Consider the following 113,326-nt stretch of genomic DNA (forward strand, 5'->3'; position numbering starts at 1 on the left):
TGGGATAGGAATAAAATTAATTTCACCTTATGATTATTACGGCTTAGTTAATAAAATATTACCTTCTTCTCTAAATGGTTTTTATCATGCAATGGAAAAATAATGCAAGCCGCTATGGGCATATCTCTTTGCTCGTACATTGGCTAGTCGCAATTGTCGTATATGGAATGTTCGCTTTAGGTTTATGGATGGTGACACTAGGCTATTATGATAGTTGGTATCATCAAGCTCCTGAGATACATAAAAGTATAGGAATATTATTATTTATTGTTATGGCATTTCGTGTGATTTGGCGATTTATTTCACCGCCGCCGAAGCCATTAGCAAGCTACAGTAAATTAACGAAAGCTAGCTCTATTATTGTTCAAATTCTGATTTATATTATTTTATTCAGTATTTTGATCAGTGGTTATTTAATCTCAACCGCTGATGGACAACCTATTAGTGTGTTTGGTTGGTTTGATGTTCCTGCACTATTTACCGGTGCTGCGACACAAGCAGATACCGCAGGTGAAGTTCATTTATATTTAGCTTGGGCAGTGGTTTTATTATCAGTGTTGCATGCTTTTGCAGCTTTTAAACATCACTTTTTTGATCGTGATATTACATTAAAAAGAATGTTGGGTTTTAACCCCGATAAGTAACGTGGAGATAATTATGTTGAAGAAAACGGTTCTTGGTCTGGCTACTGGCGCACTTTTTTTAACGGCAGGTTCAGCATTAGCAGAAACTTACCAATTTGATAAGCAAGGCCAACACGCGTTTATTGAATTTCGTATTCAGCATTTAGGTTATAGCTGGGTATATGGTAGCTTTAAAGACTTTGATGGGTCTTTTACTTATGATGCAAAAGATCCATCAAAAGATAAAGTCGAAGTTACTATTAAGACAGGTAGCATTGATACTAACCATGCAGAGCGTGACAAACATTTACGCAGTGGTGATTTCTTAAATGCAGCCAAATTCCCTGAAGCGAAATTCGTTTCAACAGAAGTGAAGAAAGACGGTGAAGCCTACAAAATCACTGGTGATTTCACTTTAAATGGTGTCACTAAGCCAATTACATTAGACGCTAAATTAATGGGCGAAGGTAAAGATCCTTGGGGTGGATACCGTGCAGGTTTTGAAGCAGAAGGTAATATTAAGTTAAAAGAATTTAACATCAAATCTGATTTGGGTCCTAAATCTCAAGAAGCACAACTGTTGATTTCAGTTGAAGGTGTTCAAGTTAAATAAGATTTTTATCATAAAAAACCTTCAGGCTTTCGAGTGCTGGAGGTTTTTTTATATCCAGCGTATTATAAATTGTTTCTTTGTGGCAAATTCCCCCGTCTGAACCTCGCAATTTCCCTTATTCCTATAGCTAGACGACTTTAATACAAGCTAAAATAAGCATTATTACTTTTTATCGTTCAATTCGTGGCATTAACACTTTAGATACGTGAATATTATCGGTTTTAGATGCCATGGCATTATATGCAATTGGTTCTACAGTATATAAGTAGCTTGAAAGTGTTTGTGGGGAACCGTTTTACAAGAAAAGGCAGGGTAACTTTGAATACAAATAACTCACGTAAAACCGCATTAATTGTTAGCATTATTTTTATTGCATTTGCATTCGGTTTTTATTGGTTAAGTAAAGATAACAATGTGTTATCTACAGAAAATAATAGTGCAATTCATTCAGAGGCACTTGCTCAAGTTGAAAAAGAATTACCGATTATCGCGACGGTTAAGAAAATAAGCCCTGAAACCTATCAAAGTTTTGAACACCTAATTACACAATACGACCCAACTAATGAAGATTTACGCCGTCAACTGTTTGACCAAGTGGTCGGGAATGTCATGAAGTTAGTACTAGAGCGTATGGAATATGCCTCTGATGACTCCGTGATTAACTTTACTAGCAGAGTTAATGATTACCTAAAAATCTTATTGGAAGAAGACCCAACGGGAAAAACGTGTTTTTATTCACTATTTCCACACTTGAGAGAAACAGCAGAAATTATTCCACCACAAAAAAGCCAAGCTGTTTTGTTGAAACAAATTCAGGCAACCAATGAACTTTTAATTTCAAGTGAAGCGGGTGTAAAACAGGCGTTAATGTCCCCGACAGAATATTCTGAGGAATTAACCCAACTTGCTAGCGGGCTTTCTGCAAAGTATGGTGAAGATACTGCAATTCTTGGGAATTTAGAAGCAGGGAAGAAATCACCTGCACTAGCGTGCCGTATTTCTATTAGTTTTTATGATGAAATATTATCTATTCCAGATAATCCGAAAAAAGCGGCATTGTTACGTTCTTTATTTTCATCAGTAAATAATTAATTCTTTTTAGCAAAATGGTACTGATTAATATTGGTACCATTTTGTGTCATTAAGTATTACATTTCATAGCGTTAATCGCACTTTTTTTAATGTATTATTATTTGAGCATAAATAGTTCGTATTTATGTAGTATGCTTATTATATAAATTTATTTTTAACTATTTTGGAGATGGCATGCAATTTATTAAGAAAAGTATCATCGCACTTGCCGCTGCGACTGCGATATCAATGCCAATTGCAGTAAGTCAAGCTTGTACTCGGGTTGTTTATTTAGGTGAAAATGAACAGATAATGACCGGTAGAACAATGGATTGGAAATACGATATAGGCACTAATCTATGGATCTTTCCTCGAGGCATGGAGCGTGATGGCATTGCAGGACCTAACTCTTTAAAATGGAAATCAAAATACGGTAGTGTGATCGCCTCAGGTTATGATATTTCAACGACTGATGGAGTGAACGAAGAAGGTCTAGTTGCCAATTTATTATGGCTTGCTGAATCAAAATACCCTCAAGTAGATAATAAGCAACCTGCGTTGTCGATATCGCTATGGGCACAATATGTGCTAGATAATTATGCGACAGTGGGAGAGGCTGTTGCAGCGTTAGAAAAAAATCCACTGGTCGTGGCAACGGATAATGTTCCTGGGCAAGATAGGTTAGCGACTTTACATTTGTCATTATCAGATCCGAGTGGCGATAGCGCAATTATTGAATATATTGATGGTAAGCAGGTCATTCATCATAGTCGCAAGTATCAAGTTATGACTAATTCGCCTACTTATGAGAAGCAATTAGCAATGCAGGAATATTGGCAAGGAATTGGTGGTACTGTCATGCTACCGGGGACAAACCGTTCCGCTGATAGATTTGCTCGTGCGCAATTTTATATTAATGCAATTCCTCAGAAAACAACGCCTAATAAAGCGGTCGCCAGTGTTTTCAGTGTCGTACGTAATGTGTCTGTTCCTTACGGATTGACGTCCGAAAATTCACCTGAAATATCGTCAACGCGTTGGCGGACATTAGTTGACCATAAACGTCAGCTCTATTTTTTTGAATCTGCATTGACGCCAAATATTTTTTGGACTGATTTGGCAAAAATTGACTTTTCAGCAGAAACTGGACAAGTGAAAAAGTTGGATCTGGGTGAAGAGCAGAGCCATATTTATTCGGGGGATGCGACCAATAAATATGTGGTTACAAAACCTTTTGAATTCTTAGGGTTAAGTGCGAAACAGTTAGGTTACTAACTTATCCTATAGCGCGTATCAGCCCTCTTTATCTATAGGGGGTTGATATGAATCAAGTCCTCGATAATTTATCCATGAATATTTTGCAGATAGCAAACGAACGGTATAAGATGTATTTAAAATGCAACTTATTGGTGATGATATGAATAATCTCGTGTGTTACAAAACCATGCCGGTTTGGAATAAAGCGTCTTTACCGTTAATGTTCCAAGAGCGTCATAATACAAAAGAAGATACATATGCACAGTTGAAAGTGCTAAAAGGCTCTTTAGATTTTATCATTTTTAATGAGGATGGCAGCGAACAACATTTTACTTTTGATATTCATAACCAGCCGCCTATTATCGAACCTCAAGTTTGGCATCGTATTTCTGCTTGTAGTGATGACATGGAATGCCAATTGGCTTTTTTATGCAAACCAGAACTGAAATTTTATAAAGAACACGGGTTAACGACTCCACATTCAGAAGTGCGTTACCTGTGTGAGAACCACCTTAGTAAGCCATGTAAAACATTAGATTTAGGCTCGGGAAGAGGCCGAAATAGCTTTTATCTTGCCTTACAGGGTTATGACGTAACCTCGGTAGATATCAACCCTCAGCATATCCAAGCAATTGACTTCGTTAAAAAACAAGCTGGGGTAGAGAATATTCATACGGCTGTTTATGATATTAATAGTCACCAAATACAAGAGAACTACGAACTTATTATTTCCACTGTCGTGCTAATGTTCTTGCAGCGAGAAAAAATCGCCAATGTTATTACTAATATGCAAGAACATACCCTGCCAGGGGGAGTTAACGTTATTGTGTGTGCCGTTGAAACGCCAGATGTACCGCTGGATTTAGTGCCATTTAAATGCTTCTTAAAACCAGGGGAGCTAGAAGGGTATTATAAGGATTGGGATATTTTAAAATATAACGAAAACCCTGGTCATTTACACCGCACTGATTCACAAGGTAATCGTATTAAATTAAATTTTGCAACACTCATTGCACGGAAAAAGTAAGTAAGAGACTTGCATAGGTTATCTTAGTAAAAGAGTTGCCGTGGGTGGCAACTCTTTTTTATTTCTAATCGTTAAGGTTTGCTAGCGGCGGAATTAGCGGTTTCTTTTTCGCTTCGGGCTAAAGTCTTTTCGAGCAAGACAGAATATAGCGGTTTACCACCTAAAAATTGGGCTATCATTGTGGCACCAATACAGGTAATAATCATCGGTAAGATTAACTGGTAGTTATTTGTCATTTCTAAAACTAAAACTATCCCAGTTAATGGTGCTCTGACGGTTGCGGCAAATAATGCTCCCATGCCTGCTATAGCGAAAGTCCCCACTTCAATTTGGTAATTAGGGAATATTTCGAGGGCAGCGTAGCCGAAAACACCACCAAATAAGGTACCAAGGGCGAGTAAAGGGGAGAAAATACCCCCTGGAGCGCCAGAGCTAAAGCTAATCGTCGAAGTTAAAAACCGTAAAGCAAAAAATATGAATAATAAAGTGATGGTAAATTGGCCTGCAACCATCTGGTGGATCACTGAATAGCCGCCACCAACAATTTCAGGAAGATAAACGCCAATTGCACCACAGGCACCACCAATTAGCCCGCCCATCAATACAAAGCGAGAAATTTTATTTTGGTAAAATGCTAAAAATTTACTTTGTAGGTACAATAAAAAACCATTAAAACAGATACCGATGACACCAAACATTAATCCTAAAATTAAATAAAGCCATAAAGTATTCATCGGTGCAGAAGAGAATTGACCGATATTTAATATAATAGCTTCCCCATTAATTAACCGATAGACAATGGTGGAGGTAACAACACCGATAAATACCGCTTTAATTGAAATTAAACTGTATTTAAATTGCGGGCGCATTTCTTCAATAATAAATAAAATGCCAGCTAAAGGGGCATTAAATGCTGTAGATAAACCAGCAGCAGCACCAGAGGCAAGTAAGGTATGGCGCGACTCATTATCTTTTAAACGAAATAAATCATAAAACATTTGGCTAAGGTTCGCACCAAGCTGTACAGTTGGCCCTTCGCGCCCTAACACCATGCCTGAACCCAATGTCCCTAATCCACCAATAAACTTAACTGGGATGACTCTCCACCATCTTACGGGGCGCAAATCTTGTAATGCACCTTCAATTTCGGGGATCCCAGACCCACCCGATTCAGGGGAGAACCGTTTAACTAGGTAATAGCCTAACATGGCAAGAAGTGCCGAGATAAAAAACATCCCAACAACCATCAGCCATTTTGGAGCAACCCATTCACTCACTGATTGAACGCGATAGTTGCTAATCCAAGTTGTTCCTATTTCAAATAGAGAACCGATAAGACCGACCGCAGCACCAATGAGTGCCGCGAGTAGTAAGATTTTTACAGGTGTTTTATCTGATTCTTTTAACCGTTTAAAAATCCGTAACCGGCTTTTTATCATAGATTTACTTGCTGAATTTACCTGGCTCATCTTTATTGGATTCTCTTTATACGATGGAATAACAAACACTTATAGGTAAGTATAACAAGAGTTACCGTAAGAACGGTATCAGGAAAAAAATAAAATGCAAAATAGTGTATTTAAGCAAGGCAGCTGAAATACAAAAAACAGCAGCACGAATAGCATACTTTCATTGCTGTGAATAGTTCTCATTTGCAATGAATATTAATATAGATCAATAAACCATTAGATAATGAATAATTCCACTTTTTTATTCTAATAAAGAGCGTAGTCTTAATGTTGTATTTGAAATGCAACTTTAAGAGGCTAACAACATGTACTGTGTGCAATGTGAACAAACAATTAGAACTCCAGCTGGAAATGGCTGTGCATACGCGCAGGGTATGTGCGGTAAAACAGCAGAAACATCTGACCTTCAAGATTTATTAGTTGCTGTATTGCAAAGCTTATCTGCAAGCGCAGTCACTGCTCGCTCGCTGGGTATTATTGACCATGATATTGATAGTTTTGCTCCGCGCGCATTTTTCTCTACTTTAACTAACGTCAACTTTGATTCAGAACGTATTATTGGTTATGCCCGTGAAGCTATTTATTTGCGTGATAAATTAATCAAACACTGTCAATCTGTGAATAGTGTTGTGGCTTTCAATCATCCATTAATTAATTTGCAATTAAATGGGACTGACATTCCAACCCTACAGGCACAAGCGGCTCAATTTTCATTAGATATTGATAAAGCTGAAGTCGGCGAAGACATTCACGGTTTACGTATGTTATGCCTATATGGCCTAAAAGGGGCGGCAGCCTATATGGAACACGCCCATGTTTTAGGTCAGTATGATAATGAGGTTTATGGCCAATACCATGAAATTATGGCTTGGCTTGGAACATTGCCATCAGATATGAATGAGCTGCTTGATAATGCGATGGCTATTGGTCTGATGAATTTCAAGATCATGGAAATTTTGGATGCAGGTGAAACGAGCGAATTTGGTCATCCAACACCAACGGAAGTTAACGTTCGTCCAGTCGCAGGGAAGTGTATTTTAATTTCAGGTCATGACCTGAAAGACTTAAAAATGTTGTTAGAACAAACTGAAGGTACGGGTATCAATGTTTATACCCACGGTGAAATGCTGCCAGCACATGGTTATCCAGAGCTGAAAAAATATGCGCATTTAGTCGGTAACTATGGTAGCGGTTGGCAAAACCAGCAGGTGGAATTTGCTAAGTTCCCAGGGTCTATCTTGATGACCTCTAACTGTATTATTGACCCTGATGTCGGTGATTATAAAGACCGTATCTGGACGCGTAGTATTGTGGGTTGGCCGGGTGCAAAACATTTAGTAGGTGATGATTTTTCTGCAATGATTGCTCAAGCTCAGTCGCTGGCTGGTTTCCCGTATACCGAAATCGAACACAAAATTACAGTTGGCTTCGGTCGTCAAACACTACTCGGTGCGGCAGATGCGGTGATTGATTTAGTTTCACAGAAAAAATTACGTCACGTATTCCTCGTTGGTGGATGCGATGGTAGCCGCGGTGAGCGTAGCTACTACACGGACTTTGCGCGTAGTGTACCCGAAGATTGCTTAATCCTTACACTCGCTTGTGGTAAATATCGTTTTAATAAATTAGATTTTGGTACGTTAGAAGGGCTTCCGCGTTTATTGGATGTGGGCCAATGTAACGATGCGTACTCTGCCATTATGCTTGCGGTGAATCTATCAGAGAAACTTGGTTGTGGTATTAATGACTTACCATTGAGTTTGATTCTGTCTTGGTTTGAGCAAAAAGCAATTGTTATCCTCTTAACATTATTAGCGTTGGGTGTGAAAAATATTTATACCGGCCCAACAGCGCCTGGTTTCTTAACTGAAAACTTATTGAATGTGTTAAATGAGAAATTTGGCATGCGAAGTATTACAACAGTTGAGCAAGATCTGGCAGAAATTTTACCTGCATGATCAATAAACCGATAGAAAAAGCTTAAAAACGATGTGAAAGATGGGGGCAGCGACCCCCTTTAAAGGAGTAGCGCGATGACCATGCCAAGTAGTTTATGTCCAAATAGAATGCAAGTTCATTCTATTATTCAAGAAACATCAGATGTCTGGACAATCAACCTTATCAATCATGATTTTTATACATATTCACCCGGTCAATATGCTTTGGTCAGTATTAAAAATAGTGATGATGTCATGCGTGCTTACACTCTTTCATCATCACCGGGACAAAGTCGTTTTATTTCCATTACTGTCAGGCGGTTAGACGATGGAGAAGGGTCAAATTGGCTAACACGCTCAGTTAAAGAAGGTGACTACCTTTGGCTTTCAGAAGCACAAGGGGAATTCACCTGTGCCAATCTACAAAACTCGCAGTACTTGATGTTAGCTGCTGGGTGTGGGGTGACACCGATTATGTCAATGACACGTTGGCTGATGGTGAATCGCCCAAATTCCCATGTAAAAGTGCTATTCAATGTTCGCGATGATAAGCAAGTTATTTTTGCTGAGGAGTGGCAAAAGCTCGTCCGGTTATATCCAGAACGGTTGCAATTGTGTGTCATGGCGGAAACACCAGATAATGGCGATATTGCTCAAGGGCGTTTAACCGAAGAGAAATTGAAAGCGTTAGTACCCGATATTAATTCACGAATTGTGATGACGTGTGGGCCTGTACCTTATATGAAAAATGCACAGCAATTTGCTGCAAATTTAGGTGTTCCTGCTGAACATTTCTTTATGGAGCGTTTTTCTACTGAACCAGAAGTTGTTGATAGTGAAGATATTCTTACGTTAAAAATTCGTCAACGATTGGTCGATTTTAAAGTCCCAGTGGGGACGTCTTTATTATCTGCACTGGAGCAAAATAAACAACCTGTTATTGCGGCTTGCCGAGCGGGTGTTTGCGGAAGTTGTAAAACAAAAGTGCTGTCAGGAAATTATACAACCACAAGTACAATGACATTAACCGAAGCAGAAATAGCGGAAGGTTATGTTTTAGCGTGTAGTTGCCAATTGCAGGGCGACACTGAAATAGCGTAAAATTATTTAATATATGCAAACTGTCTCATTAGATTATTAATGGGACAGTATTATAAAATAAATCATAGTAATTATTTACAATACTCGAATTGAGAGTGTAATTAATGTTCCGGTAGTGAACTACGTAAAAAATAAATAGATAATTTGCTGAGTGTATTAATCGCTGACACAGCAACCTCTTTATTTGGGTCTTGACATAAGTCTATGATTCTTATGATGGCATCATTATACTCAATCGTTGCTTTGAAATCTCCTAAAGCAGAAATGGCAGCAATTTTGATTTCATCATTTACGCGAAATGTTAAGTTTGTTAACATTCCAACAATTACTTTATCCATAATAAAACTTTCACTGTTAAATAAAATAAAAAATATTCTAAGATAATTCTTGTGATATTTAATACTGTATTGATGTCTGAAATTAAATATTAACAATTTAAAAGAATAGTTTTTAATGATAATGTCGAACTAAATAGTGATATAAGTGTATTTTCTTATATCATAATTTACTTGTTTGATTATTTTTAATATAAAAAACCAATAGGTGATTAATATTAGTGATTGTATATACTCTAATAAAGCGTTTCAGTTATATTTAATTAGGCTAACTCCTTTATATTGTTTTTTTGTATTATAAGGTAAATCGACAGGTAAGTTTTGATTAATTATCGATAAGATTTACTAAATAATATTACAAATATTATTTAGATTTATCTAAGGATTGGTTATTGATAAGTAACTAAATATATTTATTTTAATTTGAATATTTAATTTTATTATTAGTTACATTCTGTTACTTTGTGAAGATTTATTTAATATAAACTTAAACGAAACCTAAACAATAAGTTTCTCATGCGTAAAAAACCGTAGATATAGGGTGGCAATTAATTCACCAATGGGTATAATTCGCGCCGCATCCAAAGTGCAGTATCTCGTTAGGCGAGGCTCCTATACAAACATAGGTTACTGATCTGACGACGTCGAGAGACGCCCAAGATTAGGACAGGATATATCGACCGAAGGTATATCCCCATGTAACTTCCTGCTAAATCAGGATACGTTGTATAGTGCTAAAACCGAGACGAAGAGATAGCTTTCGCATTCTCTCATCTGGTTTCGCCCCTATGTGAGTACTGTTTGAGTAACCAACAGTAATAGGGACTAAAAAAATGACATTCACTACCCAGAACAAAGCGGGAGCAGTTGCTATTGCTCAATCCGCAATGAAAGGCGCGCGCCTCAAAGACAATAATACACCGTCACCAAAAGTTGATGATGCAACAGTTAGCGCTTATATGAGCCAATCATATTTGCCAGTCTCTGTCGCAGACTCAATAGCTTGTGTGAAACAAAATCTTATTGAGCACCTTGATGGCGAGCAAATCCCAACCTATTTATTTGTTGTCGATAACGACAATTATTTAAATGGTATTCTTTCAGTTAAATCATTATTAGCTTCACCTGAAAATTTATTAGTGTCTGATATCATGAGACACAATTATTTTTCTGTTGCCCCAGAACAATCACGTCATGATGTTTATGACCTGATTAATCATAGTGGTTTAGATATGATACCTGTGGTGCAATTTGGCAAATTAATGGGTGTTTTGCGTCCGCAAGATATCGCTGAACTGATTGAAGATGAGAATACACTTGATGCGCAGCTACAAGGCGCTACCACCCCATTAGATGAGCCCTACTTAACGACAAGCCCTATAACTTTATGGCGTAAACGTGTCGTTTGGTTGTTGATGCTATTTGTGGCCGAAGCGTATACAGGAACTGTATTAAAAGCATTTGAAGAACAACTCGAAGCCGCAATTTCGTTAGCATTTTTCATTCCGCTGTTGATTGGTACAGGCGGTAATAGTGGAACACAAATTACATCAACATTAGTCCGTGCAATGGCACTGGGCGAGGTGAGCTTACGTAATCTCGGCACAGTACTAAAGAAAGAGGTCTCAACCTCATTTTTAGTTGCGGTGACTATCGGTGGTGCGGCATTAATCCGTGCATGGATTTTAGGTGTTGGCCACGAAGTGACTATTGTGGTTAGCTTAACCATCGTTGCGATTACAATGTGGAGCGCGGTTGTTTCTTCGATTATTCCAATGGTATTGAAAAAACTGAAAGTGGATCCAGCAGTCGTTTCTGCACCGTTCATTGCAACTTTTATTGATGGAACTGGCTTAATTATTTACTTTGAAATCGCAAAATTAGTGATGACAGAGTTTGCCTAAGCGCACACCTCAAACTTGATGCGGCAGAAAGGTTAATTTTCTGCCGCAGCGACAAAAACCTCTTCTTGTTTTAACACTTCCCCACATTTTCGACATAAATATTGGTTTTCACCTCGTAGCACTTTGTTATGACGGCGTATGGTTAATTCATGAGTCATTTCACAGGCACAATGGTAGCGAAAAGTTTTACTTTTTACTGTCGTAACCGCAAAGTTGTGTGTACGTTTCGCTGTGACTTCCAGTACGTGTTGCATCATCCATTTCCATTCTTTGCCATGTGGTGCGATATTTTTACGGCCAAATATATGAAAAACCAACAAATGCGCTAATTCATGAGGCACAACCTCATCAATAAATTGTTCTGTATTTTCGATGAGTAAACTGGGGTTGAGGCGAATTTCCCATTCTTTTAAGTAAGCACTACCCGCAGTTGTTCCCCGTTGTTTGTAATTAACCGTTGGCTCTGAAAATGACTGTTCGAGTTTATGCTCTGCAAGTGCGAGTTTTTCTCGCAATGTGCGCATGACTTGTTGCTGTAAAAAGAGTGGAACACGGATTGTTTTCATGGGGTAAAGGATACGTGAAGGTAATGGACATAAACAAGCAATAATTGACAAATATTATATCAAAACATATATTGTATTTTTATATAATATTAATTAGAAATAACATATGCCCAATAATACCTCTGAACAGCAACTATTAGCGATGAAGCAGGCCGCATCAGAAACGGCTTCATTATTGAAAACACTAGGGAATCCAGATCGCTTAATTTTATTATGCCAATTAACACAGGGTGAAGCCTGCGTTAGTGAGTTAGAAGAGCAGTTAGGAATATTACAACCGACACTCTCTCAACAATTAACAGTATTGCGTAATGAAGGCTTAGTGATGACGCGTCGAGAAGGAAAGCGCATTTACTATGCGATAGCAGATGAAAAATTATTTACGTTGCTCAATACGTTATATCAGCTTTATTGCCCTGTGAAGGAGAAATGAAATGACAATAGATTGGGCTAATTTTACACCACTGTCTGCTGCAATTGGCGGTGTATTGATTGGGTTAGCCGCTGCAATTTTATTAGTTTTTAACGGCCGTATTGCGGGTATTAGCGGTATTTTAGGTGGGTTGCTAAAACCAACGAAGGGAGATACTGCGTGGAAAGTCGCTTTTATTATTGGTCTGATGAGCGCCCCAGCACTATTTACTTGGTTGGCGTTTACACCAGAAGTTAGCATTGCAACCAGTACACCTATTTTAGTTTTAGCTGGGCTGTTTGTTGGTTTTGGCTCACGGCTTGGAAGTGGTTGTACTAGCGGCCATGGGATTTGTGGCATGGCAAGGTTATCTCGTCGTTCAATTGTTGCTGTATTGGTCTTTATGATTGTTGCTTTTGTGACAGTCGCATTAGCTAACCATTATGGGATAGGGAGATAAACCAATGCCTATTCTTATCGCATTAATTTCAGGGATACTGTTTGGTTTAGGATTGGTCATTGCCGGAATGGGAAATCCAGCAAAGATTTTAGCGTTTTTAGATATTACTGGAACGTGGGATCCCTCTTTATTAATTACGATGGCAGTTGGAATGGTAATCAGTGGTATTGCTTTCTTAGGGGTTAAAAAACGCTCTGTTAGTGTACTAAATTGCCCATTGCAAATTCCGACCAATCAAACGATAGATAAAAAACTAGTCACCGGAAGTGTGTTATTTGGTGTGGGATGGGGGCTAGCAGGGATTTGCCCAGGACCTGCATTATTGTTAACGGGAATGGGATTAACACAAGGGATAATATTTACATTAGCGATGGTTGCTGGAATGGCTATTTTCCAGTTTACGCAAAAAAATTAACCGTTAATTCAGCGCAAGTCTAATCGGTTTTGAAAATAAACGAGGAAAATCAATTTATTGATTTCGGCTGATAACACAAAGCGGGAAAAAACCACGCTTTTATCCCGCTTTGTCAACAACCTCAAACCCATCATTAGATGGGCTTTTTTGTATATGGTTTATTTACCGACGTGATTACAAGCCTGCGGCGGCGCGCAATGCTTCAGCTTTGTCAGTTTTTTCCCATGGGAACTGTGAACGACCAAAGTGGCCGTATGAAGCAGTTTGTTGGTAAATTGGATGTAATAAGTCAAGCATCTTGATTAAGCCGTAAGGACGTAAGTCAAAGAATTCACGAACTAATTGAATTAATAATGACTCATCAACTTTACCTGTTCCAAAGGTTTCTACCATAATCGATGTCGGTTCTGCCACGCCGATAGCGTAAGAAACTTGAATTTCACAACGGTCTGCGAGGCCCGCGGCGACAATATTTTTTGCCACGTAACGTGCTGCATAGGCTGCTGAACGGTCAACTTTTGATGGGTCTTTACCAGAGAATGCCCCACCGCCATGGCGAGCCATACCGCCGTAGGTATCTACAATGATTTTACGGCCTGTTAAGCCACAGTCACCCATCGGCCCACCGATAACAAAACGACCCGTTGGGTTAATAAAGTACTTGGTATCTTTTGATAACCACTCTGCTGGTAGAACTGGCTTGATGATCTCTTCCATCACCGCTTCATGCAGGTCTTTTTGTTGAATATCTTCAGAATGCTGAGTAGATAAAACAACGGCATCAATACCTACAATTTTGTTATTGTCGTATTGGAATGTTACCTGACTTTTCGCATCTGGGCGTAACCATGGCAACGTGCCATTTTTACGAACATCCGCTTGGCGCTGAACTAAGCGGTGTGCATAAGTAATAGGAGCAGGCATTAATACATCAGTTTCGTTGGTTGCATAACCAAACATTAGGCCTTGGTCACCCGCGCCTTGTTCTGATGGGTCAACACGGTCAACACCTTGGTTGATATCAGGCGACTGTTTACCAATTGCACTTAAAACAGCACATGAATTGGCATCGAAGCCCATTTCGGAACTGGTGTAGCCAATTTCGCGAACAGTTTTGCGCGTGATTTCTTCAATATCAACCCAAGCACTGGTGGTGATTTCTCCCCCGACCATTACCATACCTGTTTTGACGTAGGTTTCGCAGGCAACGCGAGCTTTCGGGTCTTGTTCCAGAATAGCATCAAGTACTGCGTCAGAGATTTGATCAGCAATTTTATCTGGATGCCCTTCTGATACAGACTCAGAAGTAAAGAGATGTGTAGCCATGAGATTAATACCTTAAGAATTCGCAAATTTATAATTGGATGTTTTAACATCTAGACGGCTATTTTAGTCCCATACGGTAAAAATTTCTACCTGTATTTATACAAAAAAGGAATAGAGCCATAAAACAGCAATGGGTAAAGTTTTATCGCAATTTAGTCATTTTGGTTTTGCTTTTTGAGCGCAATAGATGTATAAACTGCGACCGTAACGGATGGTTGTTGTTTCCCGTTATATACCAGCAGAATGATATAAAACTTCTGCTATCTATCAGGAATGTTTATAAACTTTTGAATTTCAATAAAAAAATAAGGTGATATAGCTTAAATCAACAGGTCAAACTGCCAAAATAGTGCTACCACATTGAAATTTTAAAAGGGTAAACAGTTATATTGGGGGTTAATGGGTAATGATCCATAATCTACTGAATAACAGTATCCAACCGTCATATGCGGATCGCCGCGTGACTTTGGCATTTACTTTCCTGTCATTCTTTACTTCATCACGAAGTTACCGTCACATCTTTAATACACCTTCGAGGCTGAGTCATTAATCTGTCAGCTTAAGGTCGTATATTGTCACTGTTTAGAAGTTCTAAGCACTTTTTATTAAAATCTGAGTATTGCCGTTTCCCCGACATAACTGCCTTGCAGTGTTATGTCCTCACTGACATGCATCAGGAAGGAGAACGCGTCACTCACCCCTCCATAAAAGGAGTTTATTATGAATGATAATATCGCTCGCAAAATGCGTCAGACGTACAACATCGCGTATTGGGGTGGTGGTTACTATCAGGTGAATGAGCGCGGAAATGTCTGTGTTTGCCCGAATCCTGAGAACCCTGACACCTTTGTTGATTTAGCTGACCTCGTTAATCAGGTTAAAGAAGAGCAGGAGCATTTACGCTTACCTGCATTGTTTTGTTTCCCGCAAATCTTACAGCATCGTTTACGTTCAATAAACGCGGCATTTAGACGCGCACGTGAGTCTTATGGCTATAAAGGCGATTACTTTCTGGTTTATCCCATAAAAGTTAACCAGCAACGCCGAGTCATTGAATCGCTGGTTAATTCTGGCGAGCCACTCGGCCTTGAAGCGGGTTCAAAAGCTGAATTAATGGCTGTTTTAGCCAACGCAGGTAAAACACAGACTGTTATCGTCTGTAATGGGTATAAAGACCGTGAATATATCCGATTAGCGTTAATTGGGGAAAAATTAGGTCACAAGGTTTATCTTGTTATCGAAAAAATGTCTGAAATTGAGATGGTATTGGCAGAAGCGGAAAGCTTAAATGTCACGCCACGCTTAGGGGTTCGTGCCCGTTTGGCTTCCCAAGGCTCAGGTAAATGGCAGGCAAGTGGCGGTGAAAAATCTAAATTTGGTTTGGCTGCAACTCAAGTACTGCAATTAGTGGAAATTTTACGCAATGCGAATCGCCTAGACAGCTTACAGTTGCTTCATTTCCATTTAGGCTCTCAGATGGCCAATATTCGCGACATCGCTACGGGGGTCCGTGAATCAGCGCGTTTCTATGTGGAATTACATCGCCTAGGCGTTAACATTCAGTGCTTTGATGTGGGCGGTGGTCTTGGTGTTGACTATGAAGGTACTCGTTCTCAATCCGATTGCTCGGTCAACTATGGTTTAAATGAATATGCTAACAACGTGATTTGGGCAATTGGGGATGCGTGTGAAGAATTCGATTTACCGCACCCAACCGTAATCACAGAGTCTGGCCGAGCACTTACTGCTCATCATACCGTTTTAGTCTCCAATGTAATTGGTGTTGAGCGTAATGAATTTACCAAAACAACACCACCTCATGAAGATGCACCACGCTCATTGATTTCCTTATGGGAAACGTGGGAGTCAATGCAGCATCAAGGTAATAGCCGTTCATTACGTGAATGGCTGCATGATAGCCAGTTCGACTTACAAGAAGCGCACACTCAGTATGCACACGGCGTACTAGATTTAACGCAACGTGCATGGGCAGAAGAGTTATATCTAAATATTTGCCGCCGTATTCAACAGGATTTAGATCCAAGTAATCGTGCTCATCGTCCGATAATCGACGAACTCCAAGAGCGCATGGCTGATAAGTTTTATGTGAATTTTTCCTTATTCCAATCGCTACCAGACTCTTGGGGAATCGACCAAGTGTTCCCAGTATTACCGATTGAAGGGTTAGATAAACCATTAGACCGTCGCGCGGTACTGTTAGATATCACCTGTGACTCAGACGGTATTATTGACCATTACGTTGATGGTGATGGCGTTGAAACCACAATGCCAATGCCTGCATATGACCCAGAAAACCCACCAATGATAGGTTTCTTTATGATTGGGGCATACCAAGAAATTTTAGGTAACATGCATAACCTATTTGGTGATACTGCCGCGATAGATGTCTGGGTTGATAGCCAAGGCAACTTGCGTTACTTGCAAAGTGAAGAGGGCGATTCTGTGGCAGATATGCTGCAATACGTCAAATTAGTACCGGAAGTCCTACTAGAAAGCTTTACAGAGCAAGTAAAAGGCACCGGTTTAAGTGAGCAACTTCAAAAAGACTTTGTGGAAGAGTTCGAGAATGGCCTATATGGGTATACTTATTTAGAAGACGAATAAATGCTCAATGCGCGTTATATTTCGCACCGTCGCGTTGTTGGCTACATTTGCCAACCCTAGTCACATACTTGTGTATGCTCCTAGGGATTGGCTCATTTTGCCGCCTAGCGACAGCACGAACTATTTAGCGCATTAATATATGAGATTAATGTGTTCAATGTTCGTTATGCTTCAAGTGGTGGTGGTGTGGCAACGCTCAGTTATTTGGGTCACATACTTGTGTATGCTCCTAGGGATTGGCTCATTTTGCCGCCTAGCCACAACATGAACTATTTAGCGCATTAAATGACTCATAGGGCATTAAGATAGTGAACAGATAATAACTTTGTGCAAATAACATGATTTGTTTATTATTTATACTGTACGAAGTTAATTAGGTAAAACTATTCGAACCAAATATAAAAAGGGCTTGCTAACGGGCTGGCCTATTTGAGGAAGAAAAATGATTAATAGTACTTTAGGCAATCAAGTTGATAATTCACTGGTTTCTAACGCATTTGGTTTCTTACGTTTTCCGCTGAATTTTCAGCCTTACAGCTCAGACGCTGAGTGGGTGATCACGGGTGTGCCCTTCGATATGGCAACCTCAGGCCGTGCAGGTAGCCGTCATGGGCCAGCCGCTATTCGCCAAGTGTCTACTAACCTTGCATGGGAAAGTCACCGTTGGCCGTGGAACTTTAAACTAACCGAACGTTTAAATGTCGTCGATTGTGGTGATGTGGTGTTTGCTTTCGGTGATGCGCAAGACATGAGTGATAAACTGCAAGCACATACTGAAAAACTACTTGAATCAGGTAAACGCTGCTTGACCTTTGGTGGTGACCATTTCGTTACACTGCCATTGCTGCGCGCTCATGCAAAACACTTCGGTAAAATGGCCTTGGTTCATTTCGATGCGCACACTGACACCTATGGCAATGGCAGCAAATTTGACCACGGAACCATGTTCTATCATGCACCAAAAGAAGGTCTGATCGACCCAAATCATTCAGTACAAATTGGTATTCGTACCGAACATGACAGCGATAATGGCTTTACTGTATTGGATGCAGGTCAGGTGAATGATCGTAGCGTGGATGATATGGTTGCGCAGATCAAAGAGATTGTCGGTGACCTACCTGTTTACCTGACTTTCGATATTGACTGCCTTGACCCTGCATTTGCACCGGGCACAGGAACCCCTGTTATTGGTGGTTTAACGTCAGATCGTGCATTGAAATTATTGCGTGGAATACAGTCATTAAATATCGTGGGTATGGATTTAGTGGAAGTCGCTCCGGCTTATGACCAATCTGAAATCACGGCATTAGCCGCAGCATCTATCGCATTAGAGATGCTGTATATCCAAGCTGCTAAAAAATAAGTCATTTATTTTCAATTGCATCATTAAGCCACCGATTGGTGGCTTTTTTATGTCCATATTTTATATAAGTGGTTATCAATTATACTAAAAATCAATAAATCGCATTTTTTGCTTATTGAATTGAGAATGATTTTTATTAACAATAATCTTGTAATTTACGTCTATATGTATTTTTCTACGGTAAAAAAAACATATTAACCTTGTAAATAGTGAAATATTTTTTATAAATAACAAATATTAGGCTAAAATTAATACTTTGTAACTTATTGTTATTGTTGCTAACTTAATATTAAAGGTGAACTAGTCAATTTGGCTATTATTCAGTAGGAGAAAAGTATGGCGTTAAATAATAAAGTTATCTTAGTTACTGGTGCAGCTCAAGGTATTGGTCGTGGTATCGCATTGCGTTTAGCGAAAGAAGGCGCTGATATCGCACTGGTGGATTTGAAAAAAGACAAGCTCCAAGATGTTGCCAAAGAAATTGAAGCGTTAGGCCGTAAAGTAACAACATTTGCCGCAGATATCAGTCAACGTGACCAAGTTTTTGCTGCGGTGGCTCATGCAGAAGCTCAATTGGGTGGTTTTGATGTAATGATTAATAACGCGGGGATTGCACAAGTTAAGCCAATCGCTGATGTTCGCCAAGAAGATATGGATTTAATCTTCAAAATCAACGTAGATGGAACCATGTGGGGCATTCAAGCTGCTAGTGAAAAATTCCAAGAACGTAAACACAAAGGAAAAATCATCAATGCATCCTCTATTGCAGGACATGATGGTTTTGCAATGTTAGGTGTTTACTCTGCCACAAAATTTGCCGTACGCGCATTAACGCAAGCCGCGGCAAAAGAATACGCCAGTTCAGGTATCACTGTGAATGCTTATTGCCCAGGTATTGTTGGGACAGATATGTGGGTAGAGATTGATGAGCGTTTCTCTGAAATCACAGGTACGCCAAAAGGTGAAACCTATAAAAAATATGTCGAGGGCATCGCATTAGGCCGAGCACAAACGCCTGAAGATGTCGCGGGGTTAGTTGCATTTTTAGCGAGTGATGACTCAGACTATATTACAGGACAATCAATTTTGACTGATGGCGGGATTGTGTATCGTTAATTAAGTACTCACTTATATTTGTATTAAAAACCGTATCTTATTTATTAGATACGGTTTTAGCACTAAGATATGTTAACTTTGATAAAATGATTGTTGGGCATCAATGCTAAAACTACGATGGTTATGTATAATCTCATCCTCTCTATGCATTAGTGCTATATTTTCTTTTTGGTGCTTGAAAACATTTATTTGTTCTATAAGTAAACTTCCTTCTTGGGGTATAAGTTTACCTTTTCTTCCTGCAAATATATGTTTTCTTTCCATATTATAATTATCTCTATTATTATAGTAAATAGTGTTTAGGAAATCATTTTTAATTTTAATGCCATTGTTAAATTCATTTGTTAATTGGCTCTCAAGTGAATTTATTGTGTTGTGTAAATCGCATAATTTATCCTTAGGAATAGATAAGCTTTGATTAAATGTATTGGGGTAAAATTTAGGATTTATGAGATCAATATAATTATTTACTTTAGTATCTAACTTTATGTTATAAAATGACAATTCATCATTTTCAACTCTTTTTTTAAGCTCTTCAATAGATTCCATTGTATCTAGTTCGTAACTGATATCCACTAATTTATACATCTCATCAACAAGTAGCATTGCTTTAGGGAGATAATATTCTTTATATGCATTAAGTTCATTTATTCCATTCGTTAATATACTATAGTTATAATGTACTTTATTATCAATAATTTTTGGGCAACGGTCCCTTATTTCTGTTAATATTTAATTCTTCACCTTTTATATCATTGATTGATGGCTTTATATTAGATGTATTGTCCATAATTTTATCTCCATTTTTATAAACTACGTTATTGGTTTTTTTTATTTTAACAATAGCTTTAATGGAAGTATAATTTATATTTCATATGTTATTCTAATTAATGTAATAACTAAATTTATCATAAATAATTATTATCTACTTAATGATTTTAAAATAGTTATTGCCTGTGTCCAAAGTAATGAACCTCCTTCATCTGAAAATAAATGGTGTTCACAATTAGGAAAGCGTTTTGCCAGTGTTTGCCCAAAATCAGGTGAATGAACGGAGCTGACATCTAATTGGCCATACCATAAAGAAACTGGGCATTGAATATCTTCAGGGGTGAATCCCCAAGGCTGTAAAGAGAGTAATAAATCCTGTACATAACCTTGATTACCTAGGGTAAAAGCTCGTCGAATACACGCAGTATAGGCATCAAGGAATTGTTCTTCATTATAAAGTTGTTGGTCAATATCTGCGCTGCAATTAAGAATAAATGCCAACAGCCACTCACCAGTGACATTCTTTAATAGCCAATCTGACAGGGCTTCAGGGGTGTTAAGAGCTTGTTCTTGCATGTTCACGACATCCGTGCGGAGCATCGCGCGAGTTGCAGGGTATTCAAATTGGTCTTGCCCAGACACAATAGACAGTGAAATAGGCTGGCAATAGTGGGCGATAGCCATGGCAAAAATAGCACCTTGAGAAAAACCAACGACAGAAAATTGGGTAATGGATTGCTCATTTAGCAGTGCTTGAACATCCATAGCAAAGCTTTTCAATGATTTTTCAGGGTGAAATGTGGATTCACCAAGGCCTGCACGTTCAGGAACAATCAAACGAATGTTCAGTTGTTCGAGTAAATCCAGACCAAACCCTAATGAACCACTCATCCCTGCTCCTGTACAAAAAACAACAGGGAAACCTGTTTTAGGGCCTGATTCAAACCAGCAAAATTGGCGGCTATCAGGTAATTTCATCGTGTGTTGATGTGTGTTGGTCAGTGGTGTGTTATACATGGTGAATTCCTAACACAGAGCAGGTACAGATTGGGTGATAAGATAGGTCAGTTAATAATTATTAAAACTGGCATTGTTATAGTTGCAATTTTAAAGTATTAAATAGGTAAAATGCAAAATATTATCTTAATAAATATCAATTCATTAATAATGAGAAGAGTAAAATGGCATTTTCTGAATCAGAAAAACAGATTTTGTTGGCAGTTAAAGGCGTCGGGCCTACAGTGATTAGCCGTTTAGAACAAATGGGGTTTAGTTCATTTGCACAATTGAGCGAAGCTTCCTACGATGAAATTTTAATTTATGGGGCAGCATTAACAGGCTCAAGTTGCTGGAAAAATAGCCCACAAGCGAAAAAAGCGGTAGAAGGGGCTATTTTAGCGGCTAAACAAGCGGTTAGGTTGCCATCTTAATCAGTTTGGTTTCTCATTTTCCATTTTTTACTGCGCAAGATATTGAGAACTTGTACTGTTATGGAAAAGAACATCGCAAAGTAGATATAGCCTTTTGATACATGAACTTGAACACTTTCGAGTAGTAAGGTGAAACCAACAAGAATTAAAAATGATAAGGCTAAGATTTTTACAGAAGGGTAGCGCTCAACAAAGTCGCCAATAGGTTTGGCCGCAAGCATCATAATGAGCACAGCGATCACGACCGCAGCCATCATGATAAATAAGTGGTCTGATAGCCCCACGGCCGTGATCACGGAATCTAAACTGAAGATAATGTCTAACAAAGCAATTTGAACGATAGCACCCCAAAATGAGCTCACTTTTTTATTTGCTAGGTTATTTTCACTTTCTCCTTCAATCGTATCAAAAATTTCTTGGCTTGCTTTCCAAATAAGGAAGATCCCACCTGCACATAATATGAGATCGCGAGCGGATACCACATGGTCAGCGACAGTAAAAAGCGGAGTGGTAAGGCGTGATAACCACGCAATAGAAGCCAGTAACGCAAGGCGCATCACCATTGCTGCAATAAGCCCAGTCCGTCTGGCACTATTTTGTTGGTGATTCGGAAGTTTGCTCACCACAATACTGAGGAAAATAATATTATCGATGCCTAGGACAATTTCTAATATGGTTAGTGTAGCGAGAGCCATCCAGGCATTGGGATCCAGTATCCACTCAAACATCTTGGTACCTTCTAATTAACGAATTAAACAGTGATAATAATTTATCGTCTGCTTTGGTACAGGCGATGGTTAGCGACTAACTTAAACTAAAATGCCGTGCTAGTAAGGGCGCGGTAAAATCTTTTTTAAGATAAAAACCACGTGGTAGCGTCATAATAGGCTGACCAAACTCACCAATAGCTTCTGTTAGTGCTTTATTGTTTGCGGCCTTAGGGCGAATTTGTAATACCTGCCCATGACGTGCAGTAATACTTTCCACTTTGCCTAACACAATGAGGTCCATTAACTCTTCCCAATCTTGCCGCAGCAACCGTTCTTCAAGCGGGGACGGGCTCCAAATTAATGGGTTTGCGACTCTGCGTTGTGAGAGTGGAATTTGCCTTTCCCCTTCAATAGGGAACCATAAAATACGGGACAGCTTGCGGCGAACATGGCTATTTTCCCATGTTAAACCACTGTTTCCTGTTAACGGTGCAACAGAAACAAAAGTGGTTTCAAGTGGAACACCATACCGGTCAATCGGAATGGTTTTTAATTCAATTCCAATATGGGCGAAATCTTGCTCTGCCTTACTTCCCGCACTCGCGCCTAAATAATATTCCAATAGCATACCAACCCAGCCTTTATCGCGCTTGAGATCCGGAGGAATAGGGATAGCAGCGTGTTGGGCGAGCTCACCAAGCGTGTAGCCAGCAAGAGCTTGCGCTCGGCTCATTAAGGTCGCTTCGTTATCAGGGGGTGGTGGTGCAATAAATGGCGTCATGGTTTGAATAGTAATGTATAAAAAGTAGCCAGTGAAAATACATATAACTCAAGAAGTATAACACTTTTTCTTTGGTATTTTTAACTATCTGATATATAGGGGTATAATATCATTTATTCATCCAAGTTATAAATTATTACAGAGGTTATTCAAGTTCATCCCAAGATAATCACAGGATCATGCACTAGGTTATCCACAGGATTTCTGGATAACTGTGAAAAACAGAGATTACTGTGTGTATTTACAGCCTTGACGAAACGGTTTTTATGACGCAAATCACAAAATATGAGTAAGTTAAGCACATATCTTGTGGATAAATACAACGTTGTTTGATCTTTGCTCAGTTAAAGTCCTAAGCATTTTAGTTAAAAAAGTCGTCAGTGGATAAAAGGCTATTTTGTTATTTACTTGTTTGATTTATCAGTGATTATTCAATTGTGCTTTTTTTTGATAAAAAAACGGCTTGGGGATATACCCTGATTACCATGAGGTTGTTCACATGGATATCCACAGAAAAAGTGAATAACATCCTTATTATTCATTTCATCTGTTTATAACTATCAATATTTTTCTAGGTTATCCTCAGAGGGTTTAAACCACGCAGATTTAAAATCAAACCAGCCAAAGGTATTCATTCGTACACCGCGCATGGTTTTTTGGCCTTGCAATTCAAGCCAATGATGAAAAACAGGGTGAAAAATTTGCGAGTCAACTAAACTTTCACACCAAGCTTCGACATCTAATTGGTTATTACGCCACTGATTAAGTTCATTGCTGAGAGTGTTATTAAGGCATTGTCGTAGCAATGGCATTTCGTACAAGGTTGCAAAGATGGAAAATTCGAGAGGTTTAAAAAAGTTAGCTGTTGCTAACCAAATATCACTTTCTCCATTGCCATTAAACCAATCATCGTAATCAATGATATTGATCTTAAGTTCCACACCTTGCATCTGTAAAACCCGTTTCATAATTTGGCTAATTGCATAGAACTCATGGTGGTGGCGATAAAAAGTGACAGTAAGCTCAGTTAAATCTTCAGGCTTGGGAAACAAGGTTAGCATTTTACTGTGATGCCAATGGAGTAACAGGCCATAAGCAGGTGCCCAATGGCGCTGATAAAAAGGTTCGCAATGTGCAAGTAGGTTGACAGGGGTTAAAAAGCTACATAACCACTTACGAACATCTTCACGCTGAGCTATCGGTGAACGCTGATCCATTAACAGGAAATAACAGCCTTCTTCCATACGACTTTCGAGCGAGCCATTATGGTGCTTATCACCATCCATTTTTAATGTTGTACAGACCATTTGCTCAGAGAGTTCAGGAACCACCCAAATGGTCACTTCATCGAGTAGCGCACGATAGCCAAAATAGCGGTCGAAAGCCGTAATGGTCAGCTTTTGTGGCAAGTTTTTTTCTACTTGATAAGGGCCAGTGCCGATTGGGCAACGGCTAAAGTTTTCGAGGCTCTCCCACTCTTTCGGTAAAATGGCGGCATGGTGGCTACCTAATAACCAAGGTAGTTGTTTATCAGGCTCACTTAACGTGATATCAATGACATAAGGCTGCGGTGAGCTAACGGATTGAATATGTGAGAATAGCGGCCAACAGGTTTTTAAGCGTAAAAGGGAATAAATAATATCGTCGGTAACCATTTCTCGCCCATGATGGAAATAAATAGCGGGGCGTAAATAAAAACGCCATTGGGTATCGCTGGTGGATTGCCAATGGTGGGCAAGGCCATCTTCTACTTCCCCTTTTTCCTCATTTATATGGGTAAGGCCATTAAATATTTGGCTCATCAAGTGAATTTCTGAGCGGCGCATTGGCGCACCAGGAAGCAATGTCGGGAAATCTCGATAATAAATAATTCGTAATAAATTCTTACCTTGTCGATAGCTGCGTTCCAGTTCAGACAATACCATTTGACGAATGGTTTCCTTATCACCCACTAGGGCGACAAGTTTTTCAATACTTTCTTCTTTGAGTAGTTGTTCAGCCTGTGCCTGCTGTAGCTCCAAGCCATTAACATGAAAAATAAGGGTAGAGCGTTTTCCTCGACCAGACTCTGCCTGCCAACTAAGCCAACCTTGTGACTGCATATTATTAAGCAGAGTACGGACATGACGGCGAGAGCAAAACAGCGTATCAGCGATGTCTTGTAGTGTTGTTTCACTGTCTTGGCCCTGAAAATGTTGCCAGAGACGAATGAATTGGGTTTGTAATCGCGAATTAGACATAAAAGAGGAACTCCGGCAAAAAATACATCAATTTTAATTTCCTAAATTCTCACGATAATAGAAGGTAGTAAGTAGCTCGTTTGGTCTGCAGTTGCAGGCCGACTCCCCCATTTAGAGTAATGGTGTATTATCACCGAGCCGGTTTTTACCGGCTTTTTTTTATTTTTTCGTCATATTTCTCGTTATAGCTGTGTTAGCTTCGTTCAGCTACCCTAGTCACATACTTATGTATGCTCCTAGGCGTATCCTCACTTGCCGCCTTGCTATAACGCGAACTATTTAGAAAAAATTGTTCAGTTAAAAGCAAAAATCTTATTTTGTTATTAATTATACAGGAAGAAATTAATGGGGAAGTGACTAAGGAGTGTAAAGCTGGTAAATATTGACAGGTTCCGCATTTATGGGAGTAAAAAATCTGAATGTGGGATACTCTAAATAGTTCATGTGGCGTGTAGCCGAGCGATGCTAACACCCACGCCACGTGAAATATGACGAGTATCTTAGCTCATGAATGCAGGGATTTGCTGCTCAAAATCCTTGATTTGGTCGACATGCTGCAACGTCAAACCAATACTATCCAAACCATTCATCATGCAGTGGCGACGGAAGCTATCAATTTCAAAATGATAGGTTTTATCACCCGCAGTTACTGTTTGAGCTTCTAAGTCTACCGTAAACTGGCAACCTTCATGGTCATTAACATAGTTAAACAGTTCATCGACTTCGGTTTCACTTAATTTAATTGGTAATAATTGGTTGTTGAACGAGTTACCATAAAAAATATCAGCAAAACTTGGGGCGATAACCACTTGAATACCAAAGTCAGTCAATGCCCAAGGTGCGTGCTCACGGGATGAACCGCAACCAAAATTTTCGCGAGCCAATAAAATACTTGCCCCTTTGAAAACTGGCTTATTTAAGACGAAATCAGGGTTCGGTTGTTGCCCGTTCTCATCTAAAAAGCGCCAGTCATTAAACAAGTGTTGGCCAAAACCAGTGCGAGTCACTTTTTGCAAAAATTGTTTAGGGATAATGGCATCAGTATCCACATTGGCTGCATCTAAAGGAGCAACAATCCCGACGTGTGTAATAAACTTTTCCATCATTTTCTCCTTAGATTTGAATATCACGTACATCAGCAAAATGGCCATTAATCGCTGCTGCAGCCGCCATTGCTGGGCTAACTAAGTGAGTACGGCCTGCTCGACCTTGGCGACCTTCAAAGTTACGGTTACTGGTTGATGCACAGCGTTCGCCAGGGTTTAAACGGTCGTTATTCATCGCTAAGCACATAGAGCATCCTGGCAAACGCCATTCAAAGCCCGCTTCAATGAAAATTTTATCTAAACCTTCTTGTTCCGCTTGGGCTTTAACAGGGCCAGATCCCGGAACAACGATGGCTTGCACGCCATTGGCAACTTTTTTTCCTTTAGCAATTGCAGCTGCTGCACGTAAATCTTCAATACGCGAATTAGTACATGAACCAATAAATACTTTATCAATTTTTACATCAGATAATTTAATACCGGACTCTAACCCCATGTAAGCTAATGCTTTCTCAGCAGAAGCTCGCTCAACAGGGTCTGCAAATGATTCTGGGGCAGGTATCGGTTGGTTAATGGCAATTACTTGCCCCGGGTTAGTTCCCCATGTGACTTGTGGTGCGATGCTACTTGCTTGAATAGTAATGACTTTATCAAATTGTGCATCATCATCAGTTTTTAACGTTTTCCAATACGCAACCGCGTCGTCCCACTGTTGGCCTTTAGGTGCAAATTGGCGACCTTTCATATAGGCAAAGGTGGTTTCATCTGGTGCGATAATCCCCGCTTTCGCACCTAATTCAATAGCCATGTTGCATACCGTCATACGGCCTTCCATGCTCAAGTTTTCGATGGCTTCACCGCAAAACTCGACAATATAGCCAGTACCGCCTGCGCTGCCAGTTGTACCGATAATCGCTAAAACGATATCTTTTGCGGTAATGCCAGCAGGAGCTTTGCCGACGACTTCAATTTTCATTGTTTTAGCGCGTGCTTGTTTCAGTGTTTGAGTCGCCATCACGTGCTCAACTTCTGACGTCCCGATACCAAAGGCTAATGAGCCAAATGCACCGTGTGTTGCGGTGTGGGAGTCTCCACACACAATAGTCATTCCCGGCAAAGTAATACCTTGCTCGGGCCCCATCACATGGACAATACCTTGGTATGGGTGATTCAAATCATATAAAGTTACGCCAAACTCTTTACAGTTTTTCATTAACTCTTGCATTTGAATACGAGCCATATCGCCACAAGCATTAATATCTTTGGTTTGCGTCGATACGTTGTGATCCATGGTGGCAAATGTTTTACTTGGTTGATGCAATGGGCGTTTTTTAGTTCTCAAACCATCAAATGCTTGAGGTGATGTCACTTCATGTACCAAGTGACGATCGATATAAATCAAAGGGATTTCATTTTCGACCTCACGGACAACGTGGGCATCATACAATTTTTGATATAAAGTCTTGGCCATGTTAAACCCCTTCTGCAATATAACGAGCAATAATATCGCCCATTTCACTGGTACTTATTGACTGACCTGCACCTGCTAAGTCTGATGTTCTATAACCTTCTTCTAAGGCTTTATTGACTGCACGCTCGATGGTATCTGCCGCATCCGTTTGGTCTAAGCTAAATCTTAACAGCATGGAAGCAGATAAAATTTGTGCAATTGGGTTAGCAATATTTTTTCCAGCAATATCTGGTGCAGAGCCGCCCGCAGGTTCATACAAACCAAATCCAGCTTCATTTAAACTCGCAGAAGGTAACATGCCCATGGAGCCAGTGATCATCGCACATTCATCAGAAATGATATCGCCGAACAAGTTAGAACATAACACTACATCAAATTGAGATGGGGCTTTGATCATTTGCATTGCTGCGTTATCGATATACATATGGCTGACGGCAACATCTGGGTATTCTTGAGCGATTTGGTTGACCACTTCACGCCATAATACTGAGCTTTGCAACACGTTTGCTTTGTCGATTGATGTGACTTTGTTATTACGTTTGCGAGCCGATTCAAAAGCAATACGTGCGATACGTTCGATTTCATAGCGGTGATAAACTTCAGTATCAAATGCATATTCTTCTTGGCCTTCACCTTTACGGCCTTTCGGTTGACCGAAGTAAATCCCACCGGTTAATTCACGGACACAAAGAATATCGAAACCTTGAGCTGCGATGTCTGCACGTAATGGGCAAAATGCTTCTAATGCTTGATATAAGCGAGCAGGCCGTAAATTACTGAATAATTTAAAATGCTTACGTAAAGGTAATAATGCACCACGTTCAGGCTGGCTATCGGGTGGTAAGTGTTCCCATTTAGGCCCACCGACAGAGCCAAATAATACCGCATCAGCTTCCTCACAACCTGTTACTGTAGCCTGCGGTAACGGTTCACCGTGTTTGTCGATTGCCGCGCCGCCAACATCGTATTCAGTGGTGTTAATTGTTATTGCAAAACGTTTACTGATAGCGGCTAAAACCTTGTGAGCTTGCGCCATCACTTCTGGACCGATGCCATCTCCCGGTAATACGGCAATTTTATAGTTAGACATTGTTAAACTGCTTCCTTTGTGTTTGATTGTGATTCTTGATTTATTTTTTGTTTTTCTTTTTCAACTTGTTCAGAGCGCCAAATGCTATTTAATACATGCACCATGGCTTTCGCTGAAGATTCGACGATATCTGTTGCTAATCCCATCCCGTGGAACTTACGGTTATGGCATTCAACCACGATATCCACTTGGCCTAACGCATTTTCACCATGGCCCTTAGCAGATAACTGGTACGAGACTAATTTCATAGGGAATTGTGTGATGTTGCTGATGGCTTGGTAGATGGCATCAACGGGGCCATTACCGGTCGCCGCTTCAGACTTCACTTCATCGCCACACTGCATTTTGACTGTTGCTGTTGCAACAATACTAGAGCCTGATTGTGTACTGAAATAGTCCATCACGAAGTGGTCAGTTTCATCTTGTTGTTTCGTAAAGAAAGCTAAGGCTTCTAAGTCATAGTCAAAGACTTGACCTTTTTTATCAGCTAAATTCAAAAATGCAGTATACAATTCATCCAATTTGAAGTCTTTACCTTCGTGATACCCCATTTCCTCCATACGGTGTTTAACAGCGGCACGGCCTGAACGTGAGGTTAAATTTAATTGTTGTTCTTTTAAGCCGATAGACTCTGGTGTCATGATTTCGTAGGTTTCACGATTTTTCAACACACCGTCTTGGTGAATACCTGATGAGTGAGCAAATGCGTTACTACCCACAACGGCTTTATTAGCTGGAATTGGTGTATTACATAATTGGCTAACTAATTGGCTGGTACGGTAAATTTCTTTGTGATTAATATTGGTATGCACATTCAACATTTGCTCGCGCAATTTAATGGCCATAATCACTTCTTCTAATGCCGTGTTGCCAGCGCGTTCGCCTAAGCCATTGATGGTACCCTCGACTTGGCGGGCACCGGCTTGTACAGCACTGATTGAGTTAGCAACGGACATCCCTAAATCATCATGGCAATGCACAGAAATAACAGCTTTATCGATATTTGGCACACGGTTATACAAATCAGTGATAATTCCGCCAAACTGGTAAGGAGTTGTGTAACCTACAGTATCTGGGATATTGATTGTTGTTGCACCTGCATTAATAGCCGTTTCTACGATACGACATAAATTATCAGGATCAGTACGGCCCGCATCTTCACAGGAGAATTCAACGTCATCGGTATAGCGTCTTGCGCGCTTAATGGAATTAATTGCCATATCCATTACGCCATCAAAGGATTTATTTAATTTCTTCTCCATATGTAAATTGGAGGTAGCTAAGAAAATATGGATACGAAAGGCTTCGGCAACCTTTAATGACTCAGCTGCAACATCAATGTCATTTTCAATACAACGCGCTAATGCACAAATTCGGCTGTTTTTGATTTCTCTCGCGATGGTTTGTACGGATTCGAAGTCACCCGGTGAAGAGACTGGGAAACCCGCTTCAATGATATCAACCCCTAAACGCTCTAATGCGAAGGCAATTTGTAATTTTTCTTTGACTGACAAACTTGCCTGTAATGCCTGCTCACCGTCGCGTAAGGTGGTATCGAAGATAATGACTTGGTTGCTCATATTGTGTTCCTCATATCGAATTTTGTTTTTTGCTTAGAGTTATGTTCTTCCAAAGCCGCAGGCATAAAAAAACCCGCGGGTTGCGCGGGTTTTTAATGTTTGTGGACAGTTTGTTTCTATTTTTCGTCCATAAGCATACCGCGCAAATTTAATGCGAGTAGTAGTAGGCTTAGTAGGCGAATAGAAAATGTCATTTTAACTGTCTCTCTTGAGTATCTTAATCAAACTGTATTTATTGATACGTTATCTTAAAGTTAATGTCAATCATAGATTTTTAGCATATTTTTACCAATCATGAATTATGGCTTCTGGCTGGTGGTTGTTGCTGTTTTTTTTGTGTATCCCTTCTGTTTTGTCTGGATTTTTGCGTTGTTATAAGGGTAAAATTCTTTTACTATGCTCATTCAAATGTCTTCATGATTAAAGCTATTGATTTTTATGCGGTTTTTATTTTTTGATGTAAGGTGAGACTCAAGGTAGGGAATGAATCATCTTCGCCAATACTTTTTAATTAAGTTAATTATCTAATAAATGAGTATTTAAAAAATAATCTGATAATGAGAATATTTATTGATTCTACATACGATTTATTATGATTTCTTGCAAAAATTGCTTTATTATTTTTACGGTGAGTGATTGCAAGGTTAATAAGTGGTTATCATTCATTATTTTGATGAATATTTACGTTTTATAATGATATTTATACTGCAAGTTTAATTAATAGGTAAAGTAATATAAACGTCGTTTTAATAAATGCAGGGAAAGCGAAATGACTTATTATCTATAAGTTGTTTTAAGAATAATATTTAATGAATTTATATATTCGTCGGTTTTTTAAGATGAATGACTCTTTTCGTTAATGAAAAATGATAAATATATTAGTGGAGTAAAAATGACTGATTTTGATACAATTTCAACAGCTAAAAAAGACAGTAGCGATATTCATTTACGTAATGTTGATCTCAACCTATTAACGGTTTTTGACGTGGTTATGCAGATGCAAAACGTGACAAAAGCAGCGCAAGTTCTAGGGATGTCTCAACCTGCGGTGAGTAACGCGGTTTCACGTTTAAAATCAATGTTTAATGATGAGTTGTTTGTCCGGTATGGGCGTGGCATTCAGCCGACATCTCGTGCTAAGCAATTGTTCGGGCCTATTAGGCAAGCATTACAACTAGTTCATAATGAATTACCTAGTGCAGGTTTCAATCCACAAACTAGTGATCGAGTATTTAATTTATCTATTTGTTCACCGTTAGATATTCGTCTAGCTGCTATTATTGTCGAAAAATTTAAGGTAGTTTCGCCTAATATTAATATAGTCATTCATTCTTTTATGGATAATAAAATTGCTCATCAATTAAAATACCAAGAAATGGATTTTTTCCTTGGCTATAATCAATTAGAAAAAACAGAATTTCAACATCAGGTTTTATTTGATGATGAATTAGTGTTAGTGGTGGCTAGTCATCACCCGCGTATTGGTAATTCAATTTCTGAAATTGAACTAAATAATGAACGTCATGCGATTATGTCAATGGATAACATGGGGTCATTTAGTAAACCTTATTATAATAATACTGAGTTATCGCATACGATTAGCTATCAAGGTACTGACTTAAATAGTGTATTGAGTATTGTTGCTCAAACTGATCTCGTCGCGATTGTACCAAAATGGCTAGTGAGTCATTACTTTGGGAAACTAAAATTACGAACATTATCGTTGCCATGGCTTCGAGATACACTGCCTTGCTATTTAACTTGGCATGAATCAACGGTCAGGGATAAAGGCCATCAATGGATGAAATCTCAATTTACTCAATTAATTGAAGAGCTCTCTGAACAGGCTGTTGCTGCATAGTACTCCTATTTAAAAATTGCTAGAGGTTGTTGGCGAGCTCAGACATTGTGAGTAATAAATAACGCATATTGTTAAGGGGTAATAACAAATGAGATTGCCCCTTAAAGCTAACAACCTCTATATTTCTATAGATGCACTTATAACAAAATAGATACGCCAACAAGATAATTAACTCACTATCGTGAGCGTTATGATGAGTTTTGTAGCAGACATAACATTTGCACAAAATTTACATATAAATGCTTTTCACGCATCTCTTTAGTCGATACACTGCGAATATTCAGCTAACACTTGTAAGCTGAAATAATAAGAATAGTTAAGTGCTTGTGAATGTACCGAGTAACTTATATCGATAATGACCTATAGGGAATACACTTTGATTACTGAAAATCTATATCCATACCACTTGGTTAATCGCTTACGTAGCAGGGTTACTGCGCACGAATCGGCGAACCGGATAGCTTTCAGTCAATGGGATAACGGGCAACAGAGCTCATTAACTTGGGGGGAGATAGGTGAGCGTACATCAGCGATTTCTCGTCGTCTCTTAGCATTAAACGTTATCACACAAGAAAATATTGGGTTATTTGCCCATAACAGCATGAATTGGTCATTGGTTGACTTTGCCGCGTTACAAATTAGGGCTGTCACAGTGCCACTTTATGCAACTAGCAGTGTTGAGCAGGCGGCGTATATTATTAATGATGCCAATATTAAAGTGTTGTTTGTTGGGGAAGATATGCAATATCAAGTTGCATGCCAATTACCGGCTCTTTGCCCCCAATTAACGACGATTATCGTGATGAATGACAATATTGAGTTGGCTGATATTTCAATCGACACCCTGCATTTATCCACATTTATGGCGCAAGCACAAACCGAATACCAAACGGAACTTGATGAGCGCATCGCTGCACATAATCTCGGTGATTTATTTACCATCATTTATACATCAGGCACTACTGGAGAGCCCAAAGGCGTTATGTTGGATTACTACAACATGGCTGCCCAACTGTATCTCCATGACGAACGATTACAACTAACCGCTGACGATGTTTCTTTAAGTTTTTTACCGCTTTCACATGTTTTTGAACGTGCGTGGAGCTTTTACGTTATGCACGTTGGGGCGTTAAACGTTTATTTAACAGACACCAATCAAGTTCGGGAAGCATTAGCGGAGGTAAAACCGACCGTGATGTGTGCGGTTCCCCGTTTTTATGAAAAAGTTTATTCAGCAATACACAGTAAAGTGGCAAAAGCACCTCTCATTCGTAGGGCGCTATTTCGCTGTGCAATATCCCTTGGCAAGCGCCGTGTGAAAGCCTTAACAAAAGGCCACAACCCCTCTTTAGTTAACCGCGCTATTTTTCCGATGGTTGATAAACTGGTTCTCAGTAAAATTCGCGAAGGGTTAGGAGGTCGAATTCGTTTCATGCCAGCCGCTGGCGCCCGTCTTGATGACGATGTGATTGCATTTTTCCTTTCAGCAGGGGTAAATATCAAATATGGCTATGGCATGTCAGAAACCTGTGCCACGGTATCTTGCTGGGAAGAAGGTAAATACCCATTAGGTTCGATAGGTACACCGTTATCTTCTGTTTCAGTGCGTATTGGTAAAGACGATGAAATACAAGTAAAAGGGCCAGTGGTCATGAAAGGCTATTTCAATCGACCAATTGAAACCTTGGATACGTTTACAGCAGATGGCTGGCTAAAAACGGGTGATGCAGGAAAGATTGACGAACAAGGCAATTTATATATTACGGATAGGCTAAAAGATTTAATGAAAACGTCTAACGGAAAATATATTGCACCACAGATGATTGAAGGCGTATTAGGACAAGACAAGTTTATTGAACACATCGCAGTCATTGCAGATGCGCGTAAGTTTGTTTCAGCGCTGATCGTGCCTTGCTATGACAGCTTAGAAGAATATGCCCATTCAATAAACCTGAAATATCGAGATCGTTTAGAACTCTTAAAAGACTCGAATATTGTGGCATTATTTGAAAATCGCTTAAAAGATTTACAAAAGAATATCGAAAATTTCCACCAAGTTAAGCGTTTTACATTGCTACCAACCACATTTTCAATGGAAAAAGGTGAATTAACACCAACTTTAAAATTGCGTCGTAAAATCATTTCTGAGCGCTATCAATTAGAAATTGAATCGATGTACAAAGAATAATTTACCATCTAATTATCTGGCTTACCTGTATTATGGGTAAGTCAGTTCTTGTTTTTGTTTTGTTCTTATTTATTCAGATAATCACTTAATATTAAAACCAGAATACTTCCAACTAATTAAAGTTGCACTGTTTTTTCATTCATAGTAGTCATTATTTCTCCCTTTATTTTTATACGCAGTCAATTTATCTATCAAATACCCATGTTCAAGATGATGTGAAATTTTCGTGATCCTTGCACTTAAATGGTGTTTGCTTCGTTTCAGCCAGAGCGATATGTTAATAGCACGAATTCCACAATTTAAATGATAAAAATAAAGAGGTAGTTCATACCTCTTCACTTGCAAATAATGTCTGGGGGCAAACTCATGGAGATGTTGTCGGGAGCGGAAATGGTCGTCAAGTCGTTGATTGACCAAGGAGTAAAGCACGTGTTTGGTTATCCAGGCGGTGCAGTATTAGATATTTATGATGCACTTCATACGGTTGGTGGGGTAGAACATATTTTAGTGCGCCATGAACAAGCCGCCGTTCATATGGCAGATGGTTATGCACGCTCAACAGGGGATGTTGGGGTTGTTTTAGTGACATCTGGTCCTGGGGCAACAAATGCGATTACCGGTATTGCGACGGCTTATATGGACTCCGTACCAATGGTGGTGTTATCAGGGCAGGTTGCAAGCTCGCTAATTGGTAACGATGCGTTTCAAGAGTGCGATATGGTTGGAATCTCAAGGCCAATAGTTAAGCACAGTTTTTTAATTAAAAGCGCAGAAGAAATTCCTGAAACCATCAAGAAAGCGTTTTATATTGCAGCAAGTGGCCGTCCAGGGCCTGTGGTGATTGATTTTCCTAAGGACACCGTTAACCCGGCTTTGAAGTTTGCTTACCGTTATCCAGAGAACGTTTCTCTGCGGTCTTATAACCCTACATTACAAGGACACAAAGGCCAAATCAAAAAAGCATTAACTAAATTGGTTTCGGCCAAAAAACCAGTTTTCTATATTGGCGGAGGGGCGATTAACGCGAATTGCTCTGCTGAACTTATAGAGTTGGCAGAAAAACTGCAATTACCAGTGGTATCAACCTTAATGGGATTAGGGGCTTTCCCAGAAACGCACAAGCAATCCGTGGGAATGCTTGGGATGCATGGAACCTATGAAGCCAACAAGGTGATGCATAACTCGGATGTAATTTTTGCCGTAGGGGTTCGTTTTGATGATAGGACAACGAACAATTTAGAAAAATATTGCCCAAATGCGACCGTCATTCAAATTGATGTTGACCCAACGTCTATCTCAAAAACGGTCAATGCCGATATCCCAATTGTTGGTGATGCAAAACTCACATTAAAACAAATGTTAGGTCAGTTAGACCAGGCTTCAGCCAAACAAGACAACCAAGCACTCACTGCGTGGTGGAAAGAAATTGAGCAATGGCGCAATAAGCAATGTTTACGTTACGAAATAAGCCAAACAAAAGTTAAACCACAGCAAGCCATTGAAATGATTTATCGTTTAACGAAAGGTGAAGCGTATGTAACGTCTGACGTTGGGCAGCACCAAATGTTCGCCGCATTGTATTATCCCTTTGATAAACCTCGCCATTGGATAAACTCAGGAGGACTCGGTACGATGGGCTTTGGCTTACCTGCTGCTTTAGGAGTGAAATTAGCGCATCCAAAATCGACCGTTGTCTGTGTGACAGGGGATGGTAGCATCCAGATGAACATTCAAGAGCTTTCAACCGCTCTGCAATATGGCTTACCGGTTTTAGTGCTCAACTTAAATAATGGTTTCTTAGGCATGGTAAAACAGTGGCAGGATATGATTTATCAAGGCCGTCACTCACAATCTTACATGCAATCATTGCCTGATTTCATCAAGTTAGCACAAGCGTATGGCCACGTTGGTATTTCGATAGCAACACCTGATGAGCTAGAAGAAAAACTAAAACAAGCCCTTGTTGAAGTGAATGAAAATCAGCGATTAGTTTTCGTTGACGTCAATATTGATGAAACTGAGCACGTTTATCCAATGCAGATCCGTGGTGGTGCAATGGATGAAATGTGGTTGAGCAAAACAGAGAGGACCTGATCATGCGTCGTATTTTATCCGTTTTATTAGAAAATGAATCAGGTGCTTTGTCCCGTGTCATAGGTCTGTTCTCTCAGCGTGGTTATAATATTGAAAGTTTGACCGTTGCACCAACAGATGACCCAACCTTGTCACGTATGACTATCCAAACTAAAGGGGATGCAAAGGTTCTGGAGCAAATTGAGAAACAATTGCATAAACTGGTTGATGTGTTGCGCGTCAGCGAGCTGACGGCGTCAGCACATATTGAGCGTGAAATCATGTTAGTGAAGCTACAAGCCTCTGGATATGGGCGTGATGAAGTGAAGCGCTGTGCAGATATTTTCCGTGGACAAATTGTTGATGTCACCCCAACGCTTTATACCGTTCAGCTAGCGGGAACAAGCGAAAAACTGGACGCTTTCATCGAATCAGTGCGTGGTGTTGCTGAAATTGTTGAAGTTGTACGCTCAGGGATCGTCGGTGTTTCGCGCGGTGATAAAATTATGCGATGAAAAATTTATCTTCCGAAGGTAGAATAATCGCGTTTAAGGCCCCGAATGACTCGGGGCTATTCCCAAAATTGTAAAGAGGTTAACGTGAAACTGGATGAGATAGCCCGTCTAGCGGGTGTTTCCCGCACAACGGCTAGTTATGTGATCAACGGCAAGGCCAAGCAGTATCGAGTCAGCGATAAAACTGTAGAAAAAGTGATGGCAGTCGTCAGAGAGCACAATTACCATCCAAATGCAGTTGCTGCGGGGCTACGAGCAGGGCGTACCCGTTCTATAGGGTTAGTGATCCCTGACTTGGAAAATACGAGCTATACCCGTATAGCAAATTACCTTGAAAGGCAGGCGCGTCAGCGTGGTTATCAATTGTTGATAGCATGCTCAGAAGACCAACCCGACAATGAAATTCGTTGTGTTGAACACCTTTTACAACGACAAGTTGATGCCATAATTGTTTCTACAGCATTACCGCCAGAACATCCGTTCTATCAGCGTTGGGCGAATCGTTCTTTACCGATTATCGCACTGGATAGAGCCCTTGAAAAAGAACACTTTATTAGTGTTGTTGGTGATGACCAAGAAGATGCTTTCATGATTTCAGCGGAATTACGCAAATTTAAAGCTGAATCGGTATTGTATTTGGGTGCGTTACCTGAGTTATCAGTCAGTTATCTACGCGAGCAAGGTTTCCGTAAAGCATGGCATGAAGACCCACGCAAGATTGATTACCTGTATGCAAATAGCTATGAACGCGATTCAGCTGCAGAGGTTTTTGCTCATTGGCTTGATAGTGGTAACAAGATGCCAGACGCACTATTTACAACATCATTCTCCTTACTACAAGGCGTGCTAGATGTCGCATTGAAGCGCAGTGGACGTTTACCTGAGCATATGGTTATTGCCACATTTGGTGATAATGAATTATTAGACTTCCTTGAATGCCCAGTGCTTTCTTTGGCACAGCGTCATAGAGACATCGCTGAACGCATCTTAGAATTGGTACTCGCCAGCCTTGATGAAAAGCAAAAACCAGAACCTGGTATTACACGTATTCGTCGTGATTTATGTCGCCGTGGAAGTTTAGGTCGTAAGCAGTAATGAAATAGATTTAACTTTAATCGAACAGTGAATATTTACACGATAATGAGTGATGTTGGTCACAATAATGAGTAATATAACGGCCCCTATCTTGTAGGGGCTTTTTTTTTATAGGCTAAATTTAGGTAAATATTTAACTTTAGGATTTATCTTAATCGGCTTGTTGCTGATTTTAAAATGAAAGCTAAATCGGATGAATAAATTAATATAAATTTATTGTGGTTGTATTACTGATTTGTGCGATAAATATTTTGAAGTAAATTACTGTTTATTAAAACAGTAATTTACTTTATTGATATATAATGATTTTATTTTATTAGCGGCACGCTTTGGGCCTATTTAAAAATTAATGATTATTTGAGGACTCAACAGAAGTAAATAACCGGTACAAGATACACTGATTAAAAATGAGACATAAGTTGAATTTCCATTAATTTGTATGATTTTGCAGCAAACTATTATGTTAGCGCTTATTTAGGTGATACTTAATAAAATATGTTAATCATATCAACTTGTTATTTCCCATTTTATTTCCAAGTTAGATTTTACCTCTCCTTATTTTTTCTGAATTGTTCTGTAAATAAAGCTAAAGCCGGATGCTACTGGCTTGACAACGTTTTCATACCATTCGTAAACTTTATATGTGGTGAATTGTGGGGTAAAGTGGGTGAGTTGAAAATAAAAGGGGTTTAATCGGGTATGTTTCGTGGGGCAACACTGGTTAATCTCGACAGCAAAGGGCGTCTAACCGTGCCAACTCGTTATCGAGGAATGCTGAACGAGGAATCGAAAGGGCAAATGGTTTGTACCATTGACCTTCACCAGCCATGCCTGTTGCTTTATACCTTACCCGAATGGGAGATTATCGAGGAAAAACTTTCTCGATTATCGACGATGAACCCAGCAGAACGACGCGTGCAACGGCTGTTATTAGGTCATGCAAGTGAATGCCAAATGGACAACGCGGGGCGTCTTTTGTTAGCCAGTACATTGCGTCAACACGCAGGGCTAACCAAAGAGGTCATGTTGGTTGGCCAGATTAATAAATTTGAACTTTGGGATGAACAGACTTGGTATCAGCAAGTGGAAGATGATATTGCCGCTGAGCGCCTTACCAATGAACCACTTTCAGCCCGCTTACAGGATTTGTCACTTTAATAATGACGCAACAGCAATTTAAACACGTAACAGTATTACTGGATGAAGCCGTGAACGGCTTAAACATTAAACCTAACGGTATCTATATCGATGGCACCTTTGGTCGTGGTGGCCATTCAAGGTTGATATTAAGCCAGCTTGGCGCACAAGGAAGGTTAATCGCCATTGACCGTGATCCAGAAGCAATAAAAGCGGCACAAGCTATTGATGACCCACGTTTTATGATTAAACATGGCCCATTTTCTGCGATTGCAGAGTATGTGGAAGAAGAAGGGTTAGCAGGGAAAATTGATGGCGTATTACTGGATCTAGGGGTTTCTTCACCGCAGTTAGATGACCCAGAGCGCGGTTTTTCCTTTATGCGTGACGGGCCGTTAGATATGCGAATGGACCCAACCAGAGGGCAATCTGCACAGCAATGGTTGATGGACGCAGAAGCGGATGACATTGCTTGGGTATTGAAAACCTTTGGAGAAGAGCGTTTTGCGAAACGAATTGCCAGAGCGATTGTTGAACGTAACCATAACCCAGAAGAAGAGCCATTAACACGTACACGGCATCTTGCAGAGTTAATTGCCAAAGTCAGTCCGATGAAAGACCGACATAAACACCCTGCAACACGTAGCTTCCAAGCGATTCGTATTTATATCAATAGCGAATTGGAAGAGATTGAAAAAGCATTAGAAGGCGCAATGAACGTTTTAGCACCAAAAGGGCGCTTATCGGTTATCAGCTTCCATTCTTTGGAAGATAGATTAGTAAAACGGTTTATTCGCAAAAATAGTAAAGGGCCATCAGTACCAGCCGGTATTCCACTGACTGAAGCGCAAATTAAAGAATTAGGCGCAGCGCAGTTACGTGACCTAGGTAAGATGAAACCTTCGGAAAACGAAATTGACGAAAATCCTCGCGCACGGAGTTCTGTGTTGCGGTTTGCTGAAAAGGCGGCGGAATAATGGTTCCAGAAAGGCACAGCCTAGCTCGCGTCATTGGGCGTGATTTATTTCGTTATGGCATCGTTCCTTTGATTTTATTGGCTGCAATTATAATTAGTGCCGTTTTTGTTGTGACTACCGCACATGAGACGCGTTTGTTAACGGCAGCTAAAGATAAATTGTATGAAGAAAAAGACTTATTAGATATCGAATGGCGCAATTTGATCCTTGAAGAAAACGCCCTTGCGAGCCATAGCCGAATAGAACGTTTGTCGGTTGAAAAATTACAGATGGTACAAGTTGAACCATCACAAGAAAAAATTATTGTTTCTAAGCAATAAAAAGGTTCCTAATGAAAGCACCAAAAACAGCGAAAAATAAGAAACAAGAAGAAAGTACCAGCTTTGTCCGCTGGCGCTTTATTTTGCTGTGCGGATGCATTGTCTTGGCGTTAGCAGGGTTGCTGACGCGGGTGGCTTATCTGCAAATTATCGCACCAGAGAAACTGGTGAAAGAAGGTGATATGCGCTCTTTACGAGTGCAAGAAGTCGCAACTTCTCGAGGCATGATCAGCGACCGAGAAGGGCGGCAACTGGCGGTGAGTGTGCCAGTTAATGCAATTTGGGCTGACCCCAAAGAAGTGTTCGAAAAAGGGGGGATCAGCAATGACGAGCACTGGAAAGCATTAGCTGATGCCCTTGAGATCCCACTAGAACAAATTACCAGCAAAATATCGGCCAATCCAAGAGGCCGTTTTGTGTATTTAGCGCGTCAAGTTAACCCATCTATTGGCGATTACGTTAAAAAACTAAAAATACCCGGTATTTACTTACGCAAAGAGTCTCGTCGTTATTATCCATCAGGCCCAGTTACCGCTCACTTATTGGGGGTAACAAATATTGATGGCGAAGGCATTGAAGGTGTCGAGAAAAGCTTTGACCGTTGGTTAAAAGGTGCACCAGGTGAACGTACAGTTCGCAAAGACCGTAATGGGCGAGTGATTGAAACGATTTCCTCCGTTGACAGCCAAGCTGCGCATAATCTGACATTAAGTATTGATGAACGCATTCAATCCATTGTTTACCGTGAATTAACACGTGGTGTACAGGAAAATAAAGCTGAATCGGGCGTGGCAATTTTAGTGGATGTTCATACCGGTGAAATTTTAGCAATGGCAAATAGTCCATCCTATAACCCAAATAATTTAACGGGTACATCAATGGATGCGATGCGTAACCGTGCTATTACCGATATTTTCGAGCCGGGCTCAACAGTGAAACCCATGGTGGTAATGAGTGCGCTACACAACAAAATTATTAAAGAAAACTCAGTAATTAATACTTATCCATATCGTATTAGTGGTCATGAGATCAAAGACGTAGCACGGTATGCTGAACTAACAATTACTGGGATTTTACAGAAGTCGAGTAACGTAGGTGTTTCAAAACTTGCGTTAGCGATGCCTGCCACTGAGCTGGTGGATGTGTATAGCCGCTTTGGGTTTGGCAAGCCGACTAATCTGGGGTTAGTCGGGGAAAGTAGTGGCATCTTTCCAAGTAAAAAAACACGGTGGTCTGATTTAGAAAGGGCCACCTTTTCTTTTGGCTACGGGCAAATGGTAACACCGTTACAGTTAGCGCGAGCCTATGCAACTATCGGTAGTTTTGGTATTTATCGGCCATTATCTATCACGAAGGTTGACCCTCCTGTGTCAGGAACTCGTGTTTTTCCTGAGCCGATCATGCGAACAGTGGTTCATATGATGGAAAGTGTGGCTTTACCCGGAGGCGGGGGAGCACGAGCAGCAATTAAAGGCTATCGCATTGCTATTAAAACAGGGACTGCGAAAAAAGTGGGTCCTGAAGGGCGTTACGTTGAGAAATATTTAGCTTATGCCGCGGGTGTGGCTCCTGCGAGTAACCCACGCTATGCGTTAGTGGTGCTCATCAATGAGCCTAGTGCAGGTAAATACTACGGTGGTGCGGTATCTGCACCGATATTTGGTTCAATCATGGGAGGGGTTCTACGGTTGATGAACGTTGAACCCGATGCATTGCAACCAAATGAACAAAATGAAATTGTAAATAGTCAAAAAGAGGTTAAAAGTGGCAGATCGTAATCTTTGTGATCTACTCTCACCCTTTGGTGTGAGCACAACTCCAATCTCACTGCGTGAGATGACGCTAGACAGTCGAAAGGCTGCCGCGGGCGATCTGTTTATTGCAATAAAAGGCCATCAATCAGATGGGCGACACTATATTCCTCAAGCAATTGCTCAAGGGGTTTCTGCTGTGATAGCGGAAGCGGAAGGTGAAGCTGTTGAAGGTGAAATTCGTTTCGTTCATGGCGTCCCTGTCATTTATTTAAATGACCTGAATAATCGTTTATCAGCCCTTGCGGGGGAGTTTTATCAGCAGCCATCAGCTAATATGAAACTCGTTGGTGTGACGGGTACAAACGGTAAAACAACGACGACACAATTAATTGCTCAGTGGGCTCAAGGGCTAGGGGAAACTAGCGCTGTAATGGGAACCGTGGGTAATGGCCTATTAGGCCATGTGTCGCCAAGCGAAAATACTACCGGCTCTGCGGTAGATATCCAACTTGAATTGACCCAATTATTGAACCAAAAAGCGACATTAACAGCGATGGAAGTGTCTTCCCATGGCTTAGTGCAAGGCCGAGTTGCTGCCTTACAGTTTGATGCCGCGGTGTTTACCAATTTAAGTCGTGATCACCTTGATTATCATGGCGATATGGAAAGCTATGAAGCCGCAAAATGGCTGTTGTTTTCCACGCATAATACAAAATCGCAAATCATTAATGCGGATGATGCTATTGGCTTGAAATGGCTACAACGTTTACCACAGGCGTGCGCAGTGACCATGGAAAACCGCATTCCAAATGACTGGCAAGGCCCATGGCTAAAAGCCACTGAGGTTGAATATCACGATAAAGGTGCCAGCATCCATTTTGATTCCTCATGGGGAAATGGGCGCTTTGAAAGCCCATTAATGGGTGCATTTAATGTCAGCAATTTATTAGTGGCAATGGCAACTTTACTAATGATGGATTATCCGTTAGATAAACTGCTGGCTACTACCTCTTCATTATCACCAGTATGTGGGCGTATGGAAGTATTCAGTGCACCGAATAAACCGACAGTCGTCGTTGATTATGCGCATACTCCTGATGCCTTAGAAAAAGCTTTAGCGGCAGCACGCTTACATTGCAAAGGTCAATTATGGTGTGTATTTGGTTGCGGTGGTGACCGTGACAAAGGCAAGCGTCCACTAATGGGGGCTGCTGCAGAAGAGTATGCAGATAAAATCGTGATCACAGACGACAACCCGCGCAGTGAAGACCCTATCGATATTATTAATGATATTATGGCGGGCTTATTAGATTCCAGCCGTGCTTTGGCCATACCGGGTCGTCCAGAAGCCGTGACAAACACTATTTTGCAGGCATCTCCTGATGATGTGATTGTGATTGCAGGTAAGGGGCACGAAGATTATCAAATTATTGGTCAGCGCAAGTTAGATTACTCAGACCGTCTAACGGTAGCTCGTTTGTTGGGGGTAATCGCATGATCTCTTTAACCCTCGCTCAACTGGCACAAATTACCCAAGGGCAGATTGAATCTGCTCCAGACACCAATGCAATGGTTAACGCGGTTAGTACTGATAGCCGCAAAATTGCTGAAAATTGCCTATTCATTGCGTTAAAAGGTGAGCGCTTTGACGCCCATGATTTTGTACAGCAAGTCGTTATGGCGGGCGCTAAAGCGTTACTCGTTGAGCGCAAACTGGAAGTGGATTGCTCACAAATCATTGTGAAAGACACGCGTATTGCGATGGGCCAACTGGCTGCATGGGTTCGTCAGCAGAGTAGAGCCCGGGTCGTTGGCTTGACGGGGTCTTCAGGCAAAACATCGGTCAAAGAAATGACTGCGTCCATTTTATCTGAGCGCGGTAAAACCTTATATACTGCTGGTAATTTAAACAACGATATAGGTGTGCCTTTGACCCTATTTCGTTTAACCCATGATGATGATTTCGCAGTGATAGAAATGGGCGCTAATCATCCAAATGAAATTGCCTACACAACCAATATTGTCAAACCAGAAGCCGCATTAGTTAACAATTTATTTGCTGCACACTTAGCGGGTTTTGGTTCACCGGAAGGGGTTGCTAAAGCGAAAGGTGAAATTTATCAAGGTATTCCAGAAGAAGGAACCGCAATTGTTAACCTTGATAGCTACAGTGAAAAGTGGCAGTTTCAGCCACGTCAAACCGTTTGGTATTACTCACTAACGCCACAAGCAAAAGTGGATTTCTATCCTTCTGATATCCAAGTGAACCAGCTGACAACGGATTTTGTGTTACACACTCCCGTTGGTAGTGTTGATATCACCTTGCCATTACCAGGGCTGCATAACATCGCTAATGTGTTAGCGGCGAGTGCATTAGCCATTTCAGTCGGTGCTAGCCTCGACAATATTAAAAATGGCTTAGCGAAAACGAAGTCGGTACCGGGGCGGTTATACCCTGTGCGCTTAGCGGAGCACAAGGTGGTTTTAGACGACACTTATAACGCAAATGATGGTTCGATGATCGCAGCAATCCATGTTCTCGAAAAAATGCCAGGTTACCGCATCTTAGTGGTGGGGGACATGGGTGAACTGGGCGATTATGCAGAAGATTGCCATCAGCGTGTTGGTGTCGCCGCTAAACAAGCAGGCTTAGACAAAGTATTCAGTGTTGGTCAATTAAGTGAGTTGATCAGCCAATTTAGTGAATGTGGTGAGCATTTCACAGTGAAATCCGATTTATTAACCCGACTAATTCCGCTAGCACAGCAGAAGGACGTTGTTTCTATTTTAGTTAAAGGTTCACGCAGTTCCGCGATGGAAGATGTTGTGAATGCATTGAAGGAGTGCTTCGAATGTTAGTCTGGCTTGCCGAAATGTTGGTCCACAAGTTTTCTGTTCTGAACGTCTTTTCTTATTTGACGTTCAGGGCCATTGTCGGTTTGCTGACGGCACTTGCCATTGCTTTGTGGATGGGGCCGCATTTAATTGCTTATTTACAAAAAATGCAAATAGGCCAAGTCGTTCGTAATGAAGGCCCTGAGTCTCACTTTAGTAAGCGCGGAACCCCAACTATGGGCGGGTTATTGATTTTATTTTCAATCACCGTTTCAACTTTGTTATGGGCTCGCTTAGACAACCCTTATGTTTGGTGTGTATTACTTGTGTTAGTTGGCTATGGCATTGTCGGTTTTGTTGATGACTACCGTAAAGTGGTACGTAAAGACACTCGTGGTCTAATCGCACGTTGGAAATATTTTTGGCAATCCGTGATTGCGTTAATTGTTGCCTTTTCCATGTACGCGATTGGTAAAGACACCCCAGCAACGCAGCTAGTGGTGCCATTTTTTAAAGATGTGATGCCACAACTGGGCATGCTGTATATTTTGCTGACTTACTTTGTGATTGTAGGAACCAGTAACGCAGTAAACCTAACAGATGGTTTGGATGGCTTGGCTATCATGCCAACGGTATTTGTCGCTGCAGGTTTTGCATTAGTGGCATGGGCAACAGGTAATGTTAATTTTGCCAGTTACTTACATATTCCATTTTTACCACATGCAGGTGAATTAGTGATTGTCTGTACTGCCATTGTGGGGGCAGGGTTAGGCTTCTTATGGTTTAACACATATCCAGCCCAAGTATTTATGGGTGATGTTGGCTCATTGGCTCTTGGTGGTGCACTAGGAACTATCGCTGTATTACTGCGCCAAGAGTTTTTATTAGTGATTATGGGTGGTGTGTTTGTGGTTGAGACATTATCCGTTATTTTACAAGTCGGTTCATTTAAATTGCGCGGGCAACGTATTTTCCGCATGGCACCAATTCATCACCATTATGAATTGAAGGGTTGGCCAGAACCTCGCGTTATCGTGCGCTTCTGGATTATCTCATTAATGTTAGTCCTCATTGGGCTGGCAACCTTGAAGGTGCGTTAAGATGGTCGATTATCAGGGTAAGAACGTCGTTATTATTGGGCTGGGGATCACTGGCCTATCTTGCGTTCATTTTTTCCTTGCGCGCGGCGTAGTGCCTCGTGTTATGGATACCCGTGCAGTGCCTCCGGGGGTAGATAAACTCCCTGCGAATGTGGAATGCCATAGTGGCAGCTTGAATAATAGCTGGTTACAGGCAGCCGATTTAATTGTCGCGAGTCCAGGGATTGCGTTGGCAACACCTCAGTTGCAGGAAGCGGCAGAAAACGGCATCGAAATTGTGGGTGATATCGAATTGTTTTGTCGTGAAGCCGATGCACCGATTGTCGCCATTACAGGTTCAAATGGTAAAAGTACCGTCACGTCATTGGTTGGTGAAATGGCTAAAGCTGCGGGTATTTCAGTTGGTGTTGGTGGCAATATTGGTACGCCAGCACTTTCATTACTCAATGCAGGGCATCGTCTATACGTTTTAGAACTTTCCAGCTTCCAATTAGAAACCACTTCAAGTTTAGAAGCGAGCGCCGCGACAGTCTTAAATATTAGTGAAGACCATATGGATAGATATCCATTAGGTCTAGCACAGTACCGTGAAGCGAAATTAAAAATTTATCAGAATGCCAAAAATTGCATTGTTAACTTACAAGATGCACTGACCTTACCTGTCAATCATACCTTGGAAGAATGTATTAGCTTTGGCTTAAATGGTGGTGATTATTTCTTTGATACCCAAAAACGGGTGTTAGTGGCTCAAGGAAAAGAGCTGCTTGATGTCAATGAAATGCACTTAACTGGCCAACACAATTACCTCAATGCGTTAGCCGCGCTAGCACTGGCAGATGCGGTGAGTATTCCTCGCCCAGCTTGCCTTCAAGTATTGAAAGACTATGCGGGGCTAGCACATCGTTTCGAATTAGTGTTATTCAATAACGGTGTTCGCTGGATTAATGACTCTAAAGCCACCAATGTTGGAAGTACTGAAGCGGCGTTAAATGGGTTACACGTGGACGGCAATATCTACTTATTATTAGGTGGTGATGGCAAGTCAGCTGACTTTTCACCATTAAAACAATATATTGCTGCGGATAACTACCGTTTATATTGCTTTGGCCGTGATGGCAAAGAGTTAGCAGATATGGCACCTGAAAAATCAGTTTTGACTGAGACGATGGAACAAAGCTTACGCCAAATTGCGCCTCAACTAAAAGCGGGGGACATGGTGCTGTTATCCCCAGCATGCGCCAGTTTGGATCAGTTTAAAAGTTTTGAGCAGCGTGGAACTGTCTTTGCTCAATTAGCCCAGGAGCTAGGTTAATGACGATACCGGGTGCGATGCGTTTAAAAAATTGGGTCATTGGTGAAAAAAATGGCGTGATTTCAGGCTCAACGCTTTACGACCGTACACTGGTGTGGTTGGCATTCGGTTTAGCCGCGGTTGGTTTTATTATGGTCACCTCTGCGTCCATGCCAGTTGGCCAGCGCTTAACCGAAGATCCGTTTTATTTTGCTAAGCGTGATGTGGTGTATATCGTTATCGCATTTATTTTAGCTCTAGGTGTTATGCGTATTCCGATGGCGGTTTGGGAGAAGTACAACTTCATATTGTTGATGGCTTCTCTTGGCATGTTAGTCGTGGTGTTGGTAGCAGGGAGTTCAGTTAACGGGGCATCACGCTGGATAGACATCGGTTTGGTAAAAATTCAGCCGGCAGAAATTTCGAAATTTACGTTGTTTTGCTACGTATCCAGTTATTTAGTGCGTAAATCTGATGAAGTCAGAACCCGTTTTCTTGGCTTTATCAAACCGATGTGTATTTTGATTGTTATGGCGTCTTTGCTTTTATTACAGCCTGACTTAGGGACAGTTATCGTCTTAGTGGTTACCACTCTCGGGTTGTTGTTTTTAGCAGGAGCAAGGTTAGCCCCCTTTATTATTGGTATTGCCGCTTGTGCGGTGGGGGTATTGGCTTTGATTTGGTTCGAGCCGTACCGCTTACGTCGAGTCACGTCATTTTTGAATCCATGGGATGACCCGTTTGGAAGTGGTTATCAGCTAACTCAATCTTTAATGGCCTTTGGTCGTGGTGAAGTATTTGGGCAAGGGCTTGGAAATTCAGTACAAAAATTAGAATATTTGCCAGAAGCACACACAGACTTTATTTTCTCGGTTTTAGCTGAGGAGCTCGGGTACTTTGGCGTTGTATTGGTTCTGCTGATGGTCTTTATGTTGGCATTTAGAGCAATGATGATCGGCCGTCGTGCATTGATGTCAAACCAATTATTCGGTGGTTATTTGGCTTGTTCTATTGGTATTTGGTTTACCTTCCAAGCGTTAGTTAACGTTGGCGCCGCATCAGGTATGTTACCGACAAAAGGTTTAACACTACCGCTAATTAGTTATGGTGGTTCGAGTTTACTGGTGATGGCTGCTGCCATTGCGATATTACTGAGAATTGATTTTGAAACACGCCTTGAAAAAGCGCAGGCGTTTGTAAGGAGCACTAAATGAGTCAGGCAAAGAAATTACTCGTCATGGCAGGTGGAACCGGAGGGCATGTTTTTCCGGGGTTAGCCGTGGCTCATTATTTGCAGGCTCAAGGCTGGGAGATCCGTTGGTTAGGTACGGCTGACCGAATGGAAGCTACATTAGTGCCTAAACATGGTATCGATATTGAATTCATTCAAATTTCGGGCCTCAGAGGCAAAGGTATTGCAGCTCAACTGGGGGCGCCATGGCGTATTTATAAAGCGATTCGCCAAGCCAAAACAATTATTAAGCGTTATCAACCGGATGCCGTATTAGGCATGGGGGGCTATGTTTCGGGGCCTGGTGGTATTGCGGCATGGCAATGCGGTGTACCTGTTGTGCTTCATGAACAAAATGGTATCGCGGGTTTAACGAACAAATGGTTATCTCGAATAGCAAAAAGAGTATTACAAGCCTTTCCGGGGGCATTTCCTAACGCACCAGTTGTTGGTAATCCGGTACGTGAAGATGTTTTAGCACTACCTGCACCACAGGTTCGTTTAGCTGGTCGAGAAGGCGCTATACGCGTATTAGTTGTTGGTGGTAGCCAAGGGGCTCGAATTTTAAATCAAGTGATGCCGTGTGTTGCTGAAAAAGTAGGCAAACAGTTAAATATCTGGCATCAAGCGGGAAAAGGCAGTAAGGAATCGACAGAAGCATTGTATAATGAGCATATGCAAGTTTCAGGTAATTCCGAGTATAAAGTTACTGAATTTATTGATGATATGGCGCAAGCTTACGCATGGGCAGATATTGTTGTCTGTCGGTCAGGTGCATTAACAGTGAGTGAAATTGCAGCCGCAGGTTTACCGGCTATTTTTGTGCCTTTTCAACATAAAGATCGTCAACAATATTGGAATGCATTACCGCTAGAAAAAGCGGGAGCGGCTAAAATTTTAGAACAATCACAATTTACCGCAGATGCTGTGGCGAGCTTATTAGAACAATGGGATAGAAACGAATTACTCTCAATGGCCGAAAAAGCGCATAGCTGTGCAATTACAGACGCAACAGAGCGAGTTGCTACCGTGATTTGCGAAGTGGCTAAATAATATTAGCCATAATTGATACCGAATTAATTAGAAGCGAAGAAATATAGTGAATACACAACAATTAGCGAAATTAAGAACATCAGTGCCAGAAATGAGAAGAGTTAGGCACATCCATTTTGTCGGCATCGGCGGTGCTGGCATGGGTGGTATCGCTGAAGTGTTGGCAAATGAAGGCTATGAAATTAGTGGTTCAGATTTAGCACCGAATGCAGTGACTCAACAATTAACCGCATTAGGGGCAACGATTTACTTTAATCACCGCCCAGAGAACGTTGAAGACGCGAGTGTTGTTGTCGTATCAACGGCTATCTCGAGTGAGAACCCTGAAATTCAAGCCGCCAAAGAATTGCGTATTCCTGTTATTCGTCGTGCGGAAATGTTGGCTGAATTAATGCGTTACCGTCATGGTATTGCTGTTGCAGGTACCCACGGGAAAACGACCACTACAGCAATGATTTCTGGGATTTATGCACAAGCAGGTCTTGACCCCACATTTGTGAATGGGGGGTTAGTTAAATCAGCAGGAACACACGCACGTTTAGGTAGTAGCCGTTACTTGATTGCAGAAGCCGATGAAAGCGATGCATCGTTTTTACATTTGCAACCGTTAGTTGCGGTTGTGACAAATATCGAAGCTGACCATATGGATACTTACCAAGGCGACTTCGATAACTTAACGAATACATTTATTAATTTCTTGCACAATCTGCCGTTCTACGGGCGTGCAGTAATGTGTATTGATGACCCTGTCATTCGTTCGTTACTACCTAAAATTGGTCGCTACATTACTACTTATGGTTTTAGTGAAGATGCAGATGTGCGTATCACACAGTATGAGCAAAAAGGAAATCAAGGTTTTTTCACCATTGCTCGTGAAAATATGCCGGAACTGACTGTGGTTCTAAATGCACCGGGACGTCACAATGCGCTCAATGCGACAGCCGCAGTGGCAGTTGCCACAGAAGAAGGCATTGACGATTTACATATTTTATCTGCACTAGTTGAGTTTCAAGGTACGGGGCGCCGCTTTGATTTCCTAGGAAATTTCCCTCTGCATAATGTGAACGGCAAAGACGGTGAAGTGATGCTAGTCGATGACTATGGCCATCACCCAACAGAAGTTGACGCAACAATTAAAGCCGCAAGAGCGGGTTGGCCAGATAAACGCATTGTTATGGTATTCCAACCGCATCGTTATACCCGTACTCGTGACCTATACGATGATTTTGTGAATGTTTTAGGGCAGGTAGATGTACTGCTAATGCTAGATGTCTATTCAGCGGGTGAAAAGCATGTACCGGGTGCAGATAGCCGCTCATTGTGCAGAACAATTCGTGGTCGTGGTCAGATTGATCCTATTTATGTTGCCGATACTGAACAAATTCCGCATATATTAGCTCAAACTCTTGATGAAAATGATTTAATTTTAGTTCAAGGCGCAGGAAATATTGGTAAAATAGCTAAAAACCTAGCTGAAGCAAAATTACAGCCACCGATGGTTGAGGAATAAAAATGACAGAGAAAGTTGCGGTTCTATTAGGAGGCTCATCTGCTGAACGTGAAGTTTCACTTCAGTCAGGAAATGCTGTGCTAGCGGGGTTACGCCAAGCAGGTATTGATGCTCATCCTATTGACCCCCAAGATTTCCCTGTAGAAACATTGAAAGATGCTGGTTTTAATAAAGTTTTTATTGCGTTACATGGCCGAGGTGGTGAAGACGGTACATTACAAGGGTTGTTAGAAACACTAAACCTCCCTTATACCGGTAGTGGTGTTATGGCTTCAGCGCTGAGTATGGATAAGCTGAGAACAAAACAATTATGGCAAGGTGCAGGGTTAAGTGTATCGCCATATGTTTACTTAACACAGCAGCAGTATAAGCAGGCATCTCATGAGCAAATTGTCGCTAAAGTGCAATTGTTAGGGCTACCTCTGATTGTGAAACCTAGTCTAGAAGGCTCTAGTGTTGGCATGAGTAAAGTTGATAGCCTAGAGTCATTGCCAGCTGCATTGGACCTCGCGTTTCAATTTGATGAAACGTTGTTAATTGAAAAATGGCTAAGTGGCCCAGAATTCACGGTTGCAGTGTTGGGAGATAACACTTTGCCGTCAATTCGTATTCAACCACCGGGTATTTTTTATGACTACGAAGCAAAATATTTATCTGATGAAACTCAATATTTTTGCCCAAGTGGTTTAGGTGAACAGCTCGAATCCAAACTCGCAGAATTAGCACTGAAAGCTTACCAAGCCGTTGGCTGCGAAGGCTGGGGACGAGTTGATGTAATGCAAGATAATGATGGTCAATTTTATCTGCTGGAAGTTAATACATCACCGGGTATGACAAGCCATAGTCTAGTACCGATGGCAGCTCGACAGGCTGGTATGAGTTTTTCACAGTTAGTTGTACAAATTTTAAAATTGGCTCGTTGATATGTCACAAGCAGCACTAAACGTTAGGCATCATAATCAGAATAATGACGAGGATCCACGTTCAGGACCGAGTAATGGTGCATTTTTAGGTGGGTTATTTTTCTTCCTATTTGTGCTTGGCACTATCCTCTGGAGTGGTTGGATGGTGATGACTTGGATGAAAGATGCTGACAGGTTGCCGATGTCTAAATTGGTGTTAACGGGGGAGCGCCATTACACCACAAATGATGATGTCAGAAAGGCCATTTTAGCTTTAGGGCAGCCGGGGACATTTATGACCGTTGATGTCAACGCTATCCAGAACCAAATAAGCATGATGCCATGGGTACGCCAAGTGACGGTGCGTAAACAATGGCCAGATGAATTGAAAATTCACATTGTTGAATACCGCCCATTCGCTAGGTGGAATGACCAAAACATGGTAGATGAACAAGGCAGAGTATTTAACTTGCCAGTTAGCGAAAATGGTAAAGGGGATTATGTGTTGCTGTATGGGCCACAAGGTAGCCAAAAAGATGTCCTTAAAGAATTTGCAGTTTTTAAGAACACGTTAGCAGCACATAACCTAAAGCTAAAATCATTATCGATGACAGCCAGAAATGCCTGGCAAATTATTTTAGACAACGATGTTAGAATCGAATTAGGTAAGAAAGATGTGTCAGAGCGGTTAAATCGGTTCCTTGAACTGTATCCGCTTTTGCAGCAAACAACGGATAAACGCGTTGACTATGTTGACTTACGTTATTCCAGTGGTGCTGCGGTGGGCTGGGCGCCACTATTGGTCGATGCTCCACCGGAGTTACAATAAAGACGATGACTAATAACAAAAATTAGGCAGAAAAAATGATTAAAGCAACGGACAGAAAATTAGTGGTAGGCCTTGAAATTGGAACTTCCAAGGTATCAGCCCTTGTTGGCGAAATTCTGCCCGATGGTATGGTTAATATTATTGGGGTGGGGAGTTGTCCATCTCGTGGAATGGACAAAGGTGGCGTAAACGACCTTGAATCAGTGGTAAAATGTGTACAAAGAGCCATTGATCAGGCGGAATTAATGGCCGATTGCCAAATTTCATCGGTTTACCTTGCACTATCGGGTAAGCACGTCAGTTGTCAAAATGAGATTGGTATGGTGCCAGTTTCAGAAGAAGAAGTGACGCAAGAAGATGTTGACAGTGTTGTGCATACAGCAAAATCGGTACGTGTACGTGATGAACACAGAATTTTGCACGTAATACCACAGGAATTTGCAATAGATTACCAAGAAGGGATTAAAAACCCAGTTGGTCTATCGGGTGTACGTATGCAAGCAAAAGTTCATTTGATCACCTGCCATAACGATATGGCGAAGAATATCGTCAAAGCCGTTGAACGTTGTGGGTTAAAAGTTGATCAGCTTATTTTTGCCGGTCTCGCTGCAAGTTATAGCGTTTTAACGGAAGATGAGCGTGAATTAGGTGTATGTGTCGTCGATATCGGTGGCGGCACAATGGACATGGCGGTTTATACTGGTGGGGCTTTACGCCATACGAAAGTGATTCCATATGCAGGCAATGTGGTGACAAGTGACATCGCATATGCGTTTGGAACACCACCCAGTGATGCAGAAGCCATTAAAGTGCGCCATGGTTGTGCAGTCGGTTCTATCGTCAGTAAAGATGAAACCGTTGAAGTACCAAGTGTTGGTGGGCGACCACCAAGAAGTTTACAGCGTCAGACCTTAGCAGAAGTGATCGAGCCAAGGTATACTGAGCTGTTAAACTTAGTTAATGAAGAAATTTTAAATTTACAGGAACAGTTACGCCAACAAGGTGTCAAACACCATTTGGCGGCTGGTATCGTGTTGACTGGTGGAGCTGCGCAAATCGATGGTTTAGTCGAGTGCGCTCAAAAAGTGTTCCATACGCAAGTGCGTATTGGTACACCGCTCAACATCACAGGATTAACGGATTACGCGCAGGAGCCATATTATTCAACAGCAGTAGGGCTTCTGCATTACGGTAAAGAAAGCCATTTAGGTGATGATACCGAAGTAGAAAAACGTGCATCAGTTAGCGGGTGGTTTAGTAAAATAACCAGTTGGCTGAGAAAAGAATTTTAATTTTGATAAAGAAGCATATTATTAGCTTCAAAAGTAGTAAGCACAAAACGGAGAGACATTATGTTTGAACCAATGGAGCTAACCAACGATGCGGTGATTAAAGTCATCGGCGTTGGCGGCGGCGGCGGCAACGCCGTTGAACACATGGTGCGTGAACGTATTGAAGGCGTTGAGTTCTTCGCTGTCAATACAGACGCACAGGCGCTGCGTAAAACCGCAGTTGGACAAACTATCCAGATCGGTACAGGTATTACCAAAGGTCTGGGTGCGGGTGCAAACCCTGAAGTCGGCCGTAATGCCGCTGAAGAAGACCGTGAGGCGCTGCGTAATGCTTTAGATGGCGCAGATATGGTCTTTATCGCAGCAGGTATGGGCGGCGGTACAGGGACTGGTGCAGCTCCGGTTGTTGCCGAAGTTGCCAAAGAATTGGGTATTCTGACAGTTGCTGTTGTGACTAAGCCTTTCAATTTCGAAGGTAAAAAGCGCATGGCATTCGCAGAAGCGGGTATCACTGAGTTGTCAAAACATGTTGACTCATTGATCACTATCCCAAATGATAAATTATTAAAAGTACTTGGTCGTGGTATCTCATTACTGGATGCTTTCGGTGCGGCAAATGACGTACTAAAAGGTGCAGTACAAGGTATCGCTGAACTGATTACTCGCCCTGGTTTAATGAACGTAGACTTTGCTGACGTGCGTACTGTGATGTCAGAAATGGGCTACGCGATGATGGGGTCAGGTGTAGCTCGCGGTGAAGACCGTGCAGAAGAAGCCGCTGAAATGGCCATTTCTAGCCCATTATTGGAAGATATTGACCTGTCTGGCGCTCGTGGTGTGTTGGTTAACATTACAGCTGGTTTCGACCTGCGCTTGGATGAGTTTGAAACGGTGGGTAACACTATCCGTGCCTTCGCATCTGATAATGCAACTGTGGTAATCGGTACATCTCTTGACCCAGAAATGCACGAAGAACTGCGTGTCACTGTTGTTGCTACAGGTATTGGTATGGACAAACGTCCAGAAATTACTCTAGTTAGCAACAAGATGTCTCAGCAGGCGTCAATGGAACAGCGCTATCAGCAAATGCAAAATAGCATGTCTTCATTAACAGAAGAGAAGCCAGCGGCTAAAGCGGTCAATGACCAAAATACGCAAACAAATAAAGAACCAGATTATCTTGATATTCCTGCGTTCTTGCGTAAGCAGGCCGATTAATTTTATTTATATTGGTTTCTCCGCTTTTTGTGCTAAAATTTCCTACTGATTATCTTGTATGATGATCAGTAGGACTTATAACATTGCGAGAAAAATACGATGATCAAACAACGGACACTAAAACGTATTATTACAGCGACTGGTGTTGGTTTACATACCGGCAAGAAAGTTACGCTTACATTACGTCCAGCGCCGGCCAATACCGGGGTCATCTACCGTCGTACTGACCTTAATCCACCGGTTGATTTTCCGGCAGATGCGAAATCAGTTCGTGACACCATGTTATGTACTTGCTTAGTTAATGAAGATAACGTGCGTATTTCGACTGTTGAGCATTTGAATGCTGCCTTAGCAGGGTTAGGTATCGATAACATTGTTATTGAAGTCAATGCGCCTGAAATCCCTATTATGGATGGCAGTGCCGCACCATTTGTATTCTTACTGCTTGATGGCGGTATTGAAGAATTAAATTGTGCAAAGAAATTTTTACGTATAAAAGAAACAGTACGTGTTGAAGATGGTGATAAATGGGCTGAAATGCGACCTTATAATGGGTTTAGCCTTGATTTCACAATTGATTTTCAGCATCCAGCGATTGACAGTAGCACACAACGCTACTCACTTGATTTCTCAGCGGAATCATTTGTAAATCAAATTAGCCGTGCGCGTACTTTTGGCTTTATGCGTGATATTGAATATCTGCAATCAAAAGGCTTGTGCTTAGGCGGTAGTTTTGACTGCGCCATCGTTGTTGATGACTATAAAGTTCTTAACGAAGATGGTTTACGTTTTGAAGATGAATTCGTTCGTCACAAAATGTTGGATGCAATTGGTGATTTATTCATGTGTGGACATAACATTATTGGCGCTTTCACCGCGTTTAAGTCAGGCCACGCACTGAATAACAAGCTGTTACAAGCAGTTTTAGCGAAAGAATCAGCTTGGGACCTCGTCACATTTGAAGACGAAGCTCAATTGCCTGTCGCATTCAAAGCACCTTCAGCGGTGTTTGCATAAGACGTGATTATGCAGCTATCTTCGAAAGCTAATCGAAGTTAGCCCTTTCTGTTGGTTGCACTAGTACTCTCTCCGGCTAGTGCAGCCAGCCGCTCAAATCTTTCTTTTAATCCCTTCGGGCTATTCTCTGCTAATTTCAAAAGTGCTTGTGCGGTTTGTGTGCTTATCTGGCGTTCGTTCATTTTTTGACTCATTGAGGCCGTTTGCTTAGTTACTGAGCTATTTTGCCTCGATTTTCGCATAAGATCGGGATTGATTCTGATGTCGATAGAAGATAAAGATGGTAGAATGGACGTTCTTAATGCAGAAAGAAGATTGAGTTTTTCGTAATTAAGTCGGGTCATCCAACTGGCATTTGCCACTTCAATGACCATAATACTATTACGGTAGTTTGCAACACGGCACATAGGTTTGATTTCAGCCGGCAGTAACCCTTTTACAGCACGATTCAGTTTGATAATCGCTTTTGCATTACGTTGAATAGTTTGTAAAGTGTTCGATGATGTTGCCAATGATCCTTCAAGAACATCAAAAAGTGCTTGTGGATGACTATCTCTCATTTTTAGCTCCGGCTGAGAATGAAACAACGAATTACAAATAATAATTTTGTCACTTATTCATTATATAAGAGTTTGATGGGCATTTTAAATTTTTGGCGACAACTCGGAAGAAAATACTTTTGGTCCCACCTGCTATTAGGTGTGGTTGCCACGGGTGTCGGTTTGCCTACAATTTTAAATGCGTTATCAGAATCTCAACACACACAGGTTAACTCTTCCCCCGTTAATCGCCAGAGCCAAGCTGTTAATGCCTTTGACAATTTATTTTCTCAACAGAATTCTCAGCGCTCTTCATCATCATCGTCATCCTATTCAGTTAATTACTGGCAGCAACATGCGGTAAGGAATGTCATTCGGCAGCTTACTTTTGCTTTTTCGGCAACGGAAGACGATGATGTAAACACGGCAGCAGAAGAGACTGAAAAGCTTATTGTCCCACAGTTGATGCTAGATACGCTGTATGCCATGTTAGCACAGCGTTCACTTCAGTGGGATGAAAGTGTTATCCAATTTAGTCATTATAACTATCCCCATATTATTGCCTACCAACCTGCAATTTGGATTGCTCAAGTCCACGGCATTCGTGCCGGCCCGTTAACAGCTTAATCTTTACCCATAGCAAGCCAGCTTAGTGCTGTGCTGTCTTGCGCAATAAAATTTAAAACAATTAATTGATTATTAGAGATTAAAATATGTTAACAAAGATTTTGACCAAAGTTTTTGGTAGTCGTAATGACCGTACCTTGCGCCGTTTACGTAAAGAAGTTGAAAAAATTAATCGTCTTGAACCCGATTTCGAAAAGTTATCTGATGATGAATTAAAAGCAAAAACGGTAGAGTTTCGTGAGCGTTTAACGAAGGGCGAAAGTTTAGAAAGCATTATCCCTGAGGCATTTGCAACTGTTCGCGAAGCAAGTAAACGTGTATTTGGTATGCGTCACTTTGATGTACAGCTTATCGGTGGAATGGTACTGAATGAACGCTGTATCGCAGAAATGCGTACGGGGGAAGGTAAAACATTAACGGCAACACTACCAGCTTATATCAACGCATTAAGTGGCAAAGGGGTTCACGTAGTTACGGTGAATGACTACTTAGCCAAGCGTGATGCTGAAAATAACCGTCCATTATTTGAATTCTTAGGTTTAACTGTGGGTATCAACCTGCCAGGTATGGCTCCACCTGCAAAACGTGAAGCGTATGCGGCAGATATTACTTATGGTACTAACAATGAATTTGGCTTTGACTACTTACGTGACAACATGGCATTTAGCCCTGAAGAGCGTGTTCAGCGTAAATTGCATTATGCTTTGGTGGATGAGGTCGACTCAATTCTTATCGATGAAGCACGTACACCGCTGATTATCTCAGGTCCTGCGGAAGACAGCTCTGAACTGTACCAAAAAGTAGATAAACTTATTCCATATTTGCAACGTCAAGAGAAAGAAGATTCAGATACTTTCCAAGGGGAAGGCCATTTTTCGGTTGATGAAAAATCGCGTCAAGTAACCATAACAGAACGTGGGCTAGTATTAATCGAAGAACTTCTAGCAAAAGAAGGCTTAATGGATGAAGGAGAATCTTTATATTCACCTTCTAACATCATGTTAATGCACCATGTAATGGCAGGCTTACGTGCTCACGCATTGTTTACCTTAGACGTTGATTATATTGTAAAAGACGGCCAAATTGTCATTGTTGACGAACATACGGGCCGTACAATGGAAGGGCGCCGTTGGTCTGATGGCTTACACCAAGCGGTTGAAGCAAAAGAAGGGGTTGAAATTCAAAATGAAAATCAAACCTTGGCTTCAATTACTTTCCAGAACTATTTCCGTTTATATGAAAAACTTGCAGGTATGACGGGGACGGCGGATACCGAGGCATTTGAGTTTAGCTCAATTTATAAACTTGATACAATTGTTATCCCAACTAACCGTCCAATGGTTCGTAAAGATTTACCTGACCTCGTTTATATGAACGAAGCGGATAAGTTTGCGGCAATTATTGAAGATATTCGTGAGAGAACCGCCAATGGGCAACCTGTTCTTGTTGGTACGATTTCTATCGAAAAATCTGAATTAATTTCTAATGCATTGAAAAAAGCTAAAATTGCTCACAACGTATTGAATGCAAAATTCCATGCAATGGAAGCGGATATCATCGCAAATGCAGGTCAAGCAGGTGCAGTAACGATCGCAACTAACATGGCCGGTCGTGGTACTGACATTATGTTAGGCGGCAGCTGGCAAACTGAAGTTGCTGCATTAGAAGAACCAACTCAAGAGCAAATTGACGAAATCAAAGCAAACTGGAAAGTTCGCCATGATGCTGTTTTAGCCTCAGGTGGTTTACATATTATTGGTACTGAGCGTCATGAGTCACGTCGTATCGATAACCAGTTACGTGGTCGTGCAGGGCGTCAAGGGGATGCGGGTTCATCTCGTTTTTACCTATCAATGGAAGATGCGCTGATGCGTATTTTTGCCTCAGACCGCGTTACAGGAATGATGAAAAAGTTAGGTATGAAGCCAGGTGAAGCTATTGAGCACCCATGGGTGACCAAAGCTATTGCTAATGCACAACGTAAAGTTGAAAGCCGTAACTTTGATATCCGTAAACAACTACTTGAATATGATGATGTTGCAAGTGACCAACGTCGTGCAATTTATACTCAACGTAATGAATTACTGGATGGCGGCGACATTAAAGAAACGGTTGATAGCATCCGCCAAGACGTATTAACCACTACGATGGATGCCTATATTCCACCTCAATCACTTGAAGAAATGTGGGATATCGAAGGGTTACACCAACGTTTAGTCAATGATTTTGACCTCGACTTACCAATCAAAGAGTGGTTAGATAAAGAGCCAGAGTTACACGAAGAAACATTACGTGAACGTATTATGGCAAAAGCGATTGAAGTTTATGATCGTAAAGAAGAAATTGTTGGCGCAGAAGCGATGCGTAATTTCGAAAAAGGTGTCATGTTGCAAACATTAGACACATTATGGAAAGAGCACTTAGCGTCAATGGATTACTTACGCCAAGGCATTCATTTGCGTGGCTATGCGCAAAAAGATCCTAAACAAGAGTACAAGCGCGAATCTTTCAGCATGTTTGCTAACATGCTTGAAGCATTGAAATATGAAGTGATTAGCACCTTATCTAAGGTACAAGTTCGTTTACCTGAAGAGGTTGAAGCATTAGAGCAACAGCGTCGTGAAGAAGCTGAGCGTTTAGCGAAAAGGCAACAATTAAGCCATGAAGCGGGTGCTGAATCTTTAATGACTGAAACCGAGGCTAAAATAGCAACTCAAGGTCACAAAATTGGTCGTAATGATCCTTGTCCTTGCGGCTCAGGTAAAAAATATAAGCAATGTCACGGTCGCTTAAATTAATTTATTATTAACTCATTAATATAAAAAAGGCGGGGTAACCCGCCTTTTTGACGAAAAAATTATGGAAAAAAAACATTTGCATATCGCGGCTGGAATTATTCGTAATTCCCAGCAACAAATTTTTATTACTAAACGGCCTGAAGGCACGCATATGGCTGGCTTTTGGGAATTTCCAGGTGGAAAACTTGAGATTAATGAATCACCTGAAGCGGCATTAATTCGTGAGCTTGAAGAAGAAGTCGGAATTGTAGTGACTAAGAGCGAGTTATTTCATCGCGTTGATCATGAGTTTGATGACCGTTTCATTACGCTTTATTTTTTTATCGTTACTGCGTGGGAAAATGAACCGTACGGTAAAGAAGGGCAAGATTCGCGTTGGGTTTGTCAACATGACCTTATTGCTGATGAGTTCCCACCGGCAAACCGTATTATTGTCGATTTATTAACGCAGAGAAGTGAATCAGCTTAATAACTGATATTGATATTAAGTGGAAAATACACAATGATATATTTTCCACTTAATTTACTGTGTCGCGACTTAACGTCTTATTTATCTGGCTGTTCACTCCAGTCATCGCTGTCAGAGATATCCCCTTGACTCGTAATTCTTTTTTCCTCACTAGCCCACTCACCAAGGTCAATAAGTTGACAACGCTTACTGCAAAATGGCCGGAAAGGGCTATTTTCATTCCAAACAACTATCTTTTTGCATGTTGGGCAGTTTACTTCAATGATTTCGCTCATAAATATATATCTCTAGCTAGCAACAGGATAACTCAAAACTAATTACATCTGGAAGTATACCATTCTCACTGTCGATATGTAGAAAGCGCAATGCAAATCGTGTTTTATGGCCTGAAATTTGTGGGTAAATAAGGTGCTCAATTGATAATTTGATACGTAGTAACTCTTTACCCTCGACATTATCTTGATAAAAACCATTATGAGATTCTTTTGTTTCGAAATTACCACTTTGACGAATTAATGTAAGGACTAGTTTTAATGCATTATTAAGTGGGTCAAGGCTTTGCAGCCATCCATTGATGGTTTTATTTCTTTCAATTTGCGGGATATTTAACCAAAGCTGTAAAGTGGGGAGATCAAAGCTACAGCAGCCTCCTGGGATGCTTAGTCGTTGGCGTACCATACTGATAATTTTATCTGTTCGTAAATGGTGGCCAAAACGTGAGGCTGACATCAATTTGGCGGTTGTATCAGATAATTGTTCAAGTAATGTAGAAATTAATTGGTTATCGGCATTAGGGGCTTCAGCCCAACTAGCTAGCTGAATTCGTTGTTTTTCGAGCTCTTTCATGAGCTCAGAACGTACTTCGCCTCTATCAAGAATTTCAATTAATTCTGAAACAGAACGAAAAAAGGCAATACCAGTAGAGTAGGAAGTAATATTACTTAGCTCATAAATTTGAGATAAAAGTGTTTCAAGGCGCAACCACGAACGAATTTTTTCATTCATTGGGTATTCATAAGTAATAAAATTTGTTGCAATTAACTCGCCCATTTTAATTCCTATTTTTTTATTTTTGCTAGTGTTAAGTACTGGTTATGTAACGCGGCTACCTTGGTTGAGAGATCCCTATCATGAGAATGGTTTGTAATTATATCATTGGCATAATCAAGTCGTTTTTCACGGCTAACTTGTGCATTAAGTATATTAGTAACTTGTTCTAAACTGGTCTTATCTCTTTTTAGAGTACGTTGAATTTGCTCTTCAACAGTAACATCAACAACTAATACCCTATCTGCCAAATGATGAATATTATTTTCAATCAATAAAGGGACTACCCATAATAGATAAGGGTAATTTATTTGTTGAAATTGTTTTTGTGTTTCTTGTTGGATCAATGGATGAAGTAGAGCATTCAGCCATTTTTTTTCATCAGGTTTGGAAAAAATAATTTCTCTTAAGCGCTGCCTATTTAGAGCTCCGTTAGGAAGAATGACATCCTTACCGAAGTGGCGAGTAATGCTTTTTAGAGCTGGGCTGTTAGGCTCAACAACTTGTCGTGCAATCACATCCGCATCAACTAGGGGAACTCCAAGTTTTGCAAACTCGTTTGCAACAGTTGTTTTACCACTTCCAATACCACCTGTTAAAGCAACTATATAAGGCATATGATTATTCATTTACTCGTTGAAAAAAAACAGATTACACTGAAATAAATCATTTGTCTTCATCCAAAGTAATATTACTGTGAATAGATTAAAAAATAAATCGATATATTATATATTAAAGGGGAAACATAATATCTATATCTATATCTATATCTATATCTATATCTATATCTATCTGAAATTATTTATAACTCAGTTATAACATTACCTAAATTAAATATAGGTAGATACATTGCTAGCATGACGATACCCACGAGTATAGCAATTAAAACGAGTAAAATAGGTTCAAGGTTTTTTAGGTTTTTTTCGGTAATGAAAATATATTGCTCTGAATAATATTTGAATAAATAATTGGAAAAATAGTGTATTTTTCCAGATTCTTCAGCAATAGACATTAGCTGTACAGCTAAATCAGGAAAAAACTTAGTTTGCCTCATAGCATAAGAGAGCAATTCTCCTTTATGTACCGATATATGTACGTGTTTGCAGTCTTTTTTATATTGATTATTATTAATGGTTTGAATAGTACACTTTAAACATTCAGATAATGATAACCCTACATTAATAGTTGAATGCATCGTTAAAAAATATAAACTTAAATTATGAAGTTGTAATGATTTTTTTAATATGGGTAAATGCATTATTGTTTTTTTTAATAAGTTCAGTGCCTTTTCCTTAAATTTAAATATGAAAGGTAATAAAAATAGAATAAGACTAAGTAAGTAGGGTAAATATTCCCTTAGGAAACTTGATATGAAAGTTATAGTTTTTGTAATGAGTGGTAGTTCGTGTCTAACATTTTGATAGATACTTTCAAATTGAGGAACAACATAGATCATCATAATGGCTAATAAAACTATAGAAAAAGATGATAGAATTATTGGGTATCGTGTCGATTTACTGATGAGTAAAGATACTTTATTGTTATGCTCTAAAATTGAATTGATTGTACTAAAGCTTTCCTCGTACTGCCCTGTTTTCTCGGCAACGGTAATAATACTGATTACTGTATCATTAAAAATGGTGGGATGTTCTTTTAAATATTGTGAAAACCTCTCTCCTTTTTCAATATGGATTATTAAATTTTCGATAATATCAGTCCAAAATGGAAGGGGGCAGTTAGTATGCAATATTTTTAAACATTGTATGAGGTTAATACCTGATGATGATAATAAAGATAATTGATGAAAAAAATGAATTCGATAATTAATGTTTTTTTTATCTAATGTAAATAGTGTTTTTAATTTTATTTTTATAGGAATTAAATTTCTTTCAGTTATGTTAATAAAAGCATGTTTTTTACTTTTTGCTATTAGTGTACTGTGTTTTAATTGGTTTTTAAAATCAATGGCAATATATGAATAAATAAACATGTTAATTTACTCCATTTCCGATAATAGAATAGATTTCTTGAAGTGTGGTTTCACCCATTTCAACGCATTCTATACCTGCATCAAAAAGGCTAACAAAATTATTTGGATTTTCTAATGTATTATTTTTAAAAATTTCACAGATATTGCTTTGATCTATGTATTCATAAATTGCAGTTCTTCCCATAAAACCAGAAAAACAAAGCTCACAGCCTTTTGAGGACCATTCATTGATTATATGGTTATTATGCAATTCAGTTTTTTTAGGTATTGTTTCTTTGCAGTGAGGACAAAGTTTTCGTACTAGCCTCTGTGCAATAACCATTTTTAAGCAAGATTTAAGTTGACTATTTTCTATCCCCAATTGATTCATTCGCTCTATAGCACTAATTGTACAATTTGTGTGCAGTGTTGACAAAACTAGATGACCAGTTTGAGCCGCTCGGGTCGCAATCTTAGCGGTTTCTTCATCACGGATTTCACCAATCATAATGACATCAGGGTCTTGCCGTAGAAGCGCCCTCAAAATAAAAGAAAAATTAAGTTTGTATTTTTCATTGACTTGGGTTTGGTTGATCCCTTGTAGGGGGATTTCAATAGGGTCCTCAATGGTTGTTATATTTCTTGAGGATTGATTTAAATATTCTAGATAACTATAAAGTGTTACTGTTTTACCACTTCCTGTTGGCCCTGTGACTAAAATTAATCCTTGTGGCCGATTTAAATATTCTTTTAACTGTTCAAGAAGGGAAGAGCACATCCCTATGTGCTCTAAAGAATATTTTAATTGCGTATTCAAAATACGTAAGACTAACTTTTCACCATGAATGGTCGGAATGCTAGAAAGACGAATACTATAATTTTGCCCGTCAAAATACCAACTCATTTGACCATCTTGTGGAAGCCTTTTTTCCGCTATATTCATTTTTGCTAGTATTTTTATACGAGCAATAATTTCGCTATTAATTTCATAAGGAGGAGAGGGAATAAAATATAGCTTCCCATCTACACGTAATCTAATTTTTAACCCTTGTTTGGTTGGTTCAAGGTGTATATCAGATGAGCGTTTATGAACCGCTGTTTTTAATAATTCCTCAACAAAATTAATTGCAGGTGATGATGTGTTTAATAGTTCGGTTTCTTGAGATTGATAATTTGTTTCCTCCTCTTTTATTTCATGTACTGTGTTATTAAAATAATGGTCTATTTTTTCTTTTGGCCAAATATCATAACAGACAGGGACGCTAGCAATAAATTTTAATGTGGCTATTAAGTTATCATCCGGTTTTTTAGCAGCGGCGATAGATAATCTTTTTTGATTATAATCGATGATTATAATGTAATTTTTATCACATAAGCTCTTAAGTTCTTTATAAATAAATTGGTCATTTTTAGTTATATTCATAAACAGTTCCAATTAAAATACAAATGTTTTTTCACATAGTGACTTTAAGTTAGCATTATTTTTATTTTCACAAACAACTGCCCAGTTAAAGGGTTTATCTAAGGTTGGAAGGGTTGGTGTTAATATGACTTTTAAGTCTGATAATGATTTACCAGTAGAAAGTGTAATAACCCCAGATTTAACGTCTATCTTATTAATGTATTTCCCTGTTATATTTGTAGGAATATCATCACCACCTCCATTGCATTGCGATAAACTCCCTCGATTAAAACTACATATTTCTACACTGTTTTTATAAGGGATTATAGTTTGGAGTACATCAGTCATTGCCGCTTTTTGCATATAGCTTTGATAGCCAGGGATCGCAATAGCACTTAGAATTGATATAATTGCAATTACTACCATAATTTCAATGAGTGAAAATCCTTGTTGATTCATAAATAAAAACCTCCGTTGTTAAGTGAGGTTTCATCATAATTAAATTTTTAAGTTAAAGTTAGATGCTAAAAAAAACAGTGAGAAGCACTTTGTAAATATTTATTGGGAAATAGATAAGATTGCATTTTTCTTCGATCAGCTTCGCAATAAATAATAAAGATAAAATAGGAGGTGGAGTTTTTCGATAAATTAAGTGAAGATAAATGCGCCTGTTTTGTATTCACGGGTAAGATCAATATAGATATTACCCGGAATAATAATTGAATCATTAATTATTTAATTTACTTTTATAATGCGTCCAATCAAAAAATGGTCCAGGATCTGTTTTGCGACCAGGAGCAATATTACTGTGGCCGGTAATATTATTTTTAATTAGTGGGTACTCAATTATAAGTAAATTAGTTAAATAAGTAAGGGATTGATATTGTACTTCGGTAAATGGTTCAAAATCAGTGCCTTCTAATTCAATACCAATAGAAAAATCGTTACATTTTTCTTGGCCTTGGTAGGAAGACTGCCCAGCATGCCAAGCTCGTAAATGAAAGGGGACATATTGAATGATGGTGCCGTCACGGCGTATTAAGCAATGAGCAGAAACTCGAAGATGTTTGATTTCATTAAAAAATGGGTGTTCATCAGGGTTTAAAGTCCCTGTAAATAATTGGTTTATATAAGGGCCACCAAATTGGCCTGGTGGAAGGCTGATATTATGAATGACTAACAGAGAAGGTATGGTATTCGTGGGGCGCTCATCATGGTGTGGAGAAGGGATATGAGTCACATTATTTAGCCAACCATTGTGTATTTTCATATCGTTATCCATAGTATTCTCTTTTCTTTTTTGTTAACACTCGTTATCTGCAAACGAAAAGATTAGCATAGATGAAACAAAGCGAGTGCACATTTTGGAGTTAAAAATGACGATACGGCGATATGATGAACAGCAAAGACGTGAAATGCTTTTTGAGCGGTTACAAATTGATATTCCTTTTATGGTCAGCGTGGCTTTGAAAGAAGATTTAGGTCAGTCTATTGATTATAAAAAAGATATCACTGGTCAGCTGTTAAATATAGATGCGCAAGCGAGTGCTCGAATTATTACTCGCGAACATGGCGTTTTTTGTGGGAAGCAATGGTTAGATGAGGTCTTTCTTCAACTTGGCGGGCAAGTCAAAATTGATTGGAAAGTTCAAGACGGTGAAACTGTTACTCCTAACCAAGTTCTCTGTGAGATGCAGGGCCCATCCCAAATTCTATTAACAGGTGAGCGCACCTCTTTGAATTTCATTCAAACGCTCTCTTCTGTTTCAAGTATAACTGCTGAATATGTAAAACAAATCACTGGTACAAGAGCGAAGTTACTTGACACACGTAAAACTATTCCGGGCTTAAGGACCGCTTTAAAATATGCGGTATTGATGGGGGGGGGGGTTAACCATCGCTTAGGTTTATCTGATGCCTACTTAATAAAAGAAAACCATATTATATCAGCTGGTTCAGTCGAACGAGCTGTTGAATTAGCGCGTAGCGTGCATCCAGATGTCCCTATAGAAATTGAAGTTGAAAGTTTAGATGAGTTATTACGAGCCTTAAAAGCGCAAGCGGATATCATCATGTTAGATAACTTTACTCCAGTCATGATGAAAGAAGCTGTGGTGTTAACGGCAGGTAAAGCTGCACTTGAAGTTTCAGGCGATGTCACATTAGATACGATAAAAGAGTTCGCAGAAACAGGGGTTGACTTTATTTCTGTTGGTGCGCTAACCAAACATATTAAAGCCATGGATTTGTCTATGCGTTTTATTGATAAAAATCAGTAAGTAATTTGGTTAATACACGAAGCTGCCTCAGCTGAGATCCTAAGTTATAGTATTGTTGATGTAGTTTCATCTTGAGTGGCTATTTACGTTAAGTAGGCTTTAGGAATCTAGATCATTCGTTGATTAACAGTATCTAAGTGTTGATTTAAATCTTTATGGGGTTACAACAAAATATTTTGTAGCCCCTAGTCAATTGACCCATTTGCATTTCTTTTATCCACCTATCAATTGAAACATTACAACGCTATTTTATTTTCTACATCAACTTTATTCTAAGATGATAAGGAATCGGTTTGAGTGTAATTTAACCAAGAGAATTTAAGTTAAGTTTAAAATCGGTTGTGAATTTAACGATTTATTAACATCACTGTGGTCTTGATGAGTAAAAAGTACTATCAATGGCATTATGTGGTTAAATAATTATTATTGGTGAATTTAAATTCAATTAATTGGTTGGTTTAACGATTCAGTTTCTATTTTTCAGCATAATAAATCGGTTTTAATGTTAAAATATGTCATGTCAAATTGCATATTTAGTTATCAATTCATGCTAAATTTTAAAAAAAATTGTTAAGATTTGCAGGATTTTATGATTTAGCGCAAGGTCTTTATGGACAGATAGTGAATACTTTGTTACTTTATTAACCCATAAATAAATTGGTATTACCAATTAACACTGGGTAATACGTAATCAATAATTACTCACTCATGAATATGGCAGATTATGACTTACGGTAAAATTCGCCAACCAAAGTTATCAGATGTAATAGAGCAGCGTCTCGAACATCTTATTTTCGAAGGGACACTACGCCCTGGCGAAAAGCTGCCTCCTGAGCGCGAACTTGCAAAACAGTTTGACGTATCTCGGCCATCAGTGCGTGAAGCAATTCAAACGTTAGAGGCGAAAGGCCTTTTATCTCGCCGCCAAGGTGGCGGAACATTCGTGCAAAAGAAAATGTGGCAAAGCTTTAGTGACCCTTTAGCTCAGCTACTTGAAGGCAATCCTGAATCTCAATTCGATCTTCTTGAAACTCGTCATGCCCTTGAAGGTATCGCTGCATATTATGCGGCACTTCGTGGTACAGATGAGGATCTTGAGCGGATTCGCCAAAGCTATGAATTAATTAAGACAGCGCAAGAAAATGGTGGATTAGAAGCAGAGTCAGATGCGGTATTACAATATCAATTAATTGTAACTGAAGCCGCTCATAATGTCGTTTTACTACACCTATTGCGCTGTATGATCCCGATGTTAGAACAAAATATTCGTCAGAATTTTGAGTTCTTATATACCCGTAAAGAAATGTATAAAGCAGTTAGTGAACATCGAGCACAGATTTTTGCCGCTATAATGGCAAGAGAGCCCGAAAAGGCACGTGAAGCTTCTCATCGTCACTTAGCCTTTATCGAAGATTTACTGTTGGATATTAGCCGAGAGCAAACTCGCAGAGAACGTTCTTTACGTCGGTTACAGCAACATCCTGATTTGAATTAATAATATAGATCCTGACTGCTGCGTCTATATTATTGTGAATACTCTAATTGAGAGTTAAAGCGGCAACTACATCAGGGCCTATCTTCCCGCTGTTTTACGGCAACTGAAAAATAGCAGGAAGATAGGCTCCACATAAACATATAAAATAGATAACAGATAAGGAATACACCATGTCAGATATGTTAAAAAATGACGTGGATCCGATTGAAACTCGCGACTGGCTACAGGCGATTGAATCGGTCATCCGTGAAGAAGGTGTTGATCGTGCTCAGTTTATTATCGAACAGGTATTAAGCGAAGCACGTAAAGGCGGTGTTAATATTGCCGCTGGCGCATCTGGTCATTCTGATTACATCAACACAATAGCTGTTGAAGATGAGCCGGCATACCCTGGTAACATGGATTTAGAGCGCCGTATTCGCTCTGCAATTCGTTGGAACGCAGTAATGACTGTTTTACGTGCTTCCAAAAAAGACTTAGAGCTGGGTGGCCACATGGCTTCTTTCCAGTCATCAGCAACTTTGTATGAAGTGTGCTTTAACCACTTCTTCCGCGCGCACAATAACAATGACGGCGGGGACTTAGTCTTCTTCCAAGGCCACATTTCTCCAGGTATTTACGCACGTGCGTTCTTGGAAGGTCGCTTAACTGAAGAACAAATGAATAACTTCCGTCAAGAAATTGGTGGAAATGGTCTGTCTTCTTATCCACACCCTAAATTAATGCCTGACTTCTGGCAGTTCCCGACCGTATCAATGGGTCTGGGTCCAATTAATGCTATCTATCAAGCTAAGTTCCTGAAATACCTTGATAACCGCGGACTGAAAGATACATCAGCTCAGCGCGTATATGCATTCCTTGGCGATGGTGAGATGGATGAGCCAGAATCTAAAGGTGCAATTACTATCGCGACTCGCGATAAATTAGATAACTTAGTATTTGTTATCAACTGTAACCTGCAACGTTTAGATGGCCCAGTTACAGGTAATGGTAAAATTGTTAATGAACTAGAAGGTATCTTTAATGGTGCTGGCTGGCAAGTTATCAAAGTTATGTGGGGCGACCGTTGGGATGAATTACTGCGTAAAGACACGAGCGGTAAACTTGTTCAATTAATGAACGAAACCTTAGACGGCGACTACCAAACCTTTAAATCACGTGACGGTGCATACGTTCGTGAGCATTTCTTTAATCGTTACCCAGAAACTGCAGCATTAGTTAAAGATATGACTGATGATGAAATTTGGGCTCTGAACCGTGGTGGTCACGATCCGAAGAAAGTATATGCTGCATTCAAAAAAGCACAAGAAACTAAAGGCAAACCAACTGTTATTTTAGCGCAAACCATTAAAGGTTATGGTATGGGCGAAACAGCAGAAGGTAAAAATATTGCTCACCAAGTGAAGAAAATGAACATGGATGGCGTTCGTCATTTCCGTGATCAATTCAATGTACCAGTCGCTGATGAGCAAATTGAAAAACTGCCATACATTACGTTTGAAAAAGATTCCGAAGAGTACAAATATCTGCATGAGCGCCGTCAAGCGTTAGGTGGTTATTTACCCGCTCGTCGCTCAACCTTTGACGAAAAACTAGATATCCCTGCACTGGCAGATTTCAGCCAATTATTGGAAGAACAATCTAAAGAAATTTCAACAACTATCGCGTTTGTTCGTGCGCTGAACGTCATGTTGAAAAACCAATCGATCAAAGAGCGTTTAGTACCAATCATCGCGGATGAAGCGCGTACATTTGGTATGGAAGGTCTGTTCCGTCAAATCGGTATCTATAGTCCTAAAGGTCAGCAATATACTCCGCAAGACCGTGAGCAAGTTGCTTACTATAAAGAAGACTCGAAAGGTCAAATCCTGCAAGAAGGTATCAATGAGCTGGGTGCGGGTTCTTCTTGGTTAGCGGCTGCGACATCATACAGCACTAACAACCTGCCAATGATCCCATTCTATATCTACTACTCAATGTTTGGTTTCCAACGCATTGGTGACTTGATGTGGGCAGCGGGTGACCAACAAGCACGCGGTTTCTTAATCGGTGGTACTTCAGGCCGCACAACACTAAATGGTGAAGGCCTACAGCATGAAGATGGTCATAGCCATATTCAATCACTGACTATTCCTAACTGTATTTCTTATGACCCAGCTTTCGCTTACGAAGTTGCGGTGATCATGCAAAACGGTTTAGAACGTATGTACGGTGAGAAACAAGAAAACGTTTACTACTACATCACTACGCTGAATGAAAACTATCACATGCCAGCAATGCCAGAAGGTGCAGAAGAAGGTATCCGTAAAGGTATCTATAAACTGGCTTCTGTTGAAGGTAGCAAAGGTAAAGTTCAGCTGTTAGGTTCAGGTTCCATGATGCGCCACGTACGTGAAGCCGCTGATATTCTGTCTGCAGAATATGGAATTGGTTCTGATGTCTATAGCGTGACTTCTTTCACTGAACTGGCTCGTGATGGCCAAGACTGTGAGCGTTGGAACATGCTGCATCCATCTGAAGCACCACGTGTTCCATACATTGCACAAGTGATGAATGATGCACCAGCAGTTGCATCAACTGACTACATGAAACTGTTCGCAGAACAAGTTCGTACATATGTTCCTGCAAGTGATTACCGTGTTCTGGGTACAGATGGTTTCGGTCGTTCAGACAGTCGTGAAAACCTGCGTCACCACTTTGAAGTGGATACATCCTATGTGATCGTTGCAGCGTTAGGTGAATTAGCTAAACGTGGTGAGATTGATGTAAAAGTCGTTGAAGAAGCGATTAAAAAATACAACATCAACCCAGATAAAGTTAACCCACGTTTGGCATAAGAGGTAAAAATCAATGTCTATTGAAATCCAAGTGCCTGATATCGGTGCTGATGAAGTTGAAGTCACCGAAGTGATGGTTAAAGTTGGCGATAAAGTAGAAGCTGAGCAATCGCTTATTACCGTTGAAGGTGATAAGGCTTCTATGGAAGTCCCATCGCCACAAGCGGGTGTGGTAAAAGAAATTAAAATTGCTGTTGGCGATAAAGTGACAACAGGCAAATTAATCATGGTATTCGAAGCGGAGGCGGGTGCAGCAGCGCCTGCGCCTGCTCCTGCAGAAGCCCCAGCGGCTCCAGCGGCAGCACCAAGCGCAGCAGCATCTAAAGATGTCGCTGTACCAGATATCGGTGGCGATGAAGTTGAAGTTACTGAAATCATGGTTAAAGTCGGTGACAAAGTCGAAGCTGAGCAATCTTTAATTACTGTTGAAGGTGACAAAGCCTCAATGGAAGTTCCTGCGCCATTTGCTGGAACGGTTAAAGAAATCAAAATTGCGACTGGCGATAAAGTGAAAACTGGCTCGCTGATCATGGTATTTGAAGTTGCAGGCGCGGCACCTGCTGCGGCTCCAGTTGCACAAGCAGCGGCACCAGCAGCTACAACCGCTTCAGCAATTAAAGATGTTAACGTTCCAGATATCGGTGGCGATGAAGTTGAAGTTACCGAAGTGATGGTCAAAGTGGGTGATACTGTTTCCGCTGAGCAATCAATCATTACGGTTGAAGGCGACAAAGCTTCAATGGAAGTCCCAGCACCATTTGCGGGAACAGTTAAAGAAATCAAGATTGCGACTGGCGATAAAGTGAAAACTGGCTCGCTGATCATGACCTTTGAAGTGGCAGGTGCAGCACCAGCAGCGGCTCCAGCTGCTCAACCGTCTGCTCCGGCTCCTGCGGCAGCTCCTGCACAAGCTGCGCCAGCGAAAGCAACTGACAACAAAACTGAATTTGTTGAAAACGATGCATACATCCATGCAACTCCAGTCATTCGCCGCTTAGCGCGTGAATTTGGTGTTAACTTAGCGAAAGTGAAAGGTACTGGACGTAAGGGCCGTATCCTGCGTGAAGACGTTCAAGCTTACGTGAAAGATGCAGTAAAACGTGCGGAAGCTCCTGCAGCTGCAGGTGGCGGTTTACCAGGTATGCTGCCATGGCCGAAAGTGGATTACAGCAAATTCGGTGAAGTCGAAGAAGTTGAACTGGGGCGTATCCAAAAGATTTCTGGCGCTAACTTAAGCCGTAACTGGGTGATGATCCCACATGTTACACTGATGGAAGAAGTGGATACCACTGAAGTTGAAGAGTTCCGTAAGCAACAAAACAAAGAAGCTGAGAAGAAAAAACTGGATGTGAAAATCACACCATTAGTTTTTGTCATGAAAGCGGTTGCTCGTGCTCTGGAAGAAATGCCACGCTTTAATAGCTCCATTTCTGAAGATGCGCAGCGTCTGTTCCTGAAAAAATATATCAACATCGGTATTGCAGTCGATACTCCAAATGGCCTTGTTGTTCCTGTATTCAAAGACGTTAACAAAAAAGGTATTTTAGAGTTATCTCGCGAACTGATGGAAGTTTCTAAGAAAGCGCGTGCAGGTAAATTGACTGCGTCTGATATGCAAGGTGGCTGCTTCACGATTTCAAGCCTTGGTGGTATCGGAACTACCGGTTTTGCACCAATCGTGAACGCACCTGAAGTTGCTATTATGGGGCTGTCACGTTCTTCAATGAAACCTGTTTGGAATGGTAGCGAGTTTGTTCCTCGCCTGATCCTGCCAATGTCACTGTCCTTTGACCACCGTGTCATCGATGGGGCTGATGGAGCGCGCTTCATCACCCTGGTAGGGCAATTAATGAGCGATATTCGCCGTTTAGTGATGTAAATAATAAGACCGGCGAATGAGCCGGTCTGTTTTATTTAGGCTGAGGCAGAGTTTTTTGCTGCTGCTACGAAAGGTTGGGAGTTACATCACGAAATGAGCCTTTTCAGGGTGTTAACAATTCTGTAAACTGCTCTCGGTGTGTACTTTTCCAGTGGAAGATCGTTTATTCAGCAGTACCGCTGGACAAAACAAAAAGAGGTCATGATGAGTACTGAAATTAAAGCCCAAGTCGTTGTGCTTGGTGCAGGCCCTGCAGGCTATTCTGCGGCTTTCCGTTGCGCTGACTTAGGTTTAGAAACTGTTTTAGTAGAACGTTATTCAACCCTTGGTGGTGTTTGTTTAAACGTTGGTTGTATCCCTTCTAAAGCTTTACTCCATGTTGCAAAAGTGATCGAAGAAGCAAAAGCTTTAGCAGAACACGGTATCGTTTTTGGTGAGCCAAAAACTGACATTTCCAAAGTTCGCTTATGGAAAGAAAAAGTAATTAATCAGCTGACGGGGGGTCTGGCTGGTATGGCTAAAGGCCGTAAAGTTAACGTGGTTAACGGCTTAGGTAAATTTACAGGTGCCAACACGCTGGTTGTTGAAGGTGAAAATGGTAGCACAACTATCAATTTCGATAACGCAATCATTGCTGCGGGTTCCCGTCCAATTCAATTACCATTCATTCCACATGAAGACCCACGTATTTGGGATTCAACCGATGCATTAGAACTGAAAGAAGTTCCTGAGCGTCTGCTGGTTATGGGTGGGGGTATCATCGGTTTAGAAATGGGGACTGTGTATCATGCACTGGGTTCTCAAATCGATGTGGTTGAAATGTTTGACCAAGTCATCCCAGCGGCTGACAAAGATGTGGTTAAAGTATTCACCAAACAAATCAGTAAAAAATTCAACCTATTGTTAGAAACTAAAGTTACAGCCGTTGAAGCGAAAGAAGACGGTATCTATGTTTCTATGGAAGGTAAAAAAGCTTCCGCAGAACCACAACGTTATGATGCTGTACTAGTGGCAATTGGCCGTGTTCCTAACGGTAAAAACTTAGATGCAGGCAAAGCAGGCGTTGAAGTTGACGATCGTGGGTTTATCCATGTCGATAAACAAATGCGTACTAACGTTCCGCATATTTTCGCTATCGGTGATATCGTTGGTCAACCAATGTTGGCTCACAAAGGTGTTCACGAAGGTCACGTTGCTGCAGAGGTTATCTCTGGTCTGAAACATTACTTTGACCCGAAAGTTATCCCATCTATCGCTTATACTGAACCAGAAGTTGCTTGGGTTGGTTTAACTGAGAAAGAAGCGAAAGAACAAAACATCAGCTATGAAGTTGCGACTTTCCCATGGGCAGCATCAGGTCGTGCAATCGCATCTGACTGCTCTGAAGGTATGACTAAGCTGATTTTCGACAAGCAATCTAACCGTGTTATCGGTGGTGCGGTTGTCGGTGTGAATGGTGGTGAATTACTGGGTGAAATCGGCCTAGCAATTGAAATGGGCTGTGATGCTGAAGATTTAGCATTGACTATCCATGCTCACCCAACACTGTACGAATCAATCGGTATGGCTGCTGAAATTTACGAAGGTAGCATTACTGATTTACCAAACGCAAAAGCGAAAAAGAAAAAATAATTTTCTGATTCGTCGTGGTAAATAGCCTCTCTAGTAGGCGGTTTATCGCTAATGCATATAGAGAAGCCAATGTGGAAACACGTTGGCTTTTTTTGTTTTTGTGAATATAAATAAATAATTACATGTTCCGTTCAATTATTTATTGAAATCAATATTAATCATTTTATAAGTAATATGTGTTTAATTTTAAATGACCGAATCTTTATTAATAATAACGGTTAGTTGACTATAAAAATATTAAATTCTAATTTCTTTATTCTATTTTTTATAACTAATAAGGAAGTTAGTTTATGGATGATGTGACACACCTCGGTACAATAACTGTATGGGGAAACAATCCAAGAGAACATTTTAATGATTATTTTAATAACTATGATAATACTCATGAAGATATTGATTTAACAGGGAGGTATGAAAAATTAAAATGTATTTTACATGAAAATCTTTATGATAATATAAAACTAGCTGATATCCATGATGATGTTGGTAATCACAAAGTCGATATCTTTAAAAATCCTTCGATTAAAATTAAGGATGATTTAAAATCTAAACAAACATTAATTGAAAATAATTTAATTACTTTAAGAAAGGATATTGCGGAGATTGAAAAATCGCCTGGCTGGAAATTTATCATTGATCCACAAAAATATCCTTGTACATACAAATGGCATTTTCAATCTTCAGACTCCTCAGATTTAAAAATTTCAGCAACCTTTAAATTTCGCACAATTGAAGATAGGGACAGGCTCCTCGCAGAGGATTTTGACGATAATATACCGGGTATACCGAGGTTTCCTTTTGATGATATAGATCTCTATATAGATGCGGTTAATAAGCGAGCTGACCGTGATGCTAGAAATCAATTGCTCGAAATTAAAAAACAACATAAAAGTATTACGGATAAAATTCAGTTTAATGTAAATGAATTAAATAAGCTGAAAATAGCCCAAAGTAGCATGTTTGCTATTCCCTCTCCGAATGTTCCTACATTACCTCATGGTGTTGGTTTAAATACGCAAGTCACACAAACGGCAAACAGCAACATAGTAAAAGGTGTCGAAAAGACATTAGGCAATATTCGTGATGGCCTAGCGGAAACGTTTGATTGCTCTTTTGGCATGAGTTGCTCAAATGATTTAGATAAAGCAGCAAAAAATCCAAATGTGGGAACGGAGTTATCAGATTCTGATAGAATAGCGCTAGGCGGGACTGGCTCAGGAAGCCCTGACGGATGGGAGCCTGATAATAACTTAAGTACATCAGATAGGCGTTCAATACAGTCTTTGAGGGGGCAAGTAAGATTACATAAAGAGAAATTAGCCGCTTATCGACGTAATCCAGATGCTTTTGATAACCAAGGACACCTTAAGAATGCGCCCAATAATACGGTTAGGCAACGCATTATTGATGGGCGAATTAAGCATTTAGAAAAAGAAATTAAAACATTTGAAAAGAACATAAATGAAATTAAGAATGGTAAAGGTTAAAATATGAAAATAGAACTGAGTCTACTGGAAGAGGCTATAGTAGCCATTTTCAAAGAAATGAAAGTACAGGGAATGGATAATATAGACTTAGAAGCAGATTTTTATTGGAATGTGCCTTCTGAATCTATTTATGATATTTACAATGAGCCGGCTCAGTTAGATATTGGGCAGTTAGAGGCTGATTATGAGATGCTATGTAAAGCTAAAGAAAATGAATTACTCATAAAATATAACTTAAAAAATATATCAGCCATTCTTCGTTATTTATCAGAAAAACACGCAATATGATCTGACTTGATGATGCTAAAGGTGTAGGCAAATGCTGGTTTGGCTATTGTTTTCACCTTATCTACATCTACTAACTTTCAATCATTCGTGTAGATAAAACAAAATAATACATATCAATAAGAAAGCGCTATGGAACTAAAACCTACTGCAATTTTAATTCATGTACCTGATGTTCAAGCGGGTTTGGCTTGGTATCAGCAAGCTTTTCCACAAGCAAAGGCAGAATACTTGCCTGAATTTGATTTCACCTTACTGCATGTCGGAGACTTCACGATAGAAGTGGTTCAAGCCGATGCCAAAGTGAGCGAAGGTAAAAAAGGGACGGTATTGTATTGGCAAGTCGATAATTTTGATTTGGCTTTTAAGCGTTTCACTCAACTAGGGGCAAAACTGTATCGCGGGCCAATGTTAATAGATAGTAACAATCGAATGTGCCAACTGGAAGATCCATTTGGTAATTTAATTGGCCTAAAAGGACAATAAAATCAATTAAAATATTTAAAAAAATTAAAACCAATCGCAATGATTTACCTTATCAATTAGTAATATAAATAAAATTGCGATAAAAAATATAATTTGTGATAGCTGATGAAAAAAGGCACTAATTAGGGTGCTTTAAATTTTAAAATGCATTATAAAAAGTATGGTTTTTTCGGCGTTTTACGATGGTTAATAGTATCTTAAGCTGAAAACTAACCAGTAATGAAGTGTTAAGGCGTAAAGTTAGTAGTTAAATGTTGCTTTCTTGTGAATGAATTAACATTACGTTTAAATTCTGCTATGCTGATCGCCCGAAGCTGGGCATAATTTTACCGCCATTGAGATTATGCGAGCAAATTCCTCTGACCTGGCACCGGATGATAATTTTGTCAGTATGGTGCAGACAGCCGGGTATATAAATAACAAAGAAGCGAGGAGAACGTCGTGCTAGAAGAATACCGTAAGCACGTAGCCGAGCGTGCCGCTCAAGGGATTGTCCCTAAGCCATTAGATGCGTCACAAGTAGCTGCACTGGTAGAGTTACTCAAAAACCCACCCAAAGGTGAAGAAGATTTCCTGTTAGATCTGCTGACCAACCGCGTCCCCCCTGGTGTTGACGAAGCAGCGTACGTAAAAGCTGGATTTTTAGCCGCGATAGCGAAAGGCGAAACTTCCTCCCCTCTTATCTCCCCTGAAAAAGCCATTGAACTGTTAGGTACCATGCAGGGCGGATATAACATCCACGCACTGATTGAAGCGTTGGATGACGAAAAACTAGCACCAATCGCCGCTAAAGCACTTTCCCACACCTTACTGATGTTTGATAACTTCTATGACGTAGAAGAAAAAGCGAAAGCGGGAAATGTTCACGCGAAACAAGTTATTGAATCATGGGCAGATGCCGAGTGGTTCAAAGAGCGCCCTGCGCTAGCAGAAAAAATGACAGTTACTGTGTTCAAAGTGACTGGTGAAACTAACACAGATGACTTATCGCCAGCACCTGATGCATGGTCACGTCCAGATATCCCATTACACGCGTTAGCAATGCTGAAAAACGCGCGCGATGGTATTGAACCAGACGATGCGGGCAATGTTGGCCCAATCAAGCAAATCGATGCGCTGAATAAAAAAGGTTTCCCATTAGCTTACGTGGGTGACGTAGTCGGTACCGGTTCTTCTCGTAAATCAGCGACTAACTCCGTGCTGTGGTTTATGGGGGACGATATCCCATTTGTACCAAATAAACGTGGTGGTGGGGTGGTATTAGGTGGCAAAATTGCACCAATCTTCTTTAATACAATGGAAGATGCGGGTGCATTACCGATTGAAGTGGACGTTTCTAAACTGAATATGGGCGATGTGATTGACATCTATCCATTTAAAGGTGAAGTTCGTAACCATGAAACGGGCGAGCTGCTAGAAACATTTGAATTAAAAACAGATGTGCTGATTGACGAAGTTCGTGCAGGTGGTCGTATTCCACTGATTATCGGCCGTGGTTTAACCAGTAAAGCACGTGAATCTCTGGGCTTAGAAGCAACAGATGTGTTCCGTCACGCGAAATCCGTTGCACAAAGCAATCGTGGTTTCTCATTAGCACAAAAAATGGTTGGTCGTGCTTGTGGTCGTCCAGGTATTCGCCCTGGCGAATATTGTGAGCCAAAAATGACTTCTGTAGGTTCACAAGATACAACTGGCCCAATGACCCGTGATGAACTCAAAGACTTGGCTTGCTTGGGTTTCTCTGCAGATTTAGTCATGCAGTCATTCTGCCATACCGCGGCATATCCAAAACCTGTTGATGTGACAACACACCACACCTTACCTGATTTCATCATGAACCGTGGCGGTGTTTCTCTGCGTCCAGGCGATGGTATTATCCACTCATGGTTAAACCGTATGTTACTGCCAGATACCGTCGGTACAGGTGGTGACTCACATACGCGTTTCCCAATTGGTATTTCATTCCCTGCGGGTTCAGGTTTAGTCGCATTTGCTGCAGCAACAGGGGTGATGCCTCTGGATATGCCTGAGTCAGTATTGGTTCGCTTTAAAGGTGAAATGCAGCCGGGTATCACATTACGTGACCTCGTTCATGCAATTCCACTGTATGCAATTAAAGACGGCCTTCTGACCGTAGAGAAAAAAGGTAAGAAAAACATTTTCTCTGGCCGTATCTTAGAAATTGAAGGCTTACCTGAGCTCAAAGTTGAACAAGCGTTTGAATTAGCGGATGCGTCAGCTGAGCGTTCAGCGGCGGGTTGTACTATCAAATTGGATAAAGCGCCAATTATCGAATACCTGCAATCGAATATCGTTCTATTAAAATGGATGATAGCTGAAGGTTATGGCGATCGTCGTACTATCGAACGCCGTATCAAAGGAATGGAAAGCTGGTTAGCGGATCCACAGCTGCTAGAAGGTGATGCAGATGCGGAATACGCAGCAGTGATTGAAATTGACCTCAATGATATTAAAGAGCCAATTCTGTGTGCACCAAATGACCCAGATGACGCACGTTTATTATCTGATGTTCAAAACGAGAAAATTGATGAAGTTTTCATCGGTTCTTGTATGACAAACATCGGTCACTTCCGTGCAGCAGGTAAGTTATTGGATTCCCACAAAGGCCAATTACCAACACGTTTATGGGTTGCGCCTCCAACTAAGATGGACGCAGCACAGTTAACCGAAGAAGGTTATTACAGCGTTTTTGGTAAGAGTGGAGCGCGTATTGAAGTCCCTGGTTGCTCTCTGTGCATGGGTAACCAAGCACGTGTGGCAGATGGTGCAACGGTTGTTTCCACTTCGACGCGTAACTTCCCGAACCGTTTAGGGACAGGTGCGAATGTTTATCTCGCATCAGCAGAACTGGCTGCGGTCGCTTCCTTATTAGGTCGTTTACCAACACCGTCAGAATATCTGCAATTTATGGATAAGGTCGATGAAACAGCAGCGGATACCTACCGTTACCTGAACTTTGACCAATTATCGCAATATACCGAAAAAGCGGATGGCGTGATTTTCCAAACAGCCGTGTAATCAGGTAATATTAGTCATGAAGGCTCCTGATTTAGGAGCCTTTTTTGCTTCAACTTAATAAGTTAGTTAAATATATTCAGAAATTTCGATTAAATTTAAATCGATATCACGTATGTAAATTGATCTGATCGCCCCAGTTGCCCCAGTACGATTTACTGGTCCTTCGATAATTTTTACACCTTGTTGTTCAATCTGTTTTTGTACGTCACACAGCGGTATATCACTAATAAAGCATAAATCGAGTGAGCCTGGCACAGGCAAGTGCGCTTTGGGTTCGAATTCTTTTCCATATTGGTGGATATTGATTTTTTGTTGCCCGAAACTTAGCGCGTGGCGCTGTTCACCAAAGGTAACAACTTCCATTTTTAATACGCGTTGGTAGAAGTCAATGCAGGCATCAAGGTTGGTTGTGGTTAGCACTATATGGTCTAAGCGATTGATCATTATGGCCCCTATGCTTGAACTATGACTATTTTAGTTATTTGCCTATTTAATAGTAAATGAATCATATGATTTATGTGTTGAAACCGATGCTTTACTCCGTTTTATTTTTTCTGGTGGTAATACCTCTCAACAAAGCGGTTTGACTCGCGTTATACTAGCTTCAACAACGCAAGAGTGAGGGACTGCATATGGACTACCAATTTTTCCAAGATATCACCGGAGCTATCTCCGCTAAATTCTCGATGGATCATGAGGCTATTGGATATTGGCTTAACGAAGAGGTTAAAAATGACCTTAGTCTGTTAGATGCTATTGAAGAAAATTATGAAAAAATTAAAGGTAGTGAAAAACAATGGGAGCTTATTGGTCACGAATATACATTATTGCTTGATGATGAAGAAGTGATGATCCGTGCCAACCAACTATCATTTGAAACAGAAGGGTTGGAAGAAGGCATGAGTTATTATGATAATGAAAGTGTTGCATTTTGCGGTATTGATGACTTCTTATTAATGTTAAAAGATTATCGTATTTTTGTTATGGAAAATAGATAAAATAATTTTATTTAGTGATTTGTTTTGTGTTTCAATAAATCACCGCTATTATTTGCAGTGTGCGGCCAGCCATTAAACGCTTTGTTAAAGATTAATTGGCTGGGATTAATATTGATAATTGGATCCTAAAGGGCATATATATGAATACTGATGATGTTACAGGCGCGTTGAATGATGCAACGAATTGGTTTGTGGCAAACCAAGATCTGTTAGTTCAGTATGTTGTGAATATCGTGTCTGCTATCGTTATCTTGATTGTCGGGATGATGATTGCAAAATGGGTCGGACGTGGTTTACATCGCGTGATGACCATGAAGGGAATTGATTCAACAGTCAGTGACTTTTTATCGGCGATTGCACGCTATACCATTGTTGCGTTCACCTTAATTGCTGTATTAGGGAAAATTGGCGTACAAACTGCCTCTGTGATTGCGGTCATGGGTGCGGCCGGTTTAGCGGTTGGCTTAGCGTTACAGAACTCACTGGGTAACTTTGCAGCAGGTGTTTTGCTGGTGGTATTTAGACCACTAAAAGCGGGAGAATATGTCTCGATTGGTGCAGTTGAAGGCACAGTGCAAAATGTACAAATATTTTCAACGACGCTAAGAACGGCAGATGACCGTATTATTGTTATTCCTAATGGAAAGATAATTGCCGATAACATTATTAATACCAGTCGTGAGCCTAATCGCCGCCAAGATATTATTGTTGGTGTTGCTTACGATTCTGATATTGATGTGGTGAAAAAAGTATTAGGGGATATCGTCGCTGCGGATAGCCGTATTCAGCATGCTAAAGGCGTGACTATCCGTTTACATGATATGGCGCCATCCTCATTAAATTATTTAGTACGTTTTTGGACCACCAATGGTGATGCATGGCCGGTGTATTGGGATTTGCTTGAGGAGTTTAAGCGAGCATTGGATAAACATAATATTGGCATTCCATTCCCACAAATGGATGTTCATGTTCATAAACAAAATACGTCTATCAAACAAGATCCTGCAGAGTAATATTTAGCAGTATCATTAAAAATAAGAGCCTGTCTTTGATGGGCTCTTTTCATTTCTCACATCTCTATTTTTCTTACTGAATTGTTTTTAGTTATAAGTGATGCTTATGACCTATTAGACTTAATCATTTCCACTAATGATTTTTTCTCATTAATATTCATGCATATTAATTGAATAAAAAACCGGAATTAATGCATGTTTTCAATCTATTTACAGGGTGCACTGCTAGGTGCTGCAATGATATTACCTTTAGGTCCACAGAATGCTTTTGTCTTGCAGCAAGGCAGTCGAAAGCAGTTTCATTTAATGAGCGCATTATTATGTGCATTAAGTGATACCGCTTTAATTGTCGCGGGTGTTTTTGGTGGGAGCGCTTTATTAAGCCAGTCTGAAATATTAATGCAGTTGATTACATGGGCTGGCGTAGCATTTCTTATGTGGTATGGCTATGGTGCGTTTCGTACTGCTCTCAGCCCTGATGAGGTCATACTTCAAACGGAAAACCGGGCTATCACGAGATGGAAAGTGATTGTCACATTGTTTGCTGTCACTTGGCTAAATCCTCATGTTTATTTAGACACCTTCGTTGTCTTGGGCAGTGTGGGGGGGCAATTAGAAAGCCAGCTGAGACCTTGGTTTACGGCGGGTGCTCTAACAGCTTCTTTTGTTTGGTTTTTTGCATTAGCGATACTTGCTGCTTGGTTTTCACCCGTGTTAAATAAACCGCGTTCACAGCGCATTATTAATGTTTTTGTCGGTAGTGTGATGTGGTTTATTGCATTTCAACTCGCTATACAGGGGCTTAAAGGACTAGGTTTGCTTTCTCAATAACAATATATCTTCAACAGACAAGCAATAACGTTCAATTTCTCATTATTCTGACTGTACTTTTTGTTTCATGTGTTACTGTTAAATTGAGCTCAGGGATAGTTTGTACTAATTATCCCTTTTTTAGCGATAAATAATTGTCTTGGGAGGTTCTGTGAAATTAAAATCTTTAGTTTTAGCTGCGATGGTAGCAGGTGCTACGGTTCCGACCATATCATTGGCTGACCCGTTACCGAATGGTCCACACATTACTACTTCGGGTAATGCAATCGTGAAGGCAGCTCCAGACATGGCGACGCTGAATATTCTTGTGGAAGTTACTGCAAAAGATGCAGCAGCGGCAAAAGCTGGGGTCGATAAGCGAGTTGCGGAGTATTTTGAGTTTCTTAAGAAAAATGGTATTGAAAAACAAGATATTAACGCAGCAAATGTCCGAACTCAACCTAAATATGATTACAGCAGTGTGAAACAAAAATCTACTATCGAAGGCTACACGGCAACACGTTCTGTTGAAGTGAAAGTGAAGAAATTGGACCAACTTAATGTCTTGTTAGACGGCGCTTTAGCTGCGGGTCTCAATGAAATAAATTCAGTACAGTTTGGTGTGGCTAACCCGCAACAGTATCGTGATGAAGCACGGTCTCAAGCGATTAAAAATGCGACAGAACAAGCCAATATCTTAGCGAAAGGCTTTAATGTCCAGTTAGGCCCAGTGTATAGCATTAACTATAATGCGCCAGCGGCGGTGCCATATCCAATCGCTGCAAGAAATTACGGCGGGGCAATGAAAGCCTCTGTTGCTCAAGACCTCAAGATTGATGAAACCTATGAACAACAGAGTATTGATTTTAATGACCAAGTCGATGTGGTATTTGAATTAAAACGTTAGCTTTTTGCTGGTTCATCTTCTTGTTTTAACATCTGGCGCCCAGTTTTTAATAGGGCGTCAGTCACATTTTTCATTGTGCGGCTTTCAGGTGCGAAGCGGTGCCAGTAAAGCATGCGTCGTTGGCATAGCCCTGGAGTTAAATCAACCAATTCACCATTTGCCAATTCACTGGCTATCTGCAAATGTGGGATCATACAGCAGGTCGAACCTTGCTTCGCTAACTGTACAAAGGCCTCCGAGGAGTTCACGATATGGCATGGGACACTACCCGGCGACAAGCCAAAGTTTTGTTGAACAAAGGCTTGGTGCATATCATCTAAATGGTCGAAAGCAACCGCAGGTGCTTTTAATAACGAAGAGCGAGTAACGCCATCGGGAAAATATTTTGCCGCAAAGCCGGGTGATGCGACAAAAATATAGTCCAGTGCGCCAAGTTTATCGACTAAGCAACCAGGTAATGCTTGAGGTTGAATACTGATAGCGCCTACCACTTCACCGCGTCTTAAACGTTCTTGGGTTCGTGTTTCATCTTCAACCTGAATATTTAACCGGATAGGGCTATTGCCTAATACAGGGTTTAGGGCTGGAAGAAACCAAGTTGCCAAGCTGTCGGCGTTGACGGCAAGTGAAAGTAACAACGGGGTGGAGCCACTATTTTCATCACCTAACCATTGCTCTTCTAATAATTCGACTTGATGAAGCAGTGCTAGTAATTTTTGCCCTTGTTCAGTTGGGTGTGGCGGAACGGTACGCACAAGTAATGGCTGCCCAAACAGATTTTCTAACTGCTTTATGCGTTGTGAAACAGCAGATTGCGTGATGCAGAGCTTTTGAGCTGCGCGCTCAAAGCCGCGTTCACGGATAACGGCATCCAGTGCTTGTAATGCGCGATAGTCAGGGCGCTTCATCAAAAAGATCTCCTTGTTGTTATTCTATCAAGCACTATGCCATATTTTTACACGCAACACTTAAAAATATTATTGTTGTGGCGTAAATCCCAATAACCATGACACAAATACAACGAACAAGGCTGCAACTTATTGGGTGTCCGGTATATACTAGTTATTAATAACCTTAATCACGACTCAATTAAATCTTAAAAGGCATGAGCATGACTCAGGACGAATTAAAAAAAGCGGTAGGTTGGGCAGCACTTGATTACGTAAAACCGGGCACTATCGTTGGTGTTGGAACGGGTTCAACGGCTTCACACTTCATTGATGCATTAGCAACAATGAAAGGTCAAATAGAAGGCGCAGTATCAAGTTCAGAAGCATCAACTCAAAAATTAAAATCATTGGGTATTACGGTATTTGATTGTAATGAAGTCGATTCATTAGATGTTTATGTTGATGGCGCTGATGAGGTTGACCACCACATGAATATGATCAAAGGCGGTGGTGCCGCTTTAACACGTGAAAAAATTGTTTCTGCGATTGCAAAAACCTTTGTCTGTATCGTTGACGAATCTAAATTAGTTGATGTGTTGGGTAAATTCCCACTGCCTGTTGAAGTGATCCCAATGGCACGTAGCTATGTGGCACGTGAATTGGTTAAACTGGGTGGCACGCCAGAGTACCGTCAAAATGTAATTACAGATAACGGTAATGTCATTTTAGATGTCCATAATTTAAATATTGTTGACCCTGTGGCACTCGAAAATACCATTAACGGAATTGCGGGGGTCGTGACTGTTGGGTTGTTCGCGAATCGTGGGGCTGACGTCGTTTTGATGGGAACTGCAAACGAAGGTGTTAAAACCATCAAGTTATAATCTATATCGTATTCAATTATTCTATTAAGCCAGTGGCATTATACCCGCTGGCTTTTTTGTTTTACTGATATTTTGCAATTAGTTTATGAACAGATAGACGCTAAATTAATTAACCAGTTTTATAAATATCATCAATTTGAAATTTATTTTATTTTTTTTAATATCGAGCTATTTTGGTGATATATCTCACACAAATAGGCATTGTGCAGGAAAAATCCTTATTTTGTGTTACCGCCCCTGATTTTCTACCATTTAACTTCTTTTTCTTCGCGCTTTTTAGTACCCATTAAGCAAACGGTTGTATTGCTACTGCGCTATTTTTTGCTATGTTGGTATACGCTCATAGCTCAAGGTAGATAGATGTCATCTCTCTTGAGCTATGTTAGGCAAACACATATGTTCATCTGTTATAAATCTTAAGTACGTTCACGATAGGGTAGGGAAATGGTTAAAGTATCTTTGCAAAAAGACAAAATTAAATTTTTACTGCTAGAAGGTGTGCACCAAAGTGCGGTTGATAACTTAAAAGCCGCGGGCTACACCAATATTGAATATCACAAAAGTGCGTTATCCGACGAAGAATTAAAAGAAGCGATTAAAGATGCACGTTTTGTAGGTATCCGTTCCCGTACTCATCTTACTGAAGAAATTTTCGCTGCAGCAGAAAAACTCGTTGCAGTAGGTTGCTTTTGTATCGGCACCAATCAAGTTGATTTAGATGCCGCTGCAAAGCGCGGTATTCCTGTTTTTAACGCACCATTTTCGAATACACGTTCTGTTGCAGAAATGGTATTAGGCCAGTTATTACTTTTACTGCGTCGCATTCCTGAAGCCAATATGCAAGCACACCGTGGTATTTGGGAAAAACAAGCTAAAGGCTGTTTTGAAGCACGTGGTAAGCGTCTTGGTATTGTTGGATATGGTCACATCGGTACTCAGCTAGGGATCTTAGCTGAAGGTATCGGTATGAATGTTTTCTTTTATGATATTGAAAACAAACTACCTTTAGGTAACGCAACACAAGTTCGTTCTTTAACTGAACTGCTGAATATGAGCGATGTTGTTAGCTTACATGTACCTGAAACACCAAGTACGAAAAATATGTTTGCTAAAGAACAATTTGATCGTATGAAACCTGGTTCTATTTTCATTAACGCATCACGCGGAACGGTGGTTGATATTCCTTCACTGGCTGAAGCGTTAGAAAGCAAGCATTTATCCGGTGCAGCGGTGGATGTCTTCCCAAGCGAGCCTGCTGCAAATAATGACCCTAATGACCCATTTATCTCTGAATTAATTAAGTTCGACAATGTGATTTTAACCCCGCATATTGGGGGCTCGACTGAAGAAGCTCAAGAAAATATTGGGCTGGAAGTGGCAAGTAAGTTGGCGAAATACTCAGATAATGGTTCAACCTTATCTGCGGTTAATTTCCCTGAAGTTTCTCTGCCAGTGCATACTGAGGATACAAACCGTTTCTTGCATATTCATGAAAACCGCCCAGGTATTTTGAATAGCATCAACCAAGTATTCACGGAAAATAACATTAACGTTGTCGGCCAGTATTTACGTACATCAGGTAACGTAGGTTATGTGGTTATTGACGTATTAATGCAAACGCCAAACCAAACAGATGAAGCGCTTCAGAAATTAAAAGACTTGCCAGGCACCATCCGTGCGCGTTTATTGTTCTAAACTACGCTAAAAATTGAGTGAAATAATGGCGCGGATATTTATGACCAGCGCCATATTTTTTGCGGCGTAATAATTTCGGGTAAAGGAATATCCCAGTGTGCGATAGGGAGCTTTTCTACTTGCTGGCAATTATGGGCAAGGCCAATTGGATAAAAACCGGTTTGTTGCCAATTTGCTAGAGTTCTATCATAGAACCCACCTCCCATACCTAACCGTTGCCCTTGAGTATCAAATGCCACTAATGGGATAAGCATGATATCCAGTTTTTCGAGTGGTAACACATCTCTGACATCAAGTGGTGGCTCATCAATATGAAATCGGTTTTTAACAAGTTGGCTATCTGGACGATAGTGAAGAAACAGCAAATGGTGACGACTAAAAGGATGTAAAACAGGAAGGTACACTTGCTTACCTTGAGCCCAAAGTGCATGAATAAGCGGCTTTGTGTTAATTTCCCCATCAAAAGAAAGAAACAGAGCAATATTATTGGCTTGTACAATTTTCGGGTGGTGTAATGCGTTATGCATGACTTGCTCAGCGGCACTTTGTTGTTGTTCAAGGCTTAGTTGGCGGCGTGCCTGACGGATAGTTTGACGTACCAGCTGGCGTTGTGTCGAGAGAGAATCTTGCATGTGATAACCTGTTATAAATACGATAAAAACAGTTAATCCAGTAATTATATTACTTAGAGTATATCGTAAGATGAACGGCTATGTAGAAAACAAATGAAAAATAAGCAGAAACTTAATTGAGGGTCTCCAAGATGCCGTTGTAGGCTGTAACCCTTGAACCCTTGGTTCAAGGTGAACGCAGTTTAGCAACCTTTAGGCTTCCTGAGCGAATCAGGCATGCTCACCAGCGCCATAACCACATTCTATTTAGTTGAAATATCGGCTCAGGGGACTCGCCCACTCACGCGCATCTCAGAGAAATTTGGTTTGAGAACTTATCGTTACTCAGTGATTTCATTGTACGAAACTAGATTTAAAATGCAACCTTAATTTTGTATATTTTTTTCTACTAGTGTCTGATTAATAAGCAGATTTACTCTAGGGGCAATACCTGCCTCTCAGTAATTTTCACCTGATCGTGCAACGCTTGTTCAATTGTGTGCTGCAACATTTTTATTTTCTCTTCCATATTATAAGCATAATCACGCGTTTTTGTCTTTTCTTGTGCTAATTCGTGACAGACGTTCAATGCTACGATAAAAATAAGCTGTTCCATATTGGTGACACCGCTTCTATCTTTCAGATTTTGCAAGCGTTGTTCTAATTCTTTAGCCGACTCAAGAAGGGCTTCTTTTTGTTCTGATGGGCAGTTGACTCGCATTGAGCGCCCGAAAATCTGGATGTCGACAGGTTGTGCGGACATGATACCTCCATACTGAATAATACTCGCCGTAAATACATCATATTTGGCGCAATTAATAGATAAGACAAAAGCATACTGGTCTAGCGGCTACCCTTGATGGTAGCATATCACGAATCATAAGCTAACATGACGAATTCAGATGTCTATACAAAAATCTTTACCAAACTATGAATCACTGGACAAACTCCTGCAACAGCACTCAATCGCACTTACTGCTGCGGAAATCCATGGTCTAATAACCGGGTTGATCTGCGGTGGGGGCCGTGACCATAGCTGGCAAACGTTAGTCCATGACCTTGCTAACGACGGTTTAGCTTTCCCTCAAACTGTTGCACAGCCACTGCGAGAACTTTTTGATACCACATTTGAAGCACTTGATGACAGCGAGTTTGCATTTGCCATGCTATTCCCTGACGAAGACGCTTCTGTTTTTGACCATGCTGATGCACTGGCTGGTTGGGTTAATCACTTTTTATTAGGGCTTGGAGTTACACAACCGAAATTGGCTGATAAAAAAGAGATAAGCGAAGTTATCACCGATTTACGCAATATTGGTATGCTTGGTTATGATGAAGACGAAGACCAAGAAGAACTTGAGCAAGCGCTAGAAGAAGTGATTGAGTATGTCAGGGTGGCGGTACAATTATGTTACATTGCATTGATTGAGCCAACTAAAGGCCCGACGGCAGTGGAAAATGATAAGCCCGTTCTTCATTAATTTCTATTAATGTGCGTTTTCAAAGCCACTTAACTTTGTCGATGAATAATTTATTACTGATAAAATTAAGTGCTTGAAAACGGGATGTATCCTATTTTAAGTCATTTCGCCAGTGTATGTTGTATGTGATTGGTTAAACACAAGCAATATATTCAGCAATCTAATTATTCTGATAATAAGGCAAAAATGGTATGAATAAACAGGAATTTATTTCTCGTCGCAATGCATTATTGGCTCAAATGCAATCAGGCAGTGCAGCAATTATTTTTTCAGCGCCTCCTGCGCAGCGTAATGCGGATTGCGAATACCCGTACCGTCAACACAGTGATTTCCTTTATTTGACGGGGTTTAGTGAGCCTGAAGCTGTATTAGTCCTGATTAAGAGCGATGAAAAACATAGCCATACTGTTCTTTTTAACCGTGTTCGTGATTTAACTGCTGAGATTTGGTTTGGTCGTCGCCTTGGGCAAGATGCTGCTCCTGAGAAGTTAGGTATTGATAAAGCGTTACCTTTCAATGAAATAGAAGAGCAGCTTTATCAATTATTAAATGGCCTCGACGTGGTTTATCATGCTCAGGGTGAGTTTGCCTATGCCGATAAATTGCTATTTGATGCCTTAGATATTTTACGTAAAGGCAGCCGTCGTAACTTACGAGCACCACAAACATTGGTAGATTGGCGGCCGATTGTCCATGAAATGCGCTTATTTAAGTCGGAAGAAGAAATTAACGCCCTGCGTATGGCTGGGCGAATTTCTGCTCTAGCACACGTCAGAGCCATGGAAACTTGCCGACCTAATATGTATGAATATCAACTTTGTGGTGAGTTAGAGCACGAATTTACTCGCCATGGTGCACGTTTTCCTTCGTACAACTCCATTGTGGGCAGTGGTGAAAATGCCTGTATTTTGCATTACACCGAAAATGAGAGCCTAATGAAGGATGGCGAATTAGTCTTAATTGATGCGGGTGCAGAGTTTGAAGGTTATGCAGGGGATATCACACGTACTTTCCCAGTTAATGGTAAATTTAGCCAAGCACAACGTGAAATTTACGATATCGTCCTCAAAGCATTAAATACCGCGTTAGAGCTATATCGTCCGGGAACCAGCATCCATGAGGTGACTCGTGAAATTGTTCGTATCAAAACTGAAGGCCTCGTTGCACTTGGAATTTTACAAGGCGATGTGGATCAATTGATCGAAAACAAAGCATATCAGCCATTCTTTATGCATGGTTTAAGTCATTGGTTAGGGTTAGATGTACATGACGTAGGTTTTTACGGTACAGACCGGGATCGTGTGCTTGAAGTTGGAATGGTATTAACTGTCGAGCCTGGTTTGTATATTGCTCCAGATGCCGATGTGCCACCGCAATATCGCGGAATTGGTGTACGTATCGAAGATGATATTGTGATCACCGAAAACGGAAATGAAAACTTAACAGACTTAGTCGTGAAAGACCCTGATGAAATTGAAGCCCTAATGGCAGCAGCAACGCACAATTTAGGGTAGATGTCAGTCATCATAGAAAGGTAATAAACAACGCATGAATGTGATCATCGTGGGGGGCGGTATGGCGGGTGCAACATTAGCACTGGCGATATCATCCCTTAGCCAAGGAAAATTATCGGTTTCATTAATCGAGGCAGCTTTGCCAGATGGTAAACATCCCGGGTTCGACGCACGTGCGATTGCGTTAGCCCACGGTACTTGCCAATCGTTAGCAAAAATAGGTGTCTGGCCTGCTTTAGCAGATTGTGTGACCCCCATTAATCACGTCCATGTGTCTGATAGAGGCCATGCTGGTTTTGTAAACATTGCTGCCGATGATTATCATATCGACGCTCTAGGCAATGTCATTGAATTGCACGAAGCTGGCGCCCGCCTGTTTTCGTTGTTACGTAAAGCCCCTGGAGTTACCCTTTATTGCCCTGCAAAAGTAGAAAATGTTCATCGTGAACAAGATATCGTTACGGTCACCTTGGATAATGGCGATAAGGTAACCGGGGAATTACTGATTGCTGCGGATGGTAGCCATTCCGCGATAGGTAAAGCCTGCCATATGCAATGGCAACAGGATGACTATGGGCAAGTGGCTATTATCGCGAATGTGAAAACCGCCATTGACCCGCAGGGCCAAGCTTTTGAACGTTTTACTGAATTTGGCCCATTAGCACTATTGCCGATGTCACAAGGCCGTAGTTCATTGGTTTGGTGTCATCAACAAGAGCAAGCAGACACCATCAGGGCTTGGGATGATGCGACATTTATGGATAAATTACAGCAAGCGTTTGGCTGGCGGTTAGGTGAAATCGTCATGGCAGGTAAGCGCCATTGCTATCCACTGGTATTGCGTAAAGCACTTAACCCAGTCAGTCATCGAGTTGTGTTAGTTGGAAATGCCGCTCAGACTTTGCATCCTATTGCGGGGCAAGGTTTTAATTTAGGTATCCGTGATGTGATGCAATTGGCTCACATGGTGGTAAATGCAGACGCGAAGGGGCAAGATATTGGACGTTATTCACTCCTAAGCCAATACCAGCAAGCTCGGGCGTTAGATAGAGACAAAACGGTTACGATAACCGACGGTTTGGTTCGTTTATTTGAGAATCGCTGTTTACCGCTTATTGTCGGGCGTAACTTAGGTTTAATGGCAATGGAAATGTTACCGCCAGCTCGTGATGTTTTGGCTCGCCAAACATTGGGTTGGGTTGCACACCAATAACCACGAAATAAAGAGGAATAAAGAATATGCAATCATTTGATGTGGTTATCGCCGGTGGTGGTATGGTTGGGTTAGCACTCGCTTGTGGACTTGAAGGGAGTGGGCTACGTGTTGCGGTAATTGAGAATCATCCACCTAAGCTGCCATTTAGTGTAGCAGAGCCGCACGCATTAAGGGTATCAGCTATTAATGCGGCAAGTGAAAAGTTACTGTCCCATTTAGGTGTTTGGTCAACGATTAAAGGAATGCGAGCTTCTGCATATAATGGCATGGAAGTTTGGGATAACGACAGTTTTGGGCGTATTACTTTTACCGCTCAAGAGCGCAACTTAACGCATTTAGGGCATATTGTTGAAAATAAAGTCGTACGTGATGCACTATGGCAAAAGGCGTCGCAGCTTCGCGATGTGACATTATTAGCACCCGCAACGATTAAAAAAGTAGTGTGGGGAGAAAATGATGTTTTTATTACGTTAGATGATGAAAACATGTTAACAGCACGGTTAATTGTGGGGGCTGACGGGGCAAACTCGTGGTTGCGTAGTCATGCGGATATTCCATTAACCTTTTGGGATTATGAACATACCGCGTTAGTTGCTACGGTCCGAACTGAAAAACCTCACGAAGGTGTTGCTCGCCAAGCTTTTGATGGTGAAGGTATTTTGGCGTTTTTACCATTAAGTGACCCGCATCTTTGCTCGATTGTCTGGTCTCAGCCTGCCACCGAAGCAGCAAGGCGCCAGTCTTTAGAACCTACTGATTTTAATAAAGAATTGGCAGTTGCATTTGATATTCGTCTTGGTCTTTGCCAAGTGGAAAGTGATCGATTAACTATTCCATTAACTGGACGCTATGCAAGGCAATTTGCGGCGCAACGTTTAGCGTTGTTAGGGGATGCAGCTCATACCATCCATCCATTAGCGGGCCAAGGGGTTAACCTTGGTTTTATGGATGTCGCTATGCTGATTGGTGAAATTAAACGTTTGCACCGTGAAGGCAAAGACTTTGGTCAATATTTATACTTGCGTGACTATGAGCGTAGCCGTAAGCACAGTGCAGCGTTGATGTTAGCTGGTATGCAAGGCTTCCGTGAATTATTCGATGGTAATAACCCTGCGAAGAAGTTGCTGCGTGATATTGGGCTAGTGCTAGCGGATAGCTTACCGGGGGTTAAACCGCAATTATTGAACCATGCGATGGGGCTATTTGATATGCCTAAGTGGCTGGAACAACTCCAAGTTGAAGACGCTCTCTAAATTCCTTTCTGTAAAGGCACAATTGATAAATATTGTGCCTTTTCTTTATTTATCTCAATACACATAGGGTCACCACTGATTTCTGTATAAGAAATAATCCTAATGACCTCGTTTTAATATGAGTAGTAGAGCTCTTCTTTTATTTCCTGACTGAAAAAAACTAATTACATTCATTTTTCGCATTAGTTTTATTTATATTGCTGTGGTGGGTTTTATTTATCAAGGTATCATTCAAATTCTAGTTTTGGTGATATTTTGCACCATTAGACTCTAAATGTAAGGGTTTTGAGTGATCATTCTCAATTATTTAACAAAAATCGCTGGCAAAATCAGAGCGCAATCAGTAATACAGAGGAATGGTAGCCCTATTTTTTTTTATAGAATAGAACCGCAAACAGTGGTAGGTTTTTAAAAAGTTATCGTTTGCGTCGGGTTAAAATTATCACGTGATTTTGTTGCAGATGGGTAATTTTCACCACGCAATCACCCTGTCATATTAATAATGTAAAGAGGGTATTCATGGTAAAGCAAACAACACTATATGATGAACATATAGCCTGCGGTGCAAAAATGGTCGATTTTCATGGTTGGATGATGCCGTTGCATTATGGTTCACAGATCAATGAACATAATTTTGTCAGAACCGAAGCAGGGATGTTTGATGTTTCCCATATGACTATTGTTGATTTACACGGCGAAGGCTGTCGTGATTTTCTGCGTTATCTTCTCGCCAACGATATCAATAAACTTACAGAGCAAGGTAAAGCCTTATATACAGGTATGCTGAATGCTTCTGGTGGTGTTATTGATGACCTGATTGTGTATTACCTCGCTGATGACTTTTATCGTCTCGTCGTCAACTCAGCAACACGTGATAAAGACCTCGCTTGGATTGAGCAGCATGCTAAAGGCTATGCGGTTGAAATTCGTGTTCGCGATGATTTAGCACTATTGGCTGTTCAAGGGCCACAAGCGCCAGAAAAAGTTCATTCATTACTCAGTGTGGAACAAAACAGTGCTATTGAAGGAATGAAACCATTTTATGGTGTTCAAGCAGGGGATTTGTTCATCGCAACCACTGGGTATACTGGTGAAAAAGGTTATGAAATTGCCCTGCCTAAAGAGCAGGTCGTTGAATTTTGGCATAAACTGCTTAAGTCTGGAGTTCACCCTGCGGGCTTAGGGGCACGTGATACCTTACGCCTTGAAGCCGGTATGAACCTATATGGACAAGATATGGATGAAAGCATTTCTCCCCTTGCCGCGAATATGGGCTGGACGATCGCTTGGAAACCTGAAGATCGTCAATTTATTGGCCGTGAAGCATTGGAAAAATTACGCGAACAAGGTACTGAAAAACTTGTCGGTATTGTGATGCGTGAAAAAGGTATACTGCGTGCGGGGCAAGTTGTCCGCTTTACTGATGAACTTGGGAAACTACAAGAAGGGGTGATAACCAGTGGCTCTTTCTCGCCAACCCTTGGCTTTAGTATTGCGTTAGCGCGTGTCCCGAACGGAATTCAAGGCAAAGCAATTGTTGAAATCAGACAAAGAGAGATGCCAGTTGAAGTCGTTAAACCGGGCTTTGTCCGTGAAGGAAAATGCTTAGTGTAATTTGGGCGAATCTAATTAATAAATTTAAAAATTGAGAGGCTAATGATGAGCAATACACCTAAAGAATTAATGTACACCCGTGAACATGAGTGGCTGCGCGATGAAGGTAATGGTGAGTTTACGGTTGGTATCACCGAACATGCACAAGAAACGTTAGGTGACATGGTGTTTGTTGATTTACCCGAAGTAGGTACTGTGGTAAGTGCAGGTGATGACGTTGCAGTCGTCGAGTCAGTTAAAGCGGCATCCGATATTTACGCTCCTCTGAGTGGCGAAATTGTGGCGGTTAATGGCGAACTGAATGATGCGCCAGAACTTGTGAACGAACAGCCATACCAAGAAGGCTGGATTTTCCGCATTAAAGCATCCGATACCGCAGAGCTGGCGGATTTAATTGATGCGGCGGGTTATACCTCTATGATCGAAGCCGAAGAATAAAATCCTAGTCATATTTCTTCTTGTGGCGGCGTTGGCTTCGCTCATTCGCCCTAGTCACATACTGATGTATGCTCCTAGGGTCTTATTCGTTTGCCGCCTAGCCACAAGATGAACTATTTATAGGATTTATTAATACGCTTGTTTTATGGGTGGATGCACTCAACAACTCGGGTCACATACTTGTGTATGTCCCCCAAGATTGTCTACGTTTGCCGCCTAGCCACAACGCAACCTATTTAGAATAAACACTTTTTAGTGATAGCCATAAGATGAGCTATTTAGAGGATTGATAAAATATAATTAGTAAGAAACAAGAAACAAGAAACAAGAAACAAGCAGCAATATCATTGATTTTAAGCGTTATCTCGCAAGTTCCGTAATAACCGCCCTACAACTTATGCATAGCAGACAAAGGATGGGAACACAGATATGTCGATGTCACTGAGTCAATTAGAAAACCGTTCAGAATTCATTTCGCGCCACATTGGTTCATCAGAACAACAATTAAAAACCATGTTAGACACCGTGGGTGCAACGTCATTAGATGCTTTGATGGACAAAATTGTCCCTAAAGCCATTTTGCTTGCAGAGCCACCAAGAGTGGGTGGGGGAGCAACTGAGCAAGAAGCCTTAGCTGAATTAAAAGCGATAGCGTCACTCAATAAGCGCTACAAAAGCTACATTGGTATGGGGTATGCGCCTGCAGTGCTTCCACCGGTTATTTTGCGTAATTTATTAGAAAACCCGGGTTGGTATACCGCTTATACGCCATACCAACCGGAGGTGTCACAAGGTCGTTTAGAATCATTATTGAATTTTCAACAGGTAACTATCGACCTTACTGGTTTAGACCTTGCCTCTGCGTCGTTATTAGATGAAGCCACTGCTGCGGCTGAAGCTATGGCAATGGCAAAACGGATCAGCAAACTGAAAGATGCGGAACGCTTTTTTGTAGCAGATGATGTTCATCCGCAAACGCTAGATGTCGTTCGCACGCGTGCGGGTACTTTTGGTTTTGAAGTGATTGTGGATAGCGCAGAGAAAGCATTGGAACACGAAGGTGTTTTTGGTGTGTTACTTCAGCAGGTTGGCTCGACAGGTAATGTCCATGACTACAGCGCGCTCTTTGCTCAGCTAAAAGAGCGTAAAATTGTCAGCTGTGTTGCTGCAGATATGATGGCACTAGTATTACTGACCGCACCGGGTAAGCAAGGGGCGGATATTGTCTTCGGTTCAGCGCAACGTTTTGGTGTTCCCATGGGTTATGGTGGACCTCATGCGGCATTTTTTGCGTGTCGTGACGAATTTAAACGGGCAATGCCGGGACGTATTATCGGTGTGTCTCGTGATGCGGCAGGTAATACTGCACTACGTATGGCGATGCAAACCCGTGAGCAGCATATTCGCCGTGAAAAAGCGAACTCGAATATTTGTACATCCCAAGTGCTGTTAGCCAATATTGCAGCCATGTATGCGGTTTATCATGGACCAAAAGGGCTGAAAATAATTGCAGAGCGCATTCATCGCTTTAGCTCTATTTTTGCCAAGGCATTAGCAGATGCAGGTTTCGTATCACGCCATAAAACTTGGTTTGATACACTTTGCATTGAAGTCGCAGACAAAACAGCAGTGCTAGCGCGTGCTGAAAAAGCCAAAGTGAATTTACGCACTGACATTCGTGGTGCAGTCGGTGTGACTTTTAGTGAAATCACGACCCGCCAAGATTTAAATGAATTGTTTGCAGTGATCACCGGTGTCGAAACTAAGCTGGATTTTGAAAAACTAGATCAGTCAGTTTCCGCGACAGAACAAGCAATTCCAAACACGATGAGACGTGATGATGAAATTTTAGTACATCCCAACTTTCATCGTTACCACAGTGAAACCGAAATGATGCGCTACATGCATAGCTTAGAGCGTAAAGATTTAGCATTAAACCAAGCTATGATCCCACTCGGTTCTTGTACCATGAAGCTTAATGCGGCTGCGGAAATGATCCCAATTACCTGGCCTGAATTTGGCGAGCTACATCCGTTTTGTCCACCTGAGCAGGCGCAAGGTTATCATCAAATGATAGAACAGCTTTCTCATTGGTTAGTACAATTGACCGGTTATGATGCGGTTTGTATGCAACCTAACTCAGGGGCTCAAGGTGAATATGCAGGTTTATTAGCTATTCGTCGTTACCATGAAAGTCGCAATGAAGGGGAGAGAAATATTTGTTTGATCCCAGCTTCTGCTCACGGTACTAATCCAGCTTCTGCGCATATGGCAGGTATGGAAGTGGTGGTAGTGCGTTGTGATGATGAAGGTAATATCGACTTAACTGATTTACGTGAAAAAGCCCAGCAACATAGCGAAGCTCTTTCTTGTGTGATGGTAACTTACCCATCAACCCACGGGGTATATGAAGAAAGTATTCGTGAAGTGTGTGAAATTATTCACCAATATGGCGGCCAAGTATACCTTGATGGCGCAAATATGAATGCTCAGGTTGGGTTAACAACTCCAGGCTTTATTGGTGCGGATGTTTCTCACCTAAATTTACATAAAACATTCTGTATTCCTCATGGCGGTGGTGGCCCAGGTATGGGGCCTATTGGTGTGAAAAAGCACTTAGCACCGTTCGTACCGGGGCATTCTGTGGTTGAGCAAGAAATGTTAACTGACCAAGGTGCGGTATCAGCCGCCCCATTTGGTAGTGCATCAATTTTGCCAATTAGCTGGATGTATATTCGTATGATGGGCTCTTATGGCTTACGTAAAGCCAGCCAAGTTGCCATTTTAAATGCTAACTATATTGCTAAGCGTCTTTCTGGTCGTTATGACATTTTATATACAGGGCAAGAAGGCTATGTGGCTCATGAGTGTATTGTCGATTTACGTCCGATTAAAAAAGACACGGGTATCAGTGAACTGGATATTGCTAAGCGTTTGATTGATTATGGTTTCCATGCACCAACCATGTCTTTCCCTGTGGCGGGAACATTAATGATTGAGCCGACAGAGTCTGAAAGTATTACGGAAATTGATCGGTTCATTGATGCTATGTTAGCTATCCGTGATGAAATTGACCAAGTAGTGAAAGGCCAATGGACGTTAGAAGATAACCCATTAGTGAATTCGCCTCATGTGCAAACAGAGTTAGCAGGGGAGTGGCCTCATAGTTATAGCCGTGAGCTTGCCGTATTCCCTACTGAACAAACGAAAGCGAATAAATATTGGCCTGCGGTAAAACGCCTTGATGATGTGTATGGGGACCGTCACCTACACTGTTCGTGCGTACCGATTGAAGATTATATGTAGGAATAAATCACACCTTTCATTAAATAGTGTGAATTAAATATGTTTTAGGCTTGATTTCGATAGTTTACTGAAATCAAGCCTTTATTTATGGATATTTCTAACCTAAATATTGTGAAATCCCCGTATAATTTTTACCTTGGTATAGCTTTTCCACTTCACCTGTTTCCATAACGACTTGGTAAACCCCCCCATTAAGGTCGGCGACATACATCAGTTTTGCTGATTTATCATATGTCAGCCCAATTGCTTCTTTAAAACCACGGCTTATTACCTTGTAATGGCTTAATCCATCAGCAGTAATATTGGCACAATTTAAGCTATTACCATCGGGCTCAGCGCCTCTATCTGTCCAATATAAAATATGGGTCTCTTCATCAAGCAATAAATCAATAGGTTCGGGTAGGTCTTGAAGGAGCAATTGAATATCGTTTCGTTGATTGGCTGATTGTTGGGTTTTAGGCGTTAATGGCACCCTAAAGATACGACCTAAATTACCTTTAGGGGTTCCTTTTTGAGTCCAGTAGAGCCAATTATTTGCGACATCAACAGTAATGCCAACACATTGGTCTAAGATATCTACTTTATTGTGTTTATCTCGGGGTCTTGCTACATGGACGAATAAATTAGAACCATCGATATTACACGATGAAACCATACCTCCTTCACGGTCACACCAATATAATCGTTGATTCACTAAATCAAGATGTAATTGTTTTGGCGTTCTTATTTTTCCATTGCCTAATAGCATTTTTCTGCCAGTGCCATCAAAATTCATCACATTGATGGAACCATCGTCAGCCTCATAATCATCCCCCATATTGCTCCAATAAATTAATCGATTAGCAGGGTCAATAGCAATGCCGTCAGGGGTTCCACCGAGTTCTTCGATAATTGGGATTGTTTGACGAGTTGATTTATTGAATTGAACTATAGCGGGTGAATGGACATCTAGTAGTAAAAGGTAAGGATTTGAATATTCATTGAATTTTTGCATTTTAAACCTCACAGGCAAATGTTCAATGATAAAGATAGGAGTGATATTAATAATTAGCAAGTTATTAATATTGGTATTTCTATATAAGTCGAGATTAATAATTATTAAAAAATATAAAGTGGTTTATTATTTAAATTAAAATAATGAATTAGTGAAAGGTATATCTTACTATGGGCAATACATATTAGATTAGATGAGTGTAAAACGTTAAATGAAGCGGCTTTTCAGCCGCTTTGGGCGACAATTACAGCAACCAGCCTTTTTGCTGAGCTAGCTCCAATTGTAATTTAAGTTGTTGATAAAATTCAGGTAGGATCTGTTGAATATAATCACATTTACTGAGAACTTGTTCCAGACGAATGTGGTTTTCGACCCAGCTTTGCCCTTGATTGTGCAGGTTCATCAGCATTGGCATTGCTCGGTCAATGGCATTCGCATACACAGATTCCGGGGTTTCTAATGCATCATATTCATTCCATAAAGCTAGCAATGTTTCATTTTGCGGGCTAGGCAGTAAGTTAAAAATACGCTTAGCCGCTTTAACTTCTTCTTCATGAATAGCATCACGAGCGGCATTATCAAATACCAATACATCACCTGCGTCAATTTCAACAATGTCATGCACAAGGGCAAGTTTTATCGCATGTTCGATATTAACGCCTTGTACATAGGGTGCAAAACTCATGGCTGCAACCGCAAATTGCCAACTGTGTTCTGCTGTATTTTCTTGGCGTTCACGGTTCAATAACTTATTTTTACGATAAACACTTTTGAGTTTATCTAATTCCATCAAAAATTGGACGACTTCGGTAAAAGCCCCAAAATTAACCACCTCTACGGGCTTGCTACCTAATGCAGATGACATAAAAACTCCAATTAATTCTCTTCTAATGAATAAGGTAATGGTGCGATAGTTAGATGACTTTGCTCATCACCCATAACGCGGAAAACGCTATCGGCTTCCATATCGTTATTCATAATGACTTGTACATAGATTTCGCCACTACCTAAGCGAATTGCCGCTAGCACGGTTCCTGTACGGCGCCATTTATCACCAAGCTGCCATTCCACACCTTCACCAATAGCAGGAATGGTAGTGCCTGTGCCTTTTAAGGTATACATCGCACGTTTATTTGCACCGCGGAATTTTGCACGGGCAACCATTTCTTGACCGGTATAACAGCCTTTTTTAAAGCTAATACCATGAGGTAGGGCTTGTAAATTGGTTGCTTGAGGTAAATGTTGAGCACTGTTTTGTTGATCGATAACTGCAAACCCAGCTTCGATATCAAGGGCTAGCCATTGTTCATCATTGACCTGAATAGCACTCAAGGTTTGAGCCATTTTTTGTGCCGTTTCTTCGCTTGTGATCACCAGAAAACGCTCTGTGGGTAATGCAAAATGCAATATGGTAGAAGCGCCGTCAGTAACCACTTGGTTTTGGTCGTCTGGTAATGTAGTAAAGAGTGTTGCCAGCGCTTCTCTAGCGCCTTTACCCGCGACCCCGATTAATTTTAGGTCCGGCTTCTTTTCAAAAGTGACTTTCGAGAAAACAGCATATTTTTTCAGTTCAGCGAGCTGTGAATCGGCAACGCTAGTTCTTAATAGATAGGAATAGCCATCTAAGTGATGGAATAAGCGGAGGTCACTCCACATCTTACCTTTGGGATCACAGTGTGCTGTTAATGCGTGTGATTGTGTGAGTGTGGCAATATCCGCGGTCACTTGACCTTGCAGGTATTTTTCTGCGTCGGCGCCGTGAAGGTGAATAAGTTCCCAGTTTTCCAGTGAAATCAAAACGAGTGGTAAAGACTGAGATCCGAGAGGAAATTGCTGTGTACTATCAATGTGGTTAGTCATGATTTCACCTATTGTTCTTTGATAGATAAGGGTGCCTAATGGTAAAATAGCTAGATAACATTGCAAGTAGTTATTATGATGAACCTGTATTATCTAATAGTTTTTCATCAGCTGTTTGTAGAAAAACGGTATTTTACTACTAAAATTACAACTATGTAGTCTATAACATGTTTTCTTGGCGGATAATCTGTTAGAGTATGGAAAATAATCAATCTAATCAGTTAACTGCAAAAAAGGCCGTAGTAGAATGGATATTGAGAATAAAGCGCGAATTCATTGGGCATGCCGCCGTGGTATGCGTGAATTAGATATTTCAATCATGCCGTTTTTTGAGTATGAATATGATAACCTGACAACCCAAGATAAGCAGGTATTTGTTCGATTATTAGAATGTGCGGACCCTGACTTATTCAACTGGTTAATGAATCATGGCCGCCCAGATGATGACGAACTTTTTCGTATGATTAAACTGATTCAGGAAAAAAATAAAAATCGTGGTCCTGTGGAAATCTAATCTCTCCATCTCATGGAAAACTCAATTGTTCTCAACCTGTGTTCATGGGGTCATTGGGATGTTTTTGCTTCTGACTCCATGGTCTCCTGGTAACTCAATGATATGGCTGCCGCTACTAGTGGTTGTCGTTGCAAGTTGGGCAAAGAGTCAGAAAAATATCAGTAAAATAAAAGGGGTTGCTGTACTGGTTAATGGCAATAAGCTTCAGTGGAAGAAAAACGAGTGGCGAATACTGAAAGCACCTTGGCTTACTCGTTACGGTATATTGCTGACATTAGAAGCGTTACAAGGCAAACCGCAAAAGATCCATTTATGGGTAGCTAAAGACGCACTTTCGGAGGAAAATTGGCGTAATTTAAACCAGTTATTGCTGCAATACCCTGATATCTAGGCAACCAAGATCAACCGAATTGGTGGCCTAAATACCGCTAGGTGCCGCTCACTTTGGGTTATCGATGAGCAAGCAAACATCAGTTTGTATTATAATAGAGCTTCAATTTCCTGAAAAATCTGTACACACCATTGTGCGATGCGTTCATCGGTTTGTTCAAACTGGTGAACTTCATCTAATGCAAGCCCCACAAACATATCACCGGTTTCATTGAGTGGTTTAGGGCTATCAAAGGTATAGCCTTCGGTCGGCCAGAAGCCAACGAATTTAGCACCAGTTGGTTTTAGTTGATGGTAGAGCATGCCAAGGGCATCAAGAAACCACTCGCCATAATCTATTTGGTCACCAAGACCATACATCGCAATGATTTTATTTGCGAGGTTAAGATTGGGAAGCGCTTCCCAAATTTCAAGCCAATCTTCTTGTATTTCACCAAAATCCCACGTAGGTATTCCCAAAATAAGAACATCATACTGTTCCATTTCTGCCGGCGGTGTATCGTTAACGTTATGCAGTGTGACGAAATCATCGCCGAGAATATCACGTATTTTTTCTGCAACCATTTCGGTATAACAGGTACTAGAACCGTAAAAAAGACCTATTTTCATATATATTATTACTATGTCCAGCTATGGTTTTCATCACAAGAGATGTATTGTAACAGAAGCCGGCACATTCAGGCATAATAGAATCGTGTGGTATTATCGAAAGGAAGTAGATCTGTCGTGGAAACAAAACAACTTAATCCATTAATTGAACAATTTCTTGATACAATCTGGCTTGAACAAGATCTTGCTGAAAATACATTAGCTTCTTATCGTAATGATCTTCAATTATTGGATAAATGGCTTGATGCTCACCAGTTGCATTTAGAAAATGTTCAATCCATTGACTTACAATCTTTTTTTGCTGAACGCATTGATTGTGGATATAAAGCAACCAGTTCAGCACGTTTATTAAGTGCGATGCGTCGGTTATTTCAATATTTGTATCGGGAAAAAATTCGCCTGGATGACCCCTCCGCGGTCATTGCTGCACCCAAAATTCCGCAGCGTTTACCCAAAGATTTAAGTGAAAAACAAGTTGAAGATTTATTAAACGCCCCTGCTACCGAAGATGCTTTAGAGCTACGTGATAAAGCCATGTTAGAAGTGTTATATGCCTGTGGTTTGCGTGTATCTGAATTAATCGGTTTAACGTTCTCAGATATAAGTTTGCGGCAGGGAGTTATTCGTGTTGTCGGTAAAGGCGATAAAGAAAGATTGATTCCCTTGGGGGAAGAGGCAATATATTGGCTAGAGAAATACATTGATGAAGGTCGCCCTGATTTATTAAATGGCAAAACGAGCGATATTCTATTCCCAAGTAAACGTGGCACGAAAATGACTCGGCAAACGTTTTGGCACCGAATAAAATATTATGCCGTACTTGCTCATATTGACAGTGAGCTACTCTCACCGCATGTTCTAAGACACGCTTTTGCCACCCATTTACTCAACCATGGGGCCGATTTACGCGTGGTACAAATGTTGTTAGGTCATAGCGATCTATCAACCACACAAATTTATACTCATGTTGCGACTGAGCGGTTACGAGTATTGCATGAGCAGCATCATCCAAGGGGGTGATGCATGATTAAAGGACTATCTATGAAACGCAAATTGTTATTATTGGCTGCCGCATGTATTGCGTCGTTTACTTCCACAGTCTATGGGGCAACGGAAGAAAAAGTTATCCGTGATACATTGGAAAAATACAATATGGTTGTTGAGGTGATTAAACCTTCACCCATTGTTGGGCTGAATGTGGTTGAAACATCAACCGGCGTTGTATACATCACAGATGACGGCAAGTATTTATTGCAAGGGCCAATTTATGATATGAGCGGTAAAAACCCGGTTAATATCAGTAACCAGCCGTTATTGAAAAAAGTAGAGGCGCTAAAAGATGAAATGATTATCTTTAAAGCTCCCCAAGAAAAGTATGTTGTGACCGTTTTTACCGATATTAGCTGTGGTTATTGTAAGAAATTACATGAGTCTGTTGATGAATTAAACCGCCAAGGTGTCACAGTGCGTTATCTGGCTTATCCACGCCAAGGCGCAGATAGTGACGTAGGGAAAAAAATGGCGTCTATCTGGTGTAATGGCCTACAACAAAAGGCACTAACTCAAGCGTTTAAAGGTGAGGACGTTGCGATCATTGATGACTGCAAAATTGACCTAAGTAAGCATATGAGTGTGGGTAATTTATTCAAAGTGACGGGAACCCCAGCAATCATCCTACCTGATGGGCAAATGCTACCTGGTTATATGAAACCGGATGCCCTTGTTCAATTACTCAACCAAAAATAGTTAATTATTGTGAATGTAGAAACGCTCTTACAACAAAGACAGCAACAAAGCTCTACGGCTCAACTTCCTGGCTTGCCTGAACTTTTACAACGGATTTACCAACATCGAGGCATCACGGACATAACTCAGTTAGAGCGTAAAGCGGCTAATTTATTGGATTATCGGTCATTATCGGGTGTTGATAAGGCATTACCACTACTTTATCGCGCACTAATTGAGCATGAAGCTATTACTATTGTTGGTGATTTTGATGCCGACGGAGCAACAAGTACGGCATTAGCTATTCGAGCTTTAAAATCAATGGGATATAGAAATATCAACTATATCGTTCCGAACCGTTTTGAAAATGGCTATGGTTTAACGCCATTGGTTGTTGAAGAAGCCCGTAAACGTGGAACAAATCTCATTATAACGGTTGATAATGGCATTTCATCTCATGAAGGGGTTGGTGCCGCTAATCATTATGGAATGAATGTAATTATTACCGACCACCATCTGCCGGGGGGAACGTTGCCTGCTGCGGATGCGATAATCAACCCGAACTTAAATGAATGTTGCTTTGCATCTAAATCATTAGCGGGGGTAGGTGTCACATTTTATTTAATGTCAGCCTTACGTGCGTATTTACGTCAGCAAGGATGGTTTGCGAAACAAGGGCTTGCAGAGCCTAATTTAGCCGAATACCTTGATTTGGTTGCATTGGGAACCGTTGCCGATGTGGTGCCTCTTGATACCAATAACCGTATTTTAGTTCACCAAGGGCTAAATCGTGTTAGAGCAGGGCGTTGTTGCGCGGGAATTAAAGCCCTCGTTGAGGTTTCCAACCGCGATTTATCTAGGTTAGTGGCAAATGATTTTGGTTTTGCTCTTGGTCCTAGATTAAACGCGGCAGGTCGATTAGATGATATGTCAGTGAGTATTGAATTATTACTGACAGACGATATGGCATATGCAAGGGAACTGGCGAATGAGTTAGATGGGTTAAATCAAACTCGTCGTGAGATTGAAGCGGGTATGCAACAAGAAGCACTCGTGCTTTTTAATCAATTCGAATACGGTGAAAACCAGTTACCGAATGGCTTAGCCATATATCATCCTGAATGGCATCAAGGTGTTGTCGGTATACTCGCTTCAAGGATCAAAGAACAATATCATCGTCCGGTTATCGCATTTGCCCCTGCTGGTGATGGTTTATTAAAAGGTTCTGGCCGCTCTATTCAAGGTGTTCATATGCGGGATGCACTAGAACGATTAAATACGTTACAACCCGGTATCATGCAAAAATTTGGTGGGCATGCAATGGCTGCAGGTTTAACTTTACATGTTGATCAATTTGACGCCTTTAAACATCATTTCGAATTATTGATGGGTGAATTAGTTCAACCTGAGCAATTAGCTGGGGTGATCTGGAGTGATGGTGAACTTTCTCGCCATGAGTTTTGTTTAGAAACGGCTGAACTTATTCGAGAAAGTGGCCCGTGGGGGCAAGCATTTCCAGAACCTATTTTTGATGGCGAGTTTCAATTATTGCAGCAAAGGCTTGTTGGTGAACGTCATCTGAAACTGATGCTAGAGCCTGTGAATGGTGGGCCAATGTTAGATGCAATCATGTTTAATATTGATGTCCGTAGATGGCCAGACAACAGTATCAAAAAAGCTAAAATAGCCTTTAAATTAGACGTAAACGAATATCGTGGCCAAAGAAACGTACAATTAATGATTGAGCATATTTGGCCGGATTAAGCTGGTAATAAACAAGCGGAATAACCAGTAAATAGCGTTTGATGGCGCTATAAACATGAGATAAATTCCGCTATACTAAGCGGTTTGTGAATAAAAAATTATTTTTGACTAACCATAAGATATTGAAAAATGACGTTTGAAATAAACCCAGTAAAAAGTAAGATTCAGGACCTGTCTGAACGGACAGTGGTTCTGAGGGGGTATCTTTGACTATGATGCCAAGAAAGAACGCTTAGAAGAAGTCAACGCTGAGCTTGAACAGCCAGATGTCTGGAATGAACCCGAGAGAGCACAAGCCCTTGGTAAAGAACGCTCATCGCTTGAGGCAATTGTTGAAACGATTGACCAGATGATGCAAGGCCTTGAAGATGTTGAAGGTTTATTAGAGCTAGCGGTTGAAGCTGATGATGAAGACACATTTAATGAAGCAGAAGCTGAATTAGAGCAATTACAAAGCAAATTAGAGCAACTTGAATTTCGTCGTATGTTCTCAGGCGAATACGATAGTGCAGACTGCTACATTGACTTACAAGCGGGTTCTGGCGGTACTGAAGCTCAAGATTGGGCAAGCATGTTATTACGTATGTACTTGCGTTGGGCCGAGTCAAAGGGCTTTAAAACCGAGATTATCGAAGAGTCTGATGGTGATGTTGCTGGGCTAAAGTCAGCAACGGTCAAAATTATTGGTGACTATGCCTACGGATGGTTAAGAACGGAAACGGGTGTTCACCGTTTGGTTCGTAAGAGCCCGTTTGACTCGGGTGGGCGTCGCCATACTTCTTTTAGTTCTGCGTTTATTTATCCTGAAGTTGATGATGATATTGATATCGAAATCAATCCAGCAGATTTGCGTATCGATGTGTACCGTGCATCTGGTGCTGGTGGGCAGCACGTAAACAAAACGGAATCAGCGGTACGTATCACACATATTCCAACCAATATTGTGACGCAATGCCAGAATGACCGTTCGCAGCATAAAAATAAAGACCAAGCTATGCGCCAGTTAAAAGCGAAGCTATACGAACTGGAAATGCAAAAGAAAAATGCAGATAAGCAAGCGATGGAAGAGAACAAGTCTGATATTGGCTGGGGAAGCCAGATTCGTTCTTATGTCCTTGATGATGCAAGAATTAAAGATTTACGTACTGGTGTGGAAACGCGTAACACGCAAGCCGTACTGGATGGTGATTTGGATAAATTCATTGAAGCTAGTTTAAAAGCTGGCCTGTGAGGGAAAAATGTCTCAGGAACAACAAGGTGTTGAACAAGCACCTGATTTGAATAACGAACTTAAAGCCCGTAAAGAAAAATTAGCGGCACTGCGTGAAAAGGGTATTCCATTTCCAAATGATTTTCGTCGTGAAGATATTTCCGACAAAATTCATGCTCAATATGATGATAAAACATCCGAAGAGCTTGAAGACTTAAATATCGAAGTATCGATTGCTGGCCGTATGATGACGCGTCGTATCATGGGTAAAGCGTCATTTGCCACGTTACAGGACGTTGGCGGACGCATTCAAATTTATGTGTCGCGTGATGACTTGGCAGAAGGCATCTATAACGAACAGTTTAAAAAATGGGATTTAGGCGATATCTTAGGTGCTAAAGGCCGTTTGTTTAAAACCAAAACTGGCGAGTTAACTGTTCATTGTCATGAAGTTCGTTTATTAACCAAGGCATTGCGTCCATTACCTGACAAATTCCACGGTCTATCAGATCAAGAAACACGTTACCGTCAGCGTTACCTTGATTTAATTGCGAATGATGAATCTCGTCATACTTTTATTGTTCGCTCGAAGATCCTCGCTGAAGTACGTAACTTTATGGTTAGCTACGGTTTTATGGAAGTGGAAACACCGATGATGCAAGTCATTCCAGGAGGTGCTTCTGCACGTCCATTTGTGACTCACCATAATGCATTAGATATCGATATGTATTTGCGTATTGCGCCTGAATTATACCTCAAGCGCTTAGTTGTGGGTGGTTTTGAACGAGTATTTGAAATTAACCGTAACTTCCGTAATGAAGGGCTATCTCCACGTCATAACCCAGAGTTCACTATGATGGAACTCTATATGGCTTATGCGGATTACCGTGACTTAATCGCGTTGACAGAAGATTTATTCCGTACACTGACACAAAAAGTATTAGGTAATACCGTAGTTCAGTATGGCGAGCAAGAGTTTGATTTTGGTAAACCTTTTGCCAAACTCACCATGAAAGAAGCGATTTGCAAATATCGCCCAGAAACCAATGTTGCTGATTTGGATGATATGGATAAAGCAGTGGCGATTGCTCAGTCTATCGGTATTAAGATTGAAAAGAGCTGGGGCTTAGGCCGTATTCAGTGTGAAATTTTTGAAGAAGTTGCAGAAAGCCACTTGATTCAGCCAACATTTATTACTGAGTATCCAGCTGAAGTTTCACCATTAGCACGCCGTAACGATGACAACCCATTCATTACTGACCGTTTTGAATTCTTCATTGGTGGCCGTGAAATTGGTAACGGCTTTTCGGAATTAAATGATGCAGAAGACCAAGCTGAGCGTTTTGCTGAGCAAGTTCGTCAAAAAGACGAAGGTGATGACGAGGCAATGTTCTATGATGAAGACTATGTTACTGCATTAGAACATGGTTTACCGCCAACGGCCGGTTTAGGTATTGGTATTGACCGTATGGTGATGTTATTCACTAATAGCCATACTATTCGTGATGTTATTTTATTCCCCGCTTTACGTCCTAGCAAAGCTTAAATGCATTATGCCCGGTTAATTCCGGGCATATATTTATAAGCTATCAATATTACTCTTCACATGTTTTATTCAAGTGGTCATTTTAGTTAAAAAATAAAACACCATTTACTAGACGTTAAATGAGTAATGTAAAATAAAATCACTGAAAAGTGTTTTTTTAGTGATTATGACTATGTAATCACTATGTTTTAATTAAAAATAAATTTGAGTTACGAATCGTATCAATTTAATATAAGTAATTCTGACAGATAACTGCTATGCTTTATTACGTAGTTGAATGTCTATAAATACGTTTTTTGATAAAAAATTGATTCTATTTATAATTTTTAATTACTGTTAACCTGTAGAATTGAATTAAGCAGGTTACCCATATTTGGTGTGATGGCGATTATTTTCATGTCATAGGCTTAAATGTGTCAGCAGCTTGATAAATGAAATAGGATTTTTTGTTAGCTAGCATTTTATTTGTTAACAATTGTTACAGGTGACAGAACTAAAATAAGAGTTTACTTGAAAGGTATTGAATTGCTAGTAAGGTTTACCAAGTAACCTAATCGTTATCTGACATAAAATAATAAAAAATTCCGAAAAAGGTGTTAATTTACTCCTTTATTGGACGACTAGTGAGAATTAGCTCATAAAATTAATGAAAATATAGCAATAAAATAATTTTAAAACTAAAGTTAAGTTAATCATAAATTTATGAGATGACTCTATTTCTACGTTCGGACTTATAGAAAATAGCTAATTTTTAGCTTACACTAGGTTTTTTGGACATCATTATAATAGCGAAGAAAAGTGCTGGTAAGGTAACCATATGTTTTTAAAAAATAAATTTCATGTTGCATCTTTGCTTATAGCAGGTACAGCTCTTCTTTCAGGTTGTACATTTGGCTCAGACACATACAATACAGCAACACCGAATACCCCAAGTAAACAGACAGTCAATGCAAGTACCGCTCAGCCAGTAACACAACCAACTGCGGATACGAATTCAGGCCAGACTGATAACACATACCCTGAATCTCAAAAAGTTTTAAATAGTGCCATTAGTCGTACACCAATAGCATCAACAAGCTATGGTGAAAATGGTGCTGATCAGCAATCATTTGCCCATTTAAATACGTGTGTTAAAGAATTAAACGCGCTCAAAACACTCTCACCTAAAGATTACAATCGCTTAGTAGGTTCATTTAAAGAAGTTAGCGAAATCAACCGTCTATATCGACAAGTTGAAAGTACTGCTAGCCCAGACACAATTGAATTATTACAAATGGCGATCGAATCCAAAACTAAAGTGTTGTGCGCAAAAGTTCGTTATAACTCAGTATTGTCTACCGAATCAACATTGAAGAAAATTAGTGGATTATGAGAATAAACCTTAGGCTTTGTGTGTCACTGGCACTTGTTACGACTTTTTTTAGTCATGCTCCAAAAGCAGAGCGCTTTAACAATATAATTGATGATTTTGATACTTACCTTCAAATGGAAAAAGAAGGCAAAGTGCAAGAACAAAAGCAGCAATTGCCAGTTAATACACAAAACCAAGGTTATGATATCTTTTCTTCGCTATCTACTGTTCCTGCGCCAAAAGAGAAACAAAAATCTGCGGCAGCTAAAGCTAATAAAGGAACTAAAAGCAAAGCAACAGGGAAGAATAAATCTGCGGCTACATCAACAAAGAAAACAGATGTAGTGAAAGCAGATCCTACTGAGCCAGAAAAAACGACGTTTCCTGAGGTGTGTGCGGTGACGACAGAAAATGGCGTAGCCCCTATTTTATTGTCGTCTTACCCTTATTTTTTTCAAAGCAATCAATGGGATCCTGCTTATCTAGCAAAAGATTTCGCAAAGTATCAATTAGTTCTTGACCCTCTCGGCTTATATGCGTCTAAATTTGCTAAGCCAAATGGTATTAATGCCTCTGCTTATCTTGAGCAGTTAGCGCAATTAATTGAACGTCAGCAATTAACTCATTTATATAAGTTTGGTATTGCTCAAGGAGTAGGCCAACTTATTACCTATAATCATTTACTCAATGATGAACAACTTGTTTCTGAACTCATTAATCATAATAAGAGTATTGCGCAATTAACGCATACAATTACCGAAAAGCAATTTGAGATTGATAAATTAAATGATGAGGTTCTGAAGAATAAAGAGCAAATAGCTCAATTACAGGCGATTGTAGATTCATCAGATGACCAGTCTTTAGTTGACACATTAAAGGCTAAATTGGTGGATGCACAAAAAACAATTGAGCAAAAGCAAAATAGCCTTGAGCAATTGAGCCAAGAAAATCAACAAACCCAAGAAACAATTGCTCAGCTTGAAAAACAATTAAATGAAAGTGTTGTTGAACAAGCTCAACTTAAACAGCAATTAGCAGAGAAAGAACAGCAATTTGCCTCAGCGAATTTGAAAATTGAACAACTGACAGCTGATATTGCAAAATTAGAGTCAGAGGCTAAAAATCAACTACAACTCGTGGGTAACACTGATGAACAGATAAAATCAGTGACAGCTGAGCTTTTACAGCAAAAAGAGTTGTTAAAACAAAAAGAAAATGAACTAGCAACGGCTAAAAGTGAAAAAGATGGCGTTCAATCTTCTTTAGTTGCTCAGCAAGAAAAAAGTAAATCACTCGAGTCTCAAAACCAGCAATTACAAGCCCAGTTGGTTGAAAAAGAACAATTAGCGGAAAAAATTCAAGCTTCCTTGGCGGAAAAAACTGAACAAGCAGAACAAAAAGTTGCATTAGAAAATGCATTAAAAGCGGCTCAGGAGCAGCTTAATTCATATCAAAGCACGCAGAATACGTTAGCAAAACAGTTGGCTCAAAGTGAAAAACAACAGGAAGACTTGCAGGCAAAACTC

Annotated in this window: 99 protein-coding genes, 1 other RNA gene and 1 riboswitch; of the genes, 70 read left to right on the forward strand and 30 right to left on the reverse strand. The window is 40.5% G+C overall.

The annotated features are described in order from the left end of the window. Positions 1-86 precede the first annotated feature (86 nt). The 5 genes from PSE72_RS07625 to tehB all read left to right on the forward strand — a co-directional run bounded on the left by PSE72_RS07625 (position 87) and on the right by tehB (position 4,591). On the forward strand, positions 87-644 hold the full coding sequence (locus PSE72_RS07625; RefSeq protein ID WP_004913280.1) for a cytochrome b: 558 nt from the start codon (positions 87-89) through the stop codon (positions 642-644). A gap of 13 nt (positions 645-657) precedes the next feature. Continuing rightward, entirely contained in the window at positions 658-1,236 is a 579-nt protein-coding gene (locus PSE72_RS07630; RefSeq protein ID WP_042851639.1) for a YceI family protein, read from the forward strand. Between the two features lie 318 nt (positions 1,237-1,554). After that, positions 1,555-2,328 carry a hypothetical protein gene (locus PSE72_RS07635; protein ID WP_004913275.1) on the forward strand — a complete coding sequence of 258 codons (774 nt, stop codon included), beginning with the start codon at positions 1,555-1,557 and terminating at the stop codon, positions 2,326-2,328. 174 nt (positions 2,329-2,502) lie between these two features. Next, positions 2,503-3,582, forward strand: coding sequence for a linear amide C-N hydrolase (locus PSE72_RS07640; protein WP_198641424.1), 1,080 nt, complete (start codon positions 2,503-2,505; stop codon positions 3,580-3,582). Positions 3,583-3,703: 121 nt separating this feature from the next. Then, positions 3,704-4,591, forward strand: a complete 888-nt coding sequence (gene tehB / locus PSE72_RS07645) for an SAM-dependent methyltransferase TehB (protein ID WP_115166863.1) — start codon at positions 3,704-3,706, stop codon at positions 4,589-4,591. 71 nt (positions 4,592-4,662) lie between these two features. Here the strand turns inward: tehB and clcA are convergent, their stop codons facing one another. Then, positions 4,663-6,060 carry a H(+)/Cl(-) exchange transporter ClcA gene (gene clcA / locus PSE72_RS07650; protein WP_004913264.1) on the reverse strand — a complete coding sequence of 466 codons (1,398 nt, stop codon included), beginning with the start codon at positions 6,058-6,060 and terminating at the stop codon, positions 4,663-4,665. Between the two features lie 305 nt (positions 6,061-6,365). On the opposite strand from clcA, the gene hcp reads away from it, so the two are divergent. Both hcp and hcr read left to right on the forward strand, forming a co-directional pair. Further along, positions 6,366-8,018, forward strand: coding sequence for a hydroxylamine reductase (gene hcp / locus PSE72_RS07655; protein WP_115166864.1), 1,653 nt, complete (start codon positions 6,366-6,368; stop codon positions 8,016-8,018). A 75-nt stretch (positions 8,019-8,093) separates the two neighbouring features. Next, positions 8,094-9,098, forward strand: coding sequence for an NADH oxidoreductase (gene hcr, locus PSE72_RS07660; protein WP_004913257.1), 1,005 nt, complete (start codon positions 8,094-8,096; stop codon positions 9,096-9,098). A 101-nt stretch (positions 9,099-9,199) separates the two neighbouring features. Here hcr and PSE72_RS07665 read toward each other — a convergent pair whose 3' ends face one another. Further along, positions 9,200-9,436, reverse strand: a complete 237-nt coding sequence (locus tag PSE72_RS07665; protein ID WP_004913253.1) for a HEAT repeat domain-containing protein — start codon at positions 9,434-9,436, stop codon at positions 9,200-9,202. A gap of 585 nt (positions 9,437-10,021) precedes the next feature. Continuing rightward, positions 10,022-10,193: riboswitch (M-box (ykoK) riboswitch) on the forward strand. Positions 10,194-10,266: 73 nt separating this feature from the next. Between PSE72_RS07665 and PSE72_RS07670 the strand changes: the two genes are divergently transcribed. After that, on the forward strand, positions 10,267-11,337 hold the full coding sequence (locus PSE72_RS07670) for a magnesium transporter (protein ID WP_004913251.1): 1,071 nt from the start codon (positions 10,267-10,269) through the stop codon (positions 11,335-11,337). A gap of 32 nt (positions 11,338-11,369) precedes the next feature. On the opposite strand, the gene PSE72_RS07675 is transcribed toward PSE72_RS07670, so the two are convergent. Beyond that, positions 11,370-11,903 carry a SprT family zinc-dependent metalloprotease gene (locus PSE72_RS07675; protein ID WP_115166865.1) on the reverse strand — a complete coding sequence of 178 codons (534 nt, stop codon included), beginning with the start codon at positions 11,901-11,903 and terminating at the stop codon, positions 11,370-11,372. Between the two features lie 106 nt (positions 11,904-12,009). On the opposite strand from PSE72_RS07675, the gene PSE72_RS07680 reads away from it, so the two are divergent. Genes PSE72_RS07680 through PSE72_RS07690 form a run of 3 tightly spaced genes read left to right on the forward strand, consistent with a single transcriptional unit; the run spans position 12,010 to position 13,190 of the window. Further along, entirely contained in the window at positions 12,010-12,336 is a 327-nt protein-coding gene (locus PSE72_RS07680; protein WP_004262083.1) for an ArsR/SmtB family transcription factor, read from the forward strand. Position 12,337: 1 nt separating this feature from the next. After that, positions 12,338-12,775 (forward strand): YeeE/YedE family protein, encoded by a 438-nt coding sequence (locus tag PSE72_RS07685; protein ID WP_115166866.1) that lies wholly within the window; start codon positions 12,338-12,340, stop codon positions 12,773-12,775. Between the two features lie 4 nt (positions 12,776-12,779). Beyond that, the gene (locus PSE72_RS07690) at positions 12,780-13,190 is read left to right on the forward strand and encodes a DUF6691 family protein (RefSeq protein WP_004262080.1); all 411 of its coding nucleotides are present in this window, start codon (positions 12,780-12,782) and stop codon (positions 13,188-13,190) included. A gap of 174 nt (positions 13,191-13,364) precedes the next feature. Here the strand turns inward: PSE72_RS07690 and metK are convergent, their stop codons facing one another. After that, a complete protein-coding gene (metK, locus tag PSE72_RS07695) occupies positions 13,365-14,516 on the reverse strand; it encodes a methionine adenosyltransferase (protein WP_004262078.1) in 1,152 nt (383 codons plus the stop codon). A gap of 720 nt (positions 14,517-15,236) precedes the next feature. On the opposite strand from metK, the gene speA reads away from it, so the two are divergent. The 3 genes from speA to PSE72_RS07710 all read left to right on the forward strand — a co-directional run bounded on the left by speA (position 15,237) and on the right by PSE72_RS07710 (position 19,620). Further along, positions 15,237-17,141, forward strand: a complete 1,905-nt coding sequence (gene speA, locus PSE72_RS07700; protein WP_004262076.1) for a biosynthetic arginine decarboxylase — start codon at positions 15,237-15,239, stop codon at positions 17,139-17,141. 442 nt (positions 17,142-17,583) lie between these two features. Beyond that, positions 17,584-18,504 (forward strand): agmatinase, encoded by a 921-nt coding sequence (speB, locus tag PSE72_RS07705; protein WP_109912701.1) that lies wholly within the window; start codon positions 17,584-17,586, stop codon positions 18,502-18,504. Positions 18,505-18,840: 336 nt separating this feature from the next. Then, positions 18,841-19,620 (forward strand): acetoin reductase, encoded by a 780-nt coding sequence (locus PSE72_RS07710; RefSeq protein ID WP_115166867.1) that lies wholly within the window; start codon positions 18,841-18,843, stop codon positions 19,618-19,620. Positions 19,621-19,692: 72 nt separating this feature from the next. On the opposite strand, the gene PSE72_RS07715 is transcribed toward PSE72_RS07710, so the two are convergent. After that, positions 19,693-20,169, reverse strand: a complete 477-nt coding sequence (locus PSE72_RS07715) for a hypothetical protein (protein ID WP_217007915.1) — start codon at positions 20,167-20,169, stop codon at positions 19,693-19,695. Positions 20,170-20,541: 372 nt separating this feature from the next. Next, complete coding sequence (locus PSE72_RS07720) at positions 20,542-21,408, reverse strand: alpha/beta fold hydrolase (RefSeq protein ID WP_198641428.1); 867 nt, start codon at positions 21,406-21,408, stop codon at positions 20,542-20,544. A gap of 164 nt (positions 21,409-21,572) precedes the next feature. Between PSE72_RS07720 and PSE72_RS07725 the strand changes: the two genes are divergently transcribed. Next, on the forward strand, positions 21,573-21,821 hold the full coding sequence (locus PSE72_RS07725; protein WP_198641429.1) for a helix-hairpin-helix domain-containing protein: 249 nt from the start codon (positions 21,573-21,575) through the stop codon (positions 21,819-21,821). Here the strand turns inward: PSE72_RS07725 and PSE72_RS07730 are convergent. From PSE72_RS07730 to leuA, 7 genes are all read right to left on the reverse strand, one after another. Then, entirely contained in the window at positions 21,818-22,549 is a 732-nt protein-coding gene (locus PSE72_RS07730) for a TerC family protein (RefSeq protein WP_272690942.1), read from the reverse strand. The two genes, PSE72_RS07725 and PSE72_RS07730, sit on opposite strands and share 4 nt — an antisense overlap. Positions 22,550-22,625: 76 nt before the next feature. Beyond that, entirely contained in the window at positions 22,626-23,312 is a 687-nt protein-coding gene (gene mutH, locus PSE72_RS07735; protein ID WP_198641430.1) for a DNA mismatch repair endonuclease MutH, read from the reverse strand. Positions 23,313-23,872: 560 nt separating this feature from the next. Next, a complete protein-coding gene (gene sgrR, locus PSE72_RS07740) occupies positions 23,873-25,552 on the reverse strand; it encodes an HTH-type transcriptional regulator SgrR (protein WP_198641431.1) in 1,680 nt (559 codons plus the stop codon). A gap of 500 nt (positions 25,553-26,052) precedes the next feature. After that, entirely contained in the window at positions 26,053-26,658 is a 606-nt protein-coding gene (gene leuD, locus PSE72_RS07745) for a 3-isopropylmalate dehydratase small subunit (RefSeq protein WP_109912697.1), read from the reverse strand. A gap of 7 nt (positions 26,659-26,665) precedes the next feature. Beyond that, positions 26,666-28,069 (reverse strand): 3-isopropylmalate dehydratase large subunit, encoded by a 1,404-nt coding sequence (gene leuC, locus PSE72_RS07750; protein ID WP_004913219.1) that lies wholly within the window; start codon positions 28,067-28,069, stop codon positions 26,666-26,668. Position 28,070: 1 nt separating this feature from the next. Further along, positions 28,071-29,159 carry a 3-isopropylmalate dehydrogenase gene (leuB, locus tag PSE72_RS07755; RefSeq protein WP_198641432.1) on the reverse strand — a complete coding sequence of 363 codons (1,089 nt, stop codon included), beginning with the start codon at positions 29,157-29,159 and terminating at the stop codon, positions 28,071-28,073. A 2-nt stretch (positions 29,160-29,161) separates the two neighbouring features. Continuing rightward, positions 29,162-30,739, reverse strand: a complete 1,578-nt coding sequence (gene leuA, locus PSE72_RS07760) for a 2-isopropylmalate synthase (RefSeq protein ID WP_004262054.1) — start codon at positions 30,737-30,739, stop codon at positions 29,162-29,164. A gap of 892 nt (positions 30,740-31,631) precedes the next feature. On the opposite strand from leuA, the gene leuO reads away from it, so the two are divergent. The 21 genes from leuO (at position 31,632) to lpxC (ending at position 56,937) form a co-directional block, all read left to right on the forward strand. Further along, complete coding sequence (gene leuO, locus PSE72_RS07765) at positions 31,632-32,600, forward strand: transcriptional regulator LeuO (protein WP_115166871.1); 969 nt, start codon at positions 31,632-31,634, stop codon at positions 32,598-32,600. A gap of 355 nt (positions 32,601-32,955) precedes the next feature. After that, positions 32,956-34,788, forward strand: a complete 1,833-nt coding sequence (locus PSE72_RS07770; protein ID WP_115166872.1) for an AMP-dependent synthetase/ligase — start codon at positions 32,956-32,958, stop codon at positions 34,786-34,788. Between the two features lie 366 nt (positions 34,789-35,154). Next, positions 35,155-36,882, forward strand: coding sequence for an acetolactate synthase 3 large subunit (gene ilvI / locus PSE72_RS07775; RefSeq protein WP_115166873.1), 1,728 nt, complete (start codon positions 35,155-35,157; stop codon positions 36,880-36,882). Between the two features lie 2 nt (positions 36,883-36,884). Continuing rightward, positions 36,885-37,376, forward strand: a complete 492-nt coding sequence (gene ilvN / locus PSE72_RS07780) for an acetolactate synthase small subunit (protein ID WP_004262045.1) — start codon at positions 36,885-36,887, stop codon at positions 37,374-37,376. An 84-nt stretch (positions 37,377-37,460) separates the two neighbouring features. After that, positions 37,461-38,471, forward strand: coding sequence for a catabolite repressor/activator (gene cra / locus PSE72_RS07785; RefSeq protein ID WP_004913203.1), 1,011 nt, complete (start codon positions 37,461-37,463; stop codon positions 38,469-38,471). A 699-nt stretch (positions 38,472-39,170) separates the two neighbouring features. Continuing rightward, positions 39,171-39,629 carry a division/cell wall cluster transcriptional repressor MraZ gene (mraZ, locus tag PSE72_RS07790; protein ID WP_004262043.1) on the forward strand — a complete coding sequence of 153 codons (459 nt, stop codon included), beginning with the start codon at positions 39,171-39,173 and terminating at the stop codon, positions 39,627-39,629. Between the two features lie 2 nt (positions 39,630-39,631). After that, on the forward strand, positions 39,632-40,585 hold the full coding sequence (gene rsmH / locus PSE72_RS07795) for a 16S rRNA (cytosine(1402)-N(4))-methyltransferase RsmH (RefSeq protein WP_115166874.1): 954 nt from the start codon (positions 39,632-39,634) through the stop codon (positions 40,583-40,585). After that, complete coding sequence (gene ftsL, locus PSE72_RS07800) at positions 40,585-40,905, forward strand: cell division protein FtsL (protein ID WP_004913196.1); 321 nt, start codon at positions 40,585-40,587, stop codon at positions 40,903-40,905. The genes rsmH and ftsL overlap by 1 nt, the downstream gene beginning before the upstream one ends. Before the next feature lie 11 nt (positions 40,906-40,916). After that, positions 40,917-42,683, forward strand: coding sequence for a peptidoglycan glycosyltransferase FtsI (gene ftsI / locus PSE72_RS07805; protein ID WP_004913194.1), 1,767 nt, complete (start codon positions 40,917-40,919; stop codon positions 42,681-42,683). After that, positions 42,670-44,157 carry a UDP-N-acetylmuramoyl-L-alanyl-D-glutamate--2,6-diaminopimelate ligase gene (gene murE / locus PSE72_RS07810; RefSeq protein WP_004913192.1) on the forward strand — a complete coding sequence of 496 codons (1,488 nt, stop codon included), beginning with the start codon at positions 42,670-42,672 and terminating at the stop codon, positions 44,155-44,157. The genes ftsI and murE overlap by 14 nt, the downstream gene beginning before the upstream one ends. Continuing rightward, positions 44,154-45,518, forward strand: coding sequence for a UDP-N-acetylmuramoyl-tripeptide--D-alanyl-D-alanine ligase (gene murF / locus PSE72_RS07815; protein ID WP_115166875.1), 1,365 nt, complete (start codon positions 44,154-44,156; stop codon positions 45,516-45,518). The genes murE and murF overlap by 4 nt, the downstream gene beginning before the upstream one ends. After that, complete coding sequence (gene mraY / locus PSE72_RS07820) at positions 45,512-46,594, forward strand: phospho-N-acetylmuramoyl-pentapeptide-transferase (protein WP_004262035.1); 1,083 nt, start codon at positions 45,512-45,514, stop codon at positions 46,592-46,594. The genes murF and mraY overlap by 7 nt, the downstream gene beginning before the upstream one ends. Position 46,595: 1 nt before the next feature. Then, a complete protein-coding gene (murD, locus tag PSE72_RS07825; protein ID WP_115166876.1) occupies positions 46,596-47,906 on the forward strand; it encodes a UDP-N-acetylmuramoyl-L-alanine--D-glutamate ligase in 1,311 nt (436 codons plus the stop codon). Beyond that, on the forward strand, positions 47,906-49,099 hold the full coding sequence (gene ftsW, locus PSE72_RS07830) for a cell division protein FtsW (protein WP_109912942.1): 1,194 nt from the start codon (positions 47,906-47,908) through the stop codon (positions 49,097-49,099). Before murD ends, ftsW begins: the two co-directional genes overlap by 1 nt. Next, positions 49,096-50,169 carry an undecaprenyldiphospho-muramoylpentapeptide beta-N-acetylglucosaminyltransferase gene (gene murG / locus PSE72_RS07835; RefSeq protein ID WP_115166878.1) on the forward strand — a complete coding sequence of 358 codons (1,074 nt, stop codon included), beginning with the start codon at positions 49,096-49,098 and terminating at the stop codon, positions 50,167-50,169. The genes ftsW and murG overlap by 4 nt, the downstream gene beginning before the upstream one ends. Positions 50,170-50,215: 46 nt before the next feature. Next, positions 50,216-51,679 carry a UDP-N-acetylmuramate--L-alanine ligase gene (gene murC, locus PSE72_RS07840; protein ID WP_272690943.1) on the forward strand — a complete coding sequence of 488 codons (1,464 nt, stop codon included), beginning with the start codon at positions 50,216-50,218 and terminating at the stop codon, positions 51,677-51,679. A gap of 2 nt (positions 51,680-51,681) precedes the next feature. After that, positions 51,682-52,602, forward strand: coding sequence for a D-alanine--D-alanine ligase (locus PSE72_RS07845; RefSeq protein ID WP_115166879.1), 921 nt, complete (start codon positions 51,682-51,684; stop codon positions 52,600-52,602). 1 nt (position 52,603) lies between these two features. Then, complete coding sequence (ftsQ, locus tag PSE72_RS07850; RefSeq protein ID WP_004913170.1) at positions 52,604-53,410, forward strand: cell division protein FtsQ; 807 nt, start codon at positions 52,604-52,606, stop codon at positions 53,408-53,410. A gap of 35 nt (positions 53,411-53,445) precedes the next feature. Further along, positions 53,446-54,702 carry a cell division protein FtsA gene (gene ftsA / locus PSE72_RS07855; protein WP_004262024.1) on the forward strand — a complete coding sequence of 419 codons (1,257 nt, stop codon included), beginning with the start codon at positions 53,446-53,448 and terminating at the stop codon, positions 54,700-54,702. Between the two features lie 60 nt (positions 54,703-54,762). Beyond that, positions 54,763-55,920, forward strand: a complete 1,158-nt coding sequence (gene ftsZ, locus PSE72_RS07860; RefSeq protein WP_004262022.1) for a cell division protein FtsZ — start codon at positions 54,763-54,765, stop codon at positions 55,918-55,920. Between the two features lie 99 nt (positions 55,921-56,019). Further along, a complete protein-coding gene (gene lpxC / locus PSE72_RS07865; RefSeq protein ID WP_004913165.1) occupies positions 56,020-56,937 on the forward strand; it encodes a UDP-3-O-acyl-N-acetylglucosamine deacetylase in 918 nt (305 codons plus the stop codon). A gap of 38 nt (positions 56,938-56,975) precedes the next feature. Here the strand turns inward: lpxC and PSE72_RS07870 are convergent, their stop codons facing one another. Beyond that, positions 56,976-57,497 carry a DUF721 domain-containing protein gene (locus PSE72_RS07870; protein ID WP_109912939.1) on the reverse strand — a complete coding sequence of 174 codons (522 nt, stop codon included), beginning with the start codon at positions 57,495-57,497 and terminating at the stop codon, positions 56,976-56,978. Positions 57,498-57,572: 75 nt separating this feature from the next. Between PSE72_RS07870 and secM the strand changes: the two genes are divergently transcribed. The 3 genes from secM (at position 57,573) to mutT (ending at position 61,370) form a co-directional block, all read left to right on the forward strand. Beyond that, positions 57,573-58,103: a secA translation cis-regulator SecM gene (secM, locus tag PSE72_RS07875; RefSeq protein WP_004913160.1), complete on the forward strand. Its 531-nt coding sequence runs from the start codon at positions 57,573-57,575 to the stop codon at positions 58,101-58,103. An 86-nt stretch (positions 58,104-58,189) separates the two neighbouring features. Continuing rightward, a complete protein-coding gene (gene secA / locus PSE72_RS07880; protein ID WP_109912938.1) occupies positions 58,190-60,901 on the forward strand; it encodes a preprotein translocase subunit SecA in 2,712 nt (903 codons plus the stop codon). Positions 60,902-60,962: 61 nt separating this feature from the next. After that, positions 60,963-61,370 carry an 8-oxo-dGTP diphosphatase MutT gene (gene mutT, locus PSE72_RS07885; protein WP_109912937.1) on the forward strand — a complete coding sequence of 136 codons (408 nt, stop codon included), beginning with the start codon at positions 60,963-60,965 and terminating at the stop codon, positions 61,368-61,370. Positions 61,371-61,447: 77 nt separating this feature from the next. On the opposite strand, the gene yacG is transcribed toward mutT, so the two are convergent. From yacG to ampD, 7 genes are all read right to left on the reverse strand, one after another. Continuing rightward, on the reverse strand, positions 61,448-61,645 hold the full coding sequence (gene yacG, locus PSE72_RS07890; protein WP_115166881.1) for a DNA gyrase inhibitor YacG: 198 nt from the start codon (positions 61,643-61,645) through the stop codon (positions 61,448-61,450). A gap of 16 nt (positions 61,646-61,661) precedes the next feature. Continuing rightward, positions 61,662-62,420, reverse strand: a complete 759-nt coding sequence (gene zapD / locus PSE72_RS07895; protein WP_109912936.1) for a cell division protein ZapD — start codon at positions 62,418-62,420, stop codon at positions 61,662-61,664. An 8-nt stretch (positions 62,421-62,428) separates the two neighbouring features. Beyond that, entirely contained in the window at positions 62,429-63,034 is a 606-nt protein-coding gene (coaE, locus tag PSE72_RS07900) for a dephospho-CoA kinase (protein WP_004913145.1), read from the reverse strand. A gap of 185 nt (positions 63,035-63,219) precedes the next feature. After that, positions 63,220-64,407, reverse strand: coding sequence for a type II secretion system F family protein (locus tag PSE72_RS07905; RefSeq protein WP_115166882.1), 1,188 nt, complete (start codon positions 64,405-64,407; stop codon positions 63,220-63,222). Position 64,408: 1 nt separating this feature from the next. Then, positions 64,409-65,809: an ATPase, T2SS/T4P/T4SS family gene (locus tag PSE72_RS07910; protein ID WP_272690944.1), complete on the reverse strand. Its 1,401-nt coding sequence runs from the start codon at positions 65,807-65,809 to the stop codon at positions 64,409-64,411. 12 nt (positions 65,810-65,821) lie between these two features. After that, entirely contained in the window at positions 65,822-66,247 is a 426-nt protein-coding gene (gene ppdD / locus PSE72_RS07915) for a prepilin peptidase-dependent pilin (protein WP_198641440.1), read from the reverse strand. 268 nt (positions 66,248-66,515) lie between these two features. Beyond that, a complete protein-coding gene (ampD, locus tag PSE72_RS07920) occupies positions 66,516-67,058 on the reverse strand; it encodes a 1,6-anhydro-N-acetylmuramyl-L-alanine amidase AmpD (RefSeq protein WP_110732286.1) in 543 nt (180 codons plus the stop codon). 106 nt (positions 67,059-67,164) lie between these two features. Here ampD and nadC point away from each other — a divergent pair, with 106 nt between their 5' ends. The 9 genes from nadC (at position 67,165) to acnB (ending at position 81,207) form a co-directional block, all read left to right on the forward strand. Continuing rightward, positions 67,165-68,067 (forward strand): carboxylating nicotinate-nucleotide diphosphorylase, encoded by a 903-nt coding sequence (gene nadC / locus PSE72_RS07925; RefSeq protein WP_110732100.1) that lies wholly within the window; start codon positions 67,165-67,167, stop codon positions 68,065-68,067. A 724-nt stretch (positions 68,068-68,791) separates the two neighbouring features. Beyond that, on the forward strand, positions 68,792-69,562 hold the full coding sequence (gene pdhR, locus PSE72_RS07930; protein ID WP_004261987.1) for a pyruvate dehydrogenase complex transcriptional repressor PdhR: 771 nt from the start codon (positions 68,792-68,794) through the stop codon (positions 69,560-69,562). Positions 69,563-69,732: 170 nt separating this feature from the next. After that, on the forward strand, positions 69,733-72,399 hold the full coding sequence (gene aceE / locus PSE72_RS07935) for a pyruvate dehydrogenase (acetyl-transferring), homodimeric type (RefSeq protein WP_004913119.1): 2,667 nt from the start codon (positions 69,733-69,735) through the stop codon (positions 72,397-72,399). A gap of 13 nt (positions 72,400-72,412) precedes the next feature. Continuing rightward, positions 72,413-74,278, forward strand: coding sequence for a pyruvate dehydrogenase complex dihydrolipoyllysine-residue acetyltransferase (gene aceF / locus PSE72_RS07940; protein ID WP_115166885.1), 1,866 nt, complete (start codon positions 72,413-72,415; stop codon positions 74,276-74,278). Positions 74,279-74,482: 204 nt separating this feature from the next. Beyond that, on the forward strand, positions 74,483-75,910 hold the full coding sequence (gene lpdA, locus PSE72_RS07945; RefSeq protein ID WP_004913111.1) for a dihydrolipoyl dehydrogenase: 1,428 nt from the start codon (positions 74,483-74,485) through the stop codon (positions 75,908-75,910). A gap of 290 nt (positions 75,911-76,200) precedes the next feature. Beyond that, a complete protein-coding gene (locus PSE72_RS07950) occupies positions 76,201-77,397 on the forward strand; it encodes a hypothetical protein (RefSeq protein WP_109912931.1) in 1,197 nt (398 codons plus the stop codon). 3 nt (positions 77,398-77,400) lie between these two features. Beyond that, positions 77,401-77,685: a hypothetical protein gene (locus PSE72_RS07955; RefSeq protein WP_109912930.1), complete on the forward strand. Its 285-nt coding sequence runs from the start codon at positions 77,401-77,403 to the stop codon at positions 77,683-77,685. 129 nt (positions 77,686-77,814) lie between these two features. Beyond that, a complete protein-coding gene (locus PSE72_RS07960) occupies positions 77,815-78,168 on the forward strand; it encodes a VOC family protein (protein ID WP_109912929.1) in 354 nt (117 codons plus the stop codon). A 441-nt stretch (positions 78,169-78,609) separates the two neighbouring features. Beyond that, on the forward strand, positions 78,610-81,207 hold the full coding sequence (gene acnB / locus PSE72_RS07965) for a bifunctional aconitate hydratase 2/2-methylisocitrate dehydratase (RefSeq protein WP_109912928.1): 2,598 nt from the start codon (positions 78,610-78,612) through the stop codon (positions 81,205-81,207). 66 nt (positions 81,208-81,273) lie between these two features. On the opposite strand, the gene PSE72_RS07970 is transcribed toward acnB, so the two are convergent. Next, on the reverse strand, positions 81,274-81,651 hold the full coding sequence (locus tag PSE72_RS07970) for a VOC family protein (protein WP_109912927.1): 378 nt from the start codon (positions 81,649-81,651) through the stop codon (positions 81,274-81,276). Positions 81,652-81,839: 188 nt separating this feature from the next. On the opposite strand from PSE72_RS07970, the gene PSE72_RS07975 reads away from it, so the two are divergent. From PSE72_RS07975 to PSE72_RS07990, 4 genes are all read left to right on the forward strand, one after another. Next, positions 81,840-82,205 (forward strand): YacL family protein, encoded by a 366-nt coding sequence (locus PSE72_RS07975; RefSeq protein WP_115166888.1) that lies wholly within the window; start codon positions 81,840-81,842, stop codon positions 82,203-82,205. Positions 82,206-82,345: 140 nt separating this feature from the next. After that, positions 82,346-83,218 (forward strand): small-conductance mechanosensitive channel MscS, encoded by an 873-nt coding sequence (gene mscS, locus PSE72_RS07980; protein WP_004913087.1) that lies wholly within the window; start codon positions 82,346-82,348, stop codon positions 83,216-83,218. Between the two features lie 195 nt (positions 83,219-83,413). Further along, positions 83,414-84,049, forward strand: coding sequence for an arginine exporter ArgO (gene argO / locus PSE72_RS07985; protein WP_198641443.1), 636 nt, complete (start codon positions 83,414-83,416; stop codon positions 84,047-84,049). Between the two features lie 151 nt (positions 84,050-84,200). Beyond that, on the forward strand, positions 84,201-84,935 hold the full coding sequence (locus PSE72_RS07990) for an oxidative stress defense protein (RefSeq protein ID WP_004913082.1): 735 nt from the start codon (positions 84,201-84,203) through the stop codon (positions 84,933-84,935). Here the strand turns inward: PSE72_RS07990 and PSE72_RS07995 are convergent. After that, positions 84,932-85,843 carry a LysR family transcriptional regulator ArgP gene (locus PSE72_RS07995; RefSeq protein WP_102137420.1) on the reverse strand — a complete coding sequence of 304 codons (912 nt, stop codon included), beginning with the start codon at positions 85,841-85,843 and terminating at the stop codon, positions 84,932-84,934. The two genes, PSE72_RS07990 and PSE72_RS07995, sit on opposite strands and share 4 nt — an antisense overlap. 203 nt (positions 85,844-86,046) lie before the next feature. Here PSE72_RS07995 and rpiA point away from each other — a divergent pair, with 203 nt between their 5' ends. Further along, the gene (gene rpiA / locus PSE72_RS08000; RefSeq protein ID WP_004913074.1) at positions 86,047-86,709 is read left to right on the forward strand and encodes a ribose-5-phosphate isomerase RpiA; all 663 of its coding nucleotides are present in this window, start codon (positions 86,047-86,049) and stop codon (positions 86,707-86,709) included. A 444-nt stretch (positions 86,710-87,153) separates the two neighbouring features. Beyond that, positions 87,154-88,404, forward strand: a complete 1,251-nt coding sequence (gene serA, locus PSE72_RS08005) for a phosphoglycerate dehydrogenase (RefSeq protein WP_004913072.1) — start codon at positions 87,154-87,156, stop codon at positions 88,402-88,404. Between the two features lie 38 nt (positions 88,405-88,442). Here the strand turns inward: serA and PSE72_RS08010 are convergent, their stop codons facing one another. From PSE72_RS08010 to zapA, 3 genes are all read right to left on the reverse strand, one after another. Continuing rightward, positions 88,443-89,036: a 5-formyltetrahydrofolate cyclo-ligase gene (locus PSE72_RS08010; protein WP_004913070.1), complete on the reverse strand. Its 594-nt coding sequence runs from the start codon at positions 89,034-89,036 to the stop codon at positions 88,443-88,445. Between the two features lie 119 nt (positions 89,037-89,155). After that, positions 89,156-89,337, reverse strand: a non-coding RNA gene (gene ssrS / locus PSE72_RS08015) — 6S RNA. A gap of 111 nt (positions 89,338-89,448) precedes the next feature. Continuing rightward, positions 89,449-89,778 (reverse strand): cell division protein ZapA, encoded by a 330-nt coding sequence (zapA, locus tag PSE72_RS08020; protein WP_004913067.1) that lies wholly within the window; start codon positions 89,776-89,778, stop codon positions 89,449-89,451. A 139-nt stretch (positions 89,779-89,917) separates the two neighbouring features. Here zapA and PSE72_RS08025 point away from each other — a divergent pair, with 139 nt between their 5' ends. The 7 genes from PSE72_RS08025 to gcvP all read left to right on the forward strand — a co-directional run bounded on the left by PSE72_RS08025 (position 89,918) and on the right by gcvP (position 99,837). Continuing rightward, a complete protein-coding gene (locus PSE72_RS08025) occupies positions 89,918-90,496 on the forward strand; it encodes a YecA/YgfB family protein (protein WP_004913063.1) in 579 nt (192 codons plus the stop codon). 191 nt (positions 90,497-90,687) lie between these two features. After that, entirely contained in the window at positions 90,688-92,010 is a 1,323-nt protein-coding gene (gene pepP / locus PSE72_RS08030) for a Xaa-Pro aminopeptidase (protein ID WP_004913061.1), read from the forward strand. Between the two features lie 34 nt (positions 92,011-92,044). Then, the gene (gene ubiH / locus PSE72_RS08035) at positions 92,045-93,223 is read left to right on the forward strand and encodes a 2-octaprenyl-6-methoxyphenyl hydroxylase (protein WP_115166889.1); all 1,179 of its coding nucleotides are present in this window, start codon (positions 92,045-92,047) and stop codon (positions 93,221-93,223) included. Between the two features lie 26 nt (positions 93,224-93,249). Continuing rightward, positions 93,250-94,479 (forward strand): FAD-dependent 2-octaprenylphenol hydroxylase, encoded by a 1,230-nt coding sequence (ubiI, locus tag PSE72_RS08040; protein ID WP_115166890.1) that lies wholly within the window; start codon positions 93,250-93,252, stop codon positions 94,477-94,479. A gap of 519 nt (positions 94,480-94,998) precedes the next feature. Continuing rightward, a complete protein-coding gene (gene gcvT / locus PSE72_RS08045) occupies positions 94,999-96,093 on the forward strand; it encodes a glycine cleavage system aminomethyltransferase GcvT (RefSeq protein WP_217007917.1) in 1,095 nt (364 codons plus the stop codon). Positions 96,094-96,138: 45 nt separating this feature from the next. Continuing rightward, positions 96,139-96,531 (forward strand): glycine cleavage system protein GcvH, encoded by a 393-nt coding sequence (gene gcvH, locus PSE72_RS08050; protein WP_109912918.1) that lies wholly within the window; start codon positions 96,139-96,141, stop codon positions 96,529-96,531. Between the two features lie 429 nt (positions 96,532-96,960). Continuing rightward, positions 96,961-99,837, forward strand: a complete 2,877-nt coding sequence (gene gcvP / locus PSE72_RS08055; protein ID WP_115166891.1) for an aminomethyl-transferring glycine dehydrogenase — start codon at positions 96,961-96,963, stop codon at positions 99,835-99,837. A 97-nt stretch (positions 99,838-99,934) separates the two neighbouring features. Here gcvP and PSE72_RS08060 read toward each other — a convergent pair whose 3' ends face one another. The 3 genes from PSE72_RS08060 to ygfZ all read right to left on the reverse strand — a co-directional run bounded on the left by PSE72_RS08060 (position 99,935) and on the right by ygfZ (position 102,691). Then, positions 99,935-100,831, reverse strand: a complete 897-nt coding sequence (locus PSE72_RS08060) for a YncE family protein (RefSeq protein WP_198641448.1) — start codon at positions 100,829-100,831, stop codon at positions 99,935-99,937. 244 nt (positions 100,832-101,075) lie between these two features. After that, positions 101,076-101,696 carry an HD domain-containing protein gene (locus PSE72_RS08065; RefSeq protein WP_109912916.1) on the reverse strand — a complete coding sequence of 207 codons (621 nt, stop codon included), beginning with the start codon at positions 101,694-101,696 and terminating at the stop codon, positions 101,076-101,078. 11 nt (positions 101,697-101,707) lie between these two features. Beyond that, entirely contained in the window at positions 101,708-102,691 is a 984-nt protein-coding gene (gene ygfZ, locus PSE72_RS08070; protein ID WP_004913041.1) for a tRNA-modifying protein YgfZ, read from the reverse strand. A 247-nt stretch (positions 102,692-102,938) separates the two neighbouring features. Here ygfZ and sdhE point away from each other — a divergent pair, with 247 nt between their 5' ends. Together sdhE and PSE72_RS08080 are read left to right on the forward strand one after the other, a co-directional pair. Further along, positions 102,939-103,205, forward strand: coding sequence for an FAD assembly factor SdhE (gene sdhE, locus PSE72_RS08075; RefSeq protein ID WP_004913039.1), 267 nt, complete (start codon positions 102,939-102,941; stop codon positions 103,203-103,205). Beyond that, on the forward strand, positions 103,186-103,596 hold the full coding sequence (locus PSE72_RS08080) for a protein YgfX (protein WP_042851636.1): 411 nt from the start codon (positions 103,186-103,188) through the stop codon (positions 103,594-103,596). The genes sdhE and PSE72_RS08080 overlap by 20 nt, the downstream gene beginning before the upstream one ends. An 89-nt stretch (positions 103,597-103,685) precedes the next feature. Here the strand turns inward: PSE72_RS08080 and fldB are convergent, their stop codons facing one another. After that, positions 103,686-104,204: a flavodoxin FldB gene (gene fldB, locus PSE72_RS08085; protein WP_004913034.1), complete on the reverse strand. Its 519-nt coding sequence runs from the start codon at positions 104,202-104,204 to the stop codon at positions 103,686-103,688. Positions 104,205-104,321: 117 nt separating this feature from the next. On the opposite strand from fldB, the gene xerD reads away from it, so the two are divergent. From xerD to PSE72_RS08120, 7 genes are all read left to right on the forward strand, one after another. Continuing rightward, complete coding sequence (gene xerD / locus PSE72_RS08090; protein ID WP_109912915.1) at positions 104,322-105,224, forward strand: site-specific tyrosine recombinase XerD; 903 nt, start codon at positions 104,322-104,324, stop codon at positions 105,222-105,224. Between the two features lie 21 nt (positions 105,225-105,245). Beyond that, on the forward strand, positions 105,246-105,950 hold the full coding sequence (gene dsbC, locus PSE72_RS08095; protein ID WP_109912946.1) for a bifunctional protein-disulfide isomerase/oxidoreductase DsbC: 705 nt from the start codon (positions 105,246-105,248) through the stop codon (positions 105,948-105,950). Positions 105,951-105,959: 9 nt separating this feature from the next. Beyond that, on the forward strand, positions 105,960-107,693 hold the full coding sequence (gene recJ / locus PSE72_RS08100) for a single-stranded-DNA-specific exonuclease RecJ (protein ID WP_115166893.1): 1,734 nt from the start codon (positions 105,960-105,962) through the stop codon (positions 107,691-107,693). Positions 107,694-107,822: 129 nt separating this feature from the next. Beyond that, a protein-coding gene (prfB, locus tag PSE72_RS08105; protein ID WP_115166894.1) for a peptide chain release factor 2 occupies positions 107,823-108,924 on the forward strand; the annotation gives its coding sequence in 2 pieces (ribosomal slippage) (positions 107,823-107,900 and positions 107,902-108,924; 1,101 coding nt in all). 7 nt (positions 108,925-108,931) lie between these two features. After that, on the forward strand, positions 108,932-110,449 hold the full coding sequence (gene lysS / locus PSE72_RS08110) for a lysine--tRNA ligase (RefSeq protein WP_115166895.1): 1,518 nt from the start codon (positions 108,932-108,934) through the stop codon (positions 110,447-110,449). A gap of 817 nt (positions 110,450-111,266) precedes the next feature. Beyond that, positions 111,267-111,821 carry a hypothetical protein gene (locus PSE72_RS08115; RefSeq protein ID WP_109912911.1) on the forward strand — a complete coding sequence of 185 codons (555 nt, stop codon included), beginning with the start codon at positions 111,267-111,269 and terminating at the stop codon, positions 111,819-111,821. Positions 111,822-111,841: 20 nt separating this feature from the next. Further along, positions 111,842-113,326 (forward strand): hypothetical protein (locus PSE72_RS08120; protein ID WP_272690945.1); only part of this gene is annotated, 1,485 nt, incomplete at its 3' end.

It is taken from the genome of Providencia sp. PROV116, from assembly GCF_028482485.1.
Taxonomy (GTDB): domain Bacteria; phylum Pseudomonadota; class Gammaproteobacteria; order Enterobacterales; family Enterobacteriaceae; genus Providencia; species Providencia rettgeri.

What these genes read in the sequence shown, in the direction of transcription:
- PSE72_RS07625 (WP_004913280.1), top strand. Translation starts at nt 87, where the DNA reads ATGCAATGGAAAAATAATGCAAGCCGCTATGGGCATATCTCTTTGCTC.
- PSE72_RS07630 (WP_042851639.1), top strand. Translation starts at nt 658, where the DNA reads ATGTTGAAGAAAACGGTTCTTGGTCTGGCTACTGGCGCACTTTTTTTA.
- PSE72_RS07640 (WP_198641424.1), top strand. Translation starts at nt 2,503, where the DNA reads ATGCAATTTATTAAGAAAAGTATCATCGCACTTGCCGCTGCGACTGCG.
- tehB (WP_115166863.1), top strand. Translation starts at nt 3,704, where the DNA reads ATGCAACTTATTGGTGATGATATGAATAATCTCGTGTGTTACAAAACC.
- clcA (WP_004913264.1), bottom strand. Translation starts at nt 6,060, where the DNA reads ATGAGCCAGGTAAATTCAGCAAGTAAATCTATGATAAAAAGCCGGTTA.
- hcp (WP_115166864.1), top strand. Translation starts at nt 6,366, where the DNA reads ATGTACTGTGTGCAATGTGAACAAACAATTAGAACTCCAGCTGGAAAT.
- hcr (WP_004913257.1), top strand. Translation starts at nt 8,094, where the DNA reads ATGACCATGCCAAGTAGTTTATGTCCAAATAGAATGCAAGTTCATTCT.
- PSE72_RS07665 (WP_004913253.1), bottom strand. Translation starts at nt 9,436, where the DNA reads ATGGATAAAGTAATTGTTGGAATGTTAACAAACTTAACATTTCGCGTA.
- PSE72_RS07670 (WP_004913251.1), top strand. Translation starts at nt 10,267, where the DNA reads ATGACATTCACTACCCAGAACAAAGCGGGAGCAGTTGCTATTGCTCAA.
- PSE72_RS07675 (WP_115166865.1), bottom strand. Translation starts at nt 11,903, where the DNA reads ATGAAAACAATCCGTGTTCCACTCTTTTTACAGCAACAAGTCATGCGC.
- PSE72_RS07680 (WP_004262083.1), top strand. Translation starts at nt 12,010, where the DNA reads ATGCCCAATAATACCTCTGAACAGCAACTATTAGCGATGAAGCAGGCC.
- PSE72_RS07685 (WP_115166866.1), top strand. Translation starts at nt 12,338, where the DNA reads ATGACAATAGATTGGGCTAATTTTACACCACTGTCTGCTGCAATTGGC.
- PSE72_RS07690 (WP_004262080.1), top strand. Translation starts at nt 12,780, where the DNA reads ATGCCTATTCTTATCGCATTAATTTCAGGGATACTGTTTGGTTTAGGA.
- metK (WP_004262078.1), bottom strand. Translation starts at nt 14,516, where the DNA reads ATGGCTACACATCTCTTTACTTCTGAGTCTGTATCAGAAGGGCATCCA.
- speA (WP_004262076.1), top strand. Translation starts at nt 15,237, where the DNA reads ATGAATGATAATATCGCTCGCAAAATGCGTCAGACGTACAACATCGCG.
- speB (WP_109912701.1), top strand. Translation starts at nt 17,584, where the DNA reads ATGATTAATAGTACTTTAGGCAATCAAGTTGATAATTCACTGGTTTCT.
- PSE72_RS07710 (WP_115166867.1), top strand. Translation starts at nt 18,841, where the DNA reads ATGGCGTTAAATAATAAAGTTATCTTAGTTACTGGTGCAGCTCAAGGT.
- PSE72_RS07715 (WP_217007915.1), bottom strand. Translation starts at nt 20,169, where the DNA reads ATGGAATCTATTGAAGAGCTTAAAAAAAGAGTTGAAAATGATGAATTG.
- PSE72_RS07720 (WP_198641428.1), bottom strand. Translation starts at nt 21,408, where the DNA reads ATGTATAACACACCACTGACCAACACACATCAACACACGATGAAATTA.
- PSE72_RS07725 (WP_198641429.1), top strand. Translation starts at nt 21,573, where the DNA reads ATGGCATTTTCTGAATCAGAAAAACAGATTTTGTTGGCAGTTAAAGGC.
- PSE72_RS07730 (WP_272690942.1), bottom strand. Translation starts at nt 22,549, where the DNA reads ATGTTTGAGTGGATACTGGATCCCAATGCCTGGATGGCTCTCGCTACA.
- mutH (WP_198641430.1), bottom strand. Translation starts at nt 23,312, where the DNA reads ATGACGCCATTTATTGCACCACCACCCCCTGATAACGAAGCGACCTTA.
- sgrR (WP_198641431.1), bottom strand. Translation starts at nt 25,552, where the DNA reads ATGTCTAATTCGCGATTACAAACCCAATTCATTCGTCTCTGGCAACAT.
- leuD (WP_109912697.1), bottom strand. Translation starts at nt 26,658, where the DNA reads ATGATGGAAAAGTTTATTACACACGTCGGGATTGTTGCTCCTTTAGAT.
- leuC (WP_004913219.1), bottom strand. Translation starts at nt 28,069, where the DNA reads ATGGCCAAGACTTTATATCAAAAATTGTATGATGCCCACGTTGTCCGT.
- leuB (WP_198641432.1), bottom strand. Translation starts at nt 29,159, where the DNA reads ATGTCTAACTATAAAATTGCCGTATTACCGGGAGATGGCATCGGTCCA.
- leuA (WP_004262054.1), bottom strand. Translation starts at nt 30,739, where the DNA reads ATGAGCAACCAAGTCATTATCTTCGATACCACCTTACGCGACGGTGAG.
- leuO (WP_115166871.1), top strand. Translation starts at nt 31,632, where the DNA reads ATGACTGATTTTGATACAATTTCAACAGCTAAAAAAGACAGTAGCGAT.
- PSE72_RS07770 (WP_115166872.1), top strand. Translation starts at nt 32,956, where the DNA reads ATGACCTATAGGGAATACACTTTGATTACTGAAAATCTATATCCATAC.
- ilvI (WP_115166873.1), top strand. Translation starts at nt 35,155, where the DNA reads ATGGAGATGTTGTCGGGAGCGGAAATGGTCGTCAAGTCGTTGATTGAC.
- ilvN (WP_004262045.1), top strand. Translation starts at nt 36,885, where the DNA reads ATGCGTCGTATTTTATCCGTTTTATTAGAAAATGAATCAGGTGCTTTG.
- mraZ (WP_004262043.1), top strand. Translation starts at nt 39,171, where the DNA reads ATGTTTCGTGGGGCAACACTGGTTAATCTCGACAGCAAAGGGCGTCTA.
- rsmH (WP_115166874.1), top strand. Translation starts at nt 39,632, where the DNA reads ATGACGCAACAGCAATTTAAACACGTAACAGTATTACTGGATGAAGCC.
- ftsL (WP_004913196.1), top strand. Translation starts at nt 40,585, where the DNA reads ATGGTTCCAGAAAGGCACAGCCTAGCTCGCGTCATTGGGCGTGATTTA.
- ftsI (WP_004913194.1), top strand. Translation starts at nt 40,917, where the DNA reads ATGAAAGCACCAAAAACAGCGAAAAATAAGAAACAAGAAGAAAGTACC.
- murF (WP_115166875.1), top strand. Translation starts at nt 44,154, where the DNA reads ATGATCTCTTTAACCCTCGCTCAACTGGCACAAATTACCCAAGGGCAG.
- mraY (WP_004262035.1), top strand. Translation starts at nt 45,512, where the DNA reads ATGTTAGTCTGGCTTGCCGAAATGTTGGTCCACAAGTTTTCTGTTCTG.
- murD (WP_115166876.1), top strand. Translation starts at nt 46,596, where the DNA reads ATGGTCGATTATCAGGGTAAGAACGTCGTTATTATTGGGCTGGGGATC.
- ftsW (WP_109912942.1), top strand. Translation starts at nt 47,906, where the DNA reads ATGACGATACCGGGTGCGATGCGTTTAAAAAATTGGGTCATTGGTGAA.
- murG (WP_115166878.1), top strand. Translation starts at nt 49,096, where the DNA reads ATGAGTCAGGCAAAGAAATTACTCGTCATGGCAGGTGGAACCGGAGGG.
- PSE72_RS07845 (WP_115166879.1), top strand. Translation starts at nt 51,682, where the DNA reads ATGACAGAGAAAGTTGCGGTTCTATTAGGAGGCTCATCTGCTGAACGT.
- ftsQ (WP_004913170.1), top strand. Translation starts at nt 52,604, where the DNA reads ATGTCACAAGCAGCACTAAACGTTAGGCATCATAATCAGAATAATGAC.
- ftsA (WP_004262024.1), top strand. Translation starts at nt 53,446, where the DNA reads ATGATTAAAGCAACGGACAGAAAATTAGTGGTAGGCCTTGAAATTGGA.
- ftsZ (WP_004262022.1), top strand. Translation starts at nt 54,763, where the DNA reads ATGTTTGAACCAATGGAGCTAACCAACGATGCGGTGATTAAAGTCATC.
- lpxC (WP_004913165.1), top strand. Translation starts at nt 56,020, where the DNA reads ATGATCAAACAACGGACACTAAAACGTATTATTACAGCGACTGGTGTT.
- PSE72_RS07870 (WP_109912939.1), bottom strand. Translation starts at nt 57,497, where the DNA reads ATGAGAGATAGTCATCCACAAGCACTTTTTGATGTTCTTGAAGGATCA.
- secM (WP_004913160.1), top strand. Translation starts at nt 57,573, where the DNA reads ATGGGCATTTTAAATTTTTGGCGACAACTCGGAAGAAAATACTTTTGG.
- secA (WP_109912938.1), top strand. Translation starts at nt 58,190, where the DNA reads ATGTTAACAAAGATTTTGACCAAAGTTTTTGGTAGTCGTAATGACCGT.
- mutT (WP_109912937.1), top strand. Translation starts at nt 60,963, where the DNA reads ATGGAAAAAAAACATTTGCATATCGCGGCTGGAATTATTCGTAATTCC.
- yacG (WP_115166881.1), bottom strand. Translation starts at nt 61,645, where the DNA reads ATGAGCGAAATCATTGAAGTAAACTGCCCAACATGCAAAAAGATAGTT.
- zapD (WP_109912936.1), bottom strand. Translation starts at nt 62,420, where the DNA reads ATGGGCGAGTTAATTGCAACAAATTTTATTACTTATGAATACCCAATG.
- coaE (WP_004913145.1), bottom strand. Translation starts at nt 63,034, where the DNA reads ATGCCTTATATAGTTGCTTTAACAGGTGGTATTGGAAGTGGTAAAACA.
- PSE72_RS07905 (WP_115166882.1), bottom strand. Translation starts at nt 64,407, where the DNA reads ATGTTTATTTATTCATATATTGCCATTGATTTTAAAAACCAATTAAAA.
- PSE72_RS07910 (WP_272690944.1), bottom strand. Translation starts at nt 65,809, where the DNA reads ATGAATATAACTAAAAATGACCAATTTATTTATAAAGAACTTAAGAGC.
- ppdD (WP_198641440.1), bottom strand. Translation starts at nt 66,247, where the DNA reads ATGAATCAACAAGGATTTTCACTCATTGAAATTATGGTAGTAATTGCA.
- ampD (WP_110732286.1), bottom strand. Translation starts at nt 67,058, where the DNA reads ATGAAAATACACAATGGTTGGCTAAATAATGTGACTCATATCCCTTCT.
- nadC (WP_110732100.1), top strand. Translation starts at nt 67,165, where the DNA reads ATGACGATACGGCGATATGATGAACAGCAAAGACGTGAAATGCTTTTT.
- pdhR (WP_004261987.1), top strand. Translation starts at nt 68,792, where the DNA reads ATGACTTACGGTAAAATTCGCCAACCAAAGTTATCAGATGTAATAGAG.
- aceE (WP_004913119.1), top strand. Translation starts at nt 69,733, where the DNA reads ATGTCAGATATGTTAAAAAATGACGTGGATCCGATTGAAACTCGCGAC.
- aceF (WP_115166885.1), top strand. Translation starts at nt 72,413, where the DNA reads ATGTCTATTGAAATCCAAGTGCCTGATATCGGTGCTGATGAAGTTGAA.
- lpdA (WP_004913111.1), top strand. Translation starts at nt 74,483, where the DNA reads ATGAGTACTGAAATTAAAGCCCAAGTCGTTGTGCTTGGTGCAGGCCCT.
- PSE72_RS07950 (WP_109912931.1), top strand. Translation starts at nt 76,201, where the DNA reads ATGGATGATGTGACACACCTCGGTACAATAACTGTATGGGGAAACAAT.
- PSE72_RS07955 (WP_109912930.1), top strand. Translation starts at nt 77,401, where the DNA reads ATGAAAATAGAACTGAGTCTACTGGAAGAGGCTATAGTAGCCATTTTC.
- PSE72_RS07960 (WP_109912929.1), top strand. Translation starts at nt 77,815, where the DNA reads ATGGAACTAAAACCTACTGCAATTTTAATTCATGTACCTGATGTTCAA.
- PSE72_RS07970 (WP_109912927.1), bottom strand. Translation starts at nt 81,651, where the DNA reads ATGATCAATCGCTTAGACCATATAGTGCTAACCACAACCAACCTTGAT.
- PSE72_RS07975 (WP_115166888.1), top strand. Translation starts at nt 81,840, where the DNA reads ATGGACTACCAATTTTTCCAAGATATCACCGGAGCTATCTCCGCTAAA.
- mscS (WP_004913087.1), top strand. Translation starts at nt 82,346, where the DNA reads ATGAATACTGATGATGTTACAGGCGCGTTGAATGATGCAACGAATTGG.
- argO (WP_198641443.1), top strand. Translation starts at nt 83,414, where the DNA reads ATGTTTTCAATCTATTTACAGGGTGCACTGCTAGGTGCTGCAATGATA.
- PSE72_RS07995 (WP_102137420.1), bottom strand. Translation starts at nt 85,843, where the DNA reads ATGAAGCGCCCTGACTATCGCGCATTACAAGCACTGGATGCCGTTATC.
- rpiA (WP_004913074.1), top strand. Translation starts at nt 86,047, where the DNA reads ATGACTCAGGACGAATTAAAAAAAGCGGTAGGTTGGGCAGCACTTGAT.
- serA (WP_004913072.1), top strand. Translation starts at nt 87,154, where the DNA reads ATGGTTAAAGTATCTTTGCAAAAAGACAAAATTAAATTTTTACTGCTA.
- PSE72_RS08010 (WP_004913070.1), bottom strand. Translation starts at nt 89,036, where the DNA reads ATGCAAGATTCTCTCTCGACACAACGCCAGCTGGTACGTCAAACTATC.
- zapA (WP_004913067.1), bottom strand. Translation starts at nt 89,778, where the DNA reads ATGTCCGCACAACCTGTCGACATCCAGATTTTCGGGCGCTCAATGCGA.
- PSE72_RS08025 (WP_004913063.1), top strand. Translation starts at nt 89,918, where the DNA reads ATGTCTATACAAAAATCTTTACCAAACTATGAATCACTGGACAAACTC.
- pepP (WP_004913061.1), top strand. Translation starts at nt 90,688, where the DNA reads ATGAATAAACAGGAATTTATTTCTCGTCGCAATGCATTATTGGCTCAA.
- ubiH (WP_115166889.1), top strand. Translation starts at nt 92,045, where the DNA reads ATGAATGTGATCATCGTGGGGGGCGGTATGGCGGGTGCAACATTAGCA.
- ubiI (WP_115166890.1), top strand. Translation starts at nt 93,250, where the DNA reads ATGCAATCATTTGATGTGGTTATCGCCGGTGGTGGTATGGTTGGGTTA.
- gcvT (WP_217007917.1), top strand. Translation starts at nt 94,999, where the DNA reads ATGGTAAAGCAAACAACACTATATGATGAACATATAGCCTGCGGTGCA.
- gcvH (WP_109912918.1), top strand. Translation starts at nt 96,139, where the DNA reads ATGAGCAATACACCTAAAGAATTAATGTACACCCGTGAACATGAGTGG.
- gcvP (WP_115166891.1), top strand. Translation starts at nt 96,961, where the DNA reads ATGTCGATGTCACTGAGTCAATTAGAAAACCGTTCAGAATTCATTTCG.
- PSE72_RS08060 (WP_198641448.1), bottom strand. Translation starts at nt 100,831, where the DNA reads ATGCAAAAATTCAATGAATATTCAAATCCTTACCTTTTACTACTAGAT.
- PSE72_RS08065 (WP_109912916.1), bottom strand. Translation starts at nt 101,696, where the DNA reads ATGTCATCTGCATTAGGTAGCAAGCCCGTAGAGGTGGTTAATTTTGGG.
- ygfZ (WP_004913041.1), bottom strand. Translation starts at nt 102,691, where the DNA reads ATGACTAACCACATTGATAGTACACAGCAATTTCCTCTCGGATCTCAG.
- sdhE (WP_004913039.1), top strand. Translation starts at nt 102,939, where the DNA reads ATGGATATTGAGAATAAAGCGCGAATTCATTGGGCATGCCGCCGTGGT.
- fldB (WP_004913034.1), bottom strand. Translation starts at nt 104,204, where the DNA reads ATGAAAATAGGTCTTTTTTACGGTTCTAGTACCTGTTATACCGAAATG.
- dsbC (WP_109912946.1), top strand. Translation starts at nt 105,246, where the DNA reads ATGAAACGCAAATTGTTATTATTGGCTGCCGCATGTATTGCGTCGTTT.
- lysS (WP_115166895.1), top strand. Translation starts at nt 108,932, where the DNA reads ATGTCTCAGGAACAACAAGGTGTTGAACAAGCACCTGATTTGAATAAC.
- PSE72_RS08115 (WP_109912911.1), top strand. Translation starts at nt 111,267, where the DNA reads ATGTTTTTAAAAAATAAATTTCATGTTGCATCTTTGCTTATAGCAGGT.